The sequence below is a fragment of the Pseudomonas sp. HMSC067G02 genome (genome assembly GCF_001813485.1).
GTDB classification, from domain to species: domain Bacteria; phylum Pseudomonadota; class Gammaproteobacteria; order Pseudomonadales; family Pseudomonadaceae; genus Pseudomonas; species Pseudomonas aeruginosa.
This window is the reverse complement of the sequence record NZ_KV812681.1, coordinates 219586-314603: the sequence shown is the minus strand read 5'-3', so window position 1 is coordinate 314603 and position 95018 is coordinate 219586. Positions and strand designations below refer to the sequence as shown.

At 66.8% G+C, this 95018-nt stretch carries 89 protein-coding genes; 33 read left to right on the top strand and 56 right to left on the bottom strand.

The window, feature by feature from the left end:
* Window positions 1-222: 222 nt before the first annotated feature.
* The 5 genes from HMPREF2914_RS16225 to HMPREF2914_RS16205 all read left to right on the top strand — a co-directional run bounded on the left by HMPREF2914_RS16225 (window position 223) and on the right by HMPREF2914_RS16205 (window position 7919).
* Window positions 223-2751: a type VI secretion system spike protein VgrG2a gene (locus HMPREF2914_RS16225; RefSeq protein WP_023092022.1), complete on the top strand. Its 2529-nt coding sequence runs from the start codon at window positions 223-225 to the stop codon at window positions 2749-2751.
* Window positions 2748-4454, top strand: coding sequence for an esterase/lipase family protein (locus HMPREF2914_RS16220; protein ID WP_023092023.1), 1707 nt, complete (start codon window positions 2748-2750; stop codon window positions 4452-4454). Before HMPREF2914_RS16225 ends, HMPREF2914_RS16220 begins: the two co-directional genes overlap by 4 nt.
* Complete coding sequence (locus HMPREF2914_RS16215; protein WP_031627624.1) at window positions 4451-5596, top strand: T6SS immunity protein Tli4 family protein; 1146 nt, start codon at window positions 4451-4453, stop codon at window positions 5594-5596. Before HMPREF2914_RS16220 ends, HMPREF2914_RS16215 begins: the two co-directional genes overlap by 4 nt.
* A gap of 12 nt (window positions 5597-5608) precedes the next feature.
* Window positions 5609-5869, top strand: coding sequence for a PAAR domain-containing protein (locus HMPREF2914_RS16210; protein ID WP_003105819.1), 261 nt, complete (start codon window positions 5609-5611; stop codon window positions 5867-5869).
* 682 nt (window positions 5870-6551) lie between these two features.
* On the top strand, window positions 6552-7919 hold the full coding sequence (locus tag HMPREF2914_RS16205; RefSeq protein WP_003083208.1) for a nucleobase:cation symporter-2 family protein: 1368 nt from the start codon (window positions 6552-6554) through the stop codon (window positions 7917-7919).
* Window positions 7920-8011: 92 nt separating this feature from the next.
* On the opposite strand, the gene HMPREF2914_RS16200 is transcribed toward HMPREF2914_RS16205, so the two are convergent.
* Entirely contained in the window at window positions 8012-8341 is a 330-nt protein-coding gene (locus tag HMPREF2914_RS16200; protein ID WP_003087185.1) for a low molecular weight protein tyrosine phosphatase family protein, read from the bottom strand.
* A 183-nt stretch (window positions 8342-8524) separates the two neighbouring features.
* Window positions 8525-9520, bottom strand: a complete 996-nt coding sequence (gene moaA / locus HMPREF2914_RS16195) for a GTP 3',8-cyclase MoaA (RefSeq protein WP_003083204.1) — start codon at window positions 9518-9520, stop codon at window positions 8525-8527.
* 235 nt (window positions 9521-9755) lie between these two features.
* Between moaA and HMPREF2914_RS16190 the strand changes: the two genes are divergently transcribed.
* Entirely contained in the window at window positions 9756-10406 is a 651-nt protein-coding gene (locus HMPREF2914_RS16190) for a TetR/AcrR family transcriptional regulator (RefSeq protein WP_003087183.1), read from the top strand.
* Between the two features lie 398 nt (window positions 10407-10804).
* On the opposite strand, the gene HMPREF2914_RS16185 is transcribed toward HMPREF2914_RS16190, so the two are convergent.
* A complete protein-coding gene (locus HMPREF2914_RS16185; RefSeq protein WP_003083199.1) occupies window positions 10805-11236 on the bottom strand; it encodes a GlcG/HbpS family heme-binding protein in 432 nt (143 codons plus the stop codon).
* A 328-nt stretch (window positions 11237-11564) separates the two neighbouring features.
* On the opposite strand from HMPREF2914_RS16185, the gene gcl reads away from it, so the two are divergent.
* The 10 genes from gcl (at window position 11565) to HMPREF2914_RS16135 (ending at window position 23893) form a co-directional block, all read left to right on the top strand.
* Complete coding sequence (gcl, locus tag HMPREF2914_RS16180) at window positions 11565-13340, top strand: glyoxylate carboligase (protein WP_003087182.1); 1776 nt, start codon at window positions 11565-11567, stop codon at window positions 13338-13340.
* A 95-nt stretch (window positions 13341-13435) separates the two neighbouring features.
* A complete protein-coding gene (hyi, locus tag HMPREF2914_RS16175) occupies window positions 13436-14218 on the top strand; it encodes a hydroxypyruvate isomerase (RefSeq protein WP_003133149.1) in 783 nt (260 codons plus the stop codon).
* A 74-nt stretch (window positions 14219-14292) separates the two neighbouring features.
* The gene (locus HMPREF2914_RS16170) at window positions 14293-15183 is read left to right on the top strand and encodes a 2-hydroxy-3-oxopropionate reductase (protein WP_003087180.1); all 891 of its coding nucleotides are present in this window, start codon (window positions 14293-14295) and stop codon (window positions 15181-15183) included.
* Between the two features lie 296 nt (window positions 15184-15479).
* Window positions 15480-16745 carry a glycerate kinase type-2 family protein gene (locus HMPREF2914_RS16165; RefSeq protein WP_003117785.1) on the top strand — a complete coding sequence of 422 codons (1266 nt, stop codon included), beginning with the start codon at window positions 15480-15482 and terminating at the stop codon, window positions 16743-16745.
* A 1-nt stretch (window position 16746) separates the two neighbouring features.
* Window positions 16747-18180: a pyruvate kinase gene (pyk, locus tag HMPREF2914_RS16160; RefSeq protein ID WP_003110700.1), complete on the top strand. Its 1434-nt coding sequence runs from the start codon at window positions 16747-16749 to the stop codon at window positions 18178-18180.
* 363 nt (window positions 18181-18543) lie between these two features.
* The gene (locus HMPREF2914_RS16155) at window positions 18544-19458 is read left to right on the top strand and encodes an urea transporter (protein ID WP_023092024.1); all 915 of its coding nucleotides are present in this window, start codon (window positions 18544-18546) and stop codon (window positions 19456-19458) included.
* Between the two features lie 64 nt (window positions 19459-19522).
* A complete protein-coding gene (locus HMPREF2914_RS16150; protein WP_003083179.1) occupies window positions 19523-20374 on the top strand; it encodes an ion transporter in 852 nt (283 codons plus the stop codon).
* A complete protein-coding gene (locus HMPREF2914_RS16145) occupies window positions 20361-20987 on the top strand; it encodes an HD domain-containing protein (protein WP_023092025.1) in 627 nt (208 codons plus the stop codon). Before HMPREF2914_RS16150 ends, HMPREF2914_RS16145 begins: the two co-directional genes overlap by 14 nt.
* A 123-nt stretch (window positions 20988-21110) precedes the next feature.
* On the top strand, window positions 21111-22766 hold the full coding sequence (muiA, locus tag HMPREF2914_RS16140) for a mucoidy inhibitor MuiA (protein ID WP_023092026.1): 1656 nt from the start codon (window positions 21111-21113) through the stop codon (window positions 22764-22766).
* 128 nt (window positions 22767-22894) lie between these two features.
* A complete protein-coding gene (locus HMPREF2914_RS16135) occupies window positions 22895-23893 on the top strand; it encodes a sulfate ABC transporter substrate-binding protein (protein WP_003087175.1) in 999 nt (332 codons plus the stop codon).
* An 81-nt stretch (window positions 23894-23974) separates the two neighbouring features.
* On the opposite strand, the gene HMPREF2914_RS16130 is transcribed toward HMPREF2914_RS16135, so the two are convergent.
* Together HMPREF2914_RS16130 and eutH are read right to left on the bottom strand one after the other, a co-directional pair.
* Entirely contained in the window at window positions 23975-24331 is a 357-nt protein-coding gene (locus tag HMPREF2914_RS16130; protein WP_003087170.1) for a DUF1937 family protein, read from the bottom strand.
* Window positions 24332-24391: 60 nt separating this feature from the next.
* The gene (gene eutH, locus HMPREF2914_RS16125) at window positions 24392-25627 is read right to left on the bottom strand and encodes an ethanolamine utilization protein EutH (RefSeq protein WP_015503189.1); all 1236 of its coding nucleotides are present in this window, start codon (window positions 25625-25627) and stop codon (window positions 24392-24394) included.
* Between the two features lie 346 nt (window positions 25628-25973).
* Here eutH and HMPREF2914_RS16120 point away from each other — a divergent pair, with 346 nt between their 5' ends.
* The 4 genes from HMPREF2914_RS16120 to HMPREF2914_RS16105 all read left to right on the top strand — a co-directional run bounded on the left by HMPREF2914_RS16120 (window position 25974) and on the right by HMPREF2914_RS16105 (window position 31005).
* Window positions 25974-26750, top strand: coding sequence for a DeoR/GlpR family DNA-binding transcription regulator (locus HMPREF2914_RS16120; protein WP_003083169.1), 777 nt, complete (start codon window positions 25974-25976; stop codon window positions 26748-26750).
* Window positions 26751-26934: 184 nt separating this feature from the next.
* Window positions 26935-28344, top strand: coding sequence for an NAD(P)/FAD-dependent oxidoreductase (locus HMPREF2914_RS16115; protein ID WP_009314775.1), 1410 nt, complete (start codon window positions 26935-26937; stop codon window positions 28342-28344).
* The gene (locus HMPREF2914_RS16110; RefSeq protein ID WP_003133161.1) at window positions 28331-29569 is read left to right on the top strand and encodes an NAD(P)/FAD-dependent oxidoreductase; all 1239 of its coding nucleotides are present in this window, start codon (window positions 28331-28333) and stop codon (window positions 29567-29569) included. Before HMPREF2914_RS16115 ends, HMPREF2914_RS16110 begins: the two co-directional genes overlap by 14 nt.
* A gap of 20 nt (window positions 29570-29589) precedes the next feature.
* Window positions 29590-31005, top strand: a complete 1416-nt coding sequence (locus tag HMPREF2914_RS16105; RefSeq protein ID WP_023092027.1) for a glycerol kinase — start codon at window positions 29590-29592, stop codon at window positions 31003-31005.
* Between the two features lie 7 nt (window positions 31006-31012).
* Here HMPREF2914_RS16105 and HMPREF2914_RS16100 read toward each other — a convergent pair whose 3' ends face one another.
* Complete coding sequence (locus HMPREF2914_RS16100) at window positions 31013-32113, bottom strand: DmpA family aminopeptidase (protein WP_003087164.1); 1101 nt, start codon at window positions 32111-32113, stop codon at window positions 31013-31015.
* A 13-nt stretch (window positions 32114-32126) separates the two neighbouring features.
* Window positions 32127-33494 (bottom strand): APC family permease, encoded by a 1368-nt coding sequence (locus HMPREF2914_RS16095; protein ID WP_003110692.1) that lies wholly within the window; start codon window positions 33492-33494, stop codon window positions 32127-32129.
* A gap of 200 nt (window positions 33495-33694) precedes the next feature.
* On the opposite strand from HMPREF2914_RS16095, the gene HMPREF2914_RS16090 reads away from it, so the two are divergent.
* Entirely contained in the window at window positions 33695-34501 is an 807-nt protein-coding gene (locus HMPREF2914_RS16090; protein ID WP_003083150.1) for a helix-turn-helix transcriptional regulator, read from the top strand.
* Between the two features lie 3 nt (window positions 34502-34504).
* Here HMPREF2914_RS16090 and HMPREF2914_RS16085 read toward each other — a convergent pair whose 3' ends face one another.
* From HMPREF2914_RS16085 to ccmA, 10 genes are all read right to left on the bottom strand, one after another.
* Window positions 34505-34921 (bottom strand): hypothetical protein, encoded by a 417-nt coding sequence (locus HMPREF2914_RS16085; RefSeq protein ID WP_023092028.1) that lies wholly within the window; start codon window positions 34919-34921, stop codon window positions 34505-34507.
* Window positions 34922-34949: 28 nt separating this feature from the next.
* On the bottom strand, window positions 34950-36173 hold the full coding sequence (gene ccmI / locus HMPREF2914_RS16080; RefSeq protein ID WP_003083145.1) for a c-type cytochrome biogenesis protein CcmI: 1224 nt from the start codon (window positions 36171-36173) through the stop codon (window positions 34950-34952).
* Complete coding sequence (gene ccmH, locus HMPREF2914_RS16075; RefSeq protein ID WP_003133169.1) at window positions 36170-36637, bottom strand: cytochrome c maturation protein CcmH; 468 nt, start codon at window positions 36635-36637, stop codon at window positions 36170-36172. Before ccmH ends, ccmI begins: the two co-directional genes overlap by 4 nt.
* On the bottom strand, window positions 36634-37176 hold the full coding sequence (gene dsbE / locus HMPREF2914_RS16070) for a thiol:disulfide interchange protein DsbE (RefSeq protein WP_003083138.1): 543 nt from the start codon (window positions 37174-37176) through the stop codon (window positions 36634-36636). Before dsbE ends, ccmH begins: the two co-directional genes overlap by 4 nt.
* 3 nt (window positions 37177-37179) lie before the next feature.
* Window positions 37180-39153 (bottom strand): heme lyase CcmF/NrfE family subunit, encoded by a 1974-nt coding sequence (locus HMPREF2914_RS16065; RefSeq protein WP_003107324.1) that lies wholly within the window; start codon window positions 39151-39153, stop codon window positions 37180-37182.
* Window positions 39154-39642, bottom strand: coding sequence for a cytochrome c maturation protein CcmE (gene ccmE, locus HMPREF2914_RS16060; RefSeq protein WP_003107323.1), 489 nt, complete (start codon window positions 39640-39642; stop codon window positions 39154-39156).
* Entirely contained in the window at window positions 39639-39815 is a 177-nt protein-coding gene (gene ccmD / locus HMPREF2914_RS16055) for a heme exporter protein CcmD (protein WP_070702832.1), read from the bottom strand. Before ccmD ends, ccmE begins: the two co-directional genes overlap by 4 nt.
* On the bottom strand, window positions 39812-40570 hold the full coding sequence (locus HMPREF2914_RS16050) for a heme ABC transporter permease (RefSeq protein WP_003083135.1): 759 nt from the start codon (window positions 40568-40570) through the stop codon (window positions 39812-39814). Before HMPREF2914_RS16050 ends, ccmD begins: the two co-directional genes overlap by 4 nt.
* Before the next feature lie 122 nt (window positions 40571-40692).
* Entirely contained in the window at window positions 40693-41364 is a 672-nt protein-coding gene (gene ccmB / locus HMPREF2914_RS16045; protein WP_003083130.1) for a heme exporter protein CcmB, read from the bottom strand.
* The gene (gene ccmA, locus HMPREF2914_RS16040) at window positions 41361-42062 is read right to left on the bottom strand and encodes a cytochrome c biogenesis heme-transporting ATPase CcmA (protein ID WP_010895571.1); all 702 of its coding nucleotides are present in this window, start codon (window positions 42060-42062) and stop codon (window positions 41361-41363) included. The genes ccmB and ccmA overlap by 4 nt, the downstream gene beginning before the upstream one ends.
* Before the next feature lie 285 nt (window positions 42063-42347).
* On the opposite strand from ccmA, the gene HMPREF2914_RS16035 reads away from it, so the two are divergent.
* From HMPREF2914_RS16035 to HMPREF2914_RS16025, 3 genes are all read left to right on the top strand, one after another.
* Window positions 42348-43826 carry a flagellar hook-length control protein FliK gene (locus tag HMPREF2914_RS16035; protein WP_023980347.1) on the top strand — a complete coding sequence of 493 codons (1479 nt, stop codon included), beginning with the start codon at window positions 42348-42350 and terminating at the stop codon, window positions 43824-43826.
* A complete protein-coding gene (locus HMPREF2914_RS16030) occupies window positions 43823-44158 on the top strand; it encodes an EscU/YscU/HrcU family type III secretion system export apparatus switch protein (RefSeq protein WP_003083121.1) in 336 nt (111 codons plus the stop codon). Before HMPREF2914_RS16035 ends, HMPREF2914_RS16030 begins: the two co-directional genes overlap by 4 nt.
* A 92-nt stretch (window positions 44159-44250) precedes the next feature.
* Entirely contained in the window at window positions 44251-44637 is a 387-nt protein-coding gene (locus HMPREF2914_RS16025; protein ID WP_023092030.1) for a hypothetical protein, read from the top strand.
* Between the two features lie 44 nt (window positions 44638-44681).
* Here the strand turns inward: HMPREF2914_RS16025 and HMPREF2914_RS16020 are convergent, their stop codons facing one another.
* From HMPREF2914_RS16020 to HMPREF2914_RS16005, 4 genes are all read right to left on the bottom strand, one after another.
* The gene (locus HMPREF2914_RS16020; protein WP_003087132.1) at window positions 44682-45419 is read right to left on the bottom strand and encodes an SDR family oxidoreductase; all 738 of its coding nucleotides are present in this window, start codon (window positions 45417-45419) and stop codon (window positions 44682-44684) included.
* 133 nt (window positions 45420-45552) lie between these two features.
* The gene (locus HMPREF2914_RS16015) at window positions 45553-46275 is read right to left on the bottom strand and encodes a purine nucleoside phosphorylase YfiH/LACC1 family protein (protein ID WP_019485667.1); all 723 of its coding nucleotides are present in this window, start codon (window positions 46273-46275) and stop codon (window positions 45553-45555) included.
* Window positions 46276-46334: 59 nt separating this feature from the next.
* Window positions 46335-46751: a hypothetical protein gene (locus tag HMPREF2914_RS16010; protein ID WP_003087127.1), complete on the bottom strand. Its 417-nt coding sequence runs from the start codon at window positions 46749-46751 to the stop codon at window positions 46335-46337.
* Between the two features lie 90 nt (window positions 46752-46841).
* Complete coding sequence (locus tag HMPREF2914_RS16005) at window positions 46842-47813, bottom strand: helix-turn-helix transcriptional regulator (RefSeq protein ID WP_019485668.1); 972 nt, start codon at window positions 47811-47813, stop codon at window positions 46842-46844.
* Window positions 47814-47921: 108 nt separating this feature from the next.
* On the opposite strand from HMPREF2914_RS16005, the gene HMPREF2914_RS16000 reads away from it, so the two are divergent.
* Window positions 47922-48608 (top strand): glutathione S-transferase family protein, encoded by a 687-nt coding sequence (locus HMPREF2914_RS16000; protein WP_019485669.1) that lies wholly within the window; start codon window positions 47922-47924, stop codon window positions 48606-48608.
* Window positions 48609-48635: 27 nt separating this feature from the next.
* Here the strand turns inward: HMPREF2914_RS16000 and HMPREF2914_RS15995 are convergent, their stop codons facing one another.
* The 25 genes from HMPREF2914_RS15995 to HMPREF2914_RS15875 form a co-directional block, all read right to left on the bottom strand.
* Window positions 48636-49043 (bottom strand): DUF2802 domain-containing protein, encoded by a 408-nt coding sequence (locus HMPREF2914_RS15995; RefSeq protein WP_003083101.1) that lies wholly within the window; start codon window positions 49041-49043, stop codon window positions 48636-48638.
* Between the two features lie 30 nt (window positions 49044-49073).
* Complete coding sequence (locus HMPREF2914_RS15990; RefSeq protein ID WP_003083098.1) at window positions 49074-49553, bottom strand: chemotaxis protein CheW; 480 nt, start codon at window positions 49551-49553, stop codon at window positions 49074-49076.
* Between the two features lie 45 nt (window positions 49554-49598).
* Window positions 49599-50489 (bottom strand): CheW domain-containing protein, encoded by an 891-nt coding sequence (locus HMPREF2914_RS15985; RefSeq protein WP_003087116.1) that lies wholly within the window; start codon window positions 50487-50489, stop codon window positions 49599-49601.
* A 91-nt stretch (window positions 50490-50580) separates the two neighbouring features.
* On the bottom strand, window positions 50581-51369 hold the full coding sequence (locus HMPREF2914_RS15980) for a ParA family protein (protein WP_003083092.1): 789 nt from the start codon (window positions 51367-51369) through the stop codon (window positions 50581-50583).
* Between the two features lie 94 nt (window positions 51370-51463).
* Entirely contained in the window at window positions 51464-52354 is an 891-nt protein-coding gene (gene motD / locus HMPREF2914_RS15975; RefSeq protein WP_019485670.1) for a flagellar motor protein MotD, read from the bottom strand.
* A 12-nt stretch (window positions 52355-52366) separates the two neighbouring features.
* Window positions 52367-53107 (bottom strand): flagellar motor protein, encoded by a 741-nt coding sequence (locus HMPREF2914_RS15970; RefSeq protein ID WP_023092031.1) that lies wholly within the window; start codon window positions 53105-53107, stop codon window positions 52367-52369.
* Window positions 53108-53195: 88 nt separating this feature from the next.
* A complete protein-coding gene (locus HMPREF2914_RS15965; RefSeq protein ID WP_003087115.1) occupies window positions 53196-54302 on the bottom strand; it encodes a protein-glutamate methylesterase/protein-glutamine glutaminase in 1107 nt (368 codons plus the stop codon).
* Window positions 54303-54355: 53 nt separating this feature from the next.
* Window positions 54356-56617 (bottom strand): chemotaxis protein CheA, encoded by a 2262-nt coding sequence (locus tag HMPREF2914_RS15960; protein ID WP_023087615.1) that lies wholly within the window; start codon window positions 56615-56617, stop codon window positions 54356-54358.
* 200 nt (window positions 56618-56817) lie between these two features.
* The gene (locus HMPREF2914_RS15955) at window positions 56818-57606 is read right to left on the bottom strand and encodes a protein phosphatase CheZ (protein WP_003083075.1); all 789 of its coding nucleotides are present in this window, start codon (window positions 57604-57606) and stop codon (window positions 56818-56820) included.
* Between the two features lie 19 nt (window positions 57607-57625).
* Window positions 57626-58000, bottom strand: a complete 375-nt coding sequence (locus HMPREF2914_RS15950; protein ID WP_003083073.1) for a chemotaxis response regulator CheY — start codon at window positions 57998-58000, stop codon at window positions 57626-57628.
* Between the two features lie 101 nt (window positions 58001-58101).
* Window positions 58102-58845: an RNA polymerase sigma factor FliA gene (fliA, locus tag HMPREF2914_RS15945; RefSeq protein WP_003083070.1), complete on the bottom strand. Its 744-nt coding sequence runs from the start codon at window positions 58843-58845 to the stop codon at window positions 58102-58104.
* A complete protein-coding gene (fleN, locus tag HMPREF2914_RS15940) occupies window positions 58842-59684 on the bottom strand; it encodes a flagellar synthesis regulator FleN (RefSeq protein WP_003083064.1) in 843 nt (280 codons plus the stop codon). Before fleN ends, fliA begins: the two co-directional genes overlap by 4 nt.
* A gap of 138 nt (window positions 59685-59822) precedes the next feature.
* Entirely contained in the window at window positions 59823-61112 is a 1290-nt protein-coding gene (gene flhF / locus HMPREF2914_RS15935; protein WP_003087102.1) for a flagellar biosynthesis GTPase FlhF, read from the bottom strand.
* An 83-nt stretch (window positions 61113-61195) separates the two neighbouring features.
* Entirely contained in the window at window positions 61196-63319 is a 2124-nt protein-coding gene (flhA, locus tag HMPREF2914_RS15930) for a flagellar biosynthesis protein FlhA (protein ID WP_003083059.1), read from the bottom strand.
* Window positions 63320-63457: 138 nt separating this feature from the next.
* Window positions 63458-64810 carry a TPM domain-containing protein gene (locus HMPREF2914_RS15925; protein WP_023092032.1) on the bottom strand — a complete coding sequence of 451 codons (1353 nt, stop codon included), beginning with the start codon at window positions 64808-64810 and terminating at the stop codon, window positions 63458-63460.
* A gap of 32 nt (window positions 64811-64842) precedes the next feature.
* The gene (locus HMPREF2914_RS15920) at window positions 64843-66102 is read right to left on the bottom strand and encodes a TPM domain-containing protein (protein WP_023092033.1); all 1260 of its coding nucleotides are present in this window, start codon (window positions 66100-66102) and stop codon (window positions 64843-64845) included.
* A 72-nt stretch (window positions 66103-66174) separates the two neighbouring features.
* The gene (gene flhB, locus HMPREF2914_RS15915; protein ID WP_003083056.1) at window positions 66175-67311 is read right to left on the bottom strand and encodes a flagellar biosynthesis protein FlhB; all 1137 of its coding nucleotides are present in this window, start codon (window positions 67309-67311) and stop codon (window positions 66175-66177) included.
* Window positions 67312-67313: 2 nt separating this feature from the next.
* Window positions 67314-68090: a flagellar biosynthetic protein FliR gene (fliR, locus tag HMPREF2914_RS15910; protein WP_003083054.1), complete on the bottom strand. Its 777-nt coding sequence runs from the start codon at window positions 68088-68090 to the stop codon at window positions 67314-67316.
* Window positions 68090-68359: a flagellar biosynthesis protein FliQ gene (fliQ, locus tag HMPREF2914_RS15905; RefSeq protein WP_003133225.1), complete on the bottom strand. Its 270-nt coding sequence runs from the start codon at window positions 68357-68359 to the stop codon at window positions 68090-68092. Before fliQ ends, fliR begins: the two co-directional genes overlap by 1 nt.
* A 44-nt stretch (window positions 68360-68403) precedes the next feature.
* Window positions 68404-69171 (bottom strand): flagellar type III secretion system pore protein FliP, encoded by a 768-nt coding sequence (gene fliP, locus HMPREF2914_RS15900; protein WP_003083052.1) that lies wholly within the window; start codon window positions 69169-69171, stop codon window positions 68404-68406.
* Window positions 69168-69620: a flagellar biosynthetic protein FliO gene (gene fliO / locus HMPREF2914_RS15895; protein WP_023092034.1), complete on the bottom strand. Its 453-nt coding sequence runs from the start codon at window positions 69618-69620 to the stop codon at window positions 69168-69170. Before fliO ends, fliP begins: the two co-directional genes overlap by 4 nt.
* A gap of 1 nt (window position 69621) precedes the next feature.
* Window positions 69622-70095 carry a flagellar motor switch protein FliN gene (gene fliN, locus HMPREF2914_RS15890; protein ID WP_003083049.1) on the bottom strand — a complete coding sequence of 158 codons (474 nt, stop codon included), beginning with the start codon at window positions 70093-70095 and terminating at the stop codon, window positions 69622-69624.
* Between the two features lie 27 nt (window positions 70096-70122).
* Complete coding sequence (gene fliM, locus HMPREF2914_RS15885) at window positions 70123-71094, bottom strand: flagellar motor switch protein FliM (RefSeq protein WP_003083045.1); 972 nt, start codon at window positions 71092-71094, stop codon at window positions 70123-70125.
* A gap of 7 nt (window positions 71095-71101) precedes the next feature.
* A complete protein-coding gene (gene fliL / locus HMPREF2914_RS15880; protein ID WP_003083042.1) occupies window positions 71102-71623 on the bottom strand; it encodes a flagellar basal body-associated protein FliL in 522 nt (173 codons plus the stop codon).
* Between the two features lie 244 nt (window positions 71624-71867).
* Complete coding sequence (locus HMPREF2914_RS15875; RefSeq protein WP_023092035.1) at window positions 71868-73151, bottom strand: flagellar hook-length control protein FliK; 1284 nt, start codon at window positions 73149-73151, stop codon at window positions 71868-71870.
* Window positions 73152-73338: 187 nt separating this feature from the next.
* Between HMPREF2914_RS15875 and HMPREF2914_RS15870 the strand changes: the two genes are divergently transcribed.
* Window positions 73339-73926, top strand: coding sequence for a UPF0149 family protein (locus tag HMPREF2914_RS15870; RefSeq protein ID WP_003083037.1), 588 nt, complete (start codon window positions 73339-73341; stop codon window positions 73924-73926).
* 11 nt (window positions 73927-73937) lie between these two features.
* On the top strand, window positions 73938-74345 hold the full coding sequence (locus HMPREF2914_RS15865) for a YbaN family protein (RefSeq protein WP_003087079.1): 408 nt from the start codon (window positions 73938-73940) through the stop codon (window positions 74343-74345).
* A gap of 8 nt (window positions 74346-74353) precedes the next feature.
* On the opposite strand, the gene HMPREF2914_RS15860 is transcribed toward HMPREF2914_RS15865, so the two are convergent.
* The 4 genes from HMPREF2914_RS15860 to mexM all read right to left on the bottom strand — a co-directional run bounded on the left by HMPREF2914_RS15860 (window position 74354) and on the right by mexM (window position 80834).
* A complete protein-coding gene (locus tag HMPREF2914_RS15860) occupies window positions 74354-75799 on the bottom strand; it encodes a sensor histidine kinase (protein ID WP_003140283.1) in 1446 nt (481 codons plus the stop codon).
* A complete protein-coding gene (locus tag HMPREF2914_RS15855; RefSeq protein ID WP_003083028.1) occupies window positions 75777-76466 on the bottom strand; it encodes a heavy metal response regulator transcription factor in 690 nt (229 codons plus the stop codon). The genes HMPREF2914_RS15860 and HMPREF2914_RS15855 overlap by 23 nt, the downstream gene beginning before the upstream one ends.
* 103 nt (window positions 76467-76569) lie before the next feature.
* Entirely contained in the window at window positions 76570-79680 is a 3111-nt protein-coding gene (gene mexN / locus HMPREF2914_RS15850; RefSeq protein ID WP_003140284.1) for a multidrug efflux RND transporter permease subunit MexN, read from the bottom strand.
* A complete protein-coding gene (gene mexM, locus HMPREF2914_RS15845; protein WP_003140285.1) occupies window positions 79677-80834 on the bottom strand; it encodes a multidrug efflux RND transporter periplasmic adaptor subunit MexM in 1158 nt (385 codons plus the stop codon). Before mexM ends, mexN begins: the two co-directional genes overlap by 4 nt.
* A 180-nt stretch (window positions 80835-81014) precedes the next feature.
* Here mexM and lapG point away from each other — a divergent pair, with 180 nt between their 5' ends.
* Window positions 81015-81728 (top strand): cysteine protease LapG, encoded by a 714-nt coding sequence (gene lapG / locus HMPREF2914_RS15840; RefSeq protein WP_023092036.1) that lies wholly within the window; start codon window positions 81015-81017, stop codon window positions 81726-81728.
* The gene (gene lapD, locus HMPREF2914_RS15835) at window positions 81729-83681 is read left to right on the top strand and encodes a cyclic di-GMP receptor LapD (RefSeq protein ID WP_023092037.1); all 1953 of its coding nucleotides are present in this window, start codon (window positions 81729-81731) and stop codon (window positions 83679-83681) included. It begins immediately after the preceding gene.
* 106 nt (window positions 83682-83787) lie between these two features.
* Here lapD and lasI read toward each other — a convergent pair whose 3' ends face one another.
* Entirely contained in the window at window positions 83788-84393 is a 606-nt protein-coding gene (gene lasI, locus HMPREF2914_RS15830) for an acyl-homoserine-lactone synthase LasI (RefSeq protein WP_003083017.1), read from the bottom strand.
* A gap of 131 nt (window positions 84394-84524) precedes the next feature.
* Between lasI and rsaL the strand changes: the two genes are divergently transcribed.
* Window positions 84525-84767, top strand: coding sequence for a quorum-sensing transcriptional regulator RsaL (rsaL, locus tag HMPREF2914_RS15825; RefSeq protein ID WP_003083010.1), 243 nt, complete (start codon window positions 84525-84527; stop codon window positions 84765-84767).
* On the opposite strand, the gene lasR is transcribed toward rsaL, so the two are convergent.
* From lasR to HMPREF2914_RS15810, 3 genes are all read right to left on the bottom strand, one after another.
* Window positions 84757-85476, bottom strand: coding sequence for a transcriptional regulator LasR (lasR, locus tag HMPREF2914_RS15820; RefSeq protein ID WP_003082999.1), 720 nt, complete (start codon window positions 85474-85476; stop codon window positions 84757-84759). The genes rsaL and lasR overlap by 11 nt on opposite strands.
* 450 nt (window positions 85477-85926) lie before the next feature.
* Window positions 85927-88635, bottom strand: a complete 2709-nt coding sequence (locus tag HMPREF2914_RS15815; RefSeq protein ID WP_003087057.1) for a cation-transporting P-type ATPase — start codon at window positions 88633-88635, stop codon at window positions 85927-85929.
* A 165-nt stretch (window positions 88636-88800) separates the two neighbouring features.
* Complete coding sequence (locus HMPREF2914_RS15810) at window positions 88801-89232, bottom strand: acetyltransferase (RefSeq protein WP_003082981.1); 432 nt, start codon at window positions 89230-89232, stop codon at window positions 88801-88803.
* Between the two features lie 260 nt (window positions 89233-89492).
* On the opposite strand from HMPREF2914_RS15810, the gene HMPREF2914_RS15805 reads away from it, so the two are divergent.
* Complete coding sequence (locus HMPREF2914_RS15805; protein ID WP_023092038.1) at window positions 89493-91082, top strand: hypothetical protein; 1590 nt, start codon at window positions 89493-89495, stop codon at window positions 91080-91082.
* On the opposite strand, the gene HMPREF2914_RS15800 is transcribed toward HMPREF2914_RS15805, so the two are convergent.
* Window positions 91048-92664, bottom strand: a complete 1617-nt coding sequence (locus HMPREF2914_RS15800) for an ATP-binding cassette domain-containing protein (RefSeq protein ID WP_023092039.1) — start codon at window positions 92662-92664, stop codon at window positions 91048-91050. The two genes, HMPREF2914_RS15805 and HMPREF2914_RS15800, sit on opposite strands and share 35 nt — an antisense overlap.
* 195 nt (window positions 92665-92859) lie before the next feature.
* On the opposite strand from HMPREF2914_RS15800, the gene HMPREF2914_RS15795 reads away from it, so the two are divergent.
* The gene (locus tag HMPREF2914_RS15795) at window positions 92860-93195 is read left to right on the top strand and encodes a hypothetical protein (RefSeq protein ID WP_003087031.1); all 336 of its coding nucleotides are present in this window, start codon (window positions 92860-92862) and stop codon (window positions 93193-93195) included.
* Here the strand turns inward: HMPREF2914_RS15795 and HMPREF2914_RS15790 are convergent.
* Entirely contained in the window at window positions 93153-93764 is a 612-nt protein-coding gene (locus HMPREF2914_RS15790) for a tRNA-uridine aminocarboxypropyltransferase (protein ID WP_023092040.1), read from the bottom strand. The two genes, HMPREF2914_RS15795 and HMPREF2914_RS15790, sit on opposite strands and share 43 nt — an antisense overlap.
* A gap of 293 nt (window positions 93765-94057) precedes the next feature.
* Here HMPREF2914_RS15790 and bdlA point away from each other — a divergent pair.
* The coding region (gene bdlA / locus HMPREF2914_RS15785) for a biofilm dispersion protein BdlA (protein WP_083323306.1) at window positions 94058-95018 on the top strand (961 nt) is incomplete at its 3' end.

Sequence of the window (95018 nt, the reverse complement as noted above, 5' to 3'; positions counted from 1 at the left end):
CCTCCGGCTCCGACGACTGGCGCTCCCCGGTCGCAGGGTGAGTTGACAGGCGCACCGGTCGTACACCTGTACGGCCGGTTCTCCGTCGAGCCGAAAATGTCCGCTACTTCGCGAAATCGACACCGAGCCAAGACTTTCGGCAGCGGCTGAGCAAGAGTAACGTGGGGCTCGCTTCTCCAACGGATGGGGGAGGAACCGCCCGCCAGGAACAAGGAACGATCCATGCGTCAAAGGGACCTGAAATTCACCTTCGTCGTCGGCGAAGGGAAACTCGCGTTCGATGTCGTCGAGTTCGAACTGGAAGAAGCGCTCTGCGAGCCTTTCCGCCTGAACCTGAAGCTGGCCAGCGACAAGAACGCCATCGATTTCAAGCAGGTACTCGACCAGCCGGGCACCTTCACCCTCTGGCAGGACGGCCGTCCGGCCCGCTACGTCCATGGCATCGTCAGCCACTTCACCCAGGGCAGCTCGGGTTTTCGCCGGACCCGCTACGAACTGCTGCTGGAACCGCAGTTGGCGCGCCTGGAGCTGTGCTGCAACTGGCGGATATTCCAGGAGAAGAGTGTTCCGGAGATTCTCCAGGCGCTGCTCAAGGAACACCGGGTGCTCGACTACGAACAGCGCATCTACCATGAGCACCTGCCGCGCGAATACTGCGTGCAGGCCGGCGACAGCGATCACTACCTGCACGACCGGCTAGCCTTCGAGGAAGGCCTGGTCTACTACTTCCGCTTCGACGAACACCGCCACACCCTGGTCTGCAGCGACCGGCTCTACGTCCAGGAGCGTATCGCCGGCGGCCCGGTACTGTTCAGCGCCCAGCCGGAGGGCGACAACCCACAGCCGGTGCTTCATTCTTTCCGCTACAGCGAAAATGTTCGTACGGCTCGACAGACCCAGCGGGACTACAGCTTCAAGCGCCCGACCTACGACCAGGAGCATCATCTCGCTGGCGAGGCGCTCGAGCATCAGGGCTCGTCCTACGAGCGCTACGACTACCCCGGTCGCTACAAGCAGAGCGGCGCCGGCCGGCCTTTCAGCGAAAGCCGCCTCAGAGGGCACCGGCGCGATGCGCGGGTGGCATCGGTCAGCGGCGACGACCCGCGGCTGATCCCGGGCCACGCCTTTGCCCTGGAAGGTCATCCGCGTGCCGACTTCAACGCCTGGTGGCGGCCGGTACGGGTGGTCCATCGCGGCACCCAGTATGCCGGCCAGGAGGAAGAGTCCGCCGACGCCCCTCTGGGGGTGAGCTACGACCTGCGCGCCGAACTGGTGCCCGAGGACGTCGAATGGCGTCCCGCACCGCTGCCTCGGCCGCGTATCGATGGTCCGCAGATCGCGACGGTAGTCGGCCCGGTAGGGGAAGAGATCCATTGCGACGAGTGGGGGCGGGTGAAAGTCCAGTTCCCCTGGGATCGCGAGGGACGTCACGATGAATTCAGTACCTGCTGGATACGGGTCGCGCAGAACTGGGCAGGTGCCGACTGGGGGCACATGGCGATCCCGCGGATTGGCCAGGAGGTGATCGTCGATTACCTGGACGGCGACTGCGACCAGCCGATCATCACCGGGCGTACCTACCGGGCGACCAACCGGCCGCCCTACGCGCTGCCCGACCACAAGATCCTCAGCACCATCAAGAGCAAGGAGTACAAGGGCAGCCGGGCCAACGAGCTGCGCATCGACGACACCACGGCGCAGATCAGTGCGGCGCTGATGAGCGACCACGGTGCCAGCGCGCTGCACCTGGGCTACCTGACCCATCCTCGGCCCGAAGGCGGCAAGCCACGCGGCGAGGGCTTCGAACTGCGCACCGACGAACATGGCGCGGTGCGTGCGGCCAAGGGGCTGCTGCTGAGCACCGAGGAGCAGCTCAGGGCCGGCGCCGGCCATCTCGACCGAGGCGTCGTGGTGCAGGTGCTGGAGGCGGCGCTGGAGCTGGCCCGCGAGCTGGGCGACTACGCCGGGGAGCACCAGGGCGTGGGGCACGACGCGGCGCCGCAGCAAACCCTCCAGGAAGCCGTGCGCGACCTCGGCCACGGTGCCAACGACGAGTCCGGCAAGAGCAACGGAGGCAAGCCGGCGATCGCCTTGAGCGGTCCGGCAGGGATCGCCGCGGCGACGCCGGCGAGCCTGACCCTGGCCGCCGGCGAGCACGTCGACAGCGTGGCCCGGCAGAACCAGCAGGTGACCGCCGGGCAGAAGGTGGTGATCAACGCCGGCAGCGACATCGGCCTGTTCGCCCAGGGCGGCGAGCTGCGCCAGATCACCCACCAGGGGCCGATGCTGCTGCAGGCGCAGAAGAACGACATCCGCCTGGAAGCCGAGCAGAGCGTGGAGGTCAGCGCCAGCCAGCAGCACGTGCTGGTCACCGCGAAGGAGCACATCACCCTGATGTGCGGCGGCGCCTACCTGACCCTCAAGGGCGGCAACATCGAGCTGGGCATGCCCGGCAACTTCGTGGTCAAGGCGGCGAAGCACAGTCATGTCGGTCCCGCTCATGCATCGACCAGCTTCAACGCCTGGGATTCGACACCGTTCGATGACCGGTATGTCCTGCGCGACGAAGCCACGCTGGAGCCGTTACCCAATATCGCCGTTGAAGTGATACGAGGCGATGGTGGTGTGGTGAAACTGATGACCGACAGCCAGGGCCGTTTACCCAAGCAACAACACCTGGCCATGGACCCGGTGCAGATACGCATCCTGGGCAAGGGCAGTCACAACAGCGACACGGAGTCCAACACATGAGCAGCGAACCGCTCGAGCCGAATCAGGATGTGATCATCCCTCGCTCTCGCGACAGGCTGGGACGGCCTGTCTACAAGGCGCAGTTGACCCGTACCGACAACCAGAGCGAAAAGGTGGCGCTGGTTCGGCAGACCGCTCCCCTGCCGGTGATCTTCATTCCGGGGATCATGGGAACCAACCTGCGCAACAAGGCAGATAAAAGTGAGGTCTGGAGGCCGCCGAATGGTCTGTGGCCTCTGGGAGATTTCGCTGCCTCGTTTGGTGCGTTGTGGACTTGGGCCTGGAGGGGCCCAAAGGTCCGTCAAAAACTTCTGAGAGCCGAGAGAGTGGAAGTCGATGACCAAGGCACGATCGATGTCGGCCAGTCTGGCCTGGATGAAGAGGCTGCCCGCCTGCGCGGCTGGGGCAAGGTCATGCGCAGTGCGTACAACCCCGTCATGGGATTAATGGAGAGGCGACTGGATAACATCGTCAGCCGTAGGGAACTCCAGGCATGGTGGAATGACGAAGCCCTCTCTCCTCCTGGAGATCAGGGTGAGGAGCAGGGAAAGGTGGGGCCGATCGATGAAGAGGAATTGCTCAAGGCCAGCCGATACCAGTTCGACGTCTGGTGCGCCGGTTATAACTGGCTACAGTCCAATCGGCAGTCGGCGCTGGATGTACGCGACTACATCGAGAACACGGTGTGGCCCTTCTACCAGAAGGAGTATGGTCTCGATCCCGAGCAAATAAGTCGTATGAAAGTCATTCTGGTCACCCACTCTATGGGAGGGCTGGTGGCGCGTGCCTTGACGCAGTTGCACGGCTATGAGCGCGTATTGGGGGTGGTGCATGGCGTGCAACCTGCGACGGGTTCCTCGACCATCTACCATCATATGCGTTGTGGCTATGAAGGTATCGCACAGGTCGTGCTGGGACGAAATGCCGGTGAAGTGACAGCCGTTGTCGCCAACTCGGCCGGCGCGCTGGAGTTGGCCCCTAGCGCCGAATACCGGGAAGGACGTCCCTGGCTGTTTCTGTGCGACGCGCAAGGCCAGGTACTCAAGGATATTGATGGAAAGCCTCGGGCTTATCCGCAGAACCAGGATCCTTATGAAGAGATATACAAGAGCTCTACGTGGTATGGATTGGTGCCTGAACAAAATGCACAATATCTAGACTTATCAAACACTGAAAATAAAAAGAAAAATCCCAGGGTAATTTTTGAGAAGAAAATTGATGCTATTGCTGACTTTCATAATGAATTGGCTACGGCGGGCTACCACGTCGAAACCTATGTTCATTACGGTGCTGACGATAGCCGCCATAGTTGGCGTGATTTGATCTGGAAAGGTGACCCGACCCCTCTGGAAACCCCTGGCGCCACACTCAACGACGATGAGAACGGCACTTACAACAGTTGGTTCCGCCGGGGCTTGCCCACCATAGTGCAGGGTCCGCTGGAGGCGGGAAATCCACTGGACGCTTCCGGCAGCGGAGGTGACGAAACGGTACCGACCGACTCCGGCCAGGCGCCTGCCCTGGCAGGTGTCAAGGCCAGCTTTCGGCATGGCAGCAAGGGCAAGGGACAGGCCAATACCAAACGGGGCTATGAGCACCAGGAGAGTTACAACGATGCTCGTGCCCAATGGGCAGCGCTATATGGTGTGATCAAAATCACCCAGTTGGCGGATTGGCATCCTAATGACAAAGGAGGGACATGATGCATCCCCGTCGGTTGTTTGCTGTACTTGGGTTGGTGGTCTTGACCAGCATGACCAGTTGTACTTCGTTTTCTTCTTCTCGGAGCCCTTCCATGGACAAGACCGGATGGATCACTCATTGCTTTGGTCGCTTTCTGATTGATCTGCCGCCTGACGCGGTAATTAACGCCGGATACTATCTATGGGGCGACAACATCCAACGGCTAGATGGCACACCTGCTGAGCTAGCAGCCAGGATTGCCCATCGCGAGCAAGAGTTACGGAATGGCATTCATAAAAAAACAAAGGAGAGCATGTTTGTTCGGAGGGCGGAAGACAAGGCTGGAGCCATTAGCCTGTGGTCTTGGGATTCGAATGCTAGTTTGCTTTCTTATAGGGTTGACTCATATTTTGTGGCTCATCCCAAGGGAGAGGTTTTTCTATACTCAGGAGAAGTTACTCACGACAAAGAGAAGGAAGGGGAGGAAGCTATCAATGATATATCCCGAAGCCTTCGCTCTCGCGAGCCCAAAGAAGCTCCAACTGAGCCGGGCTTTTGCATTGATCATGCCTATATTGCAGGGGATAGTTTTCAAGATGAAGAGTTTGGCGTAGGTGTTACCTTTCCCAATCACCCTGGTGCGCGCTTTGAATTCCGCTCCTCCACGGGATCTGAGCTAAACAGCCTTCTTGAGCGAGTCGACGGCTTCGTGCAGAACATGCTCGCTACGGTTGCTGGAGTCGAGAGATTGAGAAAGGGGAAGCACCCTGTGGGGAGCCTTCCGGGAGAGGAGTACTTGGTTGCGGGAAGCAACAAGGGACAGCGCGCCTACACATTCATGTGGGAGGTTCAAGGCAAGGAGGAATCGCTAACCGAGCCCAATCTTACTGCGGGACTGGCGGTACTGGAACGCAGCAATGAAAACGGTAAACCACCGCCCCCTGCCTTCAAATCGGACAAAGAGGCTTTGGAACTGTGGGACGCCATTGTCGATTCGATCCGCGTGCGCCCGACGTCTTCATCGCCGCGTGGCGGAAATGCCGGTCCTTCCCCTGCTCCGAAACCCGCTACGCCTGGCGGCCAAACGCTGGGTGATGACTATGTCTACGAGGAATTCCTCTCCAGCCTGAAGCCAAAAGACAGCTGGCTGGACGACCTATAGGAGCAACCCGCGATGGACATCATTCGCCTTGGCGACACCACCAGCCATGGAGGCACGGTGATTGAGGCGTTCGGCCAGACCGACCTCAACGGCAAGCCGATGGCCGGTGTAGGCCACCAAGTGGTTTGCCCCTTGTGCAAGGGAACCTTCCCCATTACCGAAGGTAGCGCCCTGCTGGATGTGAATGGGGTCCCGGTCGCGCTACATGGGATGAAAACAGCTTGTGGTGCCAGCCTGATTGCCAGTGGCCCGTTGGGCGCTGCCGAAAGCTGAAAAAGGGGGACGTTCGATATGCCGAACGACTTCGGCGACCTCCTTCGTGCCTCTCCTGTAGAACGCTCAGGAAAACTCCGCCGGCTTCTTGCCCAGCATGACCTGCCCCGAGCCTTGGCACCTTGGCCAGTCTGCCGTTGTGCACTCCAGCAAGCGCTGGCGGCATTCTCTTTGCTCGTTGAGCGTCTCCATTGCCGCCAGGATCTACTGGCGCTCAGATAGCCGGTTGCTCTCGCGCACGTCGCTGCTTGTAGTCGCCAATGCAAGCAGGCGTTCCGCAAAGACCCATGGCTGATCCCGGGCGACAGGGTTCAAGGCCTTGCTGCACCGGGCTTGCGCTCACTGAGGTAGGGGTCGCTGAAAACTCCCAGCGGCTAGAGCACGTCGGCTATCCGACCAATGTCGTACACCGCCGGGCGTCCCGGGGGTAGCCGGCGCCAGTTCTATGGATACAGTGGAAGCAGCTCTGGAAAGCCTGTAGTAGACCGATTGGTCAACTACAAAAAATTACTTTGTATACAAAAAATCGATTGAATCGAGCACACAACGGGGATATAAAACACCCCACCGCATCGCCCTGAAGCCTGGGGTGGATGTTCGGCCAGAAATACCCGGCCGCCGGAACCTGCCTTTTCCGGTGTCCGCCTGCGACTGACAACAATAAAAACGCCTGAGGTGTTGCATGTCCGTGGTAACTGATCGCCGCATCCCCGACTCGCCCGTAGACCAGCGCCTGCCTCTGACGCAGCTGCTGCTGGTGGGCTTCCAGCATGTGCTGCTGATGTACGGTGGCGCCGTCGCCGTGCCTCTGATCGTCGGCCAGGCGGCCGGCCTCTCGCGCGAGGAAATCGCCTTCCTGATCAACGCCGACCTGCTGGTCGCCGGCATCGCCACCCTGGTCCAGTCGCTGGGCATCGGCCCGATGGGCATCCGCATGCCGGTGATGATGGGCGCCAGCTTCGCCGCCGTCGGCAGCATGGTGGCGATGGCCGGGATGCCCGGCGTGGGCATCACCGGGATCTTCGGCGCGACCATCGCCGCCGGCTTCTTCGGCATGCTCATCGCCCCCTTCATGTCGCGCATCGTGCGTTTCTTCCCGCCGCTGGTGACCGGCACGGTGATCACCTCGATCGGCATGTGCCTGTTCCCGGTGGCGATCAACTGGGCCGGCGGCGGCAAGGGCGCGGAAGACTTCGGCTCCCTGCACTTCCTGTTCCTCTCCAGCCTGGTGCTCTGCACCATCCTCCTGATCAACCGCTTCATGCGCGGTTTCTGGGTCAACATCTCGGTGCTGATGGGCATGGGCCTGGGCTACGCGATCGCCGGCGGCATGGGCATGGTCGACCTCGGCGGTCTGGCCGAGCGCCCCTGGTTCGACATCGTCACCCCGCTGCACTTCGGCGCGCCGACCTTCGACCTGGCGCCGATCCTGTCGATGTGCCTGGTGGTAGTGATCATCTTCGTCGAGTCCACCGGCATGTTCCTCGCCCTGGGCAAGATCACCGGCCGCGAGATCACCCCGACCGAACTGCGCCGCGGCCTGCTCTGCGACGCCGGCGCCTCGTTCTTCGCCGGTTTCCTGAACACCTTCACCCATTCCTCGTTCGCCCAGAACATCGGCCTGGTGCAGATGACCGGGGTGCGCAGCCGCTACGTCACGGTGGCCGCCGCCGGTTTCCTGATCCTCCTCAGCATGCTGCCCAAGGCCGCCTTCCTGGTCGCCTCGATCCCGCCGGCGGTACTCGGCGGCGCCGGCATCGCCATGTTCGGCATGGTCGCCGCCAGCGGCATCCAGATCCTCCACGAGGCCAACATCACCGACCGCCGCAACCAGTTGCTGGTGGCGGTAAGCATCGGCATGGGCATGGTGCCGGTGGTGCGCCCGGACTTCTTCGCCCGCCTGCCGGTCTGGATGGAGCCGATCACCCATAGCGGCATCGCCATGACCGCGATCTGGGCGGTGGTGCTGAACCTGCTGTTCAACATCCTCAGCCGCAACGACCGCAGCCACTTGTGCGGCAGCCACGCGCCGGCGCCCAAGCACTCCTGACTCCCTGGCGGACCGGCGACACTTCCGGTCCGCCCTTCCCTCGGGCCGGACTTCGTCCGGCTTCTTTTTTTTCCGCTCGCGGTCCGCACCACTCAGTCCCGCCGAAGGAAAGGCCCCGCCTTGCGCTCCAGCAGATGCAGCAATTCCGCCTGCATGTAGGCGTAGTCGTCCGGGATATCCAGGCAGACCAGGCGCTTGCCTTTCATCGCCGCGGCGTGCCGGCGCAGCAGCGCCTGCCGGTGGCGGCGCTCCATGACGACGACCAGCGTCGCCCACTCCAGTTGCTCCCGCTCCAGGGGCGTCTCGGCGTCCGCCGCCAGCCCGGCGGAATCGGTCTCGACGCCCGGCCAGTCGGCGAACAGCCGTTCGGCGCTGGGACTACGCAGGCGGTTGCGGCTGCAGATGAACAGGACCCGGTGCATGGGAGGCTTTCCTTTGCTGGCGCGGCAGGCAGCATGACTTCTTCGCCGCGTTTCGGTGTTGCGCCGCGTCGCTTTTCCCGGGACGGGGCAGCGAGCGGTGCGCGTCGGAACACGGTCGCCCGGGAGGCATGGGGGAGGAAGCGGCGGATGGCGCCGTTACTGCCATCGCCCAGGAGGATACCGTCAGCCGCCGGTCATGCTCATGAAACGCAGCACCTGGACCTGCTCCTGGGCGTCGAAGTGATGCCGCTCCGGCTTCAGGTTCAGCGCCGCCACCAGTGCCGCGCTCAGGCGCTCGCGGTCGCCGGGATGGCTGCGCAGCAGTTCGCGCAGGTCGAGCGCCCCCTCGTGGCCGAGGCAGAGCACCAGCTTGCCCTCGGCGGTGACGCGCACGCGGTTGCAGTCGCCGCAGAAATTATTGCTGTGAGGTGAGATGAAGCCGATCCGGCTGGGCTCGTCGCCGATCTGGTAATACCGCGACGGCCCGCCGCTGCGCGCCAGGCTCGGGGTCAGCGGCCAGCGGCGCTCGATGATCGCGCGGACTTCGTCGCTGGTGCAGAGGGTCAGTTCGCGACGGTGGCTGGTGATGCTGCCCAGCGGCATTTCCTCGATGAAACTGATGTCCAACTGGTTGGCCAGGGCGTACTCGACCAGGTCGAGGATCTCGTCGTCGTTGCGGCCCTTCTGTACCACGCAGTTCAGCTTGATCCGCTCGAAACCGGCTTCGCGCGCCGCCTGGATGCCGTCCAGCACCTGCTCCAGGCGATCGCTACGGGTGAAGGCGGCGAAGCGTTCGCGCTGCAGCGAGTCGAGGCTGACGTTGAGGCGGCGGACGCCGGCGGCCTTCAGCTCGGCGGCGCGCTCGCGCAGTTGCGAACCGTTGGTGGTGATCGCCAGGTCTTCCAGTTCCGCACGCTGCCCCAGGCGTGCCAGCAGGCCGGTGATGCCCTTGCGCACCAGCGGCTCGCCGCCGGTGATACGAATGCGCCGCACGCCGAGGCCGATGAAGGCGTCGGCCACCGCGTACAGTTCCTCCAGGCTGAGGACTTGGTCGCGGGGAAGGAACTGCATGTCTTCGCTCATGCAGTAGGTGCAGCGGAAGTCGCAGCGATCCGTCACCGACAGGCGCAGGTAGGTGATGCGACGGCCGAAGGGATCGACCAGGCGGGAATCGGACATAGTGACTCGTTCTGTTCCGGGGGGCTCGCCCGGCGCTCGGTGGGTGAGTGCGAGCGGGCGACTCGATACCCCTAACGAATACTCCAAATACCGGGAAATGTATAGGGCAAATGAACCGGCGGGTCAGGATTTCCCGGGCCTCCGCCTCGCTCGCACCTTGCTTGAGGGGCGCTCCGGGCGGGTGCTACCATCCTCGGCTTCCTGCCGCCGTTGCAGCAATGAAGAACAAGGACTGATGACCAGCATCCGCGAGCGCAACAAGCGCCTGATCCTCCGCGCCGCCAGCGAGGAATTCGCCGACAAGGGCTTCGCGGCGACCAAGACCAGCGACATCGCCGCCCGCGCCGGCCTGCCCAAGCCCAACGTCTACTACTACTTCCAGTCCAAGGAAAACCTCTATCGCTGCGTGCTGGAAAGCATCGTCGAGCCGCTGCTGCAAGCGTCGGCGCCGTTCCGCGTGGAAGACGACCCGCTGCTCGCCCTGCCCGCCTACATCCGCTCGAAGATCCGCATCTCCCGCGAGTTGCCGCATGCCTCCAAGGTCTTCGCCAGCGAGATCATGCACGGCGCGCCGCACCTGCCGAAGGAATACCTCGACGAACTGAACGCCCAGGCCCAGCGCAACGTCACCTGCCTGCAGACCTGGATCGACCGTGGCCAGCTCGCCCCGGTGGACCCGCATCACCTGCTCTTCGCCATCTGGGCGGCGACCCAGACCTATGCCGACTTCGATTGGCAGATTTCCATCGTCACCGGCAAGGAACAGCTCAGCGACGCCGACTACGACGCTGCGGTGGAAACCATCACCCGCCTGGTCCTGAAAGGCTGCACGCCCGACGGGCAATCCGGCAAAAGCGCCGGCCGGCTTCGGCCGCTGCCGCTCTGACCCGCCGCGGCACGCTCAATCGCGTGCCGCCCCCGCCCCTGCGCCGGCCTCGCACCGAGCGGCGTGACGCGGTATTCGACCCGCGGCGGCAGCTCCGCATACACCTCGCCTGGACGCTATCGGCGGAGTTGCTCGAGCACGGTGTCAACGCCCTGAGCCCGGGGCCGACCCGGACGCCAGCGCTGGACAAGGCCGCTACCGATCTCGAGGCCGCCCAGGCGCTGAGGGAGAAGATTGGCCGGGACGCCTGGGGGAGCCGCTGGAGATCGCCAGTGCCGCGCTATTCCTGGCCTCGAACGAGCCCCGCTGCAGGTATGGCACGGAGAGCCTGGTGGATGGCGGCGTACGCCACCTGAAGAAGGGAGCGAAGGCCCGGTCCTGGTGAGCGGGCCGCAAGCTCAACCGGCGTCGGGCACCAGCCCGACCGCCAGCACGCCCTGGATCGCGCATTGCTCGTCGATATCCGAGGTATCGCCGCTGATACCGACCGCGCCGACCACCTCTGCCTTGTCGTTGCGAATCAGCACCCCACCCGGCGCCGGAACCAGATTGCCATGGGCCAGGGTGTTCACCGCGGAAATGAACGAAGGCCGCTGCTGCGCATCCGCCGCCAGCAGCCGCGACGACTTGCCCAGGGCCACGGCGCCCCAGGCCTTGCCGATGGCGATCTGCGGTCGCAGCATGCTGGCGCCGTCCTCGCGCTGCAGCGCCACCAGGTGGCCGCCAGCATCGAGCACCGCGATGGTCAGGGGCGCGGTGGACAGCTCGCGCCCCACCGCCAGCGCCTGGCGGGTAATGCCCAGCGCGGTTTCCAGACTGATGGTGGTCATGGTCGTTCCTCTCGAGTTGTTAAGGCTAGAAATCGGGAAACCACCCGCGATGCGGGCGCGTTCGAAAATTTGTACCCAATCTAGTAGCCGACCGGCCCTACGAAAGCAACATTCCAGAACAATATTAACATAATTTTGTATACATTTTTTCAAACGCTGGTTTTATAAGCCTGCTAACAAAAATGGTAATTCATTGTTTTTATTATGGAAAAATTGATTTCAGCGGCTTTTTCCAGCGTATACAACCCATCTTGACCTTGCGCTCCCCCTCTGCCTAGAATCGTTCCAACTTTTGTACACAATTAGTATAAGAACGAGGAACAAAACGATGGCCAGAATGAGAGCAATCGAAGCCGCCGTACTGGTGATGCGCCGCGAAGGCGTGGATACCGCGTTCGGCGTCCCCGGTGCCGCGATCAACCCCATGTACGCCGCGCTGAAGAAGATCGGCGGCATCGACCATGTCCTGGCCCGTCACGTCGAAGGCGCCTCGCACATGGCCGAGGGCTACACCCGTACCAAGGCCGGCAACATCGGCGTCTGCATCGGCACCTCCGGCCCTGCCGGCACCGACATGATCACCGGCCTCTACTCCGCCTCCGCCGACTCCATCCCGATTCTCTGCATCACCGGCCAGGCACCGCGCGCGCGCCTGCACAAGGAAGACTTCCAGGCGGTCGACATCTCCAGCATCGCCGCGCCGGTGGCCAAGTGGGCGACCACCGTGCTGGAACCGGCCCAGGTCCCCTACGTATTCCAGAAGGCCTTCCAGCTGATGCGCAGCGACCGGCCCGGCCCGGTACTGATCGACCTGCCGTTCGACGTACAGATGGCCGAGATCGAGTTCGACATCGACGCCTACGAGCCCCTCCCGGTGAGCAAGCCGAAGGCCACCCGGGTCCAGGCCGAGAAGGTCCTGGCCATGCTCGACGAAGCCGAGCGCCCGCTGCTGGTGGCCGGCGGCGGCATCTTCAACGCCGACGCCGCCGAGCGCTTCCGCGAATTCGCCGAGCTGACCGGCATCCCGGTGATCCCGACCCTGATGGGCTGGGGCGTAATCCCCGACGACCACCCGCAGATGGCCGGCATGGTCGGCCTGCAGACCTCGCACCGCTACGGCAACGCCACCCTGCTGGAATCCGACCTGGTGCTCGGCATCGGCAACCGCTGGGCCAACCGCCACACCGGCAGCGTCGAGGTCTATACCGAAGGTCGCCGCTTCATCCATGTCGACATCGAACCGACCCAGATCGGCCGGGTGTTCATGCCCGACCTGGGCATCGTCTCCGACGCCGGCGCCGCCCTCGACGCATTCCTCGAAGTGGCCCGCGAGTGGAAGGCCGCCGGCAAGCTGAAGTCGCGCGCCGCCTGGCTGGAAAGCTGCCAGCAGCGCAAACGCACGCTGCAGCGCAAGACCCACTTCGACAACGTGCCGGTGAAACCGCAGCGCGTCTACGAAGAGATGAACGAGTTCTTCGGCAAGGATGCCTGCTACGTCAGCACCATCGGCCTGTCGCAGATCGCCGGCGCACAGTTCCTCCATGTCTACCAGCCGCGCCACTGGATCAACTGCGGCCAGGCCGGCCCGCTGGGCTGGACCATTCCCGCCGCGCTGGGAGTGGTCAAGGCCGACCCGAGCCGCCAGGTGGTGGCGCTCTCCGGCGACTACGACTTCCAGTTCATGATCGAGGAACTGGCGGTCGGCGCGCAGTTCAAGCTGCCCTATATCCACGTACTGGTGAACAACTCCTACCTGGGCCTGATCCGCCAGGCGCAGCGCGGCTTCGACATGGACTATTGCGTGCAGCTGGCCTTCGACAACATCAACGCCCCCGAGCTGGAAGGCTACGGCGTCGACCACGTCGCGGTGGTCGAGGGCCTGGGCTGCAAGGCGATCCGGGTGTTCGACCCGAACGAGATCGGCGCCGCCCTGGCCAAGGCCCGCGAACTGATGCAGCAGCACCAGGTGCCGGTGGTGGTCGAGGTGATCCTGGAGCGCGTCACCAACATCTCCATGGGTACCGAGATCAACGCCATCAACGAGTTCGAGGAACTGGCCGAGAAAGGCGCCGACGCGCCGACCGCCATCTCGCTGCTCGACTGATCGCCGGCCTTTCCCGGAGGCGCGGACGGTGCGTGCGGCACCCCGCCCCCGGCGAAAGGCCTCCCGAACGTTTGACCGAACGATAGGAGCAAGACATGCCCCGTTTCTGCGCCAACCTGTCCATGCTGTTCACCGAGGTGGATTTCCTCGAACGCTTCGACGCCGCCGCCAAGGCCGGCTTCGCCGGCGTCGAGTACCTCTTCCCCTATGACGTCGAGGCCGAGGCGATCAAGGCCCGCCTGGAAGCCAACGGCCTGGAGCAGGTGCTGTTCAACCTGCCGGCCGGCGACTGGGCCAAGGGCGAGCGCGGCATCGCCTGCCACCCGGATCGGGTCCAGGAGTTCCACGAGGGGGTCGACAAGGCCATCGCCTACGCCAGGGTGCTGGGCAACCGCCAGGTGAACTGCCTCGCCGGGATCCGGCCGCAGGGGCACGACTGCGCCAGCGTCGAGAAGACCTTCGTCGACAACCTGCGCTACGCCGCCGACAAGCTGGAAGCCGCAGGCATCCGCCTGGTCATGGAGATGATCAACACCCTCGACATCCCCGGCTTCTACCTGCAGAACACCCGCCAGGCCCTAGAGATCCGCGACAAGGTCGGCAGCGCCAACCTGTTCCTGCAATACGACATCTATCACATGCAGATCATGGAAGGCGACCTGGCCCGCACCCTGGAAAACCAGTTGGCGGCGATCAACCACGTGCAACTCGCCGACAACCCCGGCCGCCACGAACCGGGCACCGGCGAGATCAACTACCGCTTCCTCTTCGAGCACCTGGACCGCATCGGCTACCAGGGCTGGATCGGCTGCGAGTACAAGCCGGCCACCACCACCGAAGCCGGCCTCGGCTGGATGAAGACGCACAACGTCGTCTGATCCGCACCCACGAACAAGACGCTCCCGCTTCCCTGCGCGGAGCCACTCGACAGACAGAACCAGGAGACACTCTCATGGCCAAGATCGGATTCATCGGCACCGGAATCATGGGCAAGCCCATGGCGCAGAACCTGCAGAAGGCCGGCCACAGCCTGTTCCTTTCCACCCACCACGACGCCGCTCCGGCCGACCTGCTGGAGGCCGGCGCCATTGCCCTGGCCAACCCGAAGGAAGTGGCCCAGGAAGCCGAGTTCATCATCGTCATGGTGCCGGACACCCCGCAGGTCGAGGATGTGCTGTTCCGCAAGGACGGTATCGCCGAGGGCGTCGGCCCGAACAAGGTGGTGATCGACATGAGTTCGATCTCCCCCACCGCCACCAAGGGCTTCGCCGAGAAGATCAAGGCTACCGGCGCGCAGTACCTGGACGCCCCGGTCTCCGGCGGCGAGGTCGGCGCCAAGGCGGCGACCCTGAGCATCATGGTCGGCGGCTGCCCGAACACCTTCGAACGCGCCTTGCCGCTGTTCCAGGCGATGGGCAAGAACATCACCCGCGTCGGCGGCAACGGCGACGGCCAAACCGCCAAGGTGGCCAACCAGATCATCGTCGCGCTGAACATCCAGGCGGTCGCCGAGGCCCTGCTGTTCGCCGCCCGCAACGGCGCCGATCCGGCCAAGGTGCGCGAGGCGCTGATGGGTGGCTTCGCCTCCTCGCGGATCCTCGAGGTGCACGGCGAACGCATGGTCAAGGGCACCTTCGACCCGGGCTTCCGCATCAGCCTGCACCAGAAGGACCTCAACCTGGCCCTGGCCGGCGCCCGCGAGCTGAACCTGAACCTGCCCAACACCGCCAACGCCCAGCAGGTGTTCAGCACCTGCGCGGCCATCGGCGGCAGTAACTGGGACCACTCGGCGCTGATCAAGGGCCTGGAGCACATGGCCAACTTCTCGATCCGCGACGAGTGATCCGCAGTCCGCGCGGGCCGTCACCCCGCGCGGAGCGACGACCCCCTTTTCGAAGGGCTCGGGGAGAGGAACGGTCGGCGAACTCCGGTGTTCGCCGCCGCCCTCTTCCTTCCCCGCCCACAAGGCGGGGTAAAGGAAGCGAACGCCCGGCCGGGAGATTCACGGCCTCTGCGTCCGGGCGCCTCGCTTCCATTCCCCAGTTCCCGCCGGCGCGGGTGCTGCGGAATGGAAGCGTCGACGACGCTGCGACCGCCGGCCCGACCGGCGGCACGACAACAAGAAATTCGGAGCCTGTCATGAGTACCGATCCACGCGCCTTTCTCACCGAGCTGTTCAATACCGCGGTGGCAGCCGGCCATCCCTACCAGGTGCTGGCCGACCACCTGCCGGAAGATCGCAGCGGGCGCGCCATCGTCATCGGTGCCGGCAAGGCCGCCGGAGCCATGGCCGAAGTGGTGGAGAAGCACTGGCAGGGCGAGATCCAGGGCCTGGTAGTGGCGCCTTACCGCTACGGCGCGCAATGCAGTCGCATCGAGGTAGTGGAAGCCTCCCATCCGGTGCCCGACGACGCCGGCGAGCGCGTCGCCCGTCGCGTGCTGGAACTGATCAGCGGCCTGAACGAGAGCGACCGGGTGATCTTCCTTCTCTCCGGCGGCGGCTCCGCACTGCTTTCGCTGCCTGCCGAAGGCATTGGCCTGGCGGACAAGCAGGCGGTGAACAAGGCGCTGCTCAAGTCCGGCGCCGCCATCGGCGAGATGAACTGCGTGCGCAAGCACCTCTCAGCGATCAAGGGCGGTCGCCTGGCCAAGGCCTGCTGGCCGGCCAGCGTCTACACCTACGCGATTTCCGACGTTCCCGGCGACGAGGCCACGGTGATCGCCTCCGGCCCCAGCGTCGGCGACCCGACCACCTCCGCCGACGCCCTGGCGATCCTCAGGCGCTACGCCATCGACGTGCCGCAGAACGTCCTCGACTGGCTCGCCGACCCGCGTTCGGAAACCGTCAAGCCCGACGACCCGTGCCTGGCGCGCAGCCACTTCCAGTTGATCGCCACGCCACAGAACGCCCTCGACGCAGCAGCGGTGAAGTGCCGCGCGGCCGGCTTCTCGACGCTGATCCTCGGCGACCTGGAGGGCGAAGCGCGGGAAGTCGCCAAGGTCCACGCCGGCATCGCCCGGCAGATCCGCAAGCACGGCCAGCCGCTGGCGGCGCCCTGCGTGATCCTCTCCGGCGGCGAGACCACCGTCACCGTGCGCGGCAACGGTCGCGGCGGACGCAACGCCGAGTTCCTCCTCAGCCTCACCGCCGAGCTAAAGGGCGAACCGAACATCTGGGCCCTGGCCGGCGACACCGACGGCATCGACGGCTCGGAAGACAACGCCGGCGCGCTGATGACGCCCTGCTCCCATGCGCGCGGCGAAAAGGCCGGGCTGAAGATCCGCGACGAGCTCGACGACAACAACGGCTACGGCTATTTCCAGACCCTCGGCGACCTGCTGGTGACCGGACCGACCCGCACCAACGTGAACGACTTCCGCGCCATTCTCATCCTCGAGTCCTGACATGACAGCCGACAAGAAAGCCAAGATCCTCGCCACCCTCGGCCCGGCCACCCGCAGCCGCGACGATATCCGTGCCCTGGTGGAGGCCGGCGCCAACCTGTTCCGCCTGAACTTCAGCCACGGCGACTACGCCGATCACGCGCAGCGCTTCGCCTGGGTGCGCGAGGTGGAAGCGGAACTGAACTACCCGATCGGCGTGCTCATGGACCTGCAGGGTCCGAAGCTGCGGGTCGGCCGCTTCGCCGCCGGTGCCGTGCAATTGCAGCGCGGGCAGACCTTCACCCTCGACCTCAGCGACGTCCCCGGTGACGAGCGGCGGGTCAACCTGCCGCATCCGGAGATCATCCATGCCCTGGAGCCGGGCATGAGCCTGCTGCTGGACGACGGCAAGATCCGCCTGGAAGTGGTCAACTGCCACAGCGACGCCATCGAGACCCGCGTGGCGGTGGGTGGCGAGCTGTCCGATCGCAAGGGCGTCAACGTGCCGGAAGCGGTGCTGCAACTCAGCCCGCTGACCGACAAGGACCGCCGCGACCTGGCCTTCGGCCTGGAACTGGGGGTCGACTGGGTGGCGCTGTCCTTCGTGCAACGCCCGGAGGACATCGACGAGGCCCGTGGGCTGATCGGCGACAAGGCCTTCCTCATGGCCAAGATCGAGAAGCCCAGCGCGGTGAGCGCCATCGAGGCGATCGCCGAGCGCGCCGACGCGATCATGGTGGCGCGCGGCGACCTCGGCGTAGAGGTGCCGGCGGAGAGCGTGCCGGGCATCCAGAAACGCATCGTCCAGGTCTGCCGCCAGCTCGGCAAGCCGGTGGTGGTGGCCACCCAGATGCTCGAGTCGATGCGCTTCTCCCCCGCCCCGACCCGCGCCGAGGTGACCGACGTAGCCACCGCGGTGGGCGCCGGCGCCGACGCGGTGATGCTCTCGGCGGAAACCGCTTCCGGACAATACCCTCGCGAGGCGGTAGAGATGATGGCGAAGATCGTCCGCCAGGTGGAGGCCGAGCCGGACTACCACGTCCAGCTCGAGGTCAACCGTCCGCAGCCCGACGCTACCGTCTCCGATGCGATCAGCTGCGCGATCCGCCGGGTCAGCCGGATCCTCCCGGTGGCGGTGCTGGTGAACTACACCGAGTCGGGCAACTCGACCCTGCGCGCCGCCCGCGAGCGGCCCAAGGCGCCGATCCTCAGCCTGACCCCGAACCTGCGCACCGCGCGGCGACTGACCGTGGCCTGGGGCGTGTATTCGGTGGTCAACGAGCAACTGGCGCACGTCGACGAGATCTGCTCGACCGCCCTCGACATCGCCCTGGCCCAGCGCATGGCGCGCCGCGGCGACACCGTGGTGGTCACCGCCGGCGTACCGTTCGGTCGCCCCGGCTCGACCAACATGCTGCGCATCGAGACCGTGGCGCCGCCGCTGGGAGATCTCTGAAGCAACGAGTTCGGTCCGGCTCGCGCCGTCCCCCCGGGCATGCGGGTCGGGCCACCCTTGTCTCTCTCGGATGGATGGGGCCGGAAATACGGGGCCGCGTCTCCATCCATCCGGGAAAGACCTTCTTGTCGGACCATGGCCTCCCTCGCGCACTCCCATGCAGGCCATGGACATTCAAGGCCTCCGGTTCAACTCCTGCCGGAGGTCTTTTTTTCTTCTTGGAACGCCCTGCATGCATGACCCTCGCCTGGCCTTCTCGTCCGGGGTGCGTCGCCTCCGCGCCAGACCCTACAATGACCGCCCCCGCCCCTCGCGCAGGCCTGGCATCTCCGTGCCTGCCGAGCGGCCGCCGCACTGACCGCCATGCCCCTGCAACCTCTCCTCAATGCATCCCGAATCCTCCTGCGCGGCATCAGCCAGGTGTTCCTCCAGGGCGACCCACGCCTGGGCCTGGCCTGTCTGCTGGCGATCGCCGTCGGCGCACCGCCGCTGCTCGCCGGCGCCCTCCTTGGCGGCGCCCTCGGCCCGTTGCTGGCGCGCCTGTTGCGTTGCGCCGACAGCGACATCGAGGCCGGGCTGTACGGTTACAACGCCGTGCTGATCGGCATGCTGCTGGCATTCCGCTTCGCCTGGTCGCCGGGACTGGTGTCGCTGGTAGCGCTCGGCTGCCTGGCCAGCGTGGCGTTGCAGCGCCTGTTCCTGCATGGGCTGCGCCGACGCCGCTGGCTACCGCCCTATACCCTGGGCTTCGTCCTCAACGGCTGGTGGCTGGTGCCCCTCGGCGCCTGGCTAGGCCTGGCCCCGGCGGCCCATGGCGGCTGCTTCAGCTGCGCCTGGAGCGGCACGGCGGAGCTGGCGGCGCTAACGCTGGGGATCGGCGAGATCATCTTCCTCGGTGAACCGCTGGCAGGGCTGCTGGTCTGGCTCGGCCTGCTGCTGGTCTCGCGTCCCTCGGCCGCCTGGGCCCTCGCCGGCGCCGCGGCCAGCCTGCCGCTGGCCTGGCTGCTGGGCTACGACTGGGCGAGCGCGCTCGCCGGGCTCTACGGCCTGAACGCCGCCCTTGCCGGGCTGGCCCTGGCCTTGCGCTACCGCAGCGCCTGGCCGCCACTGCTCGGCATGGGCCTGGCGGTGGCACTGCAACCGCTGTTCGGCCTGCTCGGCCTGCCGGCGCTGACCGCACCGTTCATCCTCGCCTGCCTGCTCTGCATTGGCGGCGAGCGCCTTTACCTGCGCCTGGCCGGCAGCCTCGGCGCGCGCCTCGGCCGGCGGCGCTCCTGAGCGGGGAACGCTGGCGCCGGCGGGCTAGTCTGGTAAGGTGCCGCATCCATCATCAGGAGCCACGATGAGCGCACCCGACAGCTGGCGCGAACGCCTCTACATCGTCATCTTCCAGACCGACACCCGCGACGGCCGGCGCTTCGACAGCGCGCTGCTGCTGGTGATCCTGGCCAGCCTGCTGGTAGTGATGATCGACAGCATCGACGAGATCCACCAGGACTACGGCGACCTGCTGGCCTACATCGAATGGGGCTTCACCGGCATCTTCCTGGTGGAATACCTGCTGCGCCTGTACTGCTCGCCCAAGCCGCTGCGCTATGCCTTCAGCTTCTACGGCCTGGTCGACCTGCTGGCGATCCTCCCCGGCTTCCTCGCCCTGCTCTACCCCGACGCCCAGTACCTGCTGATCGTCCGGGTGATACGCATGCTGCGGATCTTCCGCGTGCTCAAGCTGCGCCAGTACCTGAGCCAGGCCAATTTCCTGCTCACCGCCCTGCGCGGCAGCAAGCAGAAGATCATCGTGTTCTTCCTCACCGTGATGACCCTGGTCACCGTGTTCGGCGCGCTGATGTACGTGGTCGAAGGCCCGGAGCACGGTTTCACCAGCATCCCCCGCGGCATCTACTGGGCGATCGTCACCCTCACCACGGTCGGCTTCGGCGACATCACCCCGAAGACCCCGCTCGGCCAGGCCATCGCCAGCCTGGTGATGCTCACCGGCTACTCGATCATCGCGGTGCCCACCGGGATCTTCACCGCCGAACTCGCCACCGCGATGCGCCAGGACCCGGCCAACCTGTTGCAGCGGGATTGCCCGGTGTGCCGCAAGGCGACCCACGAAGTGCAGGCGGCATTTTGCTGCCGCTGCGGCAACCCGTTGTTCCCTCGCGAGGAAGGCAGCCATGGGAAGTCTTGACCGGCAGCGCTGGGACGCCCTCTGGCAGCGACTCGGCGGCAACCCGCCGGCGGATGCCTTCGACGCGCTGCTGGCGGCCTATGGCGGGGCCGACCGGCACTACCACAGCGATCGCCACATCCTCGCCTGCCTGGAGCACTTCGACCGCTGGCGCCAACTGGCGCGGCGGCCGGACCTGGTGGAGCTGGCGTTGTGGACCCACGACCTGGTCTACGACACCCAGCGCCAGGACAACGAGGCCGCCAGCGCCGCCAGCACCGAGCGCTGGCTCGACCAGGCCGGGCTGGCGGCGCTGCGGCCGGCCCTGCGCGAACTGATCATGGCCACCTGTCACCAGGCGCCGCCGGGAGACGCCGACGCAGCCCTGGTGGTGGATCTCGACCTCGCCATCCTGGCCGCGCCGGCGCCGGTCTACGCACGCTACGAGGCGGACGTCCGCGCCGAATACGCCTGGGTGCCGGAACCGCTGTTCCGCGCCGGGCGCGGCAAGTTGCTGCGCCAGTTGCTGGAGCAACCGGCGCTGTACCACTGCGAACCGCTGCGGCAGCGCTGGGAGGCCGCCGCCCGCGCCAACCTGCGCGATGCCCTGGAGCGCCTGGAACAGCCGGCCTGAGCCGCACGGGAAAATTTCTTCGCGTCGCTTAACCCGTCTTTCGCCGTGCTTGCGTCTCAGGCAGCAGGAAGGAACCGCACGCACGGGTTCCTCGCCCCTCCATCCGCCCAAGGAAGAGATATCGTGAATCGACTCGCCGCCTCTCCGCTCCTGTTCGCCGGCCTGTTCGCCAGCGCTCCGTTGCTGGCCGCGCCACAAGCGGTCGACAGCCGCATCAGCGCGGTCACCGTCTACGCCGACCGTGCCGTGGTCACCCGCACCGCCCGCCTGCAATTGCCCAAGGGCCAGCATGAGATCGCCCTGGAGCAACTGCCCTTCCAGCTCGACGACGCCAGCCTGCGCGCGTCCCTCGGTGCCAGCGCCGCCGCTACCCTGCTCGACGTCAGCAGCGCCGCGCAACGGGTCGAGCGCCCGGACGACAACCGTGTGCAGCAACTCGACCAGCAACTGCGCGAGATAGACCGGCAACTGCGGGAAATCCATGACCGCGGCAGCGTGCTCGAAGCGCAGAAGAAGTTCCTCGCCGACATCCAGAGCGGCAGCACCCAGCCCGGTAAGGATCGCCCCATGCCCGGCATCGACGAGCTGAAGAGCCTGCTGCAACTGACCGAAGGCAACCTCGAACGCCTGCTCGCCGAGCAGCGCCAGCTGGACGACCGCGCCGCCGAACTGGAACAGCGCAAGCAGCAGTTGCAGGAGCAGCGCGGCACCCTCAACGGCGACGGCAAGCGCTTCAAGCGCGCGGTCCTGCGGGTCGCCCTGGAGCAACCGGCACAGGTCGAGGTGAAGCTCGACTACACCCTGCGCGACGCCTCCTGGCAGCCGACCTACGACGCGCGCCTGCGCGACGGCGCGAAGACCATCGAACTGACCTACCAGGGCCTGGTCCGGCAGAGCAGCGGCGAAGACTGGACCGACATCGACCTGACCCTCTCCACCGCCCGTCCGGCCCTGGGCGGCAACGTACCGCGGCTGAATCCCTGGATCGTCGACATCGACGCGCCCAACGCCTACTACGGTGCCGAGATGGCCATGCAGGACGCTCCGGCGCCCATGCCGCAAGCCGCGCCCATCGCCAGGACCTCGGCGAAGATGGCCATGCCGGCCTCGGCGCCGAAGCTGGCCGAGGCGCGGCTCGCCACCGCGGAGGTCAGCAGCGGAGCCGCCAGCGCCTCTTTCCACATCCCCGTGCCGGCGACCCTGAACAGCGACGGCAGCGCGCAGAAGGTCACCATCGCCCGCCTGGAAATGCCGGCCAAGCTGCGCTACCTGGCGGCCCCGGCCCTGCGCGAAACCGCCTACCTGGAGGCGGAAACCCGCAACGACAGCGACTACCCGCTGCTCCCCGGCACCCTGAATACCTTTCTCGGCAACAGCTTCGTCGCCAGCGGCCATCTGCGCGGGGTGATGCCCGGCGAGAGCTTCGAACTGGCACTGGGCGCCGACGAGAGCATCGGCATCGAACGCAAGCTGGTCAAGCGCTACACCGACAGCAGCGGCCTGATCGGCAACCGCACGCGGGTCAACTACGAATTCCGCATCGACGTGCGCAACAACCACAAGAACGCCGAACGCGTGCAGTTCGAGGACCAGTTGCCGGTCTCGCGCAACGAGCAGATCCAGGTCACCTTGCTGGAACCCAAGGCACAGGAAATCAAGCGCGAGGACGACGGCAAGCTGAAGTGGGACTGGACCCTGCAACCCGGCGAGAAACGCAGCGCCACCCTGAAGTTCAGCGTGGAGTATCCCAAGGACCTGGCGGTCAGCGGCCTCGACTAGCGCTGGCCAAAGCGCCGGCCGCGGCATAGGCTCGAGCGGGTAATAAGCAAAGCAGTTTTTGATATTTACCCTGCATATAACCCGACGTTATAGTCGAGCCACTACAACATGCCCAAAGGAACTGCCCTGTGAAACGACTGTTCAGCGCCTCCCTGCTGGCCGCCGGCCTGGCGCTCGGCGGCGCCGCTCACGCCGCCCAGCCCCTGCTCAACGTCTCCTACGACGTGATGCGCGACTTCTACAAGGAATACAACCCGGCCTTCCAGAAATACTGGAAAGCGGAGAAAGGCGAGAACATCACCATCCAGATGTCCCATGGCGGTTCCAGCAAGCAGGCGCGCTCGGTGATCGACGGTCTGCCCGCCGACGTCATCACCATGAACCAGGCCACCGACATCGACGCCCTCGCCGACAACGGCGGCCTGGTGCCGAAGGACTGGGCGACCCGCCTGCCGAACAACAGCGCGCCGTTCACCTCGGCCACCGTGTTCATCGTTCGCAAGGGCAACCCCAAGGCCCTGAAGGACTGGCCGGACCTGCTCAAGGACGGCGTCCAGGTAGTGGTGCCGAACCCCAAGACCTCCGGCAACGGCCGCTATACCTATCTCTCCGCCTGGGGCTACGTGCTGAAGAACGGCGGTGACGAGAACAAGGCCAAGGAGTTCGTCGGCAAACTGTTCAAGCAGGTACCGGTGCTCGACACCGGCGGCCGCGCCGCCACCACTACCTTCATGCAGAACCAGATCGGCGACGTACTGGTGACCTTCGAGAACGAAGCCGAGATGATCGCCCGCGAATTCGGCCGAGGCGGCTTCGAGGTGGTCTACCCGAGCGTGTCCGCCGAGGCCGAGCCCCCCGTGGCGGTGGTCGACAAGGTGGTCGAGAAGAAAGGCAGCCGCGCCCAGGCCGAGGCCTACCTGAAGTACCTGTGGTCGGACGAAGGCCAGACCATCGCCGCCAACAACTACCTGCGCCCGCGCAACCCGGAGATCCTCGCCAAGTTCGCCGACCGCTTCCCGAAAGTCGACTTCTTCTCGGTGGAGAAGACCTTCGGCGACTGGCGCAGCGTGCAGAAGACCCACTTCATCGACGGCGGCGTATTCGACCAGATCTACAGCCCCAACTGATCTCTCGCCGCTCGACGAAAAAGCCGGAAGCGCTCGCGCTTCCGGCTTTTTCATTCGGCTTGCAGTTCAGCCACTGCCGCCTCAGCGAAACTCGTGCTCCACCTCGGACCAGAGGCTCACCCGCTGTCCGCCGGCCTCGAAGAACTCCATCTCGCGGCGGATGCCGGCGCTGTCTCGCCAGCCCGGCAGGTCGAGGACGATCAGCTCTTCCAGGTGATCCATGTAGAAGGCGTCCACTGGCGCCCACAACCTGCCGATCGCCGCGCGGTCGAGATCGGCCAGGCACAGGTTGATCGGGTGGGACATGGAAACCTGGCTGAATACCACGTGGCCGGCGCGGACGATGGTCGCCGCGACCTCGTTGCAGGCACGGAAGCGCTGCTCGACCACCTCGGCGTCGGCATGGCTGTAGGGACAGGCTAGGAATATCTTGCGCATGGTTACCTCGTTGCGGAAAAGCGACGCCGCGATGGCTCGCGGCGCTCGTCGGGAGATGTTTCAGGTTGCGTGCAGGGCGCTTTTTTCCGCCTCGTCATGCTCCTGCTCCTGCCGGGCATAGCGCTCGGCGGCAGGCACCGAGATGCGGATGGCGATGAATACCGCCAGCAGGCCGCCGAACAATTTGCCGAGCAGGATCGGCAGGATCAGCGTCGGCTGGAAGTTGGCGGTGAATGCCAGGTGATCGCCGATGGTGGCCTGGGCGCAGACGCCCAGGGCCACGCAAAGCACCTTGTCGCGAGCATTCATGTATTTGAACAGGTGGTAGGTGGCGATGATGTTCGCCAGTACCATGACAAAGGCGGTGGCGCCCGGCTGGGACAGCCCCAGGTAACGGCCGAGGACCGCCATCGGGCGCTTGCAGTAGCGCTGGAACAGGTAGCAGATGGGGAAGGTCCCGGCCAGCATGATGCCGATGTAGCCAGCGATCTCGATGGCGCGGAACAACTCTTTCTCGTCGGCGAACATCGGGTCGAAGCCCCAGCCGCCGAAGACCTTGGTGAAGACTCCGGTGAAGTGCTGGACGATGGAAAGCGCCAGGGCCATCTTGATGAACGCGTCCATCACCTTGCCGAATACCAGGAACCCGGTGACCATCGCCGTCGCCCGGTACTTCAGGCCGGCGGCCAGCAGGAAGCAGAAGACGAACAGCGGCGCTAGCAGCCGAAGCATGCCGAGGAAGTCCAGCGACAGGTAGTGCAGGGCCGGCGAACCGGTCGATACCAGTTCGCGCACCGGGATGTGGTTGAGGGTAATCAGCAGCAACGCCGCCAGCACCGCGAACGGAATGCTGATCAACCCGGCCATCGCCCCCAGCGCCAGGTACTTGTGGTCCTTGCGCTCGAGCATGGTCAGGCCGACCGGGATCAGGTAGACGATGGTCGCGCCGGAGGTGTAGCCCACCAGCATGGCGGTAATCCACATGTCGCGGTTGGCGGTCAGGGCATCGGCCAACTGGTAGCCGCCCATGTCCACCGCGATGATCGACAGCGCGGCGATGGATACGTCGGAACCGAGGGTCTGGAAGAACGGGCCGAGGGCATGGGAAATCGCCTTCGACAGATAGGGAATGGCTACCATGATGCCGGCCTGGGCGAGGAACACCGGACCGATGGCGTGGATGCCGTTGACGAACTCGCGGCCCAGACCGCTTTCCGGGCGCAGGATGGAAGCCAGCGCGCCAAGTACCGCACCCAGCATGATCAGGTAAATCACATAGTTTCCGAACTCGGCCATCTGCGTCGTTCTCCCCTCGGCAGGCTCCCGTAGCGGGATGCGTTCTTCTGGTTGTCTGGTCGGGAGGCCGGCCACGCCGGTCGCTCCGCCGAAGCGAACACTCGCATTTCGCGTGCCACAATTTGGTTTTCGTGTTGATTTGAAGGTTCGTTTTACCTAAATTGGTCACCCATACGGTCAAGTAGGCGGCCAATCCAAGAGCGTACCTGCCTTACGGACCTGTGGGATTTTCCGCCGGGCCTGCGCAAAGCCTCGCCCCGCCCCCTTCCGCCCAGCGCCGCCAGGCGCTACCGGGCGATTCACGGTAACAATCGCCGCACCAGGATGCGGCCCATGGGAGAACACGATGCGCCCCGAGGAACGCCGCCGCCACATTCTCGAATTGCTGCGCCAGCGCGAGCGGATCTCGGTGGACGAACTGGCGCGGACCCTTTCCACCTCCCAGGAAACCATTCGCCGCGACCTCGCCGCGCTGGCCGAACAAGGCCTGGTCAGCAAATTCCACGGAGGGGCCGCCCTGCCGCCCAGCGGCGAGCACGAGAACGCCTTCCAGACCCGAATGAACGAGCACGCCCAGGAAAAACGCGCAGTCGCCCGCTACGCCGCCGGCCTGTTCGGGCCCGGTGACAGCATCTTCATCGACACCGGCACCACCACCCTGCTGTTCGCCCGCGAACTGGCGCGCCAGAGCCATCTGACGGTGATCACCAACTCGCTGTTGATCGCCGGCAGCGTCGGCGCCTCCGGCAACCGTGCATTCATGATCGGCGGCGAGTACCGCCCGGAATCCGAACAGAACGTCGGCGCCCTGGCCATTGAGCAGATCGCCCGGTTCAACGCCGAGCATGCGGTGATCACCGTCGGCGCGCTGAACGGCGATGGCGCCATGGATTTTTCCATCGAGGAAGCCGAGATCGCCCGTGCCATGATCGCCCAGGCCCGCCAACTGACGGTTATCGCCGACTCCTCGAAGCTCGGCCGGCGCGCCCTGTTCCAGGTCTTCCCGCTGAGCCGGATCAACCGCCTGGTGGTCGACCGCAAGCCTACCGGGGAACTCTGGGAAGCCCTGCAACAGGCGCGGGTGGAAGTCCACGAAGCCCCCCTGCGCACCCCGCAGGCCTGACTCCCCTCGCGGGCAGCCCCGGAGACAGGCCGGGGCTGTGCCGGTGGCTGCCCGTCGATTAATCGATTGACTGTTTCTTTTTCAGTTGCCACATTAAAACAACAAATTTCACATAAAATTCTGTGTGAAAATTCAGTGTTACGGTCAAAAAGCAAACTGATACCAAAAGAAACAGGCAGAAACGATGACTGAGCCGCTTGCGACAAAGACCGCGATCTTCGACGTTGCAGTGATCGGCGCTGGCGTGGTGGGTTGCGCCATGGCCCGCCGCTTCGCCCTGGAAGGTGCGCGGGTGGTCCTGCTGGAAAAAAGCACCGACATCCTCTCCGGTGCCAGCAAGGGCAACAGCGCGATCCTCCATACCGGTTTCGACGCGCCGCCCGGCAGCATCGAACTGGCCTGCATGCAGGAGGGCTATCGCGAATACCGCGACATCCATGCGCGCCTCAACCTGCCGCTGCTGGAAACCGGCGCCCTGGTGGCGGCATGGAGCGACGAGGATCTGGCGCGCCTGCCGGCCATCGTCGAGCAGGCCCACGGCAACGGTGTCGATGACGTCCGCCAGATCGGTCGCGACGAGGTCCTGGCGCTGGAGCCGCAGTTGGCCGGCAATGTGCTCGGTGCGGTGCGGGTCCCCGGTGAGCATCTGATCGACCCCTGGTCCGCGCCGCTCGCCTATCTGCAACAGGCGCAGGCCCATGGCGCCGAGGCCTGTTTCAACGTCGAGGTGCTGGACGGCGCCTTCGACGGCGGCGAATGGCTGTTGCATACCCGCCGCGGCGATCTGCGCGCGCGCCAGGTAATCAACTGCGCCGGACTCTTCGGTGACCAACTGGAACAGCGCCTGCTCGGCGCGGCGAGCTTCGCCATCCATCCGCGCAAGGGCCAGTTCGTGGTCTTCGACAAGGCCGCCGCGGCGCTGCTGCGGCACATCCTGCTGCCGGTACCCAACGAGCGGACCAAAGGCGTGGTATTCACCCGTACTGTCTTCGGCAACCTGCTTGCCGGCCCCACCGCCGAGGAACAGGACGACCGCGAACAGGCACGGGTCGACAGCGACACCCTGCAGCGACTGATAGACGCCGCCGTCGAGCGGCTCCCCGGCCTGCGCGGCATGCCGGTCACCGCCACCTACGCCGGGTTGCGGCCGGCCAGCGAAAAGAAGGAATACCGCATCCGCCAGGTCGACGGACGCAACTGGATCAGTGTCGGCGGCATCCGTTCCACCGGTCTCACCGCGGCGCTGGGCATCGCACGCCACGTCTATCGTCTCTACCAGGGTGGGCGCTTCCACGAAGCGGTTCGCGAGCCGCTCTGGCCGCAGGTACCGAACCTCGCCGAACACCTGCCGCGCGACTGGCAGCGTCCCGGCTACGACGAGATCGTCTGCCACTGCGAGATGGTCACCCGCCGGGAAATCCTCGCCGCCCTGGAAGGCCCGCTGCCAGCCGGCGACTTCGGCGGCCTGAAGCGTCGCACCCGCGCCTGCATGGGACGCTGCCAGGGTTTCTACTGCAACGCGCGGGTCGCCGAGCTGAGCGCCGGCCGCCTCGCCCAGCCCCTCGCCACCGGGAGTTGCCATGAGCATCACTGAACAGGTCGACGTCGCCATCGTCGGCAGCGGTCCCGCCGGATTGGCGGCCGCCATCGAACTACGCCGCCAAGGCGTCGCCCGGGTCTGCGTGCTGGAGCGCGACGGCGAGGCCGGCGGTATACCCCGGCATTGCGCGCATCCGCCGTTCGGCCTGCGCGAGCACGGCCGCCTGTTGACCGGCCCGGCCTACGCGCTGCGTAACGTCGAACAGGCTGAACGGGCCGGGGTGGATATCCGCCTGCGCCATAGCGTGGTCGCTCTCGCCGCCGCCGGTCTGCTGCAACTGGCCACCCCCGAAGGCCCGCGCAGTCTGCGCGCGACACGCGTGCTGCTGGCCACCGGCGCACGCGAGACGCCACGCTCGGCGCGCCTGCTGGGCGGCGACCGGCCACTGGGCGTGATCAATACCGGCGCGCTGCAAGCCTATCTCTATCTGCAAGGCCTGAAGCCGTTCGAACGGCCGCTGATCGTCGGCACCGAGCTGGTCAGCCTGTCCGCCGTGATGAGTTGCCGGCGTGCCGGCATCCGCCCGGTGGCCATGCTCGAACGCAACGCACGGGCCACCGCGCGTTGGCCGCTATCGTTGTTTCCCAGGCTGTGCGGAGTACCGATGCACTTCTCCAGCGAGCTGCTGGAGATCGAAGGCCGCGGCCGGGTCGAGGCGGCGCGGGTACGCCTGGGCGACGGGCGGGTCGAACGGATCGCCTGCGACGGCATCCTCCTCAGCGGACGCTTCGTTCCCGAATCGAGCCTGGTCCGCCTCAGCCACCTGGAACTGGACCCGGCCAGCGGCGGCCCGCGCATCGATCAGTTCGGCCGCTGCTCCGACCCCGCCTATTTCGCCGCCGGCAACCTGCTCCGGCCGATCGAGACCGCCGGCTGGTCGTTCCGCGAGGGACGAAGGATAGCCGGCCTGCTGGCCGCCGACCTGCGGGCCGAACTGCCGGTCGCCGCGCCCGGTATCGCCATCGATTGCAGCGGTCCGCTCAAGCTGTGCGTGCCGCAGCGGCTGCTGGCCGACCCGACACCCGGCCTGGCGCATCTGCAGCTACGCGTAAGCGAGGCCGCCAGCGGCCGCCTGCGGATACTGGCCGATGGTCGCCCGGTGTGGGAGCGCGCCCTGTCCTGCCTGCCGGAACGCCGCCTGCTGGTGCCGCTGGCCGCCCTGCGCCTACCGCCGGACACCCGACGCCTGGAAGTCGCCTTCCTCACCTCCGGCCACTGAACCCGCGAAGAGAACCGACCATGCGAATCGCCGCCCTCGACCAGGGAACCACCAGTACCCGCGTGCTGGTTGCCAGCCAGGACGGCAGCGCCGATATTCAGTTGGCGCTGCGTCACCAGCAACATCATCCGCAGTCCGGCTGGGTCGAGCACGATCCGCTGGAACTGCTGGCCAACCTGCAACGCTGCCTGGAGGCCAGCGGCCGGGTCGACGCCATCGGCCTCGCCAACCAGGGCGAAAGCTGCATGGCCTGGGACGCCCGCAGCGGCGAGCCGTTGTCGCCGCTGATCGTCTGGCAGGACAACCGCACCACCCCGCACATCGAGCGTCTACGCGCCAGCGGCGCCGAGGCGCTGGTCCTGGAACGCAGCGGCCTGCCGCTCGATGCCTATTTCTCGGCCAGCAAGCTGGGCTGGATCGTCGAGCACCTTCCTGCCGCTCGCCGGGCTCTCGAGACCGGCCGCCTGCGCCTGGGAACCAGCGACGCCTGGTTTCTCGACCGCTTGTGCGGAACCTTCGCCACCGACGTCACCACCGCCTCGCGCACCGCATTGATGAACCTCGCCGAGGGCCGCTGGGACCCCGAACTGTGCGCCCTGTTCGGCGTGCCGATCGAGTGCCTGCCGGAAATCCGCGATACCGTCGGCCATTTCGGGGTGATCGGCAACACTCCGCTGACGGCCTCGGTGGTTGACCAGCAGGCCTCGCTCTACGGTCACGGCTGCCGCCAGCCCGGTGATGCGAAGATCACCTTCGGCACCGGCGCCTTCGCCCTGACCCTTAGCGGCGAGCGGATCATCCGCTCGCCGGAGACAGGCCTGCTCGCCACCATCGCCTGGCAGATCGATGCCAAGCCGGTGTACGCCATGGACGGCGGGGTCTACGATGCCAGCGCCGCAGTCGAGTGGGCCGGGCGTCTTGGCCTGTTCAGCGACTTCTCGGAACTGGCCGGCTTCGACCGGCCGCCGGCCATCGACCGCGGGCTGGCCTTCGTCCCGGCCTTGTCGGGACTCGCATGCCCGCACTGGGACCGCAGCGCCGGCGCGATGTGGCTGGGAATGGACGCCGGCACCCGCCGCGAGGACCTCTGCCAGGCCCTGCTCGAAGGCGTGGTGCTGCGCAGCGCCGAGGTGATCCAGGCGATGGACGGCTACCTGAAGGTCACCGACCGCCTGTCCATCGACGGCGGCCTGGCGCGCAGCCCCTACTTCGCCCAGTTCCTCGCCGACAGCCTGCAACGGCGCATCGTCACCCAGCGCTTCGACGAACTCACCGCCTTCGGTTGCGCCGCCCTTGCCGCGCGTGGCCTCGGCTACGAGCTGGCGGAGCCGCGCAACACCCGCACGGAGTTCCAGCCGCGGGTCGACGCCGGCACCGCCCGGCGCTGGCAGGTGCGTTTCAGCGAAGCGGTGGCGCGCACCCGCGGCTGGCGCTGAGCCGCTTTCAGCGTCCCGGCCAGCCGGTCTCGCGCAGCGCCGCCAGGAGCGTCTCCCCCTTCAGCGCGGGCACCAGCCGGCCGTCCTCGGTGCGCATGTCCTCGCCGGCCAGCAGCACGTTGACGATGGCTTCTTCCACCGCCTCCGCCGCCGCGGCGAACAACGGCGAGATGTGGTCGTTGTTGAGCATCCGCAGCGGCGTGCTCTGCGGCAGGTCCTTGCGCGCATAGTCGGCTGGCGGCAGGTCCTGGTTGCCGGTGGCGAATGCGAGGAACACGTCGCCGCTGGAGTCCTCGGTGCCACCGCCGGTGCGAGCGATGCCGATCGAGGCGCGCTGCGCCAGGCGCTGGCACTGGTGCGGCAGCAGCGGCGCGTCGGTGGCCAGGATCACCACGATGGAGCCCATGCCCGGGGTGCCTTCCTCGCTGAACGGCGAGGGGATGTCGCCCAGCCGGCGGCCGACCGGATAGCCATCGACCCGCAGCTCGCGACGCTGGCCGTGGTTGGCCTGGACCAGCGCGCCCACCGTCCAGCCGCCCTGCTCCGCCGGCAGCCGCCGCGATGCGCTACCGATGCCACCCTTGAACTCGTGGCAGATCATCCCGGTGCCGCCGCCCACCGAACCTTCGCGGACCGGTCCGGACTCGGCGCAGGCCAGCGCCTCGCCGACCTGGCGGGCGCCGACGTGCTGGCCCCAGATATCGTTGAGCAGGCCGTCGAAGGTCTCCATCACCACCGGCATGCACCAGTACAGCCCGCTGTCGCCGAGTTCGGCGCGCTCCTCGGCGATCAGCGCGTCGCGCACCGCGCCGACGCTGTGGGTATTGGTGATGGCGATCGGGGTGGTCAGCAGGCCGGCTTCACGGATCCACTCCAGGCCCGTGGCGTCGCCGTTGCCGTTGAGCACATGGCAGCCGGCGAAGCAGGGTTGCAGGCGCGCCGCACCGGCGCGCGGCTGGACCAGGGTGACGCCGGTGCGAACCTGCCTGCCGTCGATCCGCTGGTTCAGGGTGCTGTGGCCGACGCGCACGCCGGGAACGTCGGTGATCGCGTTGAACGGGCCGGGAGTGCCCAGGCCGAGGGTGATGCCAAGTTGTCGAGCGCGCATGCGGACTCCTGTTTCAAAGCTTCTGGAACGCCGGACTGAGCTTGCCGTAGGTGCAGTAGAGAATCACCGACACCGCCAGCAGTCCGACAATGATCATCACGTCCCTGGCCGAGGCCGCCAGGAACAGGTTGAGCAGCAGGTATCCCGCCCCGCTCACCGCCAGCAGCGCTGGCAGCGGCCACAGCGGCATCCGGTAGGGATGCTCGCGGTCGCGCCGCAGCACCCGGCTGAACAGCGCGCAGAGGGCGACGATCAGGTAGACCATGACGATCAGCAACACGGTGAACGAGGTCAGTTCGGCCAGGTTGGAGCTGAAGCTCAGCGCCGCCGAGGGAATGGCGAGGAACAGCGTGGCCAGCCAGGGCGATTCCCAGCGCGGATGGATACGGGTGAAGGCACGGTTCAACGCCGGCATCCAGAGCGCGTCGCGACCGCTGCTGAAGATCACCCGGGCGCTCTGGATGACGATGGCGACGATGGCGTTGAACACCGAGAGGAAGATTCCCGCGCTGACCAGGCGCGACAGCGTCTCGTTGCCATGGCTGTTCAACAGGTAGCCGATCGGATCGGGGCTGGCGAGCATCGCCGGGAGCGACGGCGCGCCGATCAGCAGCGCGGCGAGCGGGACGATCTCGATCAGCACCACCAGCGCCAGCGACCAGAGCACCGCGCGATGCACGCTGTGGCCGCCGTCCTTCATGTCCTCGGCGAGCAGCACCGCGCCGCCGAAACCGTTGTAGGAGAACAGCGCGGTACCGACCGCTCCGATCACCAATGCCCAGGGTGCGATCGCCAGCAGCCCGCCGTCGCCGACTACCTGCGGCTGCAGCAGGACGCTCGCCGGTTGCTGTGCATGGCCGAAACCGAGGCCGACGATCACCAGCAGCGCCGCCACTTCCAGCAGCAGGCAGGTACCCGTGACCCAGGCGTTGACGCGGATGTTGAGGATGCCCAGCAGGTAGCTGAAGGCAACGATCGCCAGGGCCACGGTCTGCGCATCGAAGTGGGTGCCGAGGGCAGCGTTCAGGTAAGTCGCCGCGCCGGTGGCGAGCACCGGCGGGATGAACAGCAGCATCGCCAGCACCGTGAGGAAGGTGGCGTAGCCGGCCAAGCCGCCGAACACCCGCTTGGCGTAGACATACTCGCCGCCGGCGGTGCTGTGCGCCCTGCCCAGCTCGGCATAGCACCAGGCGAACATCAGCGCCAGCACCCCGGCCAGGGCGAAGGCCCAGAAGGCGCCGGTGCCGGCCTGCTGGATGGCGAAGGGGGCGATGACGAAGACGGAACTGGCGGGAGTGACCGCGGAAACGGTGATGGCGACCACGTCGAACACGCCCAGGGTGGGTTTCAGCGCACTTTCGGGCGCGGGGGAAGAGCTCATGTCGTTGTCCTCTGATTGTTATTGAAGTTGAGGCAGTAACGGAGACTCGCGGCGGCCCCTTGCCGGGGCGCTGGTTATGCGCCGACTCTAGGAGCGCGGAACCGGCGGGCCAATCACCCTTTGGGGTTACGCCCCTTGACGCGGCGGATGGAAAAGCCGCAAACCGGAGCCTGCGAAAACCCACCGTGGAGCGAATACGGATGCACACCCTGTTCCGGGACATCGGCATGCACGCCAGCCTGGGCCGCGCCATCGAACAGATCGGCGGCAACCGCTTCTGGAAGCAATTGATCCTGCTGCTGCGCCAGCACCTGCCGTTCGACAACGCCCTGGCGATCTTCTACCCCGCCAACGGCGTGCCGGTGGCCCTGGAGGAATACGACGCCGAACCGCACGCCGGGCCGGCCTCGATGCTCGCCTACCTGAACGGGCTGTACCTGCTCGACCCCTTCTACCAGGCTTGCCGGGAAGGCCTGGCCAGCGGCCTGTACCGCCTCGAGGAGATCGCCCCGGACCATTTCCGGCAGAGCGAGTACTACCTTAGCTACTTCCACGACAACGTTCTGGAGGACGAGGTGCAGTTCATCCTACAGGTGCCCGGCCAGGGCGCGCTGTCGCTGTCGTTGGGCATGCAGAGGATGTTCGCCGACGAGGAATGCGGGATGCTCGGCTTGCTCTCGAGCTGGGTCCTGGCGCTAATGCAGCAGCACTGGCAGCAGCGCAGCCAGCGCCTGTTGCCGGCCGCACCGCAGGAAGAGATGGCCACGCAGATACGCGACGCCCTCAGCCACTTCGGCGCCAGCGTGCTATCGGAACGGGAACTGGAGATCGCCCGCCTGATCCTTCGCGGCTACTCGTCGAAGGCCATGGCCGAGCGCCTGGCGATCTCGCCGGAGACGATCAAGGTCCATCGGCGCCACCTGTACGCCAAGCTGGACATTTCCTCGCAACCGGAACTGTTCTCGCTGTTCATCCAGTCGCTCGGGCACGACCCGGAGAACCCCTAGGGGTCATGGATTGGCGTAGCGCCGGCTGAGACCGGGCGGGATGCCGCGGGCGTCGGTCTCGGTCCAGGGACCCTGCGGGCTGGTGGACCAGAACCAGCCGCCGTCCCAGCGGTAGTAGGTACGCTGGCGGTAGTAGAGATCGCGCTCGCCGCGGATCACATAGACCCCCAGGCTGCCGTCCCAGACGCCCTTGCCGCCTGGCGGCGGGGCGAACTGCGGACGCGAGCGGCTGGGCTGCGCCGGAGTCTGCGGTTGCGGGGTGATGCGCGGCGGGGTGGCGCCGGGCGCGCTGGACGGACCGGGCTGCGGCTGGCTCTGCGGCGGCATCGAGGCCGGCGGTTCGCTGGTCTGCGGCGGATGCACCACGCACCCGCCGAGACCGCCCAGGAGAATCGCCAGACCCAGATACTTCGCCTTCACCGCCGCACCTCCCGCCAACCCGTTGTCGTTATGGCCGGGCCGCCTGGGGCTGGTCCGGGCCGTCGATGGTCAGCGCTTGCGCCGACGACTGGGCGGTAGACAACGGTTTGCCGCGTCCGATCCATTCGCCGGAGATGGCGTTGCCGGCGCGGGATACCCGCGCGACCAGCTCGACCTGCGGGAATCCGCTGAGCTTGAGCTGCGGCATCATGGCGTCGGCATCGCTCAGGCTGACCTCGGCCGGCAGGTCGGCGACGGTCAGGCGCTTCACTGCCAACGGCATCGGCGGGCCGCCGACGGCGCGGGCGAAGACGAACACGCTGTCGTCGGCCTTGACCTGGCCCTTCACCGCGTCGCTGATATCCACCTTCACCGTCAGGGTCACCCCGGCGGCAGCGGGCGCGGCCGGCGCCGGCGGGGTCTGCCCGGCCTCGGTCATGCGCTCGCGGGCACGCTGGATGCCGCCCTGGATCGCCGAGCGCGCCGGGTCCTCGTTCGGCAACACCGACACCAGGCGCTCCCAGAAGCCGATGGCGTCGGCGTAGCGCTGCTCTTCGAAGGCGGCGATGCCGAGCAGGCCAAGGGTGGTCACTTCGGCCGGGTCGCCCTTCAGCGCCTCGTCGGCCAGGGCCTTGATCTGCGCGGTCATTTTCTTGCCACCGGAGAAATACAGTGCCTGCGCCCACTGGCCGAGCACTTCCGGCTGCCGCCCGCTGAGTTCGGCGGCGCGTTCGAAGGCCCGCGCCGCATCGGCGCCGCGTTCCTGGGTCATGTAGGTGCGACCGAGGAAGTACCAGCCCTGGGCGGAATCCGGCTGAGCCTGTACCGCGCGCTCCAGGCGCGCGGTCATCTCTTCCATGGAGTGCGGCGCCTGGGCGAATTCGCGGGCCAGCTCGACCTTGTCGCTGGCGCCCCAATGCAGGTACAGGCCGAGCGCGACCAACGGCACCAGCAGCGCCGCGACCAGCGGGACCGCCCGGCCCAGGCGCGAGCTACGCTCTTCGCCGCTGCCCTCGGTGTCGGCGAGCAGTTCGCGGGCAGCCTCGGCGCGGCCATTCTCCAGTTGCTCGGCGGTCAGCGTGCCGGCGGCCTGCTGGCCGGCCAGCTCGGCGATCCGCTCCTGATAAAGCGCGACGTTCAGGGCGGTACGGTCTTCCTCGGCCTGGGCGCGACGGCCACGCAGCAGCGGAATCAGCAGGAATGCCAGGGCCGCCAGCAGCAGCAGGCCGGCAGCGAGCCAGAAATCGATCATTTGTCGTTCTTCAACAGGTTGGCGAGGCGCGCTTGCTCCTCGGCGGACAGGGTGGTTTGCGCCTTGGCGGCGGTGCGCCGGCGGCGCAGGACGATCACGCCGATCACCAGCACGCCGAACAGCAGCAAGGCGCCCGGACCGAACCAGAGCAGCCAGGTACGCTCGTTGACCGGCGGCTTGTAGCGAACGAAGTCACCGTAGCGGGCAACCATGTAGTCGACGATCTCGCCGTCGCTCTTGCCCTGCTGCAACTGGCCGTAGATCTGCTTGCGCAGATCGGCGGCGATCGGTGCGTTGGAGTCGGCGATGTCCTGGTTCTGGCACTTCGGGCAGCGCAGTTCCTGGGTCAGGTTGCGGAAGCGCTCGCGCTCGGCGTCGCTGGCGAACTCGTAGGTGTCGATGGCGGCCCGGGCCACGCCGCAGAGGGCGAGACCGAGCAGCGCGGTGGCGAGGAAACGCTTCATCGGGCCTCCGGCTCGTCCAGCAGTTGCTGGTACAGCGGCGCCAGTTGCTCGCGCCAGACTTTCTGGTCGACCACCCCGACGATCTTGTGGCGGATGATGCCCTGCTTGTCGATCAGGTAGGTTTCCGGCGCACCGTACACGCCCAGGTCCAGGCCCAGGGTGCCGTCGGCGTCGCTGATGCTCAGCAGGTAGGGATTGTGCAGCTCGTTCAGCCACTTGATGGCGGCGGCGTTGTCGTCCTTGTAGTTGATCCCGTAGATCACCACGCCCTGCTCGGCCAGTCGGGTCAGTTCCGGGTGCTCGACCCGGCACGACGGGCACCAGGTGCCCCAGACGTTGACCAGCGCCGGCTTGCCCTTGAGGTCGGCCTCGGTCAGGCGCCGGGCCGGGTCCTGCACGCTGGGCAGGTCGAAGGCCGGGAACGGCTTGCCGATCAGCGCCGAGGGCAGCTCGCTGGGGTCCAACCAGAGGCCGCGGAAGAGGAACACCGCGACGATCAGGAAGATCCCCAGCGGCAGCAGCAGAATCGCTCGTTTCAAGACTCAGGCTCCCTGACCGGCGAGGCCCAGGGCCTCGCGCACACGTGTTTTCACCTTCACCCGGTAGCGCCGGTCGAGCGCCGCCAGGGCGCCGCCGAGGCCCATCAGCAGGCCACCGAACCAGATCCAGCGGACGAACGGCTTGACGTGCACGCGCACCGCCCAGGCACCGTTCTCCAGCGGCTCGCCGAGCGCCACGTAGAGGTCGCGAGTAAAGCCGGCATCGATCCCGGCCTCGGTCATCATCGAACTCTGCACGGTGTACAGGCGCTTCTCCGGATGCAGGGTGGCGATCTCCTTGCCGTCGCGGCTGACGTGGATGCTGCCCTTGTCCGAGGTGTAGTTCGGCCCTTCGTGGTGCTTCGCGCCGTCGAAGAGGAAGTGGTAGCCGCCCAGTTCGACGGTGTCGCCGGGCGACATGCGCAGGTCACGCTGGGCGCTGTACTGGCTGCTGAGGACGATGCCGATGGCGCACACGGCGATGCCCAGGTGCGCCAGTTGCATGCCCCAGTAGCTGCGGGTCAGGCTGCGGGCGCCGGCCAGCACGCCTTTGTGCCGGGTCTTGTCGAGGAAGTCGCGGAAACCGGCCAGGACCACCCAGGCGGACAGCAGGAACACCGCCAGCACCGCCCAGTTGAAATCGCCGAAGTACATCGAACCGGCCGCCGCCAGGACCGCGCTGGCCACCAGCACCGGGGTCAGCATGCCGAGCAGCCAGCGGCTCGGGGTGTCCTTCCAGCGCACCAGCACGCCGACCGCCAGGGCCGCCATCAGCGCCGCCATCAGCGGCAGGAACATGGCGTTGAAGTACGGCGGGCCGACCGACAGCTTGGCGCCGCTGAGGGCATCGAGCAGCAGCGGGTAGAGAGTCCCGAGGAGGATCATCGAGGCCGCCACCACCAGCACCAGGTTGTTCAGCAGCAGCAGGGTCTCGCGCGACCACAGGGCGAAGCCGACCTGGCTCTTGACCACCGGCGCGCGCAGGGCGAACAGGGTCAGCGAGCCGCCGACCACCAGCAGCAGGAAGGCGAGGATGAACACCCCGCGCTCCGGGTCGGAGGCGAAGGCGTGCACCGAGGTGAGCACGCCGGAGCGGACCAGGAAGGTGCCCAGCAGGCTCAGGGAGAAAGCGGCGATCGCCAGCAGCACGGTCCAGCTCTTGAACACGCCGCGCTTCTCGGTCACCGCCAGCGAGTGGATCAGTGCAGTGCCGACCAGCCAGGGCATGAAGGAGGCGTTTTCCACCGGATCCCAGAACCACCAGCCCCCCCAGCCCAACTCGTAGTAGGCCCACCAGGAGCCGAGCACGATGCCGATACCGAGGAAGGCCCAGGCCACCAGGGTCCAGGGCCGCGACCAGCGCGCCCAGGCGGCGTCCAGGCGGCCGCCGAGCAGTGCGGCGATGGCGAAGGCGAAGGCCACCGAGAATCCGACGTAACCCATGTAGAGCATCGGCGGGTGGACGATCAGGCCGACGTCCTGCAACAGCGGGTTGAGGTCGTTGCCGTCCATCGGGGTCTGCGGCAGCAGGCGGCTGAACGGGTTGGAGGTGATGATCAGGAACAGCAGGAAGCCGGTGCTGATCATGCCCATCACCGCCAGCACGCGGGCCAGCATGACCTCCGGCAGTTGCCGGGAGAAGATCGACACGGCGAAGGTCCAGCCACCGAGGATCAGCGCCCAGAGCAGCAGCGAACCTTCGTGGGCGCCCCAGACGGCGCTGAACTTGTAGTACCAGGGCAGCGCGCTGTTGGAGTTGCCGGCCACGTAGGCCACCGAGAAGTCGTCGCGCAGGAAGGCCCAGGTCAGGCAGCCGAAGGCGAAGGCGAGGAAGGCGAACTGCCCCCAGGCCGCCGGGCGCGCCAGGCTCATCCACTGGCGGTCGCCGCGCCAGGCGCCGACCAGCGGCAGGCTCGATTGCACCAGGGCCAGGCAGAGGGCGAGGATCAGGGCCAGGTGGCCGAGTTCGGGGATCATCTACTTGCCCTCCTGGTTGTACGAGGTCTCGCCGGCGGCCTTGCCGTTCTCGTAGTGCTTCAGTTGGCCGCTGTCCTTGAGCGCCTTGGTGACTTCCGGCGGCATGTAGTTCTCGTCGTGCTTGGCCAGCACTTCATCGGCCACCAGCACGCCGTCGCCGCCCAGCTTGCCGAGGGCGACGATGCCCTGCCCCTCGCGGAACAGGTCGGGAAGGATGCCATGGTAGGCGATGGTCACTTCCTTGGCGCCGTCGGTGACCACGAAACGCACGTTCAGCGAATCCTCGCTGCGTTGCAGAGAACCCTTTTCCACCAGGCCGCCGGCGCGGATGCGGGTGTCGGTCGGTGCTTCGCCGTTGGCGATCTGGGTCGGGGTGTAGAACAGGTTGATGTTCTGTTGCAGGGCCGACAGCGCCAGGCCCACCGCGGCGCCGACACCCGCCACGATGGCGAGGACGATGATCAGACGTTTCTTGCGGACCGGATTCACTGCTGGGCCTCCTGGCGCAGACGACGCGCCTCTTCTTGCAGGTAGCGGCGCCGGGCCAGCAGCGGCTCGGCGACATTGATCGCCAGCACCAGCAGGCTGATGCCGTAGGCCGACCAGACGTAGGGGCCGTGATGGCCCATGGCGAGGAAGTCGCCGAACGATTCGAAGCTCATCGTGCCTTCTCCACCAGGGCCTTCACCTCGGCCTTCGCCCAGGCGGTGCGGGACTCGCGCTTGAGCACTTCCAGGCGCATGCGCACCAGCAGCATGGCCGCGAAGAAGCAATAGAAGCCTAGGACCATGATCAGCAACGGCAACCACATCTCCACCGGCATCGCCGGTTTCTCGGTGATGGTGAAGGTGGCCGGCTGGTGCAGGGTGTTCCACCACTCCACCGAGTACTTGATGATCGGGATGTTCACCACGCCGACGATGGCCAGTACGGCACAGGCCTTGGCCGCGCTGTCGCGGTTACTGATCGCCTGACCGAGGGCGATGATGCCGAAATAGAGGAAAAGCAGGATCAGCATCGCCGTCAGGCGCGCGTCCCAGACCCACCAGGCGCCCCAGGTCGGCTTGCCCCAGACGGCCCCGGTAAGCAGCGCGACGAAGGTCATCCAGGCGCCGATGGGGGCGGCGCACTGCACCGCCACGTCGGCGATCTTCATCTTCCAGATCAGCCCGACGGCACCGGCCACGGCCAGCATGACGTAGCAGGACTGGGCGAGGAAGGCCGCCGGCACATGGATATAGATGATGCGGAAGCTATTGCCCTGCTGGTAGTCCGGCGGCGCGAAGGCCAGCCCCCAGACGCAGCCGGTGACGATCAGCAGCGCCGCCGCCACGGCGAACCAGGGCAGCCAGCGGCCGCTGATCTCGTAGAACCACTTGGGCGACCCAAGCTTGTGAAACCATGTCCAATTCATCATCAGGCTCTGTTTACAGGGCTCTTTGGAAATACCGGGCAGGCCTTCCGCTGCCAGCCCGGGTCAAGCGTGGGCGGCGCAGCCGCCCGGTACCGCACGCCCGCCGATGCCTTCGGCGGGCGGACTCACTCGCCTACGCTGATCTTCAGGCCGGCAGCGATGGCGAATGGCGTGAGTGTCAATGCTAGCGCCGTCAGGCTCGCCAGCCACAATAAATGTCCGCTGCTGGGCAGTCCCTGCAGCGAAGCCTGCAGCGCCCCGCTACCGAGAATCAGCACCGGGATGTACAGCGGCAGGATCAGCAGCGCCAGCAACAGGCCGCCGCGCTTGAGGCCCACGGTCAAGGCCGCGCCGACGGCGCCGAGCAGGCTCAGCACCGGCGTACCGAGCAACAGGGAAAGCAGCAGCACCGGTATGCAACGGGCCGGCAGGCCCAGCATCAGCGCGAACAGCGGCGACATCAGGACCAGGGCCAGCCCGGAAAACAGCCAGTGTGCCAGCACCTTGGCCAGCACCAGAAGAGCCAGGGGGTGCGGCGAAAGGACCCACTGCTCCAGAGAACCGTCCTCGAAATCGCTGCGGAACAGCCCTTCCAGCGAGAGCAGCACGGCCAATAGCGCCGCCACCCAGACCAGGCCGGGCGACAAGGTTTGTAGCAATTGGCTTTCCGGCCCGACCGCCAGGGGGAACAGGGCGATGACGATGGCGAAGAACACCAGCGGGTTGGCCAGCTCCGCCGGTCGGCGGAACAGCAGGCGCGCCTCGCGCGCCAGAAGCAGGCTGAAGACGTTGCTCATGCCGGATCGCCCAGCGCCGGCTCGACCGTCGCGCCGCTGGCCGCCTTGAGCGCACCGAGGTCCAGCTCGCGGTAGCCGGCGGGCACCTGCTGCAGGCTGTGGTGGGTGGTCAGCACCACCATCCCGCCGCGCTGGCAATGCCCGGCCAGGTGCGTTTCCAGTTGCGCCACCCCCTGTTTGTCGAGGGCGGTGAAGGGTTCATCGAGGATCCACAAGGGCGGTGCGTCCAGGTACAGGCGGGCCAGCGCCACGCGGCGTTGCTGGCCGGCGGAAAGGGTGTGGCAGGGAACGTCCTCGAAGCCACGCAGGCCGACGTCGGCCAGGGCCTGCCAGATCGCCTCGCGGCTGGCCGGCTGGTGCAGCGCGCAGAGCCAGGTGAGGTTCTCCTCGGCGCTGAGCAGGCCCTTGATTCCCGCGGCGTGGCCGATCCACAGCAGGCTGCGGGCCAGTTCGCCGCGCTGTTCGGCGAGCGGCCGGCCGTTCAGGCGGACTTCCCCGGCGGTCGGCTGCATCAGTCCGGACAGCAGGCGCAGCAGGCTGGTCTTGCCGCTGCCGTTGGGACCGACCACCTGCAACATCTCGCCGGCGGCCAGGCGCAGGTCGAGGCGCTCGAACAGCATGCGCCAGTCGCGCTCGCAGGCGAGCCCGACGGTTTCCAGCAAGGGGCTGGCTGTGGGGACTTCAGCAGGATCGGACATCGAACAACATCGCCAAGCGTCTCTCCTCGTCGCGGCGCCGGAGGCCTTCACGGAACAGACCCTAAAGTCGGGATAAACACGGCCGCTATACTGGTGACGACGCGGCCAGCCTGTTTGACAGGCGCGGCATTATACACGCCCTTCCCCAGCCTCCGCAGGGTCGTTTAAGACAGGTTGTTACCCATGCCAGCCGAGATAGGCGCTTCCCCATCACTACCCCCGGTTTCCGCCCCGCGCCCGCTGCCGCCGGCGCAATCGCAGGGCAACGCCCAGGCCGACGCCGAGATGACCCTGAAGCTGGTGCAGACCCTGGCCGGCCTGCTGGGCGAAGGCGAGTCGGGCAAGGCCGAGGTGCTAGCGGTCAAGGAAGGCCTGGCGAACAATTTCCAGGTCCTGCTCAAGCTGACCCTGACGAACAGCGGGCAGAGCCTGGTGGAAGTGCAGAGCAATCGGCCGCTGGTGCCGGGCAACCTGCTCAACGTCAGCGCCACCAGCAACACCAGCGTGGTTGCCACCCTGCTCGACAGCATGGCCGGCGCTGGCCCGCTGAGCAGCCTCGACCTGGAGCAACTGCCGCCCGGCACCCTGCTCCAGGGCAAGGTCCTGTCCAGCACCGCGCTGCCGGCGGACAAGGCCCAGCAGGTGGTCTACCGGGTCCTGCTGAACCTGCTCAACACGCCGCTCGCCGGCAGCAACCTGAGCCTCGACTCGCCCCAGGCGCTGCCGGTCGGCAGCCTGCTCACGGCGCTGGTGAAAAACAGCCAGCAGATCGACTTCCTGCCGCTCAGCGGACGCCTCGACCAGCTTGCGCTGGGCCAGCAACTGGCCGGGCAGAGCGCCCGCCAGGCTTCCCTGGAAGGCCTGTTCGCCGCCCTGCAGGGGCTGAACGGCCGCAACGACCTGCCGGACAGCCTGCGCCAGGCCGTGGAGCGCCTCTTCGCCGGCCTGCCGGAGGCGCAGAAGATGGGCGATTCCAAGCTGCTCGGCCAGGCCCTGCAGCAGAGCGGCCTGTTCCTCGAGGCGCGCCTGATGCAGGGCGCCACCGATCATCTCGGCCAGGACCTGAAGGCCAACCTGTTGCGCCTGTTCGCCCAGCTGTCGCCGCTGCCGCCGACCGGCGCCCAGGCGCCGGGCATGTTCGCCGGCAACATGGCGAACCTGGCCCAGGCGCTGCCGGCCTTTGTCCGCAACGCCCTGGGCAACCTGGGACAGAGCGCCAACAAGACCCAGGCACTGAACTTTCCCCTGCCGAGCAAGGTTCTCCAACTGTTCGACGAGGACATGGAACTGGAGTCGCTGCTGCGCCTTGCCGCCGCGGCGATCTCCCGCCTGCAGACCCATCAGCTGTCGAGCCTGGCGCAGACCAGCACCCTGCCGGATGGCACCCAACTGGCGACCTGGCAGATGGAGGTGCCCATGCGCCATCAGCACTCGGTGGTACCGTTGCAGGTGAAGTTCCAGGAAGAACAGCGCAAGACCGGCGAAGAGGCCCGCGAAAGCCTCTGGCGCGTCGAACTGGCCTTCGACCTGGAGCCGCTGGGACCGCTGCACGCCCAGGCGACCCTGCTGCGCGGCAGCCTGTCCAGCCAGCTTTGGGCCGAGCGCGACGCGACCGCGCGGCTGGTCGAGCATGAACTCGGCCACCTGCGCCAACGCCTGCGCGACGCCGGCCTGACCGTTGGCGAGATCACCTGCCAGCGCGGCCGCCCGCCCCAGGGCCCGCGAGCGACCATCGAACAACGCTGGGTAGACGAAACCGCATGAACAGAAAGCAGTCACCCGCCCCGCGCCAGGCCATCGCCCTGAGCTACGACGGCCAGGCCGCGCCGACCCTTTCCGCCAAGGGCGACGCCGAACTGGCCGAGGCGATCCTGGCCATCGCCCGCGACTACGAGGTACCGATCTACGAGAACGCCGAGCTGGTCCGCCTGCTCGCCCGCCTGGAACTCGGCGACGCCATTCCGGAAGCGCTGTATCGCACCATCGCCGAGATCATCGCCTTCGCCTGGCACCTGAAAGGCAAGTGTCCCGAGGGATTCGCGCCGGACGCCGCGGATGGCAACCAGATGCTGCTGCTCGGCGGTCCCGGCGACTGAGCGGACCCGCCACACGTCGAAACCGAAGCGCCGGAACCGGAATCCGCGAGAGCGGTCCCAGCACAGTCCACCTGCCACTTCCCAGGCCGCCCATGTCCTCGCCAAGCCCCCTCCCCCTCGCCGCCCTGCTGCTTATCGCCAGCCATGTCCAGGCCGCCCCGGCCATCCTCGGCGACGAGGAAAAGGATGCAATCATCGATCGGCACCGGCTGACTCCGGAGCTCCGCATCAATCGGCAAGCCAAGGTACGCCATCACGAAGGAACCATCGACCGCGTGGTCCTGCTTCAGGATAGGGACCGCTTCACCTACCGAAGCTACCTTCGCGACGACCAGAAGGAGCCTGCCACCTTCTGGATCCTGGAGTTCGACGCACGCAGCGGGAAACGACTGAGCGAACGCCAGACCGATGAGGACGACTATTGGCGTAGACGCGACGCCGACTCGCAACGGGCCGACAGCGGCGAAAGGAACCGATAGATAGCGCAGCCGAAACCTTCGACGCGTCGTCCCGGTACAGCGGCTCAGGCAAAACCGCCGTTGACCCGCAGTACCTGGGAATTGACCCAGGCCCCGTCCGGCCCGGCGAGGAAGGACACCGCCGCGGCGATCTCGTCCGGTTCGCCGAGACGCTCCAGCGGCGCCAGCCTGGCGATCTGGTCGATCTGTTCGGCGCTCTTGCCGTTGAAGAACAGCTCGGTGGCCACCGGGCCGGGCGCCACCGCGTTGACCCTGATGTCCTGGCCGCGCAACTCGTTGGCCAGCACGTGCACCAGCCCCTCGACCCCGGACTTGGACGCGATGTACGGACCGTAGCTGGGCAGCGCCCGGGCGATCACGCTGGTGGACAGGGCGATGATCCGTCCGCCGCGCTCGACATGCCGGGCAGCCAGGCCAAGCACGATGAAGGCGCCGCGCAGGTTGGTGCGGATCACCCGGTCGAAGCCCTCCAGGTCGCCATCGGCGATCTTCAGGTAGGGCATCGTGCCGGCGCTGTTGACCACCACGTCGATGCGGCCGAAGGCGCCCCTGGTGGCTTCGAACAGCTTGTCCATGTCCTCCGCGCTGGCCACGTCGCCCTGCACGGCGATGGCCGCGCCGCCGGCGGCGACGATTTCGGCCACGACCTCGTCGGCCATGGCCTGGTTGCCGGCATAGTTGACCGCGACCGCGAAACCGTCGGCGGCCAACCGCCGGGCAATGGCGCGACCGATGCCGCGGGAGGCGCCGGTGACGATGGCGGCTTGGGTGATGTCAGGCATGCTGGGACTCTCCTGGAATGAGCGTGGCGACAGCCACGCATCGACAGGGAAAGTCTAGAAGCCGGCTATTGGCGGATAAACAGCAGACAACCGTCATGACTATCCAGGATTTCCGGACAATACCGATACGCGGTCACGGCTTGCGCGCGATCCAGGCGTACTGCTGGCGCTTCTCCTCGCCCAGGCGCTGGCGTCGGCGATGACTGGCGAACGCATCGCCGGAACAGTAGGTGCAGACGGCGCTGGCTTCGATCTGCGCCGGCCCGACGCCGGCGGCCTGGAACAACTGGCGACAGAAGGCCACCAGGTCCAGCCAGGCGCCCTGCTCCGCCTGCCTTGGCTCGGGCGGAGCGAACCGGGGCGGCCGCTCGGGGAGCGGACGACGCTGGCTCCAGGGCGGCGCCGCGCCCTCCCAGAGGCGGCCGTGGCCGACCTGCAACGCCTCGATGAACCCGGCACTCACCTCGTAGCAGCAGGCTTTGATCCCGGGACCGATGGCGACCCGGATGTCCGCGCTGGCGACGCCGCGCGCATTGAAGCGCGCCACCGCCGCGCCGACGATACCGGCGACGAGCCCCTGCCAGCCGCCATGCAGGGCGGCCACCACCCGACCGTCGCGGCTGCTCATGAGAATCGGCAGGCAATCCGCGGTGACCACCGCGACCGCCAACGGCCCTTCGCTGAAGACGCCGTCGGCGGCATGCCGCCCCGATTCCGACAGCGAGCGCGCGTCGACGATCTCGGCGCCATGCACCTGCCGGCAATGGAATATCCGCTCGGAGAGTGCCTGGCCGGCTAGCTGGAAGCCATGCTCGATGCCTTCGATCGCCTTGAGGATGTCGGCCTGGACGGTCATGCGCTGTCTCGCCATGGAAGGTTGGAAAACGACCTTACCTCATCTTCCCGGAAGCCGCCTCAGGCGATGCCGCGCAGGAGGTCGGGGCAGCCGCGATCACGCTTGATCAGCGCGGCCAGGGCGACCTGGCCCAAAGGCCGGTCGGACACCGCGCCGATGCTCAGGCCATGGCCTCTGCTCCACTCGAACAACAGGCGCTTCTCGCGGCAATCGAGCTCGCCCACCAGCAGGAAGCGCCGGATGCTGCCGCTGCGTCCCAGCATCGCCAGCGTGCCCTTGCAGCCCTGGTCCAGGCGGAATCCGTCGTAGAGGAAATAGTCGTACGGGTAACCCTGGTCCAGGGACCGCCGCAGCTCCCGTCGGTCCAGGCACAGGCTCAGGTGGAAGTAGCCGCAGCGGTTGAACAGCGCTCCGTACCTGAGCAGACGGCCGGGGTTGGCGCACAGCACCATGGCGCGCAGGGGTATTGCAGGCATCCTTGTGGCCTCCTGGAAACGTGCTGGTTGACCAGGACCGATTCTAGAAAGCGGCAGCCGCGCAATTAATAGGACTTTTCCTCTAAATGCCTACCTGTGATCCGAAGCTTCCTCCTGGCCCAGGTTACGCAGGACACGCTCGGCCTGGCGCCTCAACGGCTCGCGCAACTCCAGCGGCTGCCTGACCTCGAAGTCGAACGGCAGGCCGCACAGGCGCCGGGCGAACCAGTCCAGGTCGTCGGTGCTGGCGCGCAACAGCGTACCGCCATCGACCTCGGCGAGCAGACCGAGGGGCTCGCCGAGCACCGCGACCACCTGCTCCCTCGCCGCCCGCATCAGGATTTCCACCGGGTAGGCGCGCGGCATCCGGGCGAAGCTCTCCCGCAGGTGGCGGAGGGTATCGAAATCCGCCGGTCGCTCGAAGCGCTCCGCCAGCATGCGCGGCGCGTCCAGGCGATCGAGACGGAACGAGCGCAACGCCTGGCGCAGGTGGCAGAAACCGCTGACGTACCAGCAGCCGTTGCGATAGGCCAAGCCGTAGGGATCGAGTTGGCGGAGGGTTTCGGCGCCCTGCGGGTCGCGATAGCGGAACTCGACCCGCGCACGGACCTGGGCGGCTTCGGCGAGGGTCGCCAGCGCCGCCACACTGGTTCCCGCCCGGGCGCGGGCCAGGTCCAGGCTGGCGGTCTCGCGGAGCGCCACGAGGCGCCGCCGCAGCGCATCGGGCATCACCCTGCTCAGCTTGGCCTGCGCGCTTTCCAGGGCCAGCTCGCTTTCGCCCAGGCCGAGACTGCGCACCGCCAGCAGGCCGAGGGACACGGCCAGGGTTTCCTCCGCGCTGAACATCAGCGGCGGGAGCTTGAAACCGGCCACCAGGCGGTAGCCGCCATGGCGTCCGCGCTCCGCCGAGATGGGAATGCCCAGCTCCTCGAGGGCGACGATATAGCGACGCAGCGTCCGTCCATCCACCTCCAGGCGCCTGGCCAGCTCGCTACCGCTGAGCTGGCCGTGGCTCTGCAGCAGTTCGAGCAGGGCGAGCACGCGCACCGTGGGCTTGGACATTTTTCGATCCACCGGAAAAATCAGGACCGAATATAGCCTATATCCCCCCTACCCTGCGTTCAGCCCGGTTGCGATGCGCAACACGCGTTACCTGAACGGAGATGGAAAATGGAACCTGTACTGTTTTATGGCGTACCCCACGGCTGTTCCTTCGGCTCGATCGTGGCCCTCGAGTGGCTCGGCCGCCCCTATCGCCTGTGTCGGATCGAGATGCCGCTGGAGACCGGCGAGCGCACCTACGTGCGCCTGAACCCGGCTCGCCAGACGCCCACCCTGCTCCTGGAGGACGGCCGCGCGCTCAGCGAAAGCCTGGCCATTCTCCAGCACCTGGCGGCGCGCGACCTGTGCAGGAAGCTCGGCTATCCGCAGGGCAGCGCCGAGTTCGACGAACTGAACTTCGCCCTCGCTCTCCTGCATACCGAATGCCATTCGGCCTGGGGGGCCCTGTTCTATCTGGAGGACGCCGACGCAACCACGACGGCAAGGGCGCTGGCGCGCGCGGCGCGAGCCTATGGCCGGATCGACAAGCTGCTCGGCGACCGCAAGTGGCTGGCCGGCGAAGGGCCGAGCGTGGCCGACGCCTACCTCGTGGGTACCGCTCGTTGGGGACGGGAGCTGGGCTACTTCGACCTGCAACACGACTTTCCGCGCCTACATCGACACCTGGAGAAGCTGGAGCAGGACCCGGCGGTGCGCTTCGCCCATGCCATCGAGGATCGCCTGCCGGCGCAGAGCTGCGGGGAGTTCAGGGGAGAGGTGACACTGGCAGAAGTGGCGAGCCGCCTGCTCGCCTGAAAAGCGCCAGCGCCGGGTCGGTGGCCGTCACTTGCCCTTGGCTTCGTGCAGGCGCGCCACCAGCTCGGCCTCGGCCTGTGACAGCCCGCAGGCCTGGGTCAGGTCTTCGGCGCTGGCGCCGAGCCCGACCAGGCGTGCGGCCTGGCTGAACGACAGCGTGGTCGGATCGCGCTGCTCCAGGCGCGCGACCCGGTCGGGAAGCGGCGCGAGTTGCTTGCCGAGGTCCTGCAAGGCCTCGCCCATGCGCACGTTGACCTGCTGGTAGGACTCGATGCGCTTGCTCAGCTCCTTGAGCCGGCGCTCGCGCGCCGCGCCCTCCTCCGCCTGCTGCGCCAGCGCAGCTTGCAGGCGGCGCAATTCACGGCGCAGCCACAGGCACGCCGCCGCCAGGCCGAGGCAGGCGGCGAGCGCCAGTGCCAGCGCGACGACCTCCATCTCAGCAGGCCCTCGTGTCGGTCGAACGCATCAGATGCTGCCCAGCTCCGACCATTCTTCCTCGGTCATCATCTTGTCCAGCTCGACCAGGATCAGCAGCTCGCCGTTCTTGTTGCAGACGCCCTGGATGAACTTGGCCGATTCTTCGTTACCGACGTTCGGCGCGGTCTCGATTTCCGACTGCTTCAGGTAGACCACCTCGGCGACGCTGTCGACCAGGATGCCGACCACCTGCTTGTCCGCCTCGATGATGACGATCCGCGTGTTGTCGCTGACCGGCGCAGGGTCCAGGCCGAAGCGCTGGCGGGTGTCGATCACCGTGACCACGTTGCCGCGCAGGTTGATGATGCCCAGCACGTAGCTCGGCGCGCCCGGCACCGGGGCGATCTCGGTGTAGCGCAGCACCTCCTGGACCTGCATCACGTTGATGCCGTAGCTCTCGTTGTCCAGGCGGAAGGTGACCCACTGCAGGATCGGATCTTCGGCGCTTTGCGCGGTGGCTTTGCTCATTCCCCTAACCTCTCGAAAACCGCCGCAAGCGGCGGAAGCTGTCTATCAATGGTCGCCGTGCAGGCGCTTGACGGCGCCGCTGGCGATCAGTTCGGCGAGCGCCGCCACATCCAGCAGCGCACACATGTGTTCGATGACCGTGCCGGCCAGCCAGGGCCGCTGGCTACGCTGGCTGCGCCATTTCACCTCGGCCGGGTCGAGGCGGATCGAGCGGCTCACCTGGTGTACCGCCAGCCCCCACTCGTAGCCCTGGACCGAGATCACGTACTTGAGGCCGTCGCGATAGTCGTCGCGGTAGCGTTCGGGCATCACCCAGCGTGCGGTGTCCAGCACCTTCAGGTTGCCCGCCTGCGACGGCAGGATGCCGAGGAACCAGTCGGGCTGGCCGAACAACGGGGTCAGTTCCTGGTTCTCCAGCGGATAGATCGAGCCGAGGCACACCAGCGGCACCGCCAGGGTCAGCCCGGCGACGTCGAACAGCAGGCACTCGAAGGGCTCCGCCGCCCAGGCCGGACGACCGTCGTCGAGCAGCGGCAGGTCGAGCAGCGCCGGCTCGCTGGCGCTCGCCGGGGCGCTCGGCACGCGCAGTTCGATGACCTCGTGGGGCCGTGGCTCGACCGGCAGCTCGCGCAACGTCGTCGGTTCGTCGAGCAGGGCCGCCGGCGCCGGCGGAACCAGGCGCGCATCGCGGACCTGCTCCTCGAGCACCGCGGCCTCGAACTCGTCGAACCCGTGGTCGACCGGCAGCGTTTCCAGCGCCGGGGCCGGTGTCGCCACTTCGGCGACCGCCAGCGCCACAGGCTTCAACGGCGCGGGCGCAGGCGCTGGCGGCGTCTCGACGGGAGGTTCCAGGTCCTCGAAAGTGGCCTCCTGGAGCAACGCATCCAGGTAGGACTGCAAGGCCAGTTGCGAACGGGTGGCGGTGGCGGCGCTCATGTGGGTATTCCGCGACAGGGGTCTACAACGGTTATCGGCCGCACTCCGGTGCGGCTTGAATGCGCCTGTCGGCGCGGCGACCGGCGCGCCATCAGGCCACCCGGGTGGCCGGCTGCTGCGCCAGCAGATGCTTGAGCAAGGCGCGGTAGGCGATCACCCCGCGACTCTTGCCGTCGTGTTGCGACGGCGTGACCCCGGCCCGGCTGGCATCGCGCAGGCGGGTATCGATGGGAATGAACGCCTGCCACAGGTTGTCCGGGTAGTTCTCGTTGAGAATCCGCAGCGTGCTCAGCGAAGCCTGGGTCCGCCGATCGAACAGCGTAGGTACGATGGTATAGGGCAACGCCTGTTTGCGCGACCGGTTGATCATCGCCAGGGTGTTGACCATCCGCTCCAGCCCTTTCACCGCGAGGAACTCGGTCTGCACCGGAATCACCAGGTGCTGGCTGGCGGCCAGGGCATTGACCATCAGCACGCCGAGCAGCGGCGGGCTGTCGATGATCGCATGGTCGAAATCCTGCCAGAGCTGCGCCAGGCTTTTCGAGACCACCAGGCCGAGACCGCTCTTGCCCGGCGACTGGCGCTCCAGGGTGGCCAGCGCGGTACTCGACGGCAGCAGGGAGATGCGTTCGTTGCTGGTGCTGCGCAGCAGCGAGGCCGGCAGCCCCTCGGGGACGTTGCCCTGGTGCAGGAACAGGTCGAAGGCGCTGTGCTCGAGGGTGTCCGGGTCATAGCCGAAATAGCTGGTCATCGAGCCGTGGGGGTCCAGGTCGACCACGACCACGCGCTTGCCGGCATCCGCCAGCAGGCCGGCCAGGGCGATGGACGAGGTGGTCTTGCCGACCCCTCCTTTCTGATTGGCGACTGCCCAGACTTTCATTGCTCTACTCTTCCTGGCATGGGTCCACCCGGTTGGGGCCGCACTACTGGCCAGTTCGGCCCCGGCGCCCGTACGCAAACCATGTTTCGCGCGCTCATGGCGAAGGCGACGGGGAATTGACGGTTGCCGGCGCGGGCGCCGGCGTACCGCCAGTATCTGCAGCTTGCGTGCCAGCTGCCGAGCCTGCGTGGCGGAGCGCCGAATCCGGTTGCGCCTTGCCGCTGCCGACCCCGCTGACGCTGCGCCGTACCTCCAGGTTGCGCGAGATCACCAGCACCACCCGGCGGTTCTTCGCCCGCCCTTCGGCGCTGGCATTGTCTGCCACCGGTTGAAATTCACCATAGCCCACCGCAGCCATCCGCGACGGCTCGACCCCATCGTTGCCGAGCAGGCGGACGATGCTCGCCGCCCGCGCCGCCGACAGTTCCCAGTTGGTGGGATAGCGCGGGCTATGGATCGGCACGTCGTCGGTGAAGCCCTCGACATGGATCGGGTTCTTGTAGGGCGCCAGGATCTTGGCGACCTTCTCGACGATATCGAAGGCGGCATCGTTGGGCAGCGCATCGCCGCTGGGAAACAGCAGGCTGGAATTGAGAGTGATCTCGATCCACAGCTCGTTGCCGCGCACGCTCAACTGGTCGGAGGCGATCAGGTCACCGAAGGCGCCGCGTACGCTGTCGGCGATCCGCTCCAGGGAGTCGGCGCTGGCCGCGTTGTCGCTGGGCTGCTCCTCGACACTGGTGCGCTCCGGCTCGGTGGTGCGCGGCCGCTCTTCGCCGATGGGAATCGGCTTCAACGAGCGGTCGGGCTGATTGAACACGCCGGTGAGGGTCTCCGAGAGGATCTTGTACTTGCCCTCGTTGATCGAGGAAATCGAATACATCACCACGAAGAAGGCGAACAGCAGGGTGATGAAGTCGGCATAGGAAACCAGCCAGCGTTCGTGGTTCTCGTGTTCCTCCTGGTGGCGACGGCGACGCTGCATGCTCGGCTCCGGTCAGTCCATGAAGCCTTGCAGCTTCAACTCGATGGAACGCGGGTTCTCGCCCTCGGCGATGGACAGCAGGCCCTCCAGGAGCATCTCGCGGTAGCGCGACTGGCGCAGTACCAGGGTTTTCAGCTTGTTGCCGATCGGCAGCAGGAGCAGGTTGGCGAAGCCGACGCCATAGATGGTGGCGACGAAGGCCACGGCGATGCCGCTACCGAGCTGCGCCGGGTTGGCCAGGTTGCCCATCACATGGATCAGGCCCATTACCGCGCCGATGATGCCGATGGTCGGCGCATAGCCGCCCATGCTCTCGAACACCTTGGCGGCCTGCAGGTCGCGGCTTTCCTGGGTGAACAGGTCGACCTCGAGGATGCTGCGGATGACTTCCGGCTCGGCGCCGTCCACCAGCAGTTGCAGGCCCTTGCGCGCATAGGAATCGGGCTCCGCGTCGGCGATGCTCTCCAGGCCGAGCAGGCCTTCCTTGCGCGCGGTCATGCTCCAGGAGACGATCCGGTCGATTCCCCCGGAAAGATCCTCGCGCGGCGGGAAGAACACCCAGCCGAGCATGCCCAGGCCGCGCTTGAGCACGTTCACCGGGGTCTGCAACAGCGCCGCGGCCAGGGTGCCGCCGATCACGATCAGCGCCGCCGGACCGTTGAGCAGGGCTCCGGCGTGGCCGCCCTCGAGAAAGTTGCCGCCGACGATGGCGACGAACGCCAGGATGATCCCGACCAGGCTGAGCACATCCATCAGCGCGTCCCCTCGGCTCGGCGAAGGCGCGCGCAGGTCGTCACGTGGGTGGCCATCGAAGGCAGTCTCCTCATTCCTGCACGCACGCTTACTGGCACGCCTCGACCAGGTGCCGGCCGATGTCGTCGAGCCCGTACACCGCGTCCGCCAGGTTGGCCTTGACCACGGCCATCGGCATCCCGTAGATCACGCAACTGGCCTCGTCCTGCGCCCACACCTGGCTGCCGCCCTGCTTGAGCAGGCGCGCGCCCTCGCGTCCGTCGGCGCCCATGCCGGTGAGGACCACCGCCAGGACCTTGTCGTTGTAGGCCTTGGCCGCCGAGCCGAAGGTCACGTCGACGCAGGGCTTGTAGTTCAGGCGTTCGTCGCCGGGGAGGATGCGCACCGTGCCGCGGCCGTCGACCATCATCTGCTTGCCGCCCGGCGCCAGCAGCGCCAGGCCGGGACGCAGGATGTCGCCGTCCTCTGCTTCCTTGACGCTGATCCGGCACAGCTTGTCGAGGCGCTCGGCGAAAGCCTTGGTGAAGGCCGCCGGCATGTGCTGGATCAGCACCAGCGGCGCCGGGAAGTTGGCCGGCAACTGGGTCAGCACCCGCTGCAAGGCAACCGGTCCACCGGTGGAGGTACCGATCGCGACCAGCCGGTAGGCCTTGCGCTTCGGCGCCGCCGAGGTCGACGCCGGGGCCGGCGACGCGCCGGCACTGGCACGCGCGCTCGCGCCGAGGCTGGAGGACGACGCCGGCGCATGGCTGGACGAGGTGGCCGAAGGCAGCGGCGGCAGGCTGATCGAGCGACGATTGCTACGGGCGATGGTCAGGACCTTCTCGCAAAGCAACTGGCGGACCTTGTCCGGGTTGCGCGAGATGTCCTCGAAATTCTTCGGCAGGTAGTCGACCGCTCCGGCGTCCAGCGCATCCAGGGTCACCCGCGCGCCCTCGTGGGTCAGCGAGGAGAACATCAGGACCGGGGTCGGGCAACGCTGCATGATGTTGCGTACCGCGGTGATGCCGTCCATCAGCGGCATCTCGTAATCCATGGTGATCACATCGGGTCTCAGGGCCAGCGCCTGCTCGATGGCCTCGCGGCCATTGGTGGCGGTGCCGACCACCTGGATCTGTCCATCGGCGGAGAGAATCTCCGAGACACGGCGGCGGAAGAACCCCGAATCGTCCACCACCAGGACTTTGACTGCCATAGCTACTCCTCAGAGGGCGACGCTCCTGCGCCGCCGGAAACCCATACGCGGCGTCAGATGCGCCGTGCGTAACGCTTGAGCATGCTCGGCACATCGAGGATCAGGGCGATGCGCCCGTCCCCGGTGATGGTGGCGCCCGCCATGCCGGGGGTGCCCTGCAACATCTTGCCGAGTGGCTTGATCACCACTTCTTCTTGTCCCACCAACTGGTCGACGACGAAACCGATGCGCTGGGTGCCGACCGACAGGATCACCACGTGCCCCTCGCCCTGCTCCTCGTGGGCCGCGCTCGGCACCAGCCAGCGCTTGAGGTAGAACAGCGGCAAGGCCTTGTCGCGGACGATCACCACTTCCTGGCCATCCACGACATTGGTGCGCGACAGGTCAAGATGGAAGATTTCGTTGACGTTGACCAGCGGGAAGGCGAACGCCTGGCTGCCCAGCATCACCATAAGGGTAGGCATGATCGCCAGGGTCAGCGGCACCTTGATGACGATCTTCGAGCCGGACCCCTTCTGCGAGAACACGTTGACCGTGCCGTTGAGCTGGGAAATCTTGGTCTTCACCACGTCCATGCCGACGCCGCGGCCGGACACGTCGGAAATCTCGGTCTTGGTCGAGAAACCCGGGGCGAAGATCAGGTTGTAGCACTCCAGGTCGGTCAGGCGGTCCGCCGCATCGCGCTCCAGCAGGCCCTTCTCCACCGCCTTGTTGCGCAGCACCTCGGCGTCCATGCCCTTGCCGTCGTCGGTGATCATCAGGAGGATGTGGTCACCCTCCTGCTCCGCTGACAGCACCACCTGGCCGACCCGCGGCTTGCCGGCGGCCTCGCGCTCCTCCGGACTCTCGATGCCGTGGTCGACGGCGTTGCGCACTAGGTGCACCAGCGGATCGGCGAGGGCCTCGACTAGGTTCTTGTCGAGGTCGGTCTCTTCGCCCACCAGCTCCAGGTTGATCTCTTTCTTCATGTTCCGCGCCAGGTCGCGAACCAGGCGCGGGAAGCGGCCGAAGACCTTCTTGATCGGCTGCATGCGGGTCTTCATCACCGACATCTGCAGGTCGCCGGTGACCACGTCGAGGTTGGCCACGGCCTTGGCCATGGCCTCGTCGCCACTGTTCAGGCCCAGGCGCACCAGGCGGTTACGCACCAGCACCAGCTCGCCGACCATGTTCATGATCTCGTCGAGACGCGCCGTATCCACCCGCACGGTGGTCTCCGCCTCGCTCGCCGCCGGCCTGTCGGGCGCCGCCGGACGCGCGGCGGCGGCCTTGGCCGGAGCGACCGGTTTCGCCGCGGGACTCTTCGCCGCGATGTTCTTGGCTACCGCCGCGGCGGCCGCCACGGCCTCGGAGGCACCGTTGAACTTGCCCTTGCCGTGCAGTTCGTCGAGCAGCGACTCGAACTCGTCGTCGCTGATCTCATCGCCGCCCGCGGCGGCCGGCGCCTTGCCCTGCTCCGCCGGCGCAGCCGCTGGAGCCGCGGCAGCCGGTGCGGCGGGTGTGCCGGCGGCTTCCGGGACATCGCCGAACTTGCCCTTGCCGTGCAGTTCGTCGAGCAGCGCCTCGAACTCGTCGTCGCTGATATCGTCACCAGCGGCAGCCGCGGCCGGCTCGACCGCCTCGGCGGGGACTTGCGCAGGCTCGGCCGAGACCGCCGGCGGGACGAACTTGCCCTTGCCGTGCAACTGGTCGAGCAACGCCTCGAACTCGGCGTCGCTGATCTCGTCGCCAGCAGGAGCCGCGGGCGCTTCTGCAACGGCGGAGGCCGGCGCTTCGTCGCCCTGGAGAGCATCCAGCAACTGCTCGAACTCGTCGTCGGTGATATCGCTGGAGGCACTCTGCGCGGGCGCTTCCGGCGGCGCCGCAGGCTCGGCTGGCGGAACGGCCGCCGGCGGCGCTTGCACAGGTTCCGCGGGCGCGGCGCCCTCGGGCTCGGCCAGGCGGGCAAGGGCCGCCAGCAGTTCGGGCGTCGCCGGGGTCGGTTCGGACTGCTCGCGCACCTGGTCGAACATCGCGTTGACCGTATCCAGCGCCTGCAGCACCACATCCATCAGTTCGGAGCTGACGCGCCGCTCGCCCTTGCGCAGGATATCGAAGACGTTTTCCGCAATGTGGCAGCATTCCACCAGCGCGTTCAGCTGGAGGAAGCCGGCACCGCCCTTGACCGTATGGAACCCACGGAAAATGGCATTGAGCAGGTCCATGTCGTCCGGCCGGCTCTCCAGCTCGACCAGTTGCTCGGACAATTGCTCGAGAATCTCGCCGGCCTCAACCAGGAAGTCCTGGAGGATTTCTTCATCGGCGTCGAAGCTCATTCGGCTGCTCCCAGAGACGTGTTACTCGAAAGGATCGGCAGGACCGCTGTCCTGCCGGAAATACCGGCCCGGCTTTCCGGACCGACTTCAGCCCGCCCGCCGGGATCACCGGCATGACGAAGGCTGTGCCGGCAGCCCGCGGATGCCAGCGTTCAATGCTTACTTAACGGCAGCGATGCCGCAGTCTTGAGCCGGGCGGGTCAGAAACCCAGGCTGGACAGCAGATCGTCCACGTCATCCTGCCCGGACACCACATCCTCTCGTTTTTCCGCGGCGACCTGCGGCCCCTCGCCCTTGGCCGAACGCTCCAGCGCGGCCTGGTGGCGCATGCTCACGTGGTCGTGCTCGATTCCGGCGTAACGGTCCACCTGGCCGGCCATCCAGACCAGCTTCACGAGGTTGCTCTCGACCTCGGTGACCAGCTTGGTGACACGCTTGATCACCTGGCCGGTCAGGTCCTGGTAATCCTGCGCCAGCAGGATGTCATTGAGCTGCGAGGACAACTGGCCGGCGTTCTCGCCGCTGCGCACGAGGAACTGTTCGATGCGCTTGGCCAGCTCGCGGAAGCCGTCAGCGTCGATTTCCCGGCGCATGAAGCGTTGCCACTCCTGGTGCAGCTCCCGCGAATCGTCGCCCAGTTGGTTGACCAGCGGGGCGCTCTGCTCCACCAGGTCCATGGTCCGGTTGGCGGCCTTCTCGGTCATTTCCACCACGTAGGAAAGACGATCGGTGGCATCGGCGATCTGCGACATTTCCTGCGCGTGGGGGGAATGCGGGTCGATCTGGAAATCGACGATGGCGTTGTGCAGTTCGCGGGTCAGCTTGCCCACTTCCTGGTAGAGGCCACGGTCCCTGGCCTGGCTGAGCTCCTGGATCAATTGCACCGCCTGCTGGAAGTGCCCCCGTTCGAGACAGTCCACCAGTTCGCGCGCGTGTTTTTTCAGGGTCGATTCGAATTCGTCGCCCGTGGAATCGTTACCAAGCACCATGACACCCTCTTGGCCGGCTTCAGCCGTTGACCCGCTCGAAAATCTTCTCGATCTTTTCCTTCAGGACCTGAGCGGTGAAGGGTTTGACCACATAGCCGTTGACCCCGGCCTGGGCCGCTTCGATGATCTGGTCGCGCTTGGCCTCGGCGGTGACCATCAGCACCGGCAGGTGCTTGAGGCGCTCGTCGGCGCGAACCGCGCGCAGCAGATCGATGCCGGTCATGCCCGGCATGTTCCAGTCGGTGACGAGAAAGTCGAAATTGCCGCTGTGCAGCATCGGCAGCGCCGTGGTGCCGTCGTCGGCCTCGGCGGTATTGGTGAAGCCCAAGTCCCGCAAGAGGTTCTTGATGATGCGTCTCATCGTGGAAAAGTCGTCCACGATGAGAATTTTCATGTTCTTGTCCAAGTAAACCTCCGTACAGACCAGAGCGCGCCCCAGGGGACGCGCCACACATTCTTTTGCGTTAACGGTTACAAGCTGCGGTCGAGGCCGGTTCAGGCCGACCGCCAATCGGCCAGGCGCGCACGCAAACGCGCGGCGCACTGGCTGTGCAACTGGCTGACCCGCGATTCGCTGACGCCCAGTACCTCGCCGATCTCCTTGAGGTTGAGTTCCTCGTCGTAATACAACGCCAGCACCAGGCGCTCGCGCTCCGGCAACTTGGCGATGGCATCCGCCAGGGCCGCCTGAAAACGTTCGTCGAGCAGGCCGTGGATCGGTTCGTTGTGACTGAGGCTGGTGTCTTCCGGCAATCCATGTTCGCCGTCCTGCAACAGGTCGTCGAAGCTGTACAGGCGGCTGCCCTGCGTGTCGCTGAGGATGCCGTAGTAATCTTCGAGGCTCAATTGGAGTTCGGCAGCAACTTCGTGATCTTTAGCGTCGCGTCCGGTTCTCGCCTCGATCGCGCGGATCGCGTCGGTCACCATGCGCGTGTTGCGGTGCACCGAACGCGGCGCCCAGTCGCCCTTGCGGACCTCGTCGAGCATGGCCCCGCGGATGCGGATGCCGGCATAGGTCTCGAAGCTGGCGCCCTTGCCGGCGTCGTATTTCTTCGCGGCCTCGAGCAGGCCGATCATGCCGGCCTGCATCAGGTCCTCCACCTGCACGCTGGCCGGCAGGCGGCCGAGCAGGTGATAGGCGATGCGCTTGACCAGTGGTGCGTAACGCTGGATCAGTTGCTCCTGGGAGTTCTGCGCTTGCGCCTTGCTATACATACGCACTCCAGAGGCCGCTGTCATACGGCCGAACCTGTCGCGGGGTGTTGGACCAGTCGTTCGACGAAGAACTCCAGGTGCCCGCGCGGGTTGGCCGGCAGCGGCCAGCTGTCGACCTTCTGCGCGACCGCCTTGAAGGCCAGGGACGCCTTCGAGCGGGGGAATGCCTCGTATACGGCTCGCTGTTTCTGCACGGCCTTGCGTACCGACTCGTCGTAAGGGATGACACCTACATACTGTAGTGCGACGTCGAGGAAACGGTCAGTGACCTTGGTCAGTTTGGCGAACAGGTTGCGTCCTTCCTGCGGGCTGTGGGCCATGTTGGCCAGGACCCGGAAGCGGGTCATGCCGTGGTCGCGGTTGAGCAGCTTGATCAGGGCGTAGGCATCGGTGATCGAGGTCGGTTCGTCGCAGACGACCAACAGCACCTCCTGCGCGGCGCGGACGAAACTGACCACCGAATCGCCGATTCCGGCGGCGGTGTCGACGACCAGGACATCGAGGTTGTCGCTGATATCGCTGAACGCCTGGATCAGCCCCGCATGCTGCATCGGCGAGAGGTGCACCATGCTCTGCGTGCCGGAGGCCGCGGGAACGATGCGCACGCCACCGGGACCGAGGAGGAGGACATCGCGCAGTTCGCAGCGTCCCTCGATCACGTCGGCCAGGGTGCGCTTGGGCGTGAGTCCCAGCAGGACGTCGACGTTGGCCAGGCCGAGGTCGGCATCCAGCAGCATGACGCGACGGCCGAGATCGGCCAGAGCCAGTGCCAGGTTCACCGACACATTGGTCTTGCCGACGCCGCCCTTGCCGCCAGTTACTGCGATCACCTGTACGGGATGCATGCTACCCATCTGCTTCATACCTTGTGTTGTCGTCTTCCCGGAACGCCCCTTCCAGCGCTCTCCGGTATTGGCGGGAACGATGCGCCATCGTTCCCGGCCCGGCGGAAGCCACCTTCGCTTCCGTCACCCGCGCCACGCGCGGTTCTTCCCACGTCCTCAGCCGGCACGCCGCGCCGGTTGCTGGTAGAGCCCGGCGAACATCTCGGCCATGGCGTCCTCGCTGGGCTCTTCCGGTGCCTGCAGGCTCACCGCCCGGCTGACCAGTTGGTGACTGCGCGCCACCTGCAGGTCGTCCGGAATCCGCGGCCCATCCGCCAGATAGGCTACCGGGAGACGCTGGGCGATAGCCAGCGCCATCGATTCACCGAGGCTGCCCGCCTCGTCCAGCTTAGTCAGGATGCAACCCGCCAGCCCGCAGTGCCGATAGGTCTGGTAGGCCGACTTGAGCACCTGGCTCTGGCTGGTGGTGGCCATCACCAGGTAATTCTTCACGTTCAGGCTCGGCGACGCCAGTGCCTCGAGCTGCATGCGCAATGCCGGGTCGCTGGCCGGCAGGCCGGCGGTATCGATCAGCACCATGCGTTTGCGCGCCAGCGGCGCCAGGGCCTGGATCAGCGACTGGCCGGGATCGACCAGGGTCACCGGTACGTTGAGGATCCGACCGAGGGTCTTGATCTGCTCCTGGGCGCCGATCCGGTAGCTGTCCATGCTCACCAGCGCCAGGCTCTGGGCGCCGTACTTGAGGACGTAGCGCGCGGCCATCTTCGCCAGGGTGGTGGTCTTGCCGGCGCCTGCCGGGCCGACCAGGGCCAGTACGCCGCCCGCGTCGAGCGGGTCCTGCTCGGGGGTCTGCACGGCACGCGACAGGTGCGCCAACAGCATGCGCCAGGCCTGGCGCGTATCGCCCACCGCGGCGACCCGCTCCAGCAACGGCTTGCTCAGCTCCGCCGGCAAGCCCATGCGCTGCAGGCGCCGCCAGAGATTGGCCTGCTGCGGACGCTGGTGCTGCAACTGGCCCCAGGCGATGGAACCCAGTTGTACCTCGATCAGCTCGCGCAGGCCGTTCAGTTCGAAACGCATTGCCTCGAGGGTCTGGCCGCCCGCCTGGGGCTTGGCCTGCGCCGCCGTCATGGACTCGGCCAGGGACGGACGCGCCGGCTTCTCCTCGGCGAACAATTGACGGTCCTTGCGCTGGTTTTCCGCCGGACGCGCCGTCAATTCGGCGCGCGCCTCGGCGATCCGCGCCTGGGTCTTGCGCAGCTCCACTTCCAGCGCCGGGTTGGGCTTGCTCGGCGCCGGCGGGGCCTGGTAATCCAGCGCCGCGGTCAGCTCGATGCCGCCGGCGACCCGGCGGTTGCCGAGAATCGCGGCGTCCGGACCCAGTTCGTCGCGGACCAGTTTCATGGCCTGACGCATATCGGCGGCGAAGAAGCGTTTGACTTGCATTGCCCGAACCCCTCAGTTCAGTAGTCTTGCCGGCAACCTCAGGTTGCCCGGTGTGCCGGCCCTGGAGCCGGCGCAGCCCTCGTTCAGTTCTGCCCCACCGTCGCGACGATGGTGACTTGCTTGTTGTCCGGGATTTCCTGGTAGGCCAGCACATGCATGCTGGGCACCGCCATCCGCGCGAAGCGCGACATCATCGAGCGGATCGGTCCGGCAACCAGCAGGATCGCCGGCTTACCGAGCATCTCCTGGCGTTGCGCGCTCTCGATCAGCGAGCGTTGCAGCTTCTCGGCCATCCCCGGCTCCAGCAACATGCCGTCCTCGGAGCCTTGTCCGGCCTTCTGCATGCTGTTCAGCAAAATCTGTTCCAACCTCGGCTCGAGCGTGATCACAGGCAGCTCCGGCTCAAGCCCGACAATGCTTTGCACGATTGCGCGGGACAACGCGACGCGAACCGCGGCGACCATCGCGCCGGGATCTTGACTCCGTGGAGCGACGTTGGCGATGGCCTCGGCGATGGTACGGATGTCGCGCACCGGCACCTGCTCCTGGAGCAGCGCCTGCAGGACCTTGAGCAGGGTGGACAGGGAAATCAGCCCCGGCACCAGCTCTTCCGCCAGCTTCGGCGAGCTACGCGCGAGCAATTGCAGGAGCTGTTGCACTTCTTCATGGCCCAGCAGCTCGTGGGCGTGCTTGTGCAGCACCTGGTTCAGGTGAGTGGCGACCACGGTGCTCGCATCCACCACGGTGTAGCCCAGCGACTGCGCCTGGTCGCGCTGGCCGGGCTCGATCCATACCGCCTCCAGGCCGAAGGCCGGGTCCTTGCCGGCGATGCCGTTGAGGCTGCCGAATACCTGGCCGGGGTTGATCGCCAGCTCGCGATCGGGATAGATCTCCGCTTCGGCCACGCTGACCCCCATCAGGGTCAGACGGTAGGCGTTGGGCAGCAGGTCGAGGTTGTCGCGGATGTGCACCGAGGGCATCAGGAAGCCCAGCTCCTGGGACAGCTTCTTGCGTACGCCCTTGATCCGCGCCAGCAGTTGCCCGCCCTGGTTGCGGTCGACCAGCGGGATCAACCGGTAGCCGACTTCCAGGCCGACCATGTCCACCGGGGTGACATCGTCCCAACCCAGTTCCTTGACCTCCTGGGCGCGCTGCGCCGGCAGCAGCTCCTGCTGGCGCTGCACCTCCTGCTCGGCGACCTGCTTGGCCTTGTTCTGCCGGTGCCAGATCCAGTAGGCGGCAGCACCGGCCAGGGCGCCGAGGCCGATGAAGGAAACGTGCGGCATGCCCGGCACGGCGCCCATGGCGATCAGGATCGCCGCGGAAATCGCCAGCGCCTTGGGCGAGGCGAACATCTGCCGGTTGACCTGCTGGCCCATGTCCTCGGAACTGGAGACCCGCGTCACCATGATCGCCGCCGCGGTCGACAGCAGCAGCGACGGCAGTTGTGCCACCAGGCCGTCACCGATGGTCAGCAGGGCGTAGACCTTGCCGGCATCGCCGAAGGACATCGAATGCTGGATCATGCCGATGGCGACGCCGCCGATCAGGTTGATGAAGAGAATCAGCAGGCCGGCGATGGCGTCGCCGCGGACGAACTTGCTGGCACCGTCCATCGAACCGTAGAAGTCGGCCTCCTGGGCCACCTCGCTGCGGCGCTTCTTGGCTTCCTCCTGCTCGATCAGGCCGGCGTTGAGGTCGGCGTCGATGGCCATCTGCTTGCCGGGCATGGCATCCAGGGTGAAGCGCGCGCTGACTTCGGAAATCCGCCCGGCGCCCTTGGTCACCACCACGAAGTTGATGATCATGAGGATCGCGAACACCACCACCCCGACCACGTAGTTGCCGCCGATCACCACTTCGCCGAAGGCCTGGATCACCTTGCCCGCGGCGCCATGGCCGTCGTGACCGTGGAGCAGCACCACGCGGGTCGAGGCAACGTTCAGCGCCAGGCGCAACAGGGTCGCCACCAGCAGGATGGTCGGGAACACGGCGAAGTCCAGCGGCCGCAGGGCGTACACGCAGACCAGCAGGACGACGATGGACAGGGCGATGTTGAAGGTGAACAGCACGTCCAGCAGGAATGGCGGGATCGGCAGGGTCATCATCGCCAGCATGGCCAGCAGCAGGACCGGCACGCCGAGGCTGCCGCGCCCCAGCCCCGCCAGGTTGCTGCGCACATTGCTGATCAGTTGCGTGCGATCCACTCTCGACTCCCCTGCCCTGCGTATGGCGCCCGTAGGTGGGCGCCGAACAAACTTTTGACGCCGGAATGCGCGTCGGGCGGGTCACTGCAGGAACCGTTCCAACTTTTCAATTCATTGATTGAAAAGGGTTTTCGCCAATCACCAACTACCGGAGGCGCCACCGCCGCCACTCGAGCCTCCGCCGCCGGAGAACGAGTCCGAAGACGAACTGGACGAACTGGACGAACTCGACGACGAGGAACCCGATGAGCTAGCGTAATCGCCGCCGCGCCGACGCCCTCCCCCCGAGCCGCCGGCGCTGAAATTGCAACCGATGAGCAGCGGCAGGCAAGCGGCGGGCAGGATGATCAACGCCTCGATGCTGTTCAGCGGGTCGTCCACCAGCAACAGCAGGCACTCCAGGGCCAGGGTCAGCAGCAGGCCGAGCAGGCCCGGCAGGTAGGCCCAGCGCCGTCCTCTGCGCAGCCCCTGCCAGGCACCGGCCAGCATCAGCAGGGTCAGCCCCAGCGAAAGCGGCACGGCCAATCCGTAATGGAGCACCGGCAGGCCATAACGGCCGTAGGCCCAGAACAGCCCCAGCGCATAGAGCACAAGAATGGCGAAGAACCAGCGGGCACCGCGCGAATACGTGAGCAACGCGCCGAAGCCGACGCCCAGGACCGCCACCATCTCCGCCAGCGCCACCATCGCCCCTGCCGGCCAGTGCCGCCCCAGCGCCAACGCCGCAGCGAGCGCCACTACCGCGCCCAGGGTCCAGTACCAGGCGCGCGGACGTACCAGCAGCGCCACCCCGCCGAGAGCGCCGAGCAGGAATGCGATAGCCAGGGTCTGCCGTACCGCGCCGGGCTCCAGCGGGTCGCGCGGCGGCGGCGGCAACGCCTCGCCGTCGATCAGTCGTACCAGGCGCTGCGCCGCCGCTTCCAGGCCGCCGGCGTAGTCTTGCTGACGGAACGCAGGGGACATGTATTCGCGGATGATCCGCCCGGCATCGATGTCGGTGATCGTTCCTTCCAGGCCGTAACCGACTTCGATGCGCATGCGCCGGTCGTCCTTCGCCACCAGCACCAGGACGCCGTCATCGATCCCCTTGCGCCCCAGCTTCCACGCCTCGAAGACCCGCGTCGCATAGGCCTCGATGCTGTCCGGATAGGTGCTAGGCACCATCAGGATCGCTACCTGGGCACCCTTCCGGGCCTCCAGCGCGGCCAGCGAAGCTTCCAGGCGGGCACGCTCGGCGGCGTCGAGGGTCGCGGTAAGGTCGGTCACCCGCCGCGCCAGCGCCGGAACCTCCGCGGACTCGTAGCCCGCATCGCGCGCTGCCTCGGCCTCGGCGCCGACCGCCGATGCCTCCACGGCCTCCTCCTCGACATCGGACGCTGCCACCGCGACGGTGACCGGCACCGTCGCGGTGGCAACGGAGGGAATCGCGGCGGCGCAGAGCAGCATGCCGAACAGCCGAAGCATGGCGAGATAACGCGTGATTGCAGACATCCTTGTCTCCGAATGAAATGAACGGGAACCCATTACCAACTGCCCGAGGCACCGCCTCCGCCGCTGGAACCACCGCCCCCGGAAAAGCCGCCGGACGACGAGGAGGAAGAGGAGGAGGAACCGCCGCCGGAGCTTCCCGACGAGCCTCCACCACCCCCACTCAGGCGTACCTGGCCGAACACCAGCAGCCCGAGCATGAGCTGGAACGGTAGCAGGGCCAGCCAGACCAGCGGTGCGTCCAGACCACCGGACAGCAATCCGAGCAGCAGGTAGGCCGCCAGCAACGCCCACAGTCGGCGGTGGAAACTTTTCCGCCGCTCGCGCCATAGCGAGCGCATCAGGCGGTAGTTCGACCAGCAGAGAAGCGCCAGCATCAGCACCCCGGCCGGCCACAGCAGGCCGTAGATGAAGGACACCGCGCTGAACCAATGCGCCGCCAGCCCGAGCAGGGCTACATAGACCAGTACGCCGATCACCAGGTAGAAGGCCGGGCGCACCGTCCACAGCGCGCCGAAGGTCGCGCCGCCGACCAGCATGCACAGCGGAGCGACCAGCAGCACGCTCATCCATTCGCCGGAAGCGCCGGCCAGCGTGCCCAACAGCCAGCAGAGCAGCGCCCCGCCGAGCAGCCAGGGCCAGCGCAGCGCCCGGGCACTCAACAGCACTCCGGCCAGCGCTCCGTAGATGAAGGCGACCAGCAGCGCCCAGGCTTCCGCCGGCAATGGCCCCAGCGAGACTTTCGGCGCACCCGACGACGCGGCCGCCGGCAGCGTTTCGCCGTCGACCAGGCGGATCAGCTCGTCCACCGCGGCCTCGATCCCGCCGGCGTAGTCACCCTCGCGAAATGCCGGGGCCATCCGCTCGCGAATGATCCGTCCGGCGACCACATCTGGCACCGCACCCTCCAGGCCGTAGCCGACCTCGATGCGCATGCGCCGGTCATCCTTGGCCACCACCAGCAGCAGACCGTCGTCGACCGCCTTGCGGCCGAGCTTCCAGGCCTGGAACAGCTTGTCGGAGAAGGCTTCGATATCGAGGGTACCGGTAGTCGGCAGCATCACCACCGCGATCTGCGCACCGCGTCGCCGCTCCAGCGCCTCAAGCTTCTCCACCAGGCGTTGGCGCGTCGCCTCGTCCAGCGTGTGGGTGGCATCCACCAGCCGCTCCGACAGGGGCAAGGCGACCCATTCCGCCGGCGCTTCGGCGTGCGCAGGCATCCAGGGCAGCAGCCAGGCCAGGGCGAGCAACAGGAGGACAGGCGGGAAAATACGATCAGACAGGGTTCGATCCATGAACGGCAAAGCTCTCATCCCGAGCGGGTACCGGCCAAGGCTGCCACAGCGCGGCGCGCAGCTCCAGCCCGGTCACTCGTCGCGACGCAGGTCCGGCGGGATCGGCAGGTCCTTCAACGGGCTCGGCCGCTTGCCCTTGCCGGCCTGGTACTGCTTGAGCTGGTAGACATAGGCCAGTACTTGGGCCACGGCGAGATAGAGTCCGGCGGGAATCTCCTGGTCCAGCTCGGTGGAGTAGTACACCGCTCGCGCCAGCGCCGGCGACTCCATGACCATCACCTTGTGCTCCTGGGCCACCTCGCGGATCTTCAGGGCCAGGAAATCGTTGCCCTTGGCCAGCAGCAGCGGCGCCCCGCCGCCCGCCGGGTCGTACTTCAGGGCTACGGCGAAGTGGGTCGGGTTGGTGATCACCACGTCGGCCTCCGGCACCGCCGCCATCATCCGTCTCTGCGCCATCTCGCGCTGCATCTGGCGGATCTTCGACTTGACCTCGGGCTTGCCCTCGGAGTCCTTGTATTCGTCGCGGACTTCCTGCTTGGTCATCAGCAGCTTCTGGCGGTTGTCCCAGATCTGGTAGGGCACGTCCACCGCGGCGATCAGCAGCAGGCTGCAGGCCATCCAGAAGGCGCTCCAGCCGACCACCCGCACGCTGTGCAGGATCGCCTGCTCGAGCGGCTGGTGCGCCAGGGCCAGGAGGGCGTCGCGGTCGGCGGATAGCACCAGCAGGGCCACCGCCAGCACCACCAGGAACTTGATCAGCGCCTTGCTCAGTTCGAGCAGCGACTTGGCGGAAAACATCCGCTTCAGCCCCGACAGCGGGTTGAGCCGGCTGAACTTGGGTTGCAGGGCGTCCATCGAGAACAGCCAGCCGCCGAGGGCGATCGGCCCGACGATCGCCGCCACCAGCAGCATCAGCAGGATCGGCCAGAGCCCCTGGGCAGCCAGGTAGGCCGAAGCGCCGAGCAATTGCAGCATGCTCTCGGTATTCATCGCGGTTTCCCGGGACAGCTCGAAATTGCTGCGCATCAGGCGCAACAGGGCGCCCGCCAGGTCGGCGCCGTAGATCAGCAGGCCGCCGGCGCCGGCCATGAGGATGGCCAGGGTGTTCAGCTCCCGCGAACGCGGCAACTGCCCTTTCTCGCGCGCCTCGCGGCGGCGTTTCTCCGTGGGTTCCTCTGTCTTGTCCTGCCCGCTCTCGCTCTCGGCCATGGCTATTTCGCCCGCACCAGTTCACGGAGGAATTGCAGGGCCTCGCCGGCCAGCACCTGGTACTGGCTGAGCAGGTCGGCGGTGCCGATCCAGAGGATCACCAGGCCCAGCACCAGGGTCAACGGAAAGCCGATGGAGAAGATGTTCAGTTGCGGCGCCGCGCGGGTCATGGCGCCGAAGGCGAGGTTCACCACCAGCAGCGCGGTGATCGCCGGCAGCGCCAGCAGCAGTGCCGCGCCCATCACCCAGCCGAGCTTGCCGGCGATGATCCAGAAATGGTTGCCGCTCAGGCCCTCGCCCACCGGCAGGGTGACGAAGCTCTCGGCGATTACCTCGAACACTACCAGGTGGCCGTTCATCGCCAGGAACAGCAGCGTCACCAACATGGTGAAGAACTGGCCGAGCACCGGCACCGAGACGCCGTTGGCCGGGTCGACCATGGAAGCGAAGCCCAGGCCCATCTGCATCGAGATGATCTGCCCGGCGATCACGAAGGCGTGGAACAGCAACTGCAGGGAAAAGCCGAGCAAGGCGCCGACCAGGATCTGCTCGCCGATCAGCAGCATGGCCTTCATGCTCAGCGCGTCCACCTGCGGCATCGGCGGCAGGTTCGGCACCAGCACCACGCAGACGCCCAGCGCCAGGTACAGTCGCACCCGCACCGGCACCAGCTGGGTGCCGATCACCGGCATGGTCATCAGCAGCGCCGCGACCCGGAACAGCGGCAGCACGAAGCTGGCGATCCAGCCGCCGATCTGCGCGTTGGTCAGCTCCAGCATCAGCCGATCAGCAGCGGGATGTTGCCGATCAGCGTCTGGGTGTACTCCATCAGCTGCCGCAGCAGCCAGGGGCCCAGCACGATCAGGGTGAGCAGGATCACCATCAGGCGCGGCAGGAAGCTCAGGGTCTGTTCGTTGATCTGGGTGGCGGCCTGGAACATCGCCACCACGAGACCGACCAGCAGGCTCGGAACCACCAGCACGCCGACGATCAGCGCCGTCAGCCACAACGCCTCGCGGAACAGGTCGAGTGCCACCTCAGGGGTCATGTCTCTCTCCAGCGCGCCAGCGGCGCGTCAAGCCGGCGGCACCGCTAGACGGTGCCGAAACTGCCCGCCAGCGTCCCGATGATCAGCGCCCAGCCATCCACCAGGACGAACAGCATGATCTTGAACGGCAGGGAAATGATCAGCGGCGACAGCATCATCATGCCCATCGCCATCAGCACGCTGGACACCACCAGGTCGATGATCAGGAACGGGATGAAGATCATGAAGCCGATCTGGAACGCTGTCTTCAGCTCGGACGTGACGAAGGCCGGGACCAGGATGGTCAGCGGCGTCGCCTCCGGGCTGCCGATGTCGGTGCGCTTGGACAGGCGCACGAACAGCTCCAGGTCGGAGGTGCGAGTCTGCGCCAGCATGAACGCCTTCAGCGGTACCTCGGCCTTTTGCAGGGCTTCCTGGGCGGGAATCTGCTCGTTCAGGTAGGGCTGCAGGGCCTGGCTGTTGATCTTGTCGAATACCGGGGCCATAACGAACATGGTCAGGAACAGCGCCAGCCCCACCAGCACCTGGTTCGACGGCGTCGATTGCAGGCCCAGCGCCTGGCGCAGGATGGAGAAGACGATGATGATCCGGGTGAAGCTGGTCATCAGCATGACGAACGCCGGGATGAAGCTCAGCGCGGTCATGATCAGCAGGATCTGCAGGCTGACCGAATACTCCTGCTGGCCCTGGCCGTTGGTGGTCACGGTGATCGCCGAGATCGATGTCGGGTCGGCGGCCAGCGCCGGCCACGGCGCCAGCAACAGGAGGCAGAGCGCGGCGAGCGCGCCGGCCAGGGAGATGCGCGGAGTCATGGCTTGCCCTTGGGGTCCTTGTTCAGCAGCTCCAGCAGGCGCTGGGCGAATTCCGGCGTGGCCGGCTCGCCGTCCGGCAGGTGTACCGGCTCCTTGAGCACGTGCAACGGCGTGATCCGGCCGGGCGTCAGGCCGAGCAGGATCTGCTCCTCGCCGACCTGCACCAGCACCAGCCGGTCGCGCGGACCCAGCGGCTGGCTGGCAAGGGTGCGGATCAAGCGGTTGCCGCGCGGACCGGCCTGTTGCACCCGGCGCACCAGCCAGGCGAGCAGGAAGATCAGGCCGATCACCAGGCCCAGGCCGAGCACCAGTTGGGCCAGTTGCGCGGCGGCGCCGGAAGCGGCGCCCACCGTCGGCGCGGCGGCACCCGTCGTCCCCTCGGCGGCGCACAGCGGCGCGCTCAGCGAGGCGAGTGCCGGCAGTAAGCCGGCGAACAGGTAGCGACGCATGTCAGCGCAGCTTCTTGATGCGTTCGCTGGGACTGATCACGTCGGTCAGGCGGATGCCGAACTTCTCGTTCACCACCACCACCTCGCCGTGGGCGATCAGGGTGCCGTTGACCAGTACGTCCAGCGGCTCGCCGGCCAGGCGATCGAGTTCGATCACCGACCCCTGGTTCAGCTGCAGCAGGTTGCGGATGCTGATGTCGGTATGCCCGACTTCCATGGAGATGGTCACCGGGATGTCCAGGATCACATCCAGGTTGGGCCCCTCCAGGCCGGAAATGGTCGGCGCCTTCGGCGAAGCGCCGAACTCTTCCATCGGCGCCCGCGGGGTGCTCGGCTCCGCCACGGGGGTCGCGCCGCCCTGGGCCATCAGCGCATCGATGTCGTCCTGGCTGGCGTCGCCCGCCTCGGCCAGCGCCGCCGCCCATTCGTCGGCCAGTGCCTGTTCCTCGGTGGTCACTTTTTCTTCGTCTGCCATGGTTCGTCTTTCCTCCGGGGGAAGCGGTCAGCGCGAGCGCTCGACCGCTTCGAGAATCTGTAGCGCCAGGTTGCCCTTGTGGGCGCCCAGCTTGACCTTGAAGGCGGGCACGCCGTTGGCGCGCATCACCATGTGTTCCGGCATCTCCACCGGGATCACGTCGCCCGGCTGCATGTGCAGGATGTCGCGCAGCTTGAGCTGGCGGCGGACCACGGTGGCGCCGAGCGGTACCTGGACGTCCAGCACGTCCTCGCGCAGGGCCTTGATCCAGCGCTCGTCCTGGTCGTCGTGGTCGGACTGGAAACCGGCGTCGAGCATCTCGCGGATCGGCTCGATCATCGAATAGGGCATGGTGATGTGCAGGTCGCCGCCACCGCCGTCCAGTTCGATGTGGAAGGTGGAGACCACCACCACCTCGCTGGGACTGACGATGTTGGCCATGGCCGGGTTGACCTCCGAGTTGACGTACTCGAAGTTCATCTCCAGCACCGCCTGCCAGGCTTCCTTCAGATCGACGAAGGCCTGCTCCAGCACCATCCGCACCACCCGCAGTTCGGTCGGGGTGAACTCGCGGCCCTCGATCTTGGCGTGGCGGCCGTCGCCGCCGAAGAAGTTGTCCACCAGCTTGAACACCAGCTTGGCGTCGAGGATGAACAGCGCGGTGCCGCGCAGCGGCTTCATCTTCACCAGGTTGAGGCTGGTGGGAACGTACAGCGAGTGCACGTACTCGCCGAACTTCATCACCTGCACGCCGCCGACCGCGACGTCGGCCGAACGGCGCAGCAGGTTGAACATGCTGATGCGGGTGTAGCGGGCGAAACGCTCGTTGATCATCTCCAGGGTCGGCATGCGGCCCCGGACGATGCGGTCCTGGCTGGTCAGGTCATAGGACTTGACCGATCCCGGCGTCGCCTCGACTTCGGTTTCCACCAGGCCATCGTCGACGCCGTGCAACAGCGCGTCGATTTCATCCTGGGAAAGCAGATCTTGCACGGCCATGGGATACCTACTGCAGCACGAAATTGGTGAACAACACTTGTTCGATAGCCAGTTGGCCGGTTTCCTTCTTGGCCAGTTCCTGCAATCCGGCGGTCGCCTGCTGGCGGAGCATTTCCTTGCCCACCGGCGTCACCAGCGAGTCGAAACTCTGACTCGAGAACAGCATCACCAGTTTATTGCGAACCAGCGGCATGTGCTCGCGCAATGCGTCCATCTGCGCCTTGTCGCGCCCCATCAACGCGACGCCGACCTGCATGTAGCGCTGCCGGCCGTTCTGGTTGAAGTTGACGACGAAGGCCGGCGCCAGGATCTCGTAGAGCGCCGGCTGCTTGCCCGGCTTCGCCGCCTCGCTGGCGACTTCCTCGGTCTTCTCGGCCTTCAGCGACTTGCTGAGGAAGAACCAGGTGCCGCCCACCGACAGGCCGATCGCCAGCAGCAGGCCGACCACGATCAGCAGGATCAGCTTCAGCTTGCTCTTGCCGCCGCTCGGAGCCCCCGCGTCGGCGGGTGTCGCCTCTTTCTTAGCCATGCCAAAAATCCGTCGCTATAGCGTCAAATGAAGGGTTTCACAGGGGCAGAGCAAGGGTTGTGCCATTTCTGCAACGCCGCCCCGCCCCCTGGGGCCAGCCCCGGAGGGCTGTCCGAGATGATAGACGGCGCGGATATTACAGCCTGGCCACAGGAAATCATCCCCGTCTTTTTGCGAAATCGCCCGCTCCGGAAAAAGAAAGGCCTCCCGCAGGAGGCCCAAAGGGGAAATGCAGTCGTTCGCCTCAGGCGTAGTAGTCGACCAGACCGCGCGCCGCCGACGCACCCGGCCGGCTGCGGATCTCGCTGACTCCGGCGAGGGTTTCCTCATCGCCCGAGGCCTCGCCGGCAAAGCCGCGTCCGCGCGCCGATCCGCCCTCGCCCTGCTGCTGGCCCTGCCAGCCCCGCGCCAGCGACTGGTCGGAGACGTTCACGTCGAGCTGGTTCATGCCCTGCTGGCTGAACATGTCGCGCAGCCGGTGCATCTGGCTTTCCAGGGCGTCGCGAACGCCGGCGTTGGGACTGGCGAAGGTCACCTGGGTCTGGTCGGCGGTCATGTGGATGCGCACGTCCAGGCGTCCCAGTTCGGCGGGGTCGAGCTGGATCTCCGCCGACTTCAGGTTCTGGCTGGACATCCACATCACCCGGTCCACCACCGCCTCGCTCCAGCCGTTCTGCTGCATCGCCACCGGCTGGCCGGGCACCGTGCCGTTCACCGGACGGTTGGTCAGGGCCTGTTGCGCCATGGCCTGGGTCAGCCCGTTGAGCTTGGCCGCGAAAGGTTCACCGCGGGGTTCCGCCTTGCTCTCCAGCAGGCTCTCGGAGGCGGCGCTGGCGACGGCCGGCTCGGCGGTCTGCTGCAACTGGGCCTCGAGCGCCTTGCCGTCGACGGCCTTGGTCAAGGAATCCGAGGTCAGGCCGGCAAGGGCATCGCCGAGGTTCGCCTGGCGGGGATCGGCGCTCTTCGCCGGCCCGCCTTTCGCCGTCTGCGCGGCGTCCTGGGCGCCCTGCTCCAGGGCCATGTTCACCGCCGGCACGCCGTTGAGCTTGACCAGGGTCGGGTCGCTGCTGGCTTCGGTAAGGCTGGCCGGAGCACTGCTGGCCGTCGGCACGGCCGGTGGCAGCAAAGTCGCCTGGGTATTCTCGTCGAGCAACGGTACGGCACCGCCGAGACCGAGCAATTGCAGCGGATCGACCGGCGTTTCGACTTTATCTTCGCCGTCGGCCTTGGCCTGGCCGTCGGCCGGCAAAGGCTTGCCGTCTTCGGCAACGGCCGGCTGCCTGACGGCATCCGTCGGCTGCGCTTCGGCGGCGTCCTTGCCGGCGTCCCGCGGCTTGTCCCGCGAACCCTTCGCGGGACCGTCGGCGCGCTCGGCGGGCTTCTTCGCGGTCTCCTTGGCATACATGTCGGAGAAGCTGGAAGTCTTGTCGTTACTAGGCTCAGGCGTTTTCTGCTGGCTCTTCGGCGCAGCGGCCTTGGGCTTTACATCAGGCGTCGGCGGCAACAACACACCAGGGGCGACGGCCATGGGAATTCTCCATTTGCGAAGGGATTGCGTCGTGGCTTGCGCAAGGGATGGAGCAAGGTCCGGGCCAACTTCGCCGAGAGCCTCCGTGAAACGCTCGCCAGGGCGCCGCAGCAGGCACGCTCGCTTTGCCCGCAGGTCCCGTCTGGACTACAATCCAGAGCCGCATCCCTCCCGAGGTAGTACCCTGATGTCCTTCGCCGAAAAACTGTCCCGTCTGCAAGCCTTCCTCGATGCCGATGACCTGCACGAAGAAGCGCTGGACTACGTGGCGACCCACGGCTACCTGACCGCCCTCTCCATCTGCCCGGAGCAGGTGCCGGAGCGGGAGTGGATCGACGCCCTGTTCGCCGAACCGCCGCACTACCGCAGCGATGAGGAGCGCCAGGAGATCGAGACTTCCCTCGAGCAGCTCAAGGCGCACATCACCCGCGTGCTGGCCAGCGACGAAGACCTCGAGCTGCCCTGCGACCTCGACCTCGGCGACGAGCCGGACGACTCCGACCTGCGCGGCTGGTGCATCGGCTTCATGGAAGGCGTGTTCCTTCGCGAGGAAGTCTGGTTCGAGCAGGCCGAGGAGGAAGTCAGCGAATTGCTGCTGCCGATCATGGTCGGCTCCGGTTTGTTCGACGAGCAGCCCGAGTTCGACGAGATCGCCCGCGACCGCCACCTGGTGGACGACATGGTCGCGCAGATTCCCGACCTGCTGACCAACCTGTTCCTGCTCTGCCAGGCGCCGGAAGAAAAGCCCGCCCTGCTCAAGCCGCGCACGCACTAAGGAGCGCCGCGGTGGCGCAGCGGGAAATTCGCCCGAGCGCTCGTGCCTGGGTGCGCTATAGCCTCCAGGCCGTGGGTTTCCTAAGCGTAGCCCTGGGCGTGATCGGCATCTTCCTGCCGGTGCTGCCGACCACGCCTTTCCTGCTCCTCGCGGCGGCCTGCTTCATGCGCAGCTCGCCGCGCTTCTACCACTGGCTGGTCGGCCATCCACGGCTCGGCCCGTGGATCCGCGACTATCTCGACGGCGAAGGCATCCCGCTCAAGGGCAAGGTCTACGCCATCGGCCTGATGTGGGCCAGCATCGCCCTTTCCTGCTACCTGGTCCGACGCCCCTGGGCCCAGGGCTTCATGCTGACCAGCGCGGTACTGGTCAGCATCTATATCCTCCGCCAGAAGACCCGCCCGCCGCACGACGCCTGAGGGCCCGCTCAGGACAGTGCCGGATCGCCCTCGCCCAGCGGCAAGCGGTCGCCGGACCCGCGTCGCTCGGGGCTCAGCACGGTGAAGCCGAAGGTGTTCCAGCCGTCCGCGCTGTCGACGAACACCGAACCGCCGTGCATGCTCGCCACCGCCTTGACGATGGACAGGCCGAGGCCATGGTTGGCCTCGCTGTTGCTGCGCGCCGCGTCGACCCGATAGAAGCGCTCGAACAGGTGCCTGCGGTGCTCGTCGGCGATCGGCACGCCGGGGTTGCTCACCGCCACCCGCACTTCGTCGCCACGCCGCTCGACGCCGACCCGCAGCGTGCCGCCGGCGGCGGTGTGCTGGGCGGCGTTGTACAGCAGGTTGGTCACCGCCCGCTGGAACAGGGCGCGCTCGACCAGCGCGCGGGCCTCGCCGCGCACCTCGATACCGACCCCGGCCTCGTCGAAGATCACCTCGAGGAAATCCACCGTGGTGGCGATCTCGCCGGCCAGCGAGGTTTCCTCACGCTCGCAGGCCAGGCGTCCCTGGTCGGCGCGGGCGAGGAACAACATATCGTTGACGATCGCCCGCAGCCGCTCCAGCTCCTCCAGGTTGGATTGCAGGACCTCTTCGTAATGTTCGCCGCTGCGTTCGCGGGACAACGCCACCTGGGTCTGGCCGATCAGGTTGGTCAATGGCGTGCGCAGCTCGTGGGCGACGTCGGCATTGAACGACTCCAGGCGCACGTAGGCCTGCTCCAGGCGGTCCAGGGCGCCGTTGAACGCCCCCACCAGCTCGCGCAGCTCGGCCGGCAGCGGCGAGAGCTGCAAGCGCTGCGACAACTGCCGCGGGCTGATCCGCCGGGCCTCCTCGGAGAGCCGATGCACCGGCCACAGGCCCAGGCGGGCGATCCAGTGGCCGAGCAACGAGGCCAGCAGTACGCCGAGGGCGGACAGGCCGAGCAGCCATTTCACGGTGGAGGTCCGCGCCTCGTGGAACGCCGCGCTGTCGATGGCGGTGACGTAGGTCAGCCGCGGCCGCCCCTCGCGCGCCGGCAACACGCCGACCCGCGCAGTCAGCGCGTACCGGTGCTCCGGCAACTGCAGTTCGTAGCGGCCGGCGCCATCGGCGATCAGCCGCTGCACCGGTTCGCTGAAGCGCCCGTAGTGATAGCGCGGGTCGTCGCTGTCAATCCAGAAACGGATCAGCTCGTACTCCTGGCTCAGGTTGTCCAGCTTGCCCTGCAGGTGCGGCCAGCGCTCGGCCAGGTCGGGATGGTCGAGCATCCGCGAGACCATGTTGAAGCGCACGTCCACCTCGCCCTGCTGCAGGCGCTCGGTCTGGCGGTCGAGGATGCAATAGAGCATGGTGCCGATGAGGGCGAAGATCACCACCGCGGCGCCGGCGAACATTCCCGCCAGGCGGGTCGACAAGGACATGCCCACCTCAGCCCGACTCCGCCAGCGCACGGTTCTCCAGGACGTAGCCCATGCCCCGGATGGTATGCAGTAGCTTGTTCTCGAACGGACCGTCGAGCTTGGCGCGCAGGCGCTTGATCGCCACCTCCACGACATTGGTATCGGTATCGAAGTTGATGTCCCAGACCAGTTCGGCGATCGCCGTCTTCGATAGGATCTCGCCGCTGCGCTGGGCCAGCACGCAGAGCAGCGCGTACTCCTTGGCAGTCAGCTCCAGGCGAGTGTTGCCGCGGAAGACCTTGCGGCTGAGCAGGTCGATGGACAGGTCGGCGATGCGCATCTGCGAATGGCTTTCGTGGTTGCCGCCGCGCCGGGTCAGGGCCTGCAGGCGGGCAACCAGTTCGAGGAAGGAGAACGGCTTGATCAGGTAGTCGTCAGCGCCCTCGCGCAGCCCGCGCACCCGGTCTTCCACGCGCTCGCGCGCGGTGAGCATGATCACCGGGGTCTGCCGCCGCTCGCGCAACGCCCGCAGAACGCCGTAGCCGTCGACGCCCGGCAGCATCACGTCGAGCACGATCACGTCGTACTCGCCATGGAGCGCCAGGTGGCGACCGTCGATGCCGTTGTCCGCCAGGTCCACGGTGAACCCCTGTTCACTGAGGCCACGGTTCAGGTAGTCCGCCGTCTTCGCCTCGTCCTCGACAATCAGTACCCGCATCTATCGCCCGATCCTCTGTTCGCCTTCGCATCCCGGGCGGGACGCATGCCTGCCTGCATCCTAGCCACGCGCCGCCGTCCAGGAAAGCCGTGTCCGTTACGCCTCATGTCGCCGTCGCCCCAGCGGTTCCGCCGTCCGAGGTCGTCGCCCCGCGCCGGTGGAACAGCCGCTCCAGGGCCAGGTATACCACCGGCGTGCTGAACAGGGTCAGCACCTGGCTCACCAGCAGCCCGCCGACCACCGCGATGCCCAGAGGCTGGCGCAGCTCGGAACCGGTGCCGAAGCCGATCATCAGGGGTATCGCGCCCAGCAGCGCGGCCAGGGTGGTCATCATGATCGGCCGGAAACGGGTCAGGCAGGCCTGGTAGATCGCCTGCTCCGCGCTCATGCCCTGCTCGCGCTGGGCGACGATGGCGAAGTCGACCATGAGGATGCCGTTCTTCTTGACGATACCGATCAGCAGCACGATGCCGATCAGCGCCATGATCGAGAAGTCCTGGCCCCAGGCCCAGAGCAGGAACACCGCGCCGATCCCCGCCGAGGGCAGGGTCGAAAGGATCGTCAGCGGATGCACGAAACTCTCGTAGAGCACGCCGAGGATGATGTACACCGCAATCAGCGCGGCGAGGATCAGCAGCGGTTGCGAGGCCAGCGAACTCTGGAAGGCCTGCGCCGCGCCCTGGAACACGCCGATAATGGTCGAGGGCATGCCGATCTCCTCCTGGGCGCGCTGCACCGCCTGCACCGCCTCGCCGAGAGACACCCCGGCAGCCAGGTTGAAGGACAGGTTGACCGCCGGGAACATGCCGTTGTGGTTGATCTGCAGCGGCCCGGAGCGCGGCGCCGCGACCTTGGCGATGGCCGACAGCGGGACCATCTCGCCGCTCAGCGGCGAGCGCAGGTAGAACCAGTCCAGGCTTTCCGCGCGGCCGCGCTGGCGCGCATCGAGTTCGAGGACCACCTTGTACTGGTTGACCTCGGTCTGGTACTCGCCGACCTGGCGCTGGCCGAAGGCGTCGTAGAGGGTCTGGCTGACATCCTCGGCGCTGAGGCCGAAACGCGCCGCGGCCACCCGGTCGATGTCCAGCGCGGTGACGCTGGCGCCGACCTGCAGGTCGTTGGACACATCCATCAGCCCCGGCACCTGCTTCAGGCGCTCGGTGAGGCGTTGCGCCCAGAGCGCCAGCTGGGTGCTGTCGCTGCTGCGCAGGGCGTACTGGTACTGGGTCCGCGAGGGTCCGGAACTGAGGTTGATGTCCTGCGCCGCGCGCAGGTAGAGCATGATTCCCGGCACCTTGGCCAGTTGCGGGCGCAGCCGGTCGATGAACTCGCCGACCGAGACATCGCGCTCGCCACGGTCCTTGAGGACGATCCAGAAACGCCCGTTGGCCAGGCTCTGGCTACCGCCGGTGACGCCCACCGCATGGTTGTAGCTCTGCACCGCCGGGTCGCTGGCGATGATCTCGGCCAGTTGCCGGTGCTTGGCGACCATGTCGTCGTAGGAGATATCCTCGGCAGCCTGGCTCGTGCCGAAGACGAAGGCGGTGTCCTGCAAGGGGAAGAAACCCTTGGGAATCCCGACGTAGCCGGCCACCGCCACCAGCACGGTAAAGGCGAAGCCGACCAGCATCAGCCGCTGGTGCCCGAGCGCCCAGCGCAGGCCGCGTTCGTAGCCGCCGGTCAGCCATTCGGCGAAGCCCTTTCTCGGCGCTTCGGCATGCCGCAATGCCGGCATGAAGCGCGAAGCCAGCATCGGCGCCAGGGTCAGCGAAGCGACCACCGAGATCAGGATCGCCACCGTCACGCTGACCGCGAATTCGCGAAACAGCCGGCCGACGATCCCGCCCATGAACAGCAGGGGAATGAACGCGGCGATCAGCGAGAAGCTGATGGAAATCACGGTAAAGCCGATCTCCGCCGCACCCTTGAGCGCCGCCTCGACCTTCGAGGCGCCCGCTTCCAGGTGTCGGTGGATGTTCTCCACGACCACGATGGCGTCGTCGACGATGAAGCCGACGGCGATGATCAGCGCCACCAGGGTCAGGTTGTTGAGGGTGAAGCCGAGCACGTACATCGCCGCGAAGCTGGCGCTCAGGGACACCGCCAGCACCGTGGCGACGATCAGGGTCGCCGACAGCTGGCGGAGGAACAGGCCCATCACCAGCACCACCAGGCCAATGGTCAGCAGCAGGGTCAGTTCGACCTCGTGCAACGACGAGCGGATGGTCCGGGTGCGGTCGTTGAGCACGTCTACCTCGATGGTCGCCGGGAGCATCTCGCGCAGGCGTGGCAGCGCGGCCTGGATCGCGTCGGCGGTATCGACGATGTTCGCCCCAGGCTGGCGCAGGATCACCAGCGCCACCCCGGGCACGCCGTTCGGCCAGGCCTGCACGTAGTCGTCCTCGGGCGCCGAGACGATCCGCGCCACGTCCTTGAGGAACACCGGCGCGCCCTGGCGGTAGGCGACCACCAGGTCGTCATAGTCGCTGGCGTTGAACAACTGGTCGTTGGCCGCGAGGGTCGACACCCGCCCCTCGCCGTAGAGCGCGCCCTTGGCCAGGTTGACGCTGGCCGACTGCAACGACTGGCGCAGGTCGGCCAGGGTCAGCTGGTAGGCGGCGAGCTTTTCCGGCTGGGCCTGGATGCGGATCGCCGGGCGCTGCTGGCCGACCACGAAGATCTGCCCCACGCCGTTCACCTGGCTGAGCTGGCGGGCGAGGATGGTCTCGGCGTAATCGCTGAGTTCGATCAGCGGCATCATCTCCGAGTTGACCCGCAGGATCATGATCGGGCTGTCCGCCGGGTTGACCTTGCGCCAGGTCGGCAGGTTCGGCATGTCCACCGGCAGCCGCCCGGCCGCGGCGTTGATCGCCGCCTGGACTTCCTGGGCGGCGACGTCGATGCTCTTGTCGAGGCTGAACTGCAGGGTCAGGGTGGTAGTGCCCAGGGCGCTGCTGGAGGTCATCTCGGTGATCCCGGGAATCGCGCTGAACTGCACTTCCAAGGGGGTGGCCACCGACGAGGCCATGGTTTCCGGGCTACCGCCGGGCAGCAAGGCGTTGATCTGGATGGTCGGGAAGTCCGCCTCCGGCAACGGCGCCACGCCGAGCCGGAGGAACGCCAGCAGCCCCAGCAGCAGCGAGGCCAGGGTCAGCAACGCGGTGGCGATCGGGTGCCGTACGCACCAGCCGGAAATCCCGGCGCGCGGCGTCACGGCCGCCGCTCCGTGGCCTGGGCCAGGCTCGGGCGCGGCTCCTGGATATCGACCAGGGCGCCGGGCATCAGCCGCGAGTGGCCGTCCACCACCACCTGGTCACCGCTGGCCAGGCCTTCCACCACACTGAGGCCGTCGATGTCCTGGAGCACCCGCACCGGCACCGCCTCGACCCGGTCGGCGGCGACCCGGTAGACGAAATTGCCCTCCAGGCCGCGGCGCACCGCCTTGCTCGACAGCACCAACTGGTCGCGCCGGACCCCGGTGTGCAGGCTCACCGCGACGAACTGCCCGGGCCAGAGCCGGGCCTGGCGGTTATCGAAGGAGGCGCGCACGCGGATGGTGCCGGTGGAACTGTCGATCTGGTTGTCGATGGTCAGCAACCGGCCCTCGCCCAGCGCGCTCCCGCCGTCGCGGCTGTAGGCGCGCACCGCCGCCTCGCCGCCGAGCAGCGCCTGCAACTGGGGCAACTGTTCCTGTTGCAGGGAGAAGACTACGGAGATCGGTGCGATCTGGGTCACGCTGAACAGGCCGAGACTGTCGCCGACCCGCACCAGGTTGCCGACATCGACGTTGCGGATACCGACCTTGCCGGATACCGGCGAGGTGATCCGGGTGTAGGACAGGCGCACCCGCTCGGCGTTGATGGTGGCATCGTTGGCCTTCAGGGTCGCGCGCAACTGGTCGACCGTCGCCTGCTGCTGGTCCAGCAGTTGGCGTGACACCGCACGCTCGGCATACAGGCTGCGGTAGCGTTGCAGGTCCTGCTCGGCGGATTTCAGCTGGGCCTGGTTGCTCGCCCTGGAGGCCTGCGCCTGCTCCAGCGCGGCGACGACGGCGCGGTCATCGATGGTCGCCAGCAACTCGCCCGCCTCGACCATCTGCCCTTCGCTCACCAGCAGGCGGGTCAACTGGCCGTCGATCTGGGTGCGGATCACCACGTTGTGCAACGAAGTCACCGTGCCGATGCCGCTGACCTGTTGCTCGACGTCGCGCCGCTCCACCCGCGCCACGTTCACCGGGACCCTGGCCGGCGCGGGCGCCGCCTTCGCCCCGGCGTCGCCGCCGAGCCATGCCCAACCGCCGAAGGCGACCAGGCCCGCCGCCAGCACGCCCACCAGGACCCGTCCCCCACCACTGCGCAACGCCTGCATCTGTCCACCTTTCCCAGTCGCCGGCCTCGCGCGGCCGACTTCGTTCTTCTTTATAAGCAGCGCAGCGGGACCCCACCCTGACCCCTGAATGACAATCCTGTCAGTTTCGCCGGACACCCCGCGCTGGCAGGCCGCCCGGCGCTCTCGTAGACTTCGCTGAGTCCTTCCGGAGCCCGCTCGATGTCCCCAACCCCCGGCGCCCGCCGGCCCTGCCCCAGGGCCTACGCCCCCTGGCTGCTGTCGCTGGCGGCGACATTGCTGCTGGCAGTCGGCGCGGCGCTGGCGCAGTGGGACCTGGAGTCGATACTGAGCCGTGCCGAGCAGCGCTACGGCGAGCTGGGCGCGGCGAAATCGCGCCTGGGCGACTGGGGCCGCCTGCTCGAACAGGGCGGCACGCTCGACGAAGCGGCCAAGCTGCGCGCGGTCAACGACTTCTTCAACCAGTCGCTACGCTTCACCGACGACATCGAAATCTGGCAGCAGGAAGACTACTGGGCGACTCCGGTCGAAGCGCTGGTCAAGGGCGCCGCCGACTGCGAGGACTACGCCATCGCCAAGTACGTGACCCTGCGTCGCCTCGGCGTCGCCAGCGACAAGCTGCGCATCACCTACGTCAAGGCCCTGCGCCTGAACCAGGCGCACATGGTGCTGACCTGGTACGCCAGCCCGGGCGCCGACCCACTGGTGCTGGACAACCTGATCGGCGAGATCCGCCCCGCTTCGCAACGCGACGACCTGTTGCCGGTGTACGCCTTCAATGCCGAGGGCCTCTGGCTGCCCGGCGCCGACGGCGGACGCCGGACCGGCGACAGCAAGAAGCTGTCGCGCTGGCAGGACCTGCTGACCAAGATGCGCGCCGAAGGCCTCGACCTCGACGCCCCCAAGGAGGATTGAATGTCACTGCTCAAGCAATTGTTCCTCGCCATCTGCCTGTTCCTCGTCGTCGCCTTCAGCGGCAGCTTCGTCAGCAGCGTGGAGAACTCCCGCGAGCAGTTGCGCGGCCAGTTGCGCTCCCATGCCCAGGACGCCGCCACCGCCCTCGGCCTGTCCCTGACGCCGCACGTGGACGACCCGGCGATGGTGCAACTGATGGTCAGCTCGATCTTCGACAGCGGCTACTTCGCCAGCATCCGGGTGATCGACATCAAGAGCGGCAAGCCGCTGGTCGAGCGCGTGCAGGCGCATGACGAGCGCACGGTGCCAGGCTGGTTCGCGCGCCTGGTGGATCTCCAGCCCCAGGGTGGCGACGCACTGATCATGCGCGGCTGGGAACAGGCGGCGCGGGTCGAGGTGGTCAGCCATCCGCAATTCGCCCTGGCGCGCCTGTGGGACAGCGCCCTGGGCAGCCTCTACTGGTTGCTGGCCTGCGGCGCGGCGAGCCTGCTGCTTGGCGGCTGGCTGCTGCGCCGCCAACTGCGCCCGCTCGACCAGATGGTACGCCAGGCCCATGCCATCAGCCGGCGGGAATTACTCAGCCTGCCCAGGCTGCCGCGCACGCCGGAGCTGCGCCGCGTGGTGCAGGCGATGAACCAGATGGTGGAGAAACTTCGCACGCTGTTCGCCGAGGAGGCTGCGCGTAGCGACAAGCTACGCGCCCAGGCCTACCAGGACAGTCTCACCGGCCTGCCCAACCGGCGCCTGTTCGACGCCCGCCTCAACGAACAGCTGGGTGCCGGCGAGCACGAGCATGCCGGGCAGCTCCTGCTGCTGCGCCTGAACGACCTGAACGGGCTGAACCAGCGTCTCGGCGGGCAACGCACGGATGAATTGATCCAGGCGGTCGCCCGCTTGCTGGTCGACTCCTGCGGCCAGCAAGGGCGCGCCGACTGGCTGCTGGCCCGCAGCCGCGGCGGCGAGTTCGCCGTGCTGGCTCCCGGTTGCTCCCGCGAGCAGGCCGAACGCCTGGCCGAGGAACTCTGCGAAGGCCTGGAGAATCTTGCCCGCACCGGTGCCAGCGATCTCACGCCGGTCGCCTATCTCGGTATCAGCGCGTTCGCCGAAGGCGACTCGCCCGCGGATCTCCTGGCCCGTGCCGACCAGGCCCTGGCCCAGGCCGAAAGCCAGCCCGCCCAGCCCTGGGCGAGCCAGGACGGCACCGCGCTCGCGGCGCTCAACGATAGCCAGGACTGGCACGACTGGATCGACCAGGCCCTGACGGAGCGCCGCCTGCTGCTCTATTTCCAGCCGGTGGTGGACTGCCTGGACACCCAGCGCGTCCTCCACCACAAGGTCCTCGCGCGCCTGCTCGACCCGCAGGCCACGGCCATCGCCGCCGGGCGCTTCCTGCCCTGGATAGAACGTTTCGGCTGGGCCGCGCGCCTGGACCTGGCGATGCTCGAACAGAGCCTGGAGCACCTGCGGCGCCATCCACGGCCGCTGGCGCTGAGCCTGTCGGCCGCCAGCGTCCGCAATGCGCAGGCGTTCGCCCCACTACTGGCCCTGCTCAAGGCGCATCCGCAGGAGGCGCGCCAGCTGACCCTGGAACTGGACGAGCGGCACCTGCCAGCCGCGGCCGAACTGGAGCGCCTCAGCCAGGTCCTGCGCGAACTGGGCTGCGGTCTCGGCCTGCAGCATTTCGGCGGTCGCTTCAGCCTGATCGGCAACCTTACCCATCTGGGGCTGGCCTACCTCAAGCTGGACGGCTGCTACCTGCATGCCGTCGACCGGGAAGGCGACAAGCGGTTGTTCATCGAAGCGGTCTATCGCACCACCCACAGCATCGATCTACCGTTGATCGCGGAACAGGTGGAAACCCACGGTGAACTCGAAGTACTGCGGGAAATGGGCTTGCGTGGCGCCATGGGACGCCTGTTCGGCAGCCCGGCGCCCTGGTCCGGCGATGCCTGATAGCGAGTCCGGAGCGGGTCGGACTCGCTTTACAGCGGATTCGGCATCGACGCCAGGCGCTCCCTCTCCGACAGAGAACGCGCCGGCGCGAGCCGACAGGTCCCCGTCATGAAACCGCCAGTCGCTGTTCCACCAGCACTCCCCCGTAAAGCGCGATCTGGGTCTTGGCATTGAGTTCGATGCGCAAGGCCACCGCGCGCTCGATGCCGATCTTCAGGTGCGGACCGAAGCGCGATACGTCCAGGCCGGCACGGATCATCATCTTCTCCACGCCTACGGTGGTTACCGTCACCAGCGTCTGGATGTCGTTCTGCAGGCTGTAGCGGGCCAGCGCGCGCATCGCCTCCAGCGTACAGTCGGAAAAGCCCAGCGAGCCTTTCTGTCCAGAGTTGATGGCGAAACGGCTGAGTTCCCAGATGTGCGGCGAGCAAGGCGCTTCCTTGCCGTGCAGAAGCTCCGGGAAGGTGTTCTTCAGCATGTAGGGGCCAGTGGTATCGAGAATTCGCCAGCAACCGAAAACCTGGGCTTCAGGAGTATCTTCCTGGATCAACATGTAATAAGGACTGAGTGCGTCATAACCATCGATTTCCATCTCGTCGATGACACTAACGTCCCAGCCTTTGCGCTCCTTGAACACTTGAGCACGCAACTTGTGCATCTCGCCCAGCAGTTTTTTATCGAACTCTTCGCGCCGACCAATTTGTACGATCATCTTCACTTCCTCCAAATAGGAAGCTGAAGAATTTATGCAAATTTCATAATTTTATAACTAGCAAATGAGATAGATTTCGGTGAACCCGGACCCTTGCTAGGCTCGAAGAAACGTCCGAAAAGATCAGAGCAATGGCTTCACACGAGAGAACACAGCCCCAAAACATGGCCTTCCGGGCAAAGGCCACCCGCACCGCCCGACGGGAAAGCCAGGAAACTTTCTGGAGCCGCTTCGGGATAAGCCAATCCTGCGGCAGTCGTTTCGAGAATGGCGAGAACCTGCCCTTCCCTATATACCTGCTTTTGCATTTCTATATAGAAGGGCAAATTACCGATCGCCAGCTCGCCGACCTGAGAGGCAAGATCAGAGAGTAATAAGACCCAAATTAACGGCCATAATGGCCGCTACGCGGCGGGAGGTCACACCGAACTTCCGCCGAATATTTCCCATATGGAAGTTCACATTGGCTTCCGAGCAGTTGCAGATAACCGATATCTCCCAACTGGTCTTGCCGATGGCGCACCACTGCAACACTTCCTTCTCCCGGCTGGTCAGAACCACCGGTTTGCTGACCGGATGTTCGAAGGCCAGTCCGGCACCGCTCTGCAGTGCGTAGTCCTTGAGCATCCACAGGGTCGGCAGGACCGACTCCATGAAACGGTTGGCCTCGGCCCGGTTTTCCGCTTCCACGCTGAGGCTCAGCGCGCCGAGTTCGCCGCGCGCACCATGCAGCGGCATGGTCAGCCCATACACCAGGCCGGCGGCCGAGGCTTCCTCGAAGAACTCGTGCTGCTTTCGCGTCTGGTAGATGGACGGTTCCCAGAAAATCGGCAGTACGCTCTGGGTACAGTGACTGACCGTTGGGTCGACCCGCGCGTAGCCAGCCCGGTCGTAATGCTCGCGCCAGGCGGCCGGGTAGTTGCCGACGATGAAGGCGTTCTCGTAGTCCTGGCTGTCCTTAGGCAACAGGCCGAAGAGGATCTTCGAGAATCCAAGGTCGCTCGCCATCTTCTGCAGGATGGCGCTCCACTCCAATTTTCCACTTGAGCGTTCCAGCTCAAGAAAACCGTCAACCAAGGCCATAGCGCTACGTTCTTCTTAAACTATTAACCAATCAGCCAAATATGGATTCGGCACCCGATATCCGGCACGTTGTACGGCAGTCCGAGAATCCCGGCTTCCTGCCGAGGCGCATGCGCCCGTGCCCGACGACCCCTGAAGATGTCCAGTCAGCCCACTCTATAGAGTTGGCGTTGTGCCGGAAAGGCACATTTCAGTCCCACTTAACAATAGACCGCGGCGTTTGATGCACCTAGTACGATACCCGTCCTAGAGGGTAAGCAAACGTTTAAATGTGATCTAGATCACATTTTATGCGAACTGAATACCCAGTCACGCCTGGTCCCCGGGTTCACTGTCGGCCCATCGCCACGCGTGCGACCGCTCTCGGCCGGGCGATCCGAGGCGCAGTCGTCGGTGCGCGGCGCACGGGCAAAGGCACAGCGCCGTGGCCAAAGGGGCGACCTCGCGGCATCAGGCCTGCCGGGCACGGACCCGGCGACATAGCCACTTTTCCAGTTCGGCGACGCAGAACAGGCCGAGCCCGGCCAGCAGCACCCGCGCCCACTCGCCCGGGGCCAGGCCGACCGAGCCGAACAGCGCCTGCAACGGCGGCGCGTAGGTATAGAGCAGTTGCAGCACCACGCAGGCGGCGATCGCCAGCAAGACCTGGCGGTTGCCGAACAGGCCCTCGCGGCTGAGCACCGAATCGTAGATATGCCGGCTGTTGAGCAGGTAGAACATCTCGCACACCACCACGCTGTTCACCGCCATGGTCCGCGCGCGCTCCAGCCCGGTGCCATGCTCCAGCTCCCAGAGGAACAGGCCCAGGGCGCCCGCCATCATCAGCAGCGAGACCAGCAGCACCCGCCAGACGAAGAACAGCGACAACAGGGGCTCCGCCGGCGGGCGCGGCGGACGCTGCATCAGGCCGCGCTCGGCCGGATCGAAGGCCAGCGCCAGGCCCAGGGTGCTGGAGGTGACCATGTTGATCCAGAGGATCTGCGCCGGCGTCATCGGCAGGGTCAACTGGAACAGGATCGCGGCGATCACGATCAGCGCCTCGCCACCGTTGGTCGGCAGCATGAAGAGGATGAATTTCTTCAGGTTGTCGTAGACCGCCCTTCCCTCGCGCACGGCATTGGCGATGGTGGCGAAATTGTCGTCGGCGAGGACCACCTCGGCCGCCTCCTTGGCCGCCTCGGTGCCCTTGTTGCCCATCGCTACGCCGACGTCGGCGCGCTTCAGCGCCGGCGCATCGTTGACCCCGTCGCCGGTCATCGCCACCACCTCGCCGCTGGCCTGCAGGGCCTGCACCAGGCGCAGCTTGTGCTCGGGGCTGGCGCGGGCGAACACATCGACGCCCGGCAGCACTTCGCGCAGGCGCTGGTCGTCGAGCAGTTCGATCTCCGCGCCGGTCAGCGCCGGCCGGTCGATGCCGATCCCGAGCATGGCTCCGATCGCCCGCGCGGTGTCGACGTGGTCACCAGTGATCATCTTCACCGCGATACCCGCCGCCTGGCATTCGGCGACCGCGGCCACGGCCTCCTCGCGCGGCGGATCGATGATGCCCACCAGGGCCAGCAGGGTGAAGCCATGTTCCACGTCGGCGAAATCCAGCGTGCGCTGCTCCGCCGGCATCGCCCGTCGGGCGATGGCCAGCAGGCGCAGGCCGCGAGCGGCGGTGTCGGTGGCCAGGCGCCGCCAGTAATCCGGGTCGAGCGACCGCACCGAGTCGCCCACCCGTTCAGCCTCGCACATGTCGAGGATGCGCTCCGGCGCGCCCTTCAGGTAGACCATCGCCTGGCCCGCGTGGTCGTGGTGCAGGGTGGCCATGAAGCGATGCTCGGACTCGAACGGAATCGCATCGCTGCGTGGCCGTTCCGCCGCCAGCGCCTGCGGATCGAGGCCCAGCTTGAGGCCGAGGCTGAGCAGCGCGCCTTCGGTGGGGTCGCCCTCCAGTTGCCATGCCTCGCCCTCCTGGTGCAGGCGCGCCTCGTTGCACAACAGCGCCGCGCGACCGATCTCCTGCAGATCGTCGCGTCCGGCGGGATCGAGGCCTTCGCCGTTGTGGCTGAAACCACCCAGCGGAGCGTAGCCGGCGCCGCTGACCTCGATCACCTGGTCGGCGGTGACGATACGCTGCACGGTCATCTCGTTGCGGGTCAGGGTGCCGGTCTTGTCCGAGCAGATCACCGTCACCGAACCCAGCGTCTCCACCGCCGGCAGGCGGCTGACGATGGCGTTGCGCCGGGCCATGCGCTGTACGCCGAGGGCGAGGATCACCGTCATGATCGCCGGCAGTCCCTCGGGAATCGCCGAGGCGGTCAGCGCCACCACCAGCATGAACATGTCCACCATCGGCTGGCCCTGCCAGAGGGTGCCGAGGACGAAAGTGGCGCCGGCCAGCAGCAGGATCGCCAGGGCCAGCCAGCGACTGAAGCTGGCGATCTGTCGCAGCAGCGGAGTGGCCAGGGTGCGGACTTCGCGCAACAGCGTACCGATCCGGCCCAGTTCGGTATCCCCGGCGGTGGCGACCACCACTCCGCGCGCCTGGCCGCTGGTCACCAGGGTGCCGGAATAGGCCATGCAACGGCGGTCGCCGAGCAACGCGTCGATGGCCACCGCGACGCAGCCCTTCTCCACCGGCACCGACTCGCCGGTCAGGGCCGACTCGTCGACATGGAAGTTCTTCGTTTCGAACAGCCGCAGGTCGGCCGGCACCCGGTCGCCGGAGGCCAGCAGCACCACGTCGCCCGGTACCAGGCGTTCGGCGTCCAGCGCCTGGCGCTGGCCGTCGCGCAGGACCAGGGCATGCAGCGAAAGCATGTCGCGGATGGCGTCCAGCGCGTTGGCCGCCTTGCCCTCCTGGACGAAACCGATCAGCGCGTTGACCACCACCGCCAGGAGGATTACCGCACTGTCCACCCAGAAGCCGAGCAGCGCGGTGACCAGCGAGGCGAACAGCATCATGTACAGCAGGACGTTGTGGAACTGCCGCAGCAAGCGCAGCAGCGGCCCCTGGCGTTTCGGCGCGGGCAACCGGTTGTAGCCGTGCGCCGCCAGGCGGCGGGCGGCCTCGTCCGCGTCCAGGCCGGCGGCGGAGCTGTGCAATCGTTCCAGCACCCGTTGCGGCGGGCTGGCATGGGCGTCGCGGGAAGACAGGGGTGGGATGCCGTTCATGGGATTCCTGCGCCTCGTTCTGTTGAACAGAACTATCGGGCAGGCCTGCGCCGCAACGTTTGACCTGTCTCAAACGGATGCTTGCAGTTGAAAGCATCTGGCCGGGGAAAACTTTTCCGGATGTTGCGCGGCACCTCGCCCCACGTGGCGAGGTGCCGCGCCCTCCTAGAGGCTCATGTGCAGCAGCGGGAACGGCCGCCCCGCCGAGTCGGTCGCGGAGCGGCCGGTCTGGCGGAACCCATAGTGTCGATAGAAACCGCAGGCCTGCGGGTTCTGCTCGTTGACATCGACGCTCAGGCGCGGCCAGGTCGCCCGCGCATGATCGAGCAGGCGTCGGCCGATACCCCGGCCGCGCAGCCCGGGTTCGACGAAGAGCATCTCGACATGCGCCTGGTTCAGGCCAATGAAGCCCTGGGCCACGCCGTCGTCGTCGACCAGCACCCAGACCTCGACGGCCGGCAGGTACAGGTCGCGGACCTGTGGGTAAAGCTCGACGATGTCCGCTTCACTGAGAAAGTCGTGGGTCGCGCGGACGGAACGTTCCCACAGGTCGACCAATGCCGTGTTGTCGGCGTCGACGCGCTTGCGAATGTGCATGCTGGATTCCTTTATCCGAAAGATTCCAGGTAGAACGAAAGGCAGCCGCGACCGCCAGGCCGGGCGCCACGCTGAGGTTCGTCGCCTGGATGCCCGTGGCGCGAATCAACGCATGGACGGTGCACAGCGGCGGCGACGAGGGAGGAAGGGAGCGCCATCCTAGAAGAAAACGACCGGTCGGAACAGCCGCGCTTCTCATGCTTTTCCCGAAACGACGAATGAACGACACTGCGCCCGACTCTATTATCCCGGTATCGCCCATGCCCAGCTCCCCGCTTCCTTCCGGCCGCAGGCTGCCCGCTTGCGCCTTCGCCGACATCGGCGAGCCCTACGCCGTGTTCCAGGCTCCCGGCGGCGCGCTCCTCGCGGTGGCCAGCGCCTTTCATGGGCAACACCCGGGCCGACAGCTCGACGTCTACGAACAGAGCCTGCGCCTGTACCGCGGCGGCGACCTCGAATGCATCGCCGTCCTGCCGGACCTGGGCTTTCCGCTCAACGCCATCGCCTGGCACCCGAGCCGGCCCGTACTGGTGATCGGCGGCGGACGCTACGACGGCGGCGCCTTCTTCGAAGGCGGTCTGCTGGCCTGGGACTACGCGAGCGGCAAGACCCAATCGCTGCTCGCCGACAACCGCGAAGTGCTCGCCTGCGACTTCGAGGACGACGGCCGGCGCCTGACCTTCACCGTCGCCCCCAGCGACGACCTGGAGGACCGACCGTTGTTCCGCCAGCGCCATTCGCTAGCCTTTCCGGTCGACGCCCCACTGGTGCTGGACGACCTGCCCGGCACCCGCCTGCCCTTCGACTGGGCCCTCTACCCTGCCTCGACACAACGCGAAGCAGCGCTGCCGATCCTGGAAAACCTAGCCCTGGGCAAAGATCGGCGGTTCCTGCATCGTCCACCGGTGTGGGACCTGTGCTTTCTCGACGGACAACGCCTGGCCATCGCCCGCGCCAGCCCCCGGCTCGAGCTCTGGAATCTGGCCGACGACAGCCTGCGCAGCTTCGAACTGGCCGAACGGGGCCAGTGCCTGCAGGTCTTCCATAACGCCACGGACGACAGCCTGCTGGTCAATCTGCAACTCGGGTATGCCGCCCAGCGACTGTTCAAGGTGCCGCTAACGCCGGGACAACCGCTGCTCCTGAGCGACTGCCGCCATCTGCTGGCGCAATCCGCCCAAGGCGGTTTTCTCGCCCGCCAGATCGCCCTCGAGGGCAAAGACCTGGAAGACCTCGTGCTCGACCCGGCCGGCCGGATCGTCCACAGGCGCCGTCTCGGACACTACGACCTGTTCAACCACCATCTGCGCATCGACCGTGGCGAAGCCTTCTTCTACCTGGCCGGCAATCCGCCGGAGCAGCACCAGGACAAGGGCCTGTTCCGCCTCGACCCGCAGACCTTCAAGACCCGCGAAGTGCTACGCCTGGAGCGCCACCCGGAGCACTTCAACAACCTGCACGGCTGCCTGCTGGGCAATCGCCTGCTGCTCAACGCCAAGGTCTACAACTCGCCGTATCACGCCTACGGTACCCAGCGCCTGACCTGCTACGACCTGGAGAGCCGCGGCACGCTCTGGGGCGCCACCCTGTCCGCCCAGGTCAGCGCCTTCGCGCCGTTCCCCGGCGGACAATGGATCGCACTGGCGCTGGTCGATGGTCAGGTCGAGGTACGCGACCTCGCCAGCGGCGAATGTCGCTGGCGCTACCGCACGGCAGACGCCATACCGCTGTGCCTGGCAGTCAGCGACAAACTCCTCGCCATCGGTTTCAGCCACGGCGGAGTCAGCCTCCTGCAGATCGCGGCGGATGGCCAGCTCATCGGTCCTCCAGGCGCCAACCCGCGGCAGTAGCCCGCAGTTCGCCGTCCAGCGCCAGGTGGCGGAGAAACACCGGGTCGTGGGACACCACCAGCAAGGCCCCACGGAACTGCCCGAGCATGCTTTCCAGGGCCTGCCGCGCAGCCAGGTCGAGGTGGTTGTCCGGCTCGTCGAGCAATAGCAACTGCGCCGGCCGGTCGGCATAGAGCACCAGGGCCAGGGCCGCCTTCAGGCGTTCGCCGCCGCTCAGCGTCGCGCACGGCTGGGAGAGCCGTTCGGCCGGCAAGCCGAGTTGCGCCAGGCGCGTGCGCAGCCAGCTTTCGCCGCGACTGCGATTGACCTCCAGCAACTGCTCCAGCACGCCTCGCCCGTGGTCCAGCACGCTCAGCCGCTGGTCGAGATAGGCGGCGCCCACCGTCACCGCGCAGGTTCCCGCCAGCGGCGCCCGTTGCCCGGCCAGCAGCCGCAGCAGGGTCGACTTGCCGCTGCCGTTCGGGCCGACCAGCGCCAGCCGTCGCGGACCGCTCAGGAGCAGGTCGATTTCGCGCAACGGCCCGCGCAGATGCGGCAGGACCGCGCCCTTCAACTCGACGATCCGGCGCTGCGCCGCCAGTTCGGCATCGGGCGAATCGAGCAGCAGCGGCGACGCCTCCTCGACCTCCCTGGCAGCCTCGCGCACCTCGCGGCCGAGGCGCTCGCGCTCCGCCTGGTGGGCATTGCGCAGCTTGCCGGCGCTGACCTCGCTACGTTCCCTGAACCCACCGAGCAGGATCTTCGCCTGGTTCGCCGTCTTGCCTTCGCGCCGGCCGCTGGCCTGGCGCCGCTCCTGGCGCTGCTGCTGTTCGCGCATGGCCAGGGTCTGCCGCTTGCGCTCCAGACGACGCTGGTCCAGACGACGTTCGGCGACCTCGCGCGCCTCCTCCCGGCTCTGCGCGTAGAAGGAATAGCCGCCGCCATAGCTGCGCAGGCCGAGGGTCGACAGCTCGACGATCCGCTGCATGCCCTCGAGCAGTTCGCGGTCATGGCTGACCAGCAGCAGGCCGCCGTCCCATGCCGCCAGGCGCGCCCGCAGCAAAGCGCGTGCCGGCCCGTCGAGAGGGTTGCTCGGTTCGTCGAGGATGAGAAAGTCGGCGTCGTCGAGGAATGCGCCGAGCAGCGCTACGCGCATGCATTCGCCGCCGCTCAGGCGTTCGCTCGGGGTATCCGCGCGGAGATGGCCGAGCCCCTCGGCGGCTAGGGCGTCGGCCAGCCTTTGGCGGATGTCCCAGCGCTCGCCCAGGCATTCGTAGTCGGCGTCGTCGATGCTACCCGCCTCGATCCGCGCCAGCGCCTCCAGCCATGGGCGGACGCCAGCCAGGTCGGCGACGGTCGGATACTCGGCCGGATCGAGCTGCTGCGCCAGGTAGCGCACGCGCCCCTGGCGCCGGACGCTGCCGCTGGACGGCTGCAAGTGTCCGGCGAGCAGGCGCGCGAGCAGCGACTTGCCGACGCCGTTGCGTCCCACCAGCCCGGTGTGCCGGGTGTCGAAGGTTTCGTCGAGATCGGAAAACAGAAGGCTGCCGTCCGGCAGCTGGAAAGAGACGCCATCGAGCGTCAGGGTCGACGTATTCGTCATGGATACCCCCTTGATGCATGCATTCCCCCGGGCCCTCGGGCCAGGGACGGAAAACCGGCCGTGCGGACACGGCAGCATCAATTGCGCATCGGACGAACACCTCGTACGGAAGGAAAGACCGCGGCAGTCTACTCCGCCCATGCGGTCCCGCCAATCGGGCATACTTTTCGCTTTCGACAGACACGACCGACCGACATGGCCAGACTGCGCATCGCCGAACTCTTCGAACGGGAACCCTCGCGCTGGGGCGGCCGTGGCGACCCCTACCTCTGGCAGGAAATGGCCGGGCAACTGGCGGACGCGCCCTGGCCGGCCTCCGCCGCGGCCCTGGAACGCCTGCTCGGCGAGACCTTCGAGCGCCTCAGCGGCCATCCGCTGGAATACGATGCCCTGATCTACCTCGCGCGCCACGCCCACGGCGGCATGTCCAGCGGCATGGTCAGCCCGGAGTTCTGGCGCGAAACGGCAATCCCGGAACTGCTCGACCGCTATCGGCGGCGGCGCTCCTGGCTGAGATGGTTGCGCCGGTAGGTATCCTCCCCCATCGCCGCGATCTGCCCCTCGATCAGGGCATCGAACGGTTTCAGCAAGGCTTCGTGGGTACGCGGCGCCTCCAGTTCGTCGAGCGCCGCAGCGATTGCTTCGATGGTCGACAGCGCGCCCTCTCCCGGCGCCTTGCGCAGGCGATAACGCGACGCCATGCCTTCGGCCAGGCTCACCCGCGGCAGGGCCGCCAGGGCCGGGTTCAGGTGCAGCAGCTTGCGCGCCTTGCGCCAGGTGCCGTCCGGCACCACCAGCAGGAGGGGCTCGCCGGCGGCCTCGGCGGCCATCCCCGCCAGCGCTCGCGCCTGCTCGCCGGGAAACAGCAGGCAGGCCCGGTAGCCCGGCACTCGCCAGGTCTCCTCGGCGAAACGCTCGCCGACCCGCAATTCCGCATTGCGCAAGCCGAGCACGGCCAACCCTGCGGTATTCAGCGCGTGCCCGACCTCGCTGGGGTGCTGCAGGACCAGCACCCGCGTACGCGACGGCAAGGAGGGAATCAATGCGCAGAGGCAGTGGCAGGCGGGGCGAGCGCAACGCTCGCAGCGGATACGTGACATGGGACGACTCCTGGAAGGGGCCCAGTGTGCCACAGGCGGAGAGGCATTCTCTCGCTCGCAAAAACGTCATATTTCCGACGAATGGCAGCAACTTTCTTCACCCATTAAGAATAACGACGAATTTTTGTCGTTCGATGAAAAAATACAATCGTCCCGCCCTCTCAACTCCCGTCCGTCCGCGCCGAAGACTGGGATGAGCCCCTCTCTATCCAAGGATGTTTCTCATGTTCACTCGCAAGTACCGACAGATGAACGCCGACTTGCAACAGCAACTCGCCGCCGAGCGCCTGCACATGGCAGCGCTGGACCGCTCCATGGCGCGCGTGGAGTTCGACCCCGACGGCAACATCACCGATGCCAATGAGAATTTCCTGACCCTGCTGGGCTACCGCCGCGACGAGATCCTCGGCAAACCGCATCGCCAGCTTTGCGACGGCGCCTACGCGCAATCGGAAGACTACCGGCGCTTCTGGGAACGCCTGCGGCGCGGCGAACACTTTTCCGGCCGCTGCAAGCGCATTACCCGCGAGGGCCGGCCACTCTGGCTGGAAGCCACCTACAACCCCGTACGCGACGGGCAGGGTCGACTGCTCAAGGTGGTCAAGTACGCCAGCGACATCGATGCCATCGTCCACCAGGAACACGAGATGCAGAGCAAGCTGGATGCCCTGTCCCGCTCGATGGCGATGATCGAGTTCGACCTCGACGGCAATGTCCTCGCGGCCAACGACAACTTCCTCGCCACCATGGGCTATGGCCGAGCCGAGCTGGCCAGCGCCAACCACCGCCAGTTCTGCGAACCGGGCTACCGCGACGGCCCGCAGTACGCCGACCTCTGGCGCCGCCTGAATCGCGGCGAGTACGTCACCGGGCAGTTCCGCCGGGTCCACCGCAACGGCCAGCCGGTCTGGCTGGAAGCCAGCTACAACCCGGTCTACGACGCCGACGGCAAGCTGTTCAAGGTGGTCAAGTTCGCCAGCGACGTCAGCGACCGCATGCGCCGCTACCAGGCCGAGGCGGACAACGCCCACCAGGCCCATACCCTGTCCACCGAGACCCGCACCGTCGCCGAACACGGCGCGCTGATCATCCAGAGCGCGGTGGAGGAAATGCTCAAGATCGCGAATACCCTGGATGCTTCCTCGCTGAACATCGGCGAACTGTCGCAGCACTCGCAACAGATCACCTCGATCGTCAACACCATCCGCGAGATCGCCGAGCAGACCAACCTGCTCGCCCTCAATGCCGCCATCG

Excerpts from the sequence above, each read along its gene's own strand:
- HMPREF2914_RS16225 (WP_023092022.1), top strand. The coding sequence starts at position 223 with ATGCGTCAAAGGGACCTGAAATTCACCTTCGTCGTCGGCGAAGGGAAA.
- HMPREF2914_RS16220 (WP_023092023.1), top strand. The coding sequence starts at position 2,748 with ATGAGCAGCGAACCGCTCGAGCCGAATCAGGATGTGATCATCCCTCGC.
- HMPREF2914_RS16215 (WP_031627624.1), top strand. The coding sequence starts at position 4,451 with ATGATGCATCCCCGTCGGTTGTTTGCTGTACTTGGGTTGGTGGTCTTG.
- HMPREF2914_RS16210 (WP_003105819.1), top strand. The coding sequence starts at position 5,609 with ATGGACATCATTCGCCTTGGCGACACCACCAGCCATGGAGGCACGGTG.
- HMPREF2914_RS16205 (WP_003083208.1), top strand. The coding sequence starts at position 6,552 with ATGTCCGTGGTAACTGATCGCCGCATCCCCGACTCGCCCGTAGACCAG.
- HMPREF2914_RS16200 (WP_003087185.1), bottom strand. The coding sequence starts at position 8,341 with ATGCACCGGGTCCTGTTCATCTGCAGCCGCAACCGCCTGCGTAGTCCC.
- moaA (WP_003083204.1), bottom strand. The coding sequence starts at position 9,520 with ATGTCCGATTCCCGCCTGGTCGATCCCTTCGGCCGTCGCATCACCTAC.
- HMPREF2914_RS16190 (WP_003087183.1), top strand. The coding sequence starts at position 9,756 with ATGACCAGCATCCGCGAGCGCAACAAGCGCCTGATCCTCCGCGCCGCC.
- HMPREF2914_RS16185 (WP_003083199.1), bottom strand. The coding sequence starts at position 11,236 with ATGACCACCATCAGTCTGGAAACCGCGCTGGGCATTACCCGCCAGGCG.
- gcl (WP_003087182.1), top strand. The coding sequence starts at position 11,565 with ATGGCCAGAATGAGAGCAATCGAAGCCGCCGTACTGGTGATGCGCCGC.
- hyi (WP_003133149.1), top strand. The coding sequence starts at position 13,436 with ATGCCCCGTTTCTGCGCCAACCTGTCCATGCTGTTCACCGAGGTGGAT.
- HMPREF2914_RS16170 (WP_003087180.1), top strand. The coding sequence starts at position 14,293 with ATGGCCAAGATCGGATTCATCGGCACCGGAATCATGGGCAAGCCCATG.
- HMPREF2914_RS16165 (WP_003117785.1), top strand. The coding sequence starts at position 15,480 with ATGAGTACCGATCCACGCGCCTTTCTCACCGAGCTGTTCAATACCGCG.
- pyk (WP_003110700.1), top strand. The coding sequence starts at position 16,747 with ATGACAGCCGACAAGAAAGCCAAGATCCTCGCCACCCTCGGCCCGGCC.
- HMPREF2914_RS16155 (WP_023092024.1), top strand. The coding sequence starts at position 18,544 with ATGCCCCTGCAACCTCTCCTCAATGCATCCCGAATCCTCCTGCGCGGC.
- HMPREF2914_RS16150 (WP_003083179.1), top strand. The coding sequence starts at position 19,523 with ATGAGCGCACCCGACAGCTGGCGCGAACGCCTCTACATCGTCATCTTC.
- HMPREF2914_RS16145 (WP_023092025.1), top strand. The coding sequence starts at position 20,361 with ATGGGAAGTCTTGACCGGCAGCGCTGGGACGCCCTCTGGCAGCGACTC.
- HMPREF2914_RS16130 (WP_003087170.1), bottom strand. The coding sequence starts at position 24,331 with ATGCGCAAGATATTCCTAGCCTGTCCCTACAGCCATGCCGACGCCGAG.
- eutH (WP_015503189.1), bottom strand. The coding sequence starts at position 25,627 with ATGGCCGAGTTCGGAAACTATGTGATTTACCTGATCATGCTGGGTGCG.
- HMPREF2914_RS16120 (WP_003083169.1), top strand. The coding sequence starts at position 25,974 with ATGCGCCCCGAGGAACGCCGCCGCCACATTCTCGAATTGCTGCGCCAG.
- HMPREF2914_RS16115 (WP_009314775.1), top strand. The coding sequence starts at position 26,935 with ATGACTGAGCCGCTTGCGACAAAGACCGCGATCTTCGACGTTGCAGTG.
- HMPREF2914_RS16110 (WP_003133161.1), top strand. The coding sequence starts at position 28,331 with ATGAGCATCACTGAACAGGTCGACGTCGCCATCGTCGGCAGCGGTCCC.
- HMPREF2914_RS16105 (WP_023092027.1), top strand. The coding sequence starts at position 29,590 with ATGCGAATCGCCGCCCTCGACCAGGGAACCACCAGTACCCGCGTGCTG.
- HMPREF2914_RS16100 (WP_003087164.1), bottom strand. The coding sequence starts at position 32,113 with ATGCGCGCTCGACAACTTGGCATCACCCTCGGCCTGGGCACTCCCGGC.
- HMPREF2914_RS16095 (WP_003110692.1), bottom strand. The coding sequence starts at position 33,494 with ATGAGCTCTTCCCCCGCGCCCGAAAGTGCGCTGAAACCCACCCTGGGC.
- HMPREF2914_RS16090 (WP_003083150.1), top strand. The coding sequence starts at position 33,695 with ATGCACACCCTGTTCCGGGACATCGGCATGCACGCCAGCCTGGGCCGC.
- ccmI (WP_003083145.1), bottom strand. The coding sequence starts at position 36,173 with ATGATCGATTTCTGGCTCGCTGCCGGCCTGCTGCTGCTGGCGGCCCTG.
- ccmH (WP_003133169.1), bottom strand. The coding sequence starts at position 36,637 with ATGAAGCGTTTCCTCGCCACCGCGCTGCTCGGTCTCGCCCTCTGCGGC.
- HMPREF2914_RS16065 (WP_003107324.1), bottom strand. The coding sequence starts at position 39,153 with ATGATCCCCGAACTCGGCCACCTGGCCCTGATCCTCGCCCTCTGCCTG.
- ccmD (WP_070702832.1), bottom strand. The coding sequence starts at position 39,815 with ATGAGCTTCGAATCGTTCGGCGACTTCCTCGCCATGGGCCATCACGGC.
- HMPREF2914_RS16050 (WP_003083135.1), bottom strand. The coding sequence starts at position 40,570 with ATGATGAATTGGACATGGTTTCACAAGCTTGGGTCGCCCAAGTGGTTC.
- ccmB (WP_003083130.1), bottom strand. The coding sequence starts at position 41,364 with ATGAGCAACGTCTTCAGCCTGCTTCTGGCGCGCGAGGCGCGCCTGCTG.
- ccmA (WP_010895571.1), bottom strand. The coding sequence starts at position 42,062 with ATGTCCGATCCTGCTGAAGTCCCCACAGCCAGCCCCTTGCTGGAAACC.
- HMPREF2914_RS16035 (WP_023980347.1), top strand. The coding sequence starts at position 42,348 with ATGACCCTGAAGCTGGTGCAGACCCTGGCCGGCCTGCTGGGCGAAGGC.
- HMPREF2914_RS16030 (WP_003083121.1), top strand. The coding sequence starts at position 43,823 with ATGAACAGAAAGCAGTCACCCGCCCCGCGCCAGGCCATCGCCCTGAGC.
- HMPREF2914_RS16025 (WP_023092030.1), top strand. The coding sequence starts at position 44,251 with ATGTCCTCGCCAAGCCCCCTCCCCCTCGCCGCCCTGCTGCTTATCGCC.
- HMPREF2914_RS16020 (WP_003087132.1), bottom strand. The coding sequence starts at position 45,419 with ATGCCTGACATCACCCAAGCCGCCATCGTCACCGGCGCCTCCCGCGGC.
- HMPREF2914_RS16015 (WP_019485667.1), bottom strand. The coding sequence starts at position 46,275 with ATGACCGTCCAGGCCGACATCCTCAAGGCGATCGAAGGCATCGAGCAT.
- HMPREF2914_RS16010 (WP_003087127.1), bottom strand. The coding sequence starts at position 46,751 with ATGCCTGCAATACCCCTGCGCGCCATGGTGCTGTGCGCCAACCCCGGC.
- HMPREF2914_RS16005 (WP_019485668.1), bottom strand. The coding sequence starts at position 47,813 with ATGTCCAAGCCCACGGTGCGCGTGCTCGCCCTGCTCGAACTGCTGCAG.
- HMPREF2914_RS16000 (WP_019485669.1), top strand. The coding sequence starts at position 47,922 with ATGGAACCTGTACTGTTTTATGGCGTACCCCACGGCTGTTCCTTCGGC.
- HMPREF2914_RS15995 (WP_003083101.1), bottom strand. The coding sequence starts at position 49,043 with ATGGAGGTCGTCGCGCTGGCACTGGCGCTCGCCGCCTGCCTCGGCCTG.
- HMPREF2914_RS15990 (WP_003083098.1), bottom strand. The coding sequence starts at position 49,553 with ATGAGCAAAGCCACCGCGCAAAGCGCCGAAGATCCGATCCTGCAGTGG.
- HMPREF2914_RS15985 (WP_003087116.1), bottom strand. The coding sequence starts at position 50,489 with ATGAGCGCCGCCACCGCCACCCGTTCGCAACTGGCCTTGCAGTCCTAC.
- HMPREF2914_RS15980 (WP_003083092.1), bottom strand. The coding sequence starts at position 51,369 with ATGAAAGTCTGGGCAGTCGCCAATCAGAAAGGAGGGGTCGGCAAGACC.
- motD (WP_019485670.1), bottom strand. The coding sequence starts at position 52,354 with ATGCAGCGTCGCCGTCGCCACCAGGAGGAACACGAGAACCACGAACGC.
- HMPREF2914_RS15970 (WP_023092031.1), bottom strand. The coding sequence starts at position 53,107 with ATGGATGTGCTCAGCCTGGTCGGGATCATCCTGGCGTTCGTCGCCATC.
- HMPREF2914_RS15965 (WP_003087115.1), bottom strand. The coding sequence starts at position 54,302 with ATGGCAGTCAAAGTCCTGGTGGTGGACGATTCGGGGTTCTTCCGCCGC.
- HMPREF2914_RS15960 (WP_023087615.1), bottom strand. The coding sequence starts at position 56,617 with ATGAGCTTCGACGCCGATGAAGAAATCCTCCAGGACTTCCTGGTTGAG.
- HMPREF2914_RS15955 (WP_003083075.1), bottom strand. The coding sequence starts at position 57,606 with ATGGTGCTTGGTAACGATTCCACGGGCGACGAATTCGAATCGACCCTG.
- HMPREF2914_RS15950 (WP_003083073.1), bottom strand. The coding sequence starts at position 58,000 with ATGAAAATTCTCATCGTGGACGACTTTTCCACGATGAGACGCATCATC.
- fliA (WP_003083070.1), bottom strand. The coding sequence starts at position 58,845 with ATGACAGCGGCCTCTGGAGTGCGTATGTATAGCAAGGCGCAAGCGCAG.
- fleN (WP_003083064.1), bottom strand. The coding sequence starts at position 59,684 with ATGAAGCAGATGGGTAGCATGCATCCCGTACAGGTGATCGCAGTAACT.
- flhF (WP_003087102.1), bottom strand. The coding sequence starts at position 61,112 with ATGCAAGTCAAACGCTTCTTCGCCGCCGATATGCGTCAGGCCATGAAA.
- HMPREF2914_RS15925 (WP_023092032.1), bottom strand. The coding sequence starts at position 64,810 with ATGTCTGCAATCACGCGTTATCTCGCCATGCTTCGGCTGTTCGGCATG.
- HMPREF2914_RS15920 (WP_023092033.1), bottom strand. The coding sequence starts at position 66,102 with ATGGATCGAACCCTGTCTGATCGTATTTTCCCGCCTGTCCTCCTGTTG.
- flhB (WP_003083056.1), bottom strand. The coding sequence starts at position 67,311 with ATGGCCGAGAGCGAGAGCGGGCAGGACAAGACAGAGGAACCCACGGAG.
- fliR (WP_003083054.1), bottom strand. The coding sequence starts at position 68,090 with ATGCTGGAGCTGACCAACGCGCAGATCGGCGGCTGGATCGCCAGCTTC.
- fliQ (WP_003133225.1), bottom strand. The coding sequence starts at position 68,359 with ATGACCCCTGAGGTGGCACTCGACCTGTTCCGCGAGGCGTTGTGGCTG.
- fliP (WP_003083052.1), bottom strand. The coding sequence starts at position 69,171 with ATGACTCCGCGCATCTCCCTGGCCGGCGCGCTCGCCGCGCTCTGCCTC.
- fliO (WP_023092034.1), bottom strand. The coding sequence starts at position 69,620 with ATGCGTCGCTACCTGTTCGCCGGCTTACTGCCGGCACTCGCCTCGCTG.
- fliN (WP_003083049.1), bottom strand. The coding sequence starts at position 70,095 with ATGGCAGACGAAGAAAAAGTGACCACCGAGGAACAGGCACTGGCCGAC.
- fliM (WP_003083045.1), bottom strand. The coding sequence starts at position 71,094 with ATGGCCGTGCAAGATCTGCTTTCCCAGGATGAAATCGACGCGCTGTTG.
- fliL (WP_003083042.1), bottom strand. The coding sequence starts at position 71,623 with ATGGCTAAGAAAGAGGCGACACCCGCCGACGCGGGGGCTCCGAGCGGC.
- HMPREF2914_RS15875 (WP_023092035.1), bottom strand. The coding sequence starts at position 73,151 with ATGGCCGTCGCCCCTGGTGTGTTGTTGCCGCCGACGCCTGATGTAAAG.
- HMPREF2914_RS15870 (WP_003083037.1), top strand. The coding sequence starts at position 73,339 with ATGTCCTTCGCCGAAAAACTGTCCCGTCTGCAAGCCTTCCTCGATGCC.
- HMPREF2914_RS15855 (WP_003083028.1), bottom strand. The coding sequence starts at position 76,466 with ATGCGGGTACTGATTGTCGAGGACGAGGCGAAGACGGCGGACTACCTG.
- mexM (WP_003140285.1), bottom strand. The coding sequence starts at position 80,834 with ATGCAGGCGTTGCGCAGTGGTGGGGGACGGGTCCTGGTGGGCGTGCTG.
- lapG (WP_023092036.1), top strand. The coding sequence starts at position 81,015 with ATGTCCCCAACCCCCGGCGCCCGCCGGCCCTGCCCCAGGGCCTACGCC.
- lapD (WP_023092037.1), top strand. The coding sequence starts at position 81,729 with ATGTCACTGCTCAAGCAATTGTTCCTCGCCATCTGCCTGTTCCTCGTC.
- lasI (WP_003083017.1), bottom strand. The coding sequence starts at position 84,393 with ATGATCGTACAAATTGGTCGGCGCGAAGAGTTCGATAAAAAACTGCTG.
- rsaL (WP_003083010.1), top strand. The coding sequence starts at position 84,525 with ATGGCTTCACACGAGAGAACACAGCCCCAAAACATGGCCTTCCGGGCA.
- lasR (WP_003082999.1), bottom strand. The coding sequence starts at position 85,476 with ATGGCCTTGGTTGACGGTTTTCTTGAGCTGGAACGCTCAAGTGGAAAA.
- HMPREF2914_RS15815 (WP_003087057.1), bottom strand. The coding sequence starts at position 88,635 with ATGAACGGCATCCCACCCCTGTCTTCCCGCGACGCCCATGCCAGCCCG.
- HMPREF2914_RS15810 (WP_003082981.1), bottom strand. The coding sequence starts at position 89,232 with ATGCACATTCGCAAGCGCGTCGACGCCGACAACACGGCATTGGTCGAC.
- HMPREF2914_RS15805 (WP_023092038.1), top strand. The coding sequence starts at position 89,493 with ATGCCCAGCTCCCCGCTTCCTTCCGGCCGCAGGCTGCCCGCTTGCGCC.
- HMPREF2914_RS15800 (WP_023092039.1), bottom strand. The coding sequence starts at position 92,664 with ATGACGAATACGTCGACCCTGACGCTCGATGGCGTCTCTTTCCAGCTG.
- HMPREF2914_RS15795 (WP_003087031.1), top strand. The coding sequence starts at position 92,860 with ATGGCCAGACTGCGCATCGCCGAACTCTTCGAACGGGAACCCTCGCGC.
- HMPREF2914_RS15790 (WP_023092040.1), bottom strand. The coding sequence starts at position 93,764 with ATGTCACGTATCCGCTGCGAGCGTTGCGCTCGCCCCGCCTGCCACTGC.